Origin of the sequence: Trinickia diaoshuihuensis, from assembly GCF_003390925.1 — a bacterium.
In the GTDB taxonomy this organism is placed as follows: Bacteria; Pseudomonadota; Gammaproteobacteria; order Burkholderiales; family Burkholderiaceae; genus Trinickia; species Trinickia diaoshuihuensis.
The window spans coordinates 115,344-202,245 of record NZ_QUBS01000048.1 but is presented as its reverse complement, the minus strand read 5'-3'; the positions used below and the strand labels follow the sequence as shown (position 1 = coordinate 202,245).

At 61.7% G+C, this 86,902-nt stretch carries 57 protein-coding genes (1 of these 57 running past the window's edge); 26 read left to right on the top strand and 31 right to left on the bottom strand.

Annotated features, from left to right (window positions below; translation table 11 throughout):
* Positions 1 to 284: 284 nt before the first annotated feature.
* From DXT59_RS11170 to DXT59_RS11140, 7 genes are all read right to left on the bottom strand, one after another.
* Complete coding sequence (locus DXT59_RS11170) at positions 285 to 1,226, bottom strand: copper resistance D family protein (RefSeq protein ID WP_116136962.1); 942 nt, start codon at positions 1,224 to 1,226, stop codon at positions 285 to 287.
* Positions 1,226 to 1,609 carry a copper homeostasis periplasmic binding protein CopC gene (gene copC, locus DXT59_RS11165; protein ID WP_116136961.1) on the bottom strand — a complete coding sequence of 128 codons (384 nt, stop codon included), beginning with the start codon at positions 1,607 to 1,609 and terminating at the stop codon, positions 1,226 to 1,228. The genes DXT59_RS11170 and copC overlap by 1 nt, the downstream gene beginning before the upstream one ends.
* Before the next feature lie 64 nt (positions 1,610 to 1,673).
* Positions 1,674 to 2,021: a copper-binding protein gene (locus DXT59_RS11160; protein WP_116136960.1), complete on the bottom strand. Its 348-nt coding sequence runs from the start codon at positions 2,019 to 2,021 to the stop codon at positions 1,674 to 1,676.
* A 66-nt stretch (positions 2,022 to 2,087) separates the two neighbouring features.
* On the bottom strand, positions 2,088 to 3,383 hold the full coding sequence (locus DXT59_RS11155; protein WP_116136959.1) for a multicopper oxidase family protein: 1,296 nt from the start codon (positions 3,381 to 3,383) through the stop codon (positions 2,088 to 2,090).
* 2 nt (positions 3,384 to 3,385) lie between these two features.
* On the bottom strand, positions 3,386 to 4,819 hold the full coding sequence (locus tag DXT59_RS11150) for a TolC family protein (protein ID WP_116136958.1): 1,434 nt from the start codon (positions 4,817 to 4,819) through the stop codon (positions 3,386 to 3,388).
* On the bottom strand, positions 4,816 to 5,109 hold the full coding sequence (locus DXT59_RS11145; protein WP_205417405.1) for a hypothetical protein: 294 nt from the start codon (positions 5,107 to 5,109) through the stop codon (positions 4,816 to 4,818). Before DXT59_RS11145 ends, DXT59_RS11150 begins: the two co-directional genes overlap by 4 nt.
* Positions 5,110 to 5,200: 91 nt before the next feature.
* A complete protein-coding gene (locus DXT59_RS11140) occupies positions 5,201 to 5,617 on the bottom strand; it encodes a hypothetical protein (RefSeq protein WP_240324475.1) in 417 nt (138 codons plus the stop codon).
* 201 nt (positions 5,618 to 5,818) lie between these two features.
* Between DXT59_RS11140 and ahpC the strand changes: the two genes are divergently transcribed.
* From ahpC to DXT59_RS11120, 4 genes are all read left to right on the top strand, one after another.
* A complete protein-coding gene (gene ahpC / locus DXT59_RS11135) occupies positions 5,819 to 6,382 on the top strand; it encodes an alkyl hydroperoxide reductase subunit C (protein ID WP_116136956.1) in 564 nt (187 codons plus the stop codon).
* Positions 6,383 to 6,483: 101 nt separating this feature from the next.
* The gene (gene ahpF, locus DXT59_RS11130) at positions 6,484 to 8,082 is read left to right on the top strand and encodes an alkyl hydroperoxide reductase subunit F (protein ID WP_116136955.1); all 1,599 of its coding nucleotides are present in this window, start codon (positions 6,484 to 6,486) and stop codon (positions 8,080 to 8,082) included.
* A 284-nt stretch (positions 8,083 to 8,366) separates the two neighbouring features.
* Entirely contained in the window at positions 8,367 to 8,816 is a 450-nt protein-coding gene (locus tag DXT59_RS30555; RefSeq protein WP_240324474.1) for a hypothetical protein, read from the top strand.
* 242 nt (positions 8,817 to 9,058) lie between these two features.
* On the top strand, positions 9,059 to 11,635 hold the full coding sequence (locus tag DXT59_RS11120; RefSeq protein ID WP_240324473.1) for a two-partner secretion domain-containing protein: 2,577 nt from the start codon (positions 9,059 to 9,061) through the stop codon (positions 11,633 to 11,635).
* On the opposite strand, the gene DXT59_RS11115 is transcribed toward DXT59_RS11120, so the two are convergent.
* The 6 genes from DXT59_RS11115 to DXT59_RS11090 all read right to left on the bottom strand — a co-directional run bounded on the left by DXT59_RS11115 (position 11,632) and on the right by DXT59_RS11090 (position 16,954).
* Entirely contained in the window at positions 11,632 to 13,206 is a 1,575-nt protein-coding gene (locus tag DXT59_RS11115) for a flavin monoamine oxidase family protein (protein ID WP_162878040.1), read from the bottom strand. The two genes, DXT59_RS11120 and DXT59_RS11115, sit on opposite strands and share 4 nt — an antisense overlap.
* Positions 13,207 to 13,367: 161 nt before the next feature.
* Positions 13,368 to 13,832, bottom strand: coding sequence for a RidA family protein (locus DXT59_RS11110; protein ID WP_116136952.1), 465 nt, complete (start codon positions 13,830 to 13,832; stop codon positions 13,368 to 13,370).
* A gap of 393 nt (positions 13,833 to 14,225) precedes the next feature.
* Positions 14,226 to 15,059: an AraC family transcriptional regulator gene (locus tag DXT59_RS11105; RefSeq protein ID WP_116136951.1), complete on the bottom strand. Its 834-nt coding sequence runs from the start codon at positions 15,057 to 15,059 to the stop codon at positions 14,226 to 14,228.
* Positions 15,056 to 15,778: an NAD(P)H-dependent oxidoreductase gene (locus DXT59_RS11100; protein WP_116136950.1), complete on the bottom strand. Its 723-nt coding sequence runs from the start codon at positions 15,776 to 15,778 to the stop codon at positions 15,056 to 15,058. Before DXT59_RS11100 ends, DXT59_RS11105 begins: the two co-directional genes overlap by 4 nt.
* Positions 15,771 to 16,505 carry an enoyl-CoA hydratase-related protein gene (locus DXT59_RS11095; RefSeq protein WP_116136949.1) on the bottom strand — a complete coding sequence of 245 codons (735 nt, stop codon included), beginning with the start codon at positions 16,503 to 16,505 and terminating at the stop codon, positions 15,771 to 15,773. The genes DXT59_RS11100 and DXT59_RS11095 overlap by 8 nt, the downstream gene beginning before the upstream one ends.
* Positions 16,502 to 16,954: a DUF2000 domain-containing protein gene (locus DXT59_RS11090; protein ID WP_116136948.1), complete on the bottom strand. Its 453-nt coding sequence runs from the start codon at positions 16,952 to 16,954 to the stop codon at positions 16,502 to 16,504. Before DXT59_RS11090 ends, DXT59_RS11095 begins: the two co-directional genes overlap by 4 nt.
* A 399-nt stretch (positions 16,955 to 17,353) precedes the next feature.
* On the opposite strand from DXT59_RS11090, the gene DXT59_RS11085 reads away from it, so the two are divergent.
* Together DXT59_RS11085 and DXT59_RS11080 are read left to right on the top strand one after the other, a co-directional pair.
* Entirely contained in the window at positions 17,354 to 18,346 is a 993-nt protein-coding gene (locus DXT59_RS11085; RefSeq protein ID WP_240324471.1) for a DMT family transporter, read from the top strand.
* Positions 18,347 to 18,361: 15 nt separating this feature from the next.
* Positions 18,362 to 18,949, top strand: coding sequence for a TetR/AcrR family transcriptional regulator (locus tag DXT59_RS11080; protein ID WP_116136946.1), 588 nt, complete (start codon positions 18,362 to 18,364; stop codon positions 18,947 to 18,949).
* Positions 18,950 to 18,976: 27 nt separating this feature from the next.
* Here DXT59_RS11080 and DXT59_RS11075 read toward each other — a convergent pair whose 3' ends face one another.
* The 6 genes from DXT59_RS11075 to DXT59_RS11050 form a co-directional block, all read right to left on the bottom strand.
* The gene (locus DXT59_RS11075; protein ID WP_116136945.1) at positions 18,977 to 21,142 is read right to left on the bottom strand and encodes an HlyD family efflux transporter periplasmic adaptor subunit; all 2,166 of its coding nucleotides are present in this window, start codon (positions 21,140 to 21,142) and stop codon (positions 18,977 to 18,979) included.
* Positions 21,127 to 22,488: an efflux RND transporter periplasmic adaptor subunit gene (locus tag DXT59_RS11070; RefSeq protein ID WP_116136944.1), complete on the bottom strand. Its 1,362-nt coding sequence runs from the start codon at positions 22,486 to 22,488 to the stop codon at positions 21,127 to 21,129. Before DXT59_RS11070 ends, DXT59_RS11075 begins: the two co-directional genes overlap by 16 nt.
* On the bottom strand, positions 22,485 to 23,381 hold the full coding sequence (locus tag DXT59_RS11065; protein WP_116136943.1) for an efflux RND transporter periplasmic adaptor subunit: 897 nt from the start codon (positions 23,379 to 23,381) through the stop codon (positions 22,485 to 22,487). The genes DXT59_RS11070 and DXT59_RS11065 overlap by 4 nt, the downstream gene beginning before the upstream one ends.
* A 48-nt stretch (positions 23,382 to 23,429) precedes the next feature.
* Positions 23,430 to 25,175 carry a TolC family protein gene (locus DXT59_RS11060; RefSeq protein WP_116136942.1) on the bottom strand — a complete coding sequence of 582 codons (1,746 nt, stop codon included), beginning with the start codon at positions 25,173 to 25,175 and terminating at the stop codon, positions 23,430 to 23,432.
* A gap of 28 nt (positions 25,176 to 25,203) precedes the next feature.
* A complete protein-coding gene (locus DXT59_RS11055; protein WP_162878039.1) occupies positions 25,204 to 34,509 on the bottom strand; it encodes a DUF4347 domain-containing protein in 9,306 nt (3,101 codons plus the stop codon).
* A gap of 359 nt (positions 34,510 to 34,868) precedes the next feature.
* On the bottom strand, positions 34,869 to 38,507 hold the full coding sequence (locus tag DXT59_RS11050) for an autotransporter outer membrane beta-barrel domain-containing protein (protein WP_162878038.1): 3,639 nt from the start codon (positions 38,505 to 38,507) through the stop codon (positions 34,869 to 34,871).
* Positions 38,508 to 39,495: 988 nt separating this feature from the next.
* Here DXT59_RS11050 and DXT59_RS11045 point away from each other — a divergent pair.
* The 15 genes from DXT59_RS11045 to DXT59_RS10970 all read left to right on the top strand — a co-directional run bounded on the left by DXT59_RS11045 (position 39,496) and on the right by DXT59_RS10970 (position 55,325).
* Complete coding sequence (locus tag DXT59_RS11045; protein ID WP_116136939.1) at positions 39,496 to 40,056, top strand: YcjF family protein; 561 nt, start codon at positions 39,496 to 39,498, stop codon at positions 40,054 to 40,056.
* A gap of 116 nt (positions 40,057 to 40,172) precedes the next feature.
* The gene (locus tag DXT59_RS11040; protein ID WP_162878037.1) at positions 40,173 to 40,697 is read left to right on the top strand and encodes a hypothetical protein; all 525 of its coding nucleotides are present in this window, start codon (positions 40,173 to 40,175) and stop codon (positions 40,695 to 40,697) included.
* Between the two features lie 12 nt (positions 40,698 to 40,709).
* The gene (locus DXT59_RS11035) at positions 40,710 to 40,910 is read left to right on the top strand and encodes a hypothetical protein (RefSeq protein WP_116136937.1); all 201 of its coding nucleotides are present in this window, start codon (positions 40,710 to 40,712) and stop codon (positions 40,908 to 40,910) included.
* Positions 40,911 to 40,914: 4 nt separating this feature from the next.
* Positions 40,915 to 42,579: a cyclic peptide export ABC transporter gene (locus DXT59_RS11030; RefSeq protein ID WP_116136936.1), complete on the top strand. Its 1,665-nt coding sequence runs from the start codon at positions 40,915 to 40,917 to the stop codon at positions 42,577 to 42,579.
* Entirely contained in the window at positions 42,572 to 43,558 is a 987-nt protein-coding gene (locus DXT59_RS11025; RefSeq protein WP_116136935.1) for a prohibitin family protein, read from the top strand. The genes DXT59_RS11030 and DXT59_RS11025 overlap by 8 nt, the downstream gene beginning before the upstream one ends.
* A 207-nt stretch (positions 43,559 to 43,765) precedes the next feature.
* Positions 43,766 to 44,662, top strand: coding sequence for a hypothetical protein (locus DXT59_RS11020; protein WP_162878036.1), 897 nt, complete (start codon positions 43,766 to 43,768; stop codon positions 44,660 to 44,662).
* Positions 44,655 to 45,260, top strand: coding sequence for a phosphoribosyltransferase family protein (locus tag DXT59_RS11015; RefSeq protein WP_116136933.1), 606 nt, complete (start codon positions 44,655 to 44,657; stop codon positions 45,258 to 45,260). Before DXT59_RS11020 ends, DXT59_RS11015 begins: the two co-directional genes overlap by 8 nt.
* 78 nt (positions 45,261 to 45,338) lie before the next feature.
* Positions 45,339 to 46,553: a hypothetical protein gene (locus tag DXT59_RS11010; RefSeq protein WP_162878035.1), complete on the top strand. Its 1,215-nt coding sequence runs from the start codon at positions 45,339 to 45,341 to the stop codon at positions 46,551 to 46,553.
* Positions 46,554 to 46,575: 22 nt separating this feature from the next.
* Entirely contained in the window at positions 46,576 to 47,685 is a 1,110-nt protein-coding gene (locus DXT59_RS11005; protein WP_162878034.1) for a DegT/DnrJ/EryC1/StrS aminotransferase family protein, read from the top strand.
* A 4-nt stretch (positions 47,686 to 47,689) separates the two neighbouring features.
* A complete protein-coding gene (locus DXT59_RS11000) occupies positions 47,690 to 48,742 on the top strand; it encodes a radical SAM protein (protein ID WP_116136930.1) in 1,053 nt (350 codons plus the stop codon).
* 14 nt (positions 48,743 to 48,756) lie between these two features.
* On the top strand, positions 48,757 to 49,782 hold the full coding sequence (locus tag DXT59_RS10995; RefSeq protein WP_116136929.1) for a radical SAM protein: 1,026 nt from the start codon (positions 48,757 to 48,759) through the stop codon (positions 49,780 to 49,782).
* Between the two features lie 45 nt (positions 49,783 to 49,827).
* On the top strand, positions 49,828 to 50,802 hold the full coding sequence (locus tag DXT59_RS10990; protein ID WP_162878033.1) for a DNA adenine methylase: 975 nt from the start codon (positions 49,828 to 49,830) through the stop codon (positions 50,800 to 50,802).
* The gene (locus DXT59_RS10985) at positions 50,799 to 51,782 is read left to right on the top strand and encodes a hypothetical protein (protein ID WP_116136927.1); all 984 of its coding nucleotides are present in this window, start codon (positions 50,799 to 50,801) and stop codon (positions 51,780 to 51,782) included. Before DXT59_RS10990 ends, DXT59_RS10985 begins: the two co-directional genes overlap by 4 nt.
* Complete coding sequence (locus tag DXT59_RS10980; RefSeq protein WP_116136926.1) at positions 51,712 to 52,509, top strand: 2OG-Fe dioxygenase family protein; 798 nt, start codon at positions 51,712 to 51,714, stop codon at positions 52,507 to 52,509. Before DXT59_RS10985 ends, DXT59_RS10980 begins: the two co-directional genes overlap by 71 nt.
* Before the next feature lie 407 nt (positions 52,510 to 52,916).
* Positions 52,917 to 55,325, top strand: a complete 2,409-nt coding sequence (locus tag DXT59_RS10970; RefSeq protein ID WP_116136924.1) for a DUF4781 domain-containing protein — start codon at positions 52,917 to 52,919, stop codon at positions 55,323 to 55,325.
* 41 nt (positions 55,326 to 55,366) lie between these two features.
* Here the strand turns inward: DXT59_RS10970 and DXT59_RS10965 are convergent, their stop codons facing one another.
* The 5 genes from DXT59_RS10965 to DXT59_RS10945 all read right to left on the bottom strand — a co-directional run bounded on the left by DXT59_RS10965 (position 55,367) and on the right by DXT59_RS10945 (position 72,636).
* Entirely contained in the window at positions 55,367 to 55,651 is a 285-nt protein-coding gene (locus DXT59_RS10965; protein ID WP_240324470.1) for a hypothetical protein, read from the bottom strand.
* Positions 55,648 to 56,574: a CdiA C-terminal domain-containing protein gene (locus DXT59_RS10960; protein WP_116136923.1), complete on the bottom strand. Its 927-nt coding sequence runs from the start codon at positions 56,572 to 56,574 to the stop codon at positions 55,648 to 55,650. Before DXT59_RS10960 ends, DXT59_RS10965 begins: the two co-directional genes overlap by 4 nt.
* A 512-nt stretch (positions 56,575 to 57,086) precedes the next feature.
* The gene (locus tag DXT59_RS10955; protein WP_116136922.1) at positions 57,087 to 68,492 is read right to left on the bottom strand and encodes a hemagglutinin repeat-containing protein; all 11,406 of its coding nucleotides are present in this window, start codon (positions 68,490 to 68,492) and stop codon (positions 57,087 to 57,089) included.
* On the bottom strand, positions 68,489 to 70,246 hold the full coding sequence (locus tag DXT59_RS10950; RefSeq protein WP_240324469.1) for a ShlB/FhaC/HecB family hemolysin secretion/activation protein: 1,758 nt from the start codon (positions 70,244 to 70,246) through the stop codon (positions 68,489 to 68,491). The genes DXT59_RS10955 and DXT59_RS10950 overlap by 4 nt, the downstream gene beginning before the upstream one ends.
* Positions 70,247 to 71,193: 947 nt before the next feature.
* Entirely contained in the window at positions 71,194 to 72,636 is a 1,443-nt protein-coding gene (locus DXT59_RS10945; protein ID WP_116136920.1) for an APC family permease, read from the bottom strand.
* A 238-nt stretch (positions 72,637 to 72,874) separates the two neighbouring features.
* Between DXT59_RS10945 and DXT59_RS10940 the strand changes: the two genes are divergently transcribed.
* The 5 genes from DXT59_RS10940 to DXT59_RS10920 all read left to right on the top strand — a co-directional run bounded on the left by DXT59_RS10940 (position 72,875) and on the right by DXT59_RS10920 (position 78,087).
* Positions 72,875 to 73,384 (top strand): hypothetical protein, encoded by a 510-nt coding sequence (locus DXT59_RS10940; protein WP_162878032.1) that lies wholly within the window; start codon positions 72,875 to 72,877, stop codon positions 73,382 to 73,384.
* 304 nt (positions 73,385 to 73,688) lie between these two features.
* On the top strand, positions 73,689 to 74,396 hold the full coding sequence (locus tag DXT59_RS10935) for a flavin reductase family protein (protein ID WP_162878031.1): 708 nt from the start codon (positions 73,689 to 73,691) through the stop codon (positions 74,394 to 74,396).
* Positions 74,397 to 74,434: 38 nt separating this feature from the next.
* Positions 74,435 to 75,676 (top strand): aromatic ring-hydroxylating oxygenase subunit alpha, encoded by a 1,242-nt coding sequence (locus DXT59_RS10930; RefSeq protein WP_162878030.1) that lies wholly within the window; start codon positions 74,435 to 74,437, stop codon positions 75,674 to 75,676.
* A 111-nt stretch (positions 75,677 to 75,787) separates the two neighbouring features.
* Positions 75,788 to 77,464, top strand: a complete 1,677-nt coding sequence (locus DXT59_RS10925; protein WP_116136916.1) for an electron transfer flavoprotein-ubiquinone oxidoreductase — start codon at positions 75,788 to 75,790, stop codon at positions 77,462 to 77,464.
* Between the two features lie 68 nt (positions 77,465 to 77,532).
* Positions 77,533 to 78,087, top strand: a complete 555-nt coding sequence (locus tag DXT59_RS10920) for a TetR/AcrR family transcriptional regulator (RefSeq protein WP_116136915.1) — start codon at positions 77,533 to 77,535, stop codon at positions 78,085 to 78,087.
* Between the two features lie 125 nt (positions 78,088 to 78,212).
* Here the strand turns inward: DXT59_RS10920 and DXT59_RS10915 are convergent, their stop codons facing one another.
* The 7 genes in view from DXT59_RS10915 to DXT59_RS10885 are tightly spaced (at most 46 nt apart) and all read right to left on the bottom strand, a layout consistent with a single transcriptional unit that may run on beyond the window.
* Positions 78,213 to 79,334, bottom strand: coding sequence for an aminomethyl transferase family protein (locus DXT59_RS10915; RefSeq protein WP_116136914.1), 1,122 nt, complete (start codon positions 79,332 to 79,334; stop codon positions 78,213 to 78,215).
* A gap of 17 nt (positions 79,335 to 79,351) precedes the next feature.
* Positions 79,352 to 80,308: an electron transfer flavoprotein subunit alpha/FixB family protein gene (locus tag DXT59_RS10910; protein WP_116136913.1), complete on the bottom strand. Its 957-nt coding sequence runs from the start codon at positions 80,306 to 80,308 to the stop codon at positions 79,352 to 79,354.
* 16 nt (positions 80,309 to 80,324) lie between these two features.
* Positions 80,325 to 81,071 carry an electron transfer flavoprotein subunit beta/FixA family protein gene (locus DXT59_RS10905; protein ID WP_116136912.1) on the bottom strand — a complete coding sequence of 249 codons (747 nt, stop codon included), beginning with the start codon at positions 81,069 to 81,071 and terminating at the stop codon, positions 80,325 to 80,327.
* Between the two features lie 35 nt (positions 81,072 to 81,106).
* Entirely contained in the window at positions 81,107 to 81,997 is an 891-nt protein-coding gene (folD, locus tag DXT59_RS10900) for a bifunctional methylenetetrahydrofolate dehydrogenase/methenyltetrahydrofolate cyclohydrolase FolD (RefSeq protein WP_116136911.1), read from the bottom strand.
* Between the two features lie 36 nt (positions 81,998 to 82,033).
* Entirely contained in the window at positions 82,034 to 82,909 is an 876-nt protein-coding gene (purU, locus tag DXT59_RS10895) for a formyltetrahydrofolate deformylase (protein WP_116136910.1), read from the bottom strand.
* Between the two features lie 46 nt (positions 82,910 to 82,955).
* Positions 82,956 to 84,998, bottom strand: coding sequence for an oxidoreductase (locus DXT59_RS10890; protein ID WP_116136909.1), 2,043 nt, complete (start codon positions 84,996 to 84,998; stop codon positions 82,956 to 82,958).
* Positions 84,999 to 85,015: 17 nt separating this feature from the next.
* Positions 85,016 to 86,902 carry the 3' portion of an FAD-dependent oxidoreductase gene (locus DXT59_RS10885; RefSeq protein WP_116136908.1) on the bottom strand. It continues 582 nt past the right edge of the window, so only the last 1,887 of its 2,469 coding nucleotides appear in the window; the start codon falls outside the window, past its right edge — the gene reads right to left on this strand; it ends in the stop codon at positions 85,016 to 85,018.

Here is an 86,902-nt window from a genome sequence, read left to right as displayed (position 1 = left end):
GGCGCGGGGGCGGCGGCCGGCAATGCGATGGGCGGCCCGGCGGGCGGCATCATCGGCGCGGCGGCGGGCGGCGGGGCCGGCTCGGCATTGGGCGGCCACATCTCGCGCGCGAATTCGTACGAAGCCGACTATCGCGGCCACCGGGGCCGGCGTCATCACCGCCACTATCGCGACTAATCGGTCGCCGCGCGCGGCCCACCGAACATAGGCAGCCGCGCGCGGACGCCGAGACGCGCGCAAAGCGATGCGCGCATCCCGGCACCACATCGGCGAACCCATCGCCATCAAGTCGTTCCCGGCAGCGGACTCGACGCGAGGACCGCCGCCGCGATGACCACGCCAAGCAAAATCACCGACTCCACGTGAAGCACCGCGCCGAACCGGCGCAGCGGCCGCAATGCGTCCGCCGCTGAGGACGCGCGCAAGGTCGCCAATAGCTTCGGCATTTCGAAGAAGCGGTTATGGCCGCCGAGCGCCGCGGCAACGAATACCAGCGCGAGTTTGATCAGGAGTATCTCGCCATACGCCGAACTCCACAGGTTCGCGGGCGTGCCGACGCCTCTCAAACCGTTGTACGCCCCGGTAACGAATAAGACGATCAGCGCGTACGTCGAGGTATCTGAAAGCGATTGCACGAACGATGCCGCCCGCCTCCCCTCATCGCCGGGCGCATCGTGCAGACGCGGCATGACGACGTAAGCTGTCACCCAGACCAGTCCCACCCACGCGCTGATCGCGAGCAGATGCAACCAGTCCAACCAAGCGGGCAAAGCGAAGATCCCCGTATCGACGGAATGCCCGCTATTGCTGCGCGCCAAGGCCGCCCCTGCCAATGCGATCCAGACACCGAAGCCGATGCGCCGCTCGCCGCTCGGGCAGCGAAACGCGATCACGGCAACGGCCAGCGTAAGAAGCGCACCGATCGACCAGGCGCGGCCGAACGCGGTTGCCTCGATCATCGACCGGACCGCGGGCCCGGCATCGAGCAGCGCCGAATCGCTCATCAGCGCGCAATGCGCCCAGAACGCCAGCGCACTGGCGAGCAGTGAAAGCACGGACGCCGCTCTGATCGCATGGATGAGCCGCCGGCCGATTCTCTCCTGCCAGATCGATTCGCCGCGGGCGAGCCATTGACGACTGAGCAGCGCGCCCACGACGACGGCGAAGCCGATGTTCTGGATCGCCACCGATATCAAGCGAACGGTGCCGAGAATCCCCTCGTTCATCACTTCACCTTGAACGTGTACGTGCCTTTGGTCTTGTGCGCATCGGCCGTCATGGCGACCCACTGCACCTTGTATTCCCCGGATGCGAGCTTGGGCACGGGCAGTGTCATGGCGCGCCGATCGGCCGCATCGACGCTCGCCTTTTCTTGCGTGACCGGCGTGCCGGCCGTGTCGGAGAGCTTGATGGAGCTGAACGTCGGCTCCAACGCTTCGTTAAACGTAAGGCGCAGCGCGCCCGGCGCAACGTCGACGGTACTGCCGGGTGCCGGCGTCGCGCTTTCGAGCTTGCCATGTGCGAGCGCCGAGAGCGGTGCGATAGCGGCGATGGCGGCGATAGCGGCCATGACCAGGCCGGCGAGACGTCTGGAAGCGGAAATATTCATAGTCGTTTCATACAAAGGGATCGAGACGGGGACGGCCCTCGAAGCGCGTCCCCACAGACTCACGTCATTGCTTTTGCAGCTTGACCACCGTCAGCGCGCCATCGACTTCGTCGGCGACAAAGTCGATCTTGTCGCCCACCTTGACCTGCGAGAGCATCGCGGGATCTTTGACCTTGAAGACCATCGTCATCCCTTCCATGCCGAGGTTTTCGAGCGGGCCGTGCTTGATCGTCAGCTTGCCCGCCGCTGCGTCCACCTTTTTGATTTCGCCGTGCGACATGCCGTTCGCCGCCGGGCCGCCCTGCTTCATTCCGGCGCTCATGTCCATGTTTCCCATATCGCCCGCGGCGTAAGACATGCTTGAAACCGCCAAGGCGCAACCGATCGCGATCGAAACGAGTGCTTTGTTCATCGTGCTTTCTCCAGAGTTGACGTGATTGAATCGACGGCCGAGCCGAGCTCGGCCTGAGTGGGTAGATCAGCTATCCGGGAGTTCACCCGTGTATTCGTAGGCCACTGTCCCTTTCGGGTGCCGGTACCAACCGGGATCGCGGTAATCGTTTCGCGCGAGACCTTCTCGAACCTTGACGACCGTAAACATGCCGCCCATTTCGAGCGGGCCGAACGGCCCCGTGCCCGTCATCATCGGCAGCGTGTTGTCGGGCAGCGGCATCTCCATCTCGCCCATCGCTCCGCCCGTGCTGCCCATCGCCATGTAGTCGGGAATCAGCTTCTCGATGCGCTTGGCCAGATCCTTTTGCGGCACGCCGATCAGGTTCGGCACCTGATGGCCCATCGCGTTCATCGTGTGGTGCGATTTGTGGCAGTGGAACGCCCAGTCGCCGGGGCGGTTCGCGGTGAATTCGATCGCCCGCATTTGGCCGACCGCCACATCGGTCGTGACCTCGGGCCAGCGCGCGGACGGCGCGATCCACCCGCCGTCCGTGCCGGCCACCTCGAAGCTGTACCCGTGCAAATGAATCGGGTGATTCGTCATCGTCAGATTGCCGAATCGGATCCGAACGCGGTCGCCCGCGCGCACGGGCAACGGATCGATGCCCGGAAAAACGCGCGAATTGAACGTCCACATATTGAAGTCCGTCATTTCGTTGACGCGCGGCGTGTACGTACCGGGATCGATGTCGTAGGCGGCCAGCAGGAAGACGAAGTCTCGGTCGACCGGCATGACGCCGCGATCTTTCGGATGCACGATGAACGAGCCCATCATCCCCATCGCCATCTGCACCATCTCGTCGGCATGCGGGTGATACATGAACGTGCCGTGCCGTTCGAGTTCGAACTCGTAGACGAACGTCTTACCCGGGGGGATATGCGGTTGCGTGAGACCGCCCACGCCGTCCATGCCGCTCGGCAACGTCATGCCGTGCCAATGAACGGTCGTATGCTCCGGCAGCTTGTTCGTGACGAAGATGCGGACTTTGTCGCCCTGAACCGCCTCGATCGTCGGCCCCGGAGATTGCCCGTTATAGCCCCAAAGATTCGCCTTCATGCCCGGCGCCATTTCGCGCACGACCGGTTCGGCGATCAGGTGAAACTCCTTCCAGCCGTTCTTCATCCGCCACGGCAACGACCAGCCGTTGAGCGTCGCGACCGGCGTGTAGGGGCGGCCGTTGGGCGGCGCGAGCGGCGGTTGCGTGCCCGCGCCGTCCATAGTAGGCGCTTCTGGCAGCGCGGCCGCGCCGGCTTTGCTGACCATCGCGGCGCCTAGGAGCGCGGCGCCCGAGCCGCTTAGAAATTGTCTACGGGACACCATATTCATTGACCTTTCGAATTCGTTGCCGGCACTTGCGGCGAGAGCTCCGACGGCGCGTGCGCGGCGCCGTCGGCCGCGGGCAGACGACCGCCGAGCGCTTGCTCGAGATCCGTCTGCGCCAGCCAATAGCGCTTTAAAGCCTCGATATAGCGGTTGACCGCGCCCGCTTGCTCGCGAGAATCCGCGAGCAAGTCGAACACGCTGGCGAGCATGCCGTTGTAGCGCAGCAGCATCTCGTCGGAGATCGTTTTGCGCAGCGGCACGACGTCGTCGCGGTAGTGCTTGGCCACGTCGTAGCCGATGACATAGGCCGAATACGACTCGCGCACTTCCGATCGCGCGTCGATCGCCGTTTGCGCAAGCCGGTTCGCCGATTGCATATAGATCGCCTGCGCCCGCGCGATCTTGGCGCTGCCCCAGTCGAAGATCGGAATCTCGACGCTGATTTCATAGCCGGGTTCGCGTCCCTTGTCGGTCTCGTAGTTGTTCAGATAACCGACGTCGAGCGCATTGACGAAACGCGTCGCGCGCGTCAATCCCAGCGACGCCGCCACGGCCTGCGTTTGCAGTTTGGCCGCCTGAATGTCGAGGCGGTTCTGTAGCGCATATCGCTCGAGGGCCGCCAGATCGGGGCGATCCTTCGGCAAATCGGGCAGGCGCTCGGGCAACGTATAGCGCGTTTGTTCACCCCACAGGCCCATCGCTCGCGTCAGTTTTTCGCGCGCTGCCACGGCTTGCTGCCGAGCCTGCGCGAGTTCGGCGGCCGACTCCGTGTAGAACGCCTGCTCTCGCGCGTAATCGAGCTTGCTGAAATTGCCGGCTTGACGCATGCGCGAGGCCAATTCGGCCCCGGCCTCGGCGGAATCGCGCACCTGTTCGGCGTAGACGGCCGCTTGCTGGGCCGCCACCGCCTCGATGTACGCGCGCCGCGCATCGGCGGCAACCTTGAGCATCGCGTCGGCCGTCGCGAGCTTGGCCTGCTCGAAGCGGCGCTGCTCGATATGCGCGGCAAGCGGCAGGGTCAAGATGCCGAGGACATCCGCCGAAATCGTTCGGCCGATATTCAGATCGCCGTTGCTCGCCCGGGTACGGCTAAACGTGAATCCCGGATTGGGCAGCCGTCCGGCTTGGACGAGATCGGCTTCCGAAAGCCCGAGCTCGGCGTATGAAGCTTGCAGGCCGCGATTGTTCAACAGCGCGACTTGCACCGCATCGTCCATGGAAAGCGGTTGATCGAGCAACGCCTGCGTGCGCTTGGTCGCCGCGTCGCGGTCGGCATCGGTCTTCACGATGACCGCTTCCCGGCCGAGCCGGTCCTTGGCCGTTGAAGACACCGTATCGAATCCGCCGTCTTTGGAAAAGCTTGCGCAGCCGCCGAGCAAGGCCATGAGTGCGACGCCCGCCGCCACTTTCGCGCAATGGGATCGTCGCATCATGGCGTGGCGGCTCCGCGCTTCGAGTGGTCTGGATGACTATGGCCGGGCGGCTTATCGCCATCACCGTGTCCCATGCCGGATACGGCGGGCTTGTTCCGTACCGCTTGGTTCAGTTCCTGCCAAGTCGGATTGTCCGCGTCTCGATAGGGGCGGTAGGCGTCGAAGACCGAGGGGACGGTAATGGCCGGGACGGTGGCTGCCGCCTCGGCGGGGTCGGTCGGAGCCGAGGCGCGCACGAACGCCGGCAGACTAGCCGCCGCGCCCAGCAGCGCTGCTGATAGAAGTCGCATAGAAGTTCTCGTCGTGGATCATCCGGCGAATCCATACGGAAACGCCGGGACAAACGCCATGGCGCGGCCGGCGATCGGCCGCGATGGGGGACTAGACGAGAAGCTTGCGGGGAGGACGTTCGATTCCGCCGGTCAAGAACGACACGACGCCGGCGGAAGAAGGAATACGGATGGCGACAAGGAGGTTGCCCGCGGGGACCGCAACGGCGGAAGCCGACGGCATGCCGGCGCCGACGCAGCACGACACGCAACTGGAACAGGCATGCGAATGGCGGCTACCGTCGTGATGATGCTCGCCGCCCACGGATGCGATCTGCCGCATCTCGTGGTGGTGTTCGGCGACGCCCAGGTCGAGATCGAGGTGCGACGTGACGCTGTGGCCAGCATCCGCCGGTTCGGCCGCGCATTTCATCAGGACGGCCGCGTACGACTGAACCGGGAGGCTCAGAATCAACAGCACGACGATGAGGAGTTTGCGCCAATACGACATGGGAGCGGAGTCTAGCATGAGCTCGACGACCTGATAAAGGACCAGCCATAACGAGCTAGAACAAAGCGAGGACGACGCGGTCTATCCGCGGCTATGGGGCTATTAGCCTCACGCTATCGCTTAGATAGTGACTATCGAATTGCATTTTCCAAAAGATTTCGTCAATATAGAGCCCATCACACGAATCGTTCCACCCAACCCACTGTTCAAGGAAAGTTCATGTCGCTTATCAACACCCAAGTTCAACCGTTCAAGGCACAAGCGTTCCACAACGGCAAGTTCGTTGAAGTCACGGAACAGTCGCTGCTGGGCAAATGGTCGGTCCTGATTTTCATGCCGGCTGCGTTCACGTTCAACTGCCCGACCGAAGTCGAAGACGCGGCGGAAAACTACGCCGAATTCCAAAAGGCCGGCGCTGAAGTCTATATCGTCACGACCGACACGCACTTCTCGCACAAAGTGTGGCACGAAACGTCGGAAGCCGTGGGCAAGGCCAAGTTCCCGCTGGTCGGCGACCCGACGCACCAACTGACGAACGCCTTCGGCGTGCATATCCCCGAAGAAGGCCTGGCGCTGCGCGGCACCTTCATCATCAACCCGGAAGGCACGATCAAGACGATGGAAGTGCACGACAACGCGATCGCTCGCGATGTGTCCGAAACGCTGCGCAAGCTCAAGGCAGCGCAATTCGTCGCCGCCAACCCCGGCCAAGTCTGCCCGGCCAAGTGGAAGGAAGGCGCGAAGACGCTGACCCCGTCGCTCGACCTCGTCGGCAAGATCTAAGCATCAAGCAGCACCGTCAATCGCATTGACGCGCCGGCCGGGCCCTGCCCGGCCGGTATCGAAACACCAAGTCCGTCACTTCTCAAGCATCGAGGATCACCATGTTGGACGACAGCCTCAAGGGCCAATTGCAGGCCTATCTGCAGCGCGTGAACCAGCCGTTCGAACTCGTGGCGTCGCTGGACGAGCAACCGAGCTCGCGCGAACTCGCGGAACTGCTCCGGACCATCGCCGAGCTGTCCGACAAGATCACCGTGCGCACCGACGGCAACGATGCGCGCAAGCCGTCGTTCAGTCTGAACCGTGTCGGCGGCGAGCAGAGCCTGCGCTTTGCGGCCATTCCGCTCGGTCACGAATTCACCTCGCTCGTGCTTGCCCTGCTCTGGACCGGCGGCCATCCGCCCAAGGTCGAGCCGGAGCTCGTCGAGCAAATCAAAGCCCTCGACGGCGACTACAGCTTCGAGGTGTACATGTCGCTGTCATGCCATAACTGCCCGGACGTCGTTCAGGCGTTGAGCTTGATGGCCGTGCTGAACCCGCGTGTGAAGACCGTCGTGATCGACGGCGCGCTGTTCCAAGGCGAAGTCGACGCGCGTCAGATCATGGCCGTGCCCAGCGTGTATTTGAACGGCGAGATGTTCGGCGCGGGACGCATGGAACTCGCGGAAATCGTCGCCAAGCTCGACACGGGCTCGGCACAACGCGAGGCAGCCAAGCTCGATGCCAAGGACGCGTTCGACGTCCTGATCGTCGGCGGCGGCCCCGCCGGTTCGGCAGCCGCCGTTTATGCGGCTCGCAAGGGTATCGACACCGGCATCGCCGTCGAACGCATGGGCGGCCAAGTCAACGACACGCTCTCGATCGAAAATTACATTTCGGTGCTCGAAACCGACGGCCCGAAGTTCTCCGCGGCGCTCGAAGCGCAGGTGCGCCACTACGGCGTCGACATCATGTCGCAGCAACGCGCCGTGGAGCTGATTCCGGCCACGCAGCCGGGTGGGCTCGTGAGCGTTCGGATGGAAAACGGGGGCACGCTCAAGAGCCGCAGCGTCATCATCTCGACAGGCGCGCGTTGGCGCAACGTGAACGTACCGGGAGAGCAGGAGTACAAGAACAAGGGCGTGGCTTACTGCCCGCACTGCGATGGTCCGCTGTTCAAAGGCAAGCGCGTGGCGGTCATCGGCGGCGGCAACTCGGGCGTCGAGGCCGCGATCGATTTGGCGGGCGTCGTGGCGCACGTCACGTTGATCGAGTTCAACGATCAGCTCAAAGCCGATGCCGTGCTGGTGGCCAAGCTCGGCAGCCTGCCCAACGTGACCGTACGCGTGAATGCGCAAACCACCGAAATCACCGGTGACGGAAACAAGGTAAACGGTCTGCGCTTCAAGGATCGCGCGACCGGTGCGGAGCATACCGTTGCGCTCGAAGGCGTGTTCGTGCAGATCGGGCTCGTGCCGAATACCGAGTGGCTCAAGGGCACGGTCGAATTGAGCCGGTTCGGCGAAATCGTCGTGGACGCCAAGGGGCAGACCAACGTACCGGGTGTGTTCGCGGCTGGTGACTGCACGACCGTGCCGTACAAGCAGATCGTGATCGCGGCGGGCGACGGGGCGAAAGCGGCGCTGAGTGCCTTCGATTACCTGATCCGCACCCCCGAGGTGGAAGAGCCGGCTAAGGCCGTGAGTACGGCCGAAGTTTAAACGCCAGACACACTAGACGATATGCCCGCTGATGCGGGCATTTTCGTCTGCTCAAAGAATTTGCCCCTCCCCTCCCGCGTGCAACGCTTTGGTTTGTTGCATCGCAATTCTTGTATCGAATCTCGCATCCCGATCGATCGTGGCTGACGCCGTAAGAACCCGCACCACGCGGCAAGTGCGGATTCCCTCTTGTTGCGGCCGGATACAAACGGTAACGACGTCCTCTTGAATACGCACTGCTTTCTCGCACAATGCGATGGCAGGCACTCGATTAGGGGGACTCCATGAAAACGAAACGTTTGACGCTTTTGGCCGCCGCTAGTATCGCTTTGGCGCTGTCGCCGGTGTCGTTCGCCGGTGGTAACGGCGGCGGTGGTGGCAATGGCGGCGGCGGTGGTGCCGGCGGTGGCGGTGGCGGTGGCGCAGGCGGCGGATCCGGAGGTGGCCATGGCTCGGCCATGGGCGGTGGAACCGGCAGTGCCAAGGGTAATGTCGGCGGCTTATCCGGGAGCCATATGAGCGGGCAGGCACTCAAGAACTCGAACAGCCCAATCTCAGGCGATCGCGACAAGGGTTTGGCCCGCGCCGCGGATCGCTCGGACACGCAAGCGGACCGCACGGCCGATGCCGATTCGACAAGCGCGAAGTCGCATCACGCAACGAAGCTCGGAAAATCGCATGCGCAGCATCGAAGCCTGAAGCCCAAGACGACAGAGCCCTCCGACGGCGCTTGAACGAACGGGCGACGCTTACACACAGGCATTTCGCGCGGATAGCGGGGCCCGCGTTTGCTCGCCCTACGTTCATTCGTAGAGCGCATTTTCCGTTGGCGCGAATCAATGTCATCTTGGCGCCGCTGACGGTAGTTTTTATTGGTACGACAAATAAACTAAGGAACGCCCATCGACCCAGTGATTAATCGGACTCGCCGGCGTGCGATGGGTCCGAGCCTTCCCAAACCATGGGGGTCACTACGATGGCACGTCGTTCCTCGAAGGGGCGTTACCGCCCCTTGTCTCATGCAAGACTACCGGCGCTCGCGCCACTTTTCACCGCCTTGACGTTAGCATTACCGGGGCTCGCGCAGGCAGCGGGCGCCCTGCCCCATGGCGGGCAATTCGTTGCCGGCGCCGGCTCCATCACGGGCAACGCCACAACGGTCACGATCAATCAAGCGTCCAGTCGCGGCATCATCGATTGGAATAGTTTTTCGATCGGCAGCGGCAACCGCGTTGCCATCGCCAACGGCAACGGTGCCACGCTGAACCGCGTCACAGGCGCGAATCCTACGTTGATACTCGGCGCCCTGTCGGCGACCGGCAGCCTCTACTTGGTCAATCCGCAAGGGATCGTCGTCGGCCGCGACGGCGTGGTCTCGACGGGCGGACGCTTCGTCGCTTCGACGCTCGATGTCGACAACGCAGGCTTTATGAACGGCGGCACGCTGACGTTTTCGAAACCATCGATAAGCGGCGGCGCATCGAGCGGAGTGGTCATCAATAACGGCAACATCGGCTCGACGGGCGGCGACGTAATCCTGATCGCAAGCAACGAGATCGACAACGTCGGCACCCTCAGCGCGCCGAACGGAACGGTCGAACTCGGTGTCGGCCAAAAGGTAACCTTGCAAGACTCGACAGTAGGACAGCAGATCGTCGTGGTCGGCGACGGTGGAAAGATCGCGAATCGCGGCACGATCGAGGCCGCGCAAATCAACCTTCAGGCCGATGACGGCAACATCTTCGCGCTGGCCGGCAATCATTCTGTGCTACGCGCGACAGGCACTGCCGTGCGCGACGGTCATGTATGGCTCGTCGCCGGCAACGGCAGAGTCTGGCTGGACGGCACCGTTCAAGCAAGCAATGCGGACGGTAGCGGCGGCACCGTCGATACGGATGCGGTCGATGCGCGTATCGCGGGCGGCCCCATCGTGCAGGCGAAGCAATGGAACATTACCACCGACGCCTTCACGGCCGATGCGCTGACCGCACCTGTGTTGCAAAGCAACCTGGACCGCGGCACATCGATCGACATCAATGCATCCGACTGGACCCGCGACATCGACGTCGCTTCGAGCATCGATTGGAGCGGCACGGCATCGCTGACGCTCACATCGGCCCGCTCGTTGACCCTCGAAAAGGGTGTGACGATCAGAAACAGCGGCGGCGGCAATCTGGAATTGCGGGCCGATTCAGGCGCGAGGGATATCGGCGGCGGCATCGTCAACAACGGCACGATCGATTGGTCCGCCAGTAACGGCTACGTCCGCATGTTCTACGACATGAACGGCACTTACAGCCCTGGTAAGCAGCTTACGAACCCACTGTGGTATCCGGGAAGCCTCAGCGGTTTGCTCACGCAATTCACGGCGTACCAGCTCGTCAATTCCGATACGGATTTGAACCAGGTCTCGAACAATCTCGCCGGCAATTATGCGCTAGGGCAGGACATCGGCATATCCGATCGCTTCTATCAGATCGGCGATACGCTCGATCCGTTCACCGGTCAATTCGACGGCGAAGGCCATACGATCAGCGGCTTGAACTTGGCCGTGGAAGACATGGGCGCGCAGGAGATGATGGTGGGCCTTTTTACGTACATCGGCGAAGGTGCAATCGTGCACGACCTAAATCTACGGGGAAGCGCCGTGCTCGAGGCCTCCGCATTCGCCTTTAACCCCTTAAGGGACACCATAGGGCTACTAGCCGGCTATAACGCGGGAACCATCCTGCGCGTCAACGTTTCGGGGACGGTCCAGACCAAAGGGTTTGGCTACGACGGCGATTTTTCTGTCGCCGGGGGGCTCGTCGGCACCAACGCCGGCACGGGCGTCATTTGGCGCTCATCGAGCAACGTCGCCGCCACCGGCGGCGGAACCGTGGGGGGGCTCGCCGGTGAAAACGACGGCACGGTCAGCGAATCGTTCGCGACCGGACCGGTGCAAACCATCGAATACGCGGGTACCAAGGGCGCGGTGTCCGAAGGCAGACCCGGCGGCCTCGTGGGCTACAACGCCGGCGAAATCGATGACTCGTATGCAACGGGCGCGGTCACGAACGAGTGCGCGGTTGCCTCGTGTAGTGCGGGCGGGCTCGTATACATGAACGGGCCGGCCGGCAGAATCAGCCAATCGTTCGCCACGGGGCCAGTGACCGGTGGAAAGTGGATCAATGGCGACGGCGTCCCGGTCGCTCCGCAAAATTTCGGCATTGCGGCGGAAAACGACGCCATGCCGTCGGTGGGCGTGATTACAAACGACGTCTATTGGAACAAGGACACGACGGGCGCTCAGGTTGGCGTGGGGTTAGGCACGCCGATTTCAAACGCGAACGGCTTGACGACCGCTCAGATGACCAACCCGGCAAGCTTCTCCGGGTGGGACTTCAGCGCCACGGGCGAGTGGGCGTTGCCGGCTGGCGGCAGCCACCCTATCCTGCGTTGGCAACTCGATCCCACCGAGGGAGCAGCCCAATCCGTAGGCGACGTCCGCCGAAGTTCGGCGGCCGCCGCGGATGAGGTAGGCGCACGCGCGTCGATCGGCGATAACCGTTAGGCGGCGGCGCGTGCGCTCACACGTTCGACGAGCGCCGCCGTCACCGCATGGGCCGACAGCACGCTGCCCTCTTGCCAGCCGGGCAGATAGCTGATTTGATCTCCGGCCAGATAGAGCGGGCCATCGGGCCGGGTCAAAACCGGATAGTGGTCGGCTCGGGCCGCGTCGCTCCAGACGGCCCAGCCGCCGTCGGCATAAGGTACCTGCGGCCAGCACAGCGATACGCCATGTTTGACCTCGCTGCGGTACCGCGGATGAATCTGTTCACCGCATCGCAGCGCGCCCTCGATTCGTTCGGGGAAGCTCATGGCGGCGTAGCGCGTGCCGACGCTATCGTCCCGAATATACGCACCGATCACGATGCCTTTCGTACCCATCAAGGCGCCCGAGGGATACCACATCTGGCCGATATCCTGGTCGGTCCAGGAGATGCCGCCATAGATGTGCAGATCCTCTTCCCAGAAGCGCCGGTCCGCCTGGAAGGCAATCTTCGCTGCCTGCGTGTAGTGGCAGCTTTGCATCGCGGCCTGGTGGGCCGGCGAGAAGTCGTTGGGCACTTTGGCGAACGCGGGAAATGGAACGGTGGCAATCGCGAAATCCACGTCGAGCGCGTGCTCCTCTCCCGCGTTGTTTCGATAGGTGACGCGCGCGCGATCGCCGATCTTGCGCAGGCTGGTCACCGGGCTGTCATAGCGGATGTGTTGTCCGATCCGCTTGGCGAAAGCCTGCACGATACGATCCATACCGCCGACCGGCTGCAACATCGTCGCCGCTTGATTCCACTCTTCCGTGAAACTCAAATTCGACTTGGCGAACTCGCTGCTCAACAAGTCTTGTAACGACGCGCGCGGATTCAGTTCTCCCGCGATAAGGCCTGCCCCAGGCGTGACCTGATAGCCGGCTCGGCTCGCACCTGGGTACTGGTATTGCGCATCCAATTCCCCGTAGCCCTTGAGCATGACGAGCAGCTTTTCCTTGTCTTCGGCCGTCAATACGTCGTCGAGCGCTTGACGGTTGACCGCCTTGGCCAGCAATTCGGACACCCAGCCGCGCGCGCTGTGGACGAAGTAGCGATTTTCCACGGGGCTGCGGCCGAACGCGCGGCTTTCATAGATCAACGCACCGCGGTTTTCGTTGACGAACACTTCGAGCGGCACCCCGAACGTCTTGCAATAGCCGATGATCGTCTGGTGGTGATAGGGAATGCGCGCGGGCCCCATGTTGGCGTACAAGTGCGGCTCCTTGTCCCAACGCACTTCTTGCACGCCGCCATATTCCCGCAGGCGGTCACCGCCTCGAATCGTGTGAGACCGCCCGCCCGGGCGGGCGCTTGCCTCGAGCACCGTGACCGTGAAACCGAGACGGCTCAATTCGTACGCCAGCGCGAGGCCGGTGATGCCCGCTCCGATGATCGCAACCGAATGCCCCTTCCCTACTCGATCGGACAGTTCGTCAACGCGCGGAAGGAGCGGCGCACGGCTGCTCGCGTGGGCCGGTACGTTCAGCAACCCGAGTCCGGTCATGGCGGCATAGGTCGCACCCGCGCCGGCGACGCGACCCAGGTTTTCCAAAAAATCCCGGCGCCTATTGCTATGGGCGCGCGGCTGTTGCGTGTCTTCCGACGAAGGTACGGAATTTTGACGATCTTTTGTAGGCATATGGATCTTCTTCTTGAAGTCACTTGATTTCGAAAAGAAAGAACAAGCCCTGCTTCGGCTCGGCGATACACCGCCTAGGCGGGGCGTATTTCCACCATCGCTTCGATTTCGACGGCAAACCCTTTCGGCAACGATTTCACCCCGACCGCCGAGCGCGTATGCTGCCCCCGCCGGCCGAAAACCTGAACCAATAAATCCGAGCAACCGTTGATGACTTCGGTGTGCTCGGTAAAGTCGTCGATCGCATTGACCATCCCGAATACCTTGACGATCTGTTCCACGCGATCGAGAGTGCCCAAGGCTTCCTTCATCAAAGCCAAAAAATAGATCCCGATATCGCGGGCATGACCATTTGCCTCTTGTAGACTGACCTCTCTTCCTACCTTGGGCACGATTTCGCCCGGTGCCAGGTCCCGGCGCGGCGCGCCTTTTCCGGAGAGGTACAGATAATTGCCGCAAATGAGGTATGGCAGAAAACTGCCCGGCGGCGGTACGACGCGAGGCAGCTCGATGCCCAATTCTCGTAGCCTGGTATCCATGGTGATCAAGAAGAGAGGGGTTGGCGAAAATACGCGTTGCGATAAAATCGCAAACGGCGTCGCCGGTCAACAAGGAAAATACTTATTGCACGTTTTCATTAGACTTGGGATTGCTAAATGGACTGCGTTTGCCGCATCTCGAGCACGGTGGAAATTACATGCGGCTTGGCGGAAAGGAGACAAACGGATTCCTGGTAGTGCGAGTACCAGCAAATATAAAGAGAGCGCCATGAGGAAGCGGCAATCGAGTTTATTGCTTGCGACGCGCCATGTTTATATTTTTATATGGACATATGGCTCTGTATATCACATGCGATCGATAAACCGAGCGCCGCGTCCAGCATGCCCAATTCGCGCACCCACCTCGATCGCGCTTTGGGCTACCGGCGCGGGTCATCGAAAGGCGGCTCGATACAGCTTCGGCGTTACGCCCGTTTGTTGTTTGAAAACCCGCGTGAAATGCGACTGATCGGCGAAGCCGGTTCGCGCCCCCACCTGTGCAATGCTCGCGCCCTCGCGCAATAGCTGCATCGCCCGACGAACGCGCTCTTGCTGCATAAACGCGTGCGGGCTCAAGCCGGTCTCACGCACAAAGGCGCGCAAAAGCACGAACGGTGTCACGCAATACTCGTCGGCAAGCGTCGACAACGTCGGTCGCGCATTCAGGTCCTCCAACAGGCGGTGCTTCACCGCCTGCACGAGCGCAGGCTCTGCGCGGACCTTCGGCAAATCGCCGGCCGAACTCGCGTGCCGAGCGTATAAGCCCAAGACCGCACAGGCCAGTGCTTCACTGCGTTTGAATCGGTCGTCGTCCACCTCCGAGCACCAATTGATGCCGTAGAGGTGTTTTGCCAGATCGGTGTCGACGATAAATGGGCTTTTCGCATCGAATCTTTCGCGGCGGCGAATACCGAGCGTTTCGCAATACGATGCCAACGCGAGCGGCTGCACGTGCTCCACGCGCATCTTCCAGCGCCCCTCACCGGCCGCAGCGCCGGAATGGACGACACCCGCATCGACGACGATGACGTCGCCGCGCCGGCATACGCGTCGCTGCCCTTTCACCTCGACGGCCACCGCGCCGCCGGTTACGACCGCGAGGCAATGCGTATCGTGCGCATGCGGCGGGTACCGATGGCCGACGAACTCGCCCTTGAGCATGACCGCATCCATGACGTCCGGCGCGCGCCATAGCTTGATCGAATGGGTCGACGTTGAAGTTCTCATCGCGAGGCGGACCGCGGAAGTGGCCGGAAAACGTCATCATAACCCTCGAATCGAGGCATCGGCATAGCGGGTCGCGCGTCGAGGTTTGCGACGTACTCACGCCAACGTATTAAGGTGTCCTCTCGTTGATCGGCGGAACAGTACGGAATGTGCCACGCGAAAAACGGCTCGAGCACGTCATACCCCACATAGCCCAACGTACCTTGCAAAAGATGGCGCAGCATGCCGCCGGCCAATTCGCCGTGGATGCCGTGCGCGCCGAACATATGTTCCCGCGCCCCGAGACTCACGCCGACCACCGCGCGCTTGCCCGCCATGCCGCCGCGGCCGTATATGCGCTTGCCTCCATACATCGCTCCGGAAAGAAAGCATCGGTCGATCCAGCCCTTGATCAGCGCGGGCACCGAGAACCAATAGAGCGGAAAGACCATTACGAGCGTGTCGCTCGCCAGTAGCGCCTGCACTTCCCGTCTTATATCGGGCGCGAGCGAGTCTTGTTCGAACGCGTGGCGCTGCTCGAGCGCATACACGAGGTAATCTTCATTTGCGCGCTTATCGAAATCGCTCGCGCGAACGACCGGATCGAAATCGAGCGCATAGAGATCGGAGAAGGTCACATCGTCGCCACGCAACTTCAGTACGCGCACGGCTTCGTGGGCCATGAACGTGCAGAAGGAGCGTGGCTCCGGGTGGGCGTGGACGACGTGAATCTTAGCCATGGGAAATCGAGCTCCGGTTCAGCGTTGGAATCAGCCTGTTCAGTTGCGCAAGTTCGCTAGCGACGGCCTGCCTCGCGTTGAGCGTTGCGCCCTCGAGCAGCAAGCGACGCGTCGTCATGAGGGCATCCAATGGCTTGGCGGCCAGAGACGCCGCGTAGTCGTTGGCGGCGGCAAGAACATCGGCGTCGGGCCTCACGCTTGAAACCAAGCCCCGCTGCAACGCTTCACGCGACGAGACCGGGCGGCCGCTCATCAGCCAGTCGCGAGCGGCCAAGTCGCCGACGCGGCGAGCGAGGAGCGCCGTTGCGCCCGCCTCCGGGACGATTCCGAGAGCGGTGAAGGGAAAGCGGAACGTCGCGCTTTCGCCGGCCACGATCCAATCGGCGTGCAACAACAGCGTGGCGCCGAATCCAACCGCGGGGCCACGCACCGCGGCTAGAAGCGGCTTCGACAGATTCAAGAAGGCGTCGATGCAACGTACGACGACCCCGTTGTCGGGCTGCGGCCACAGGGCCTCGAACCGAGTCGTGTCGTGGCCGGAGCAAAAACACTCGGCGGTGCCGCGCAACAAGACGCAATGAATTCGCGGGTCCGCTTGCGCGAGCGACAGCGCATTGGCGAGCGCATCGAACAATATCTCGTCGAGCGCGTTGCGTTTGTTCGGGCGATCGATGCCGATGGACCAAATGCGGCCGTCGAGCGTCGCGGTAAGGCCGGCTTCCATCATGAAAACAGCGAGAAGCCGCCGACGAGCTTGCCAACGCGCTTCTTGGCGCCGACAAGGCCGACGGCCAAGAATCGCAGCGAATCGCCCGGCAAGATGCTCACTGCTTTTAAGAAGGCTGCGTAGTCGGTCGTCGCTTGCCCTTGCACCGGGAAATCGACGACGTCGCAGTGGGTCAACGCTTTTTGGCGCAGTTCGATCAGTTGCCCATCCGTCGCTTTCAGGATCGGGATGCCGATGGGTATCAGGCCAGGGTGTGCCGTGCCGTCTTTATCGAGTACTTGAGCGCCGACCAGGTGACTGTGACGCTGCCCCAACGTAAAGGCGATAACGGCCGCCGCGTTCGATGCCTTGCCCGGTGGCAACGCCGCATCCACGACGATCACGCAACGCTGCGGCTCGGGGGGCGCTGAAACCTCACTCGACGGAAGTCCTTCGGTCTGCAAGAACACTACTTCTCTCCTCAAATAAAGCTCGCTGGAGAGAATGCTAGAAGCGCCCGCGAAAAAAGTATTGGACGATTTTGCAGGCGATGAGCGGGCGCTCGCGGGAGGGCCAAGCCCCTCCCGAAACGGACCGGATCTCCGTGATTTTTTATACAGGTAGGTATACCTATTTTTATGCCATTTAACTCCTTTGAATCCCACTCATCGATCATAAGACAACTCGTCACGTCGACCTTGTATTAAGGACTAATCCGCCTCCATGCCACGCCGTTTACGCATCGAAACGCTCTATTTTTCCTTCTGTTTATAGACATAACGTCATACCTATCCTATGATGAACCCGCCCGCTCGCGATGCCGCGAAATATCTGCGCGCGGCGGAATTAATCGAGCCAGGGAGTTTGCTGTGTCCACCAACATGTCGACTGCCGTCACTGCAACCCCGCCCCAGGCTTCGACCTGCGGTTCGTACATACGCGGCGTGCTGTTTTGCGTGGCTGCCACGTTCTCGTTCGGCGTGATGTTCCCCGTGATGACGGACGCGTTGCGGCACATCGACCCGTTCACTTTCACGACACTGCGCTACCTGATCGCGGGTACTGCGTTTCTGATTCTGCTCGTGGCCCGTGAGGGCGTCGGGACGCTGAGCCTGAAAGGAGAACGGATCGCGTTTGCCTGGTTCCTAGGCTCGATCGGTTTCGCGGGCTTCGGCTTCTTCGTGTTCCTCGGACAGCAACTGGCAGGCCGCGACGGCGCGCTGACCGCCTCCATCATGATGGCCACGCAGCCGATGATCGGCTTGCTGCTTAATTCGGCGGTGCGCCGAATCCGGCCACCGCTTTATTCCTTTCTCTTTATCCTGATGTCGTTTTGCGGTGTGGCGCTGGTCGTCACAAAGGGCGATATCGTCGGTCTGTGGAATGAACCGCAGAACTATGCGGCCAATGCACTGATCGTGCTTGGCGCGGCGTGCTGGGTTGTTTATACGTTCAGCGCGATGTACTTCCCGACGTGGTCCGCTTTCAAGTACACGACGGTGACCACCTGGCTCGGCCTGAGCACCATCATGGTGGTCAATTTGCTGCTGTCCGCGACCCGCGCGATTCCCGTACCCCATCTGTCCATGCTAGGCGTCATCGGTCCGCACCTGCTCTATATGGGGCTCGTCGCCGGCTTCTGCGGGATCCTGTGCTGGAACCTCGGCAACAAAATTCTGACCCCGCCCAACGGCGTGCTTTTCATGGACGTCGTGCCGATCACGACCTTCGTTGTGTCGTCGCTGAATGGGGTCATTCCTACCAACGCGCAGATCGCCGGCGCCTGCATGTCAGGGGCTGCGCTTATCCTGAACAACGCTTATCTGCGGGCGCGTGCCCTGCGTCAGGTCACCGCGAAGTAACAGGGGACGCAAATCATGGGAAAGAAGCAACTCATTATCGACACCGCGCTTGAGCTTTTCGAGGAACGCGGGTATCGCGCGGTAGGCATCGACCGAATCATCGTCGAGTCGGGTATCGCGAAGATGACGATGTACAACCACTTCCGCTCTAAGGACGAATTGGTCGTCGCGGTGTTACGCGAGCGTGATCGACGAACCCGTGCCTCGCTTGCGGAGTTCGTGGGACGCGCCCGGCGTGGGCGTGCGCAAGTCCGCGCCATATTCCAATGGCTCGACCAACGTCTGAAATGCGACGGCTTCAACGGCTGCATGTTCGTGAACGCGGTCTCCGAGTACGGCATCGGCAGCGGCGACATCGCGCTCGTAGCCGCCGAGCACAAAGCGAGCATGCAGGCCTATTTTGAAACGGTGCTCATGAAAACGGTGCCCGAGGGCGCCAATGCGCTCGCACGCCAGCTAATGATGCTAGTGGACGGGGCAACCGTCTCGGCACAGGTGTCGCGACGCTCGGACAGCGCCGATTTGGCATGGGAGATATTTTCGCGCCTGTTGCCCGAGCCGTCGCCCGGCTCCGGCAATGCGGCCGACAGGCGCACCTGCTAGAGAAACGGCGAGCGGTAGCCATTCCCCCTACATCTGACTCTCGCTGATCACCACCGCGACGCCGCGCCGATAGATCTGCCCAAGCAGGCTCGCCCGATCGCCGTCGATATCGACTTGCCCCCGCAAACGCCGCCATGCTTTCACGTCTCGATCGCGCGGCGTAAGCACCGCGCGATAAACAGCCGTTTCGGGAATGAGTTTGTTGTCCGCTGCCTTGCGCACCGCTACGCCCCCGCCATTGACGGAAGCAAGCTCGGCCACATCGAGGACGCGCGCGGAACTCGTCTCGACGCTGGATACGACGAGATCGACCGGCGCATCGCCGTTTTCCGGGAGAAACCGCGCACGCGCCCCCGGATGAACGCGCGGCAAGTCGGCCTCGCCCACGAACGCCTCGACGGCGGCCGACGACGGATCGATCAGCATGGCAAGCGGCTCTCGGCGCGGCAGCCATTCGCCCTCGCGCATCGGCGGCACATCGGTGATGACGCCGGCGAACGGCGCGCGCACGGTCAGCAGAGCCTCTTGCGCGGATACTTGATCGACGGCGGCGATCGCGCCTTGCAATTCCTGCTCGCCGACACCGATCATCGCCGCCTCATCGGGGTCGAACGCCTGCCCTTTCATGCGGCTCTGCACACCGGATAGCGCCGCGAGCGCGACGGCCTTATGGTATTCGACGCTCGGCGACTGAAGCTCGAATACCGGCTGGCCCGCGGCCACGACGGCGCCGTTGACCGATTGCTTGACGAGTTGCCCCGGCTCGGCGACATAGAGCGTCGCCTGCTTCGCCGCACGCAGCAGCGCCGGAGCGGAAACCTCGCTGCGCCAAGGCACGACCAGCAGCAAGAGCGCGGCGCAGCAGCAAGCGATCGTCGCTTGCGCCCGCCGATTCGGGCGCCGGTTGCCGAGGCGCGAGTGCCAAATGCGAAGCTCGCCGACGATCGGCCGCACGAGAAACCACCCGATCTCGACGCACATCAAGATGATGCCGAGCGCCTTGAAGGCCTTGTGATAAACGACGAGCGCGATGCCGAGAAAAAGCGAGAATCGATACACCATGCAGGCCAGCGCATAGGCAATCAAGATCCGCTGCTTGTTGCGCGGAAACTGCTCGGGCGGGGGGTCGCCGAGCCCGAACAACGCCTCGCGCAACCACCAGCGTCCCATCGCAAAGCCACGCTCCTGCAAGTTCGGCACGTCGAGCCAGTCCGACAATAGGAAATAGCCGTCGAAGCGCATCAGCGGGTTGACGTTGATCGCGATCGTCAGCAGCCAGGTGGAACTCGACAGCAAAAACGCGCCCGTGCGCAGCGCGCCATCGGGTAGAACCGACCACGCGAGCGACGCAAAAACCGCAAGCGTCGTCTCGGCGACCATGCCCGCCGCATCGATCGCAAGCCGATGACGGCGGTCGGTCAAGCGCCAGGCGTCGGTCGTATCGGTCCATAAGACGGGCCACAACACGAGGAACGCCACGCCCATCGCCGGAACGCGGCACCCCATGCGCTTAGCCACGACGCCGTGTCCGATCTCATGGACGACCTTGGCCGACGCCAGCGCGAGCCCAACCAGCGCGGCCCCTTGCAGAGAAAACAAATGCAACAGGCTATGCGTGTAGGCATCCCATTGGCGGCTGATCAGATAAAAGCCGAGCGCCGCGAGCAACGCGAGCGCGATCGCGAAGCCGCGCGTGAAGACCCAGCCGATACGCGGCACGACAGCCGACAACACGCGATCGGGGTTGATCAAGCGCATCTTGATCGACAGATAGTTCTTCAACAGCCACCGCGCGGGCGACAATCGCTGCGCCGCCTGCTCGGCCGCGAAGCGCTCGGTCGAGCGTGCGTCGGCGGGTACGATCAAGCCGGCGCGATAGAGAAAGTTCAGGACGTCCGCCACATCCTGCGTCGTGGCGCGTATCGTGGTTTCGGTCGAGATCGAGCGCGCCACGGCCTCGGCGCTCCCAAGCGCCCAGCGCGCCAGCACTTCGAATTCGAGCCAGCCGATCCGCACGTAACGATGTCGCGCCGGGTCATGCAAGGTCCACGTCGGGCTGCCGTCGCCGGCCGCCGGCCCCTGCATGAGCTTGAGATCTTCCCGCAATGCGGGCAGTGCGGGCAATGCGGCCGGCGTAACGGGATCCACGGCGTCCACGCGTTCGCGCGGCACTTCGCTCAAATCGACAGCCATTCGCGCATTACCGTGAGAGGGCGCCTGAGCAGCCAAAGCACCAGCGAGCGGCGCGGTCCGTAGATCTTTGCGGTCCCCTTCAACCCGAGCCGCAACGCCGAAGCGTGCTCGAGCGAGGCGCGAAACGCGTACGAGATGACGCCATCGGCCGCGGCCGTGCTGGAATAGCTCGCGAAGGTCAGCTTTCCATAAGCCGGGCGGTCGGGTTGCAAATTGCTGAAGAAGACAACTTCCGCGCCCGGCGTGAACGAGACGACGGAGCTTGCCGGCACTTCGATCTGCAACTGCGTGCGTTCGGGCGAGGCCACCACCATGATCCGCTCGCCGAGCACCACGGGCTTGCCGATCCATTCGCTGCTGTCGTCGAAAATCGCGACCCCGTCGACGGGCGATGCGATCTGCGCCCGTCGCAGCATATCCTCGTCATAGGCCAGCTCCGCTTGGTCTTGATCGACCTTGCTCGCCAGCATGGCTAGCCGCGCCTTGGCGCGGTCGTCGCTCATCGCCTGCTGCGACGTGTCGGCGTACTCTTCGCGCGCCATGTCGAGCGCTTTCTTGGCGACTTCGTAGCGCGTTTGAAGCTGCGTCTCGTCGAACGAGACGAGCGGCTGCCCCGCCCGCACCGCCTGATTGGGTTCGACGCGCAGCGCACCGACGACGCCGTCGAACGGAGCACGCACGGGCGCGGGGTCCACCGGAACGACTTCGGCCGGCGCCAGCACCGATTCGCGCACGGGAAAGAGCGCGACGGCCAGCAAGACGGCGCCGCCAATGGCCAATGCGCGTTTGCGCGCAGCCAACCGCTGCACGACGCTGGGCTTGCGCGCTTGTCGATGCAACAGCGCGCTCTGTGCAAAGGTCCCCGTTAGCGCATCGAGCAGTTGGCAATCGTTATCGGTCCAGGCGTCGGACCGACCGAGCAGCAAATAGCCCGCCGGTGCCATATCGCGCCAACGGAGCGGGCACAGTAGCGCGTGGGCCGGAAACCATTCGGGCCACTCGCTCGCGAGCGGCTCCGGTAGATCGGCCGGGACGACGACACGCGGTGAGTCGGCTCGAATCTCACTCGCCCGTTCCTCCGTCAAAGCGGCAAACACCCGTTCGAGCCATAGGTAGTATGGCCCGCCGCGATCGGCCGACGCCACGCCGGAAAGCACCAGCCGCTCACCGTCGCTCGGCTCGGCTCGCCACAGCGCGGCTTGCTGATACGGCACGACGCCCGCTGTCTCGTTGACGATCAAAAAGCCGAGTTCGTCTCGCGCCGCCGCGCGCGCTCGCCGCTCGAGCTCGAGCACGGCACCGAGCCGCAACAGTTGATAGTTCAGCGCATTGGCCGGCGAGTTCATTGCCGGGCGGTCAACGCGATGCCTGCCGGCGGGTTGAAGATCGCGTGGCCGCTCATGCCCGGCAGCAACGACTCGGATGGATTGTCGATGCGCGCATAGACCTTCACCGAGCGGCTGACGGGATCGACCTTACCGGAGAGCCGATCGAGCGTCGCCGGATAGGTTTTACCCGTTTCGTCGATCGTGACTTTGAGCGCGCTACCGGGCTTGAGCCACGATAGCCACATCGACGGCACGATCATCTCGAGTTCGAGACTCTTGTCGCTCAGCACTTCGAGCAGGGGCGCACCGGTTTGCAAGTACTGATAGTTGTGCGCATAGACGGCCGATACGCGTCCGCTGAACGGCGCGGCGACGGAGCAGTTCGAGACGAGCGATTGCGCCGCTTGCACGTCGGCCGCGGCCTGCTTTTCGTCGGCGGCCGCGACCTCGTATTCGACCTGGCTCGATGTGCCCAGGGCGCGCAGGCGCTGCTTGCTTTCGTTGACCGACTTGCGGCTTTCGAGCACCGCCCGCGCGTGGGCCAGCGCCGCTTCCTTTTCACCGCATTCGAATCGCGCCAGCACCTGCCCCTGCTTGAATCGATCGCCGTCATGCAGCGGAAACTGCGTGAGCCGTCCCGGCATCGGGGCCCCGATCGTGGCGATCGTGTCGGCCACGAGTTGCACACGGACGTCGGATGCCGATGCCGCCGAAGACGCGGCCGGCGCATGCGGCTGAGCCGCCACCGGCAGCACGAGCGCCGCCTTCGGCGCAGCAGGAGGTATTGCGCCGGGCGACGACGCCGGGGCCGCGAGCGCCGCTACCGCGCTCGCACCGGTCACGACGGCGGCCACTGCGGCGCGCGCGAGCCGTTTGCCGGCGCGCGACGCGTTTCGTTGATGCACTTTCATACGTATTCCCGATCCAGCCAAGCTTTTCGATCTAATGACGAGCCGCGTTCATTGCGCCGCGACGATGCTTCCCGGCGCTGCCGCCACCGGTACCGCGGACGCCTGCGTCGCCGCGCTCGGCTTCGCATCGGCCGCCGTTGACGCGGCACTTGCCGCCGGCGTGCCGAACGTGGACGCCGCGGGCAACGCGATGGCGCTATCGGGCAACTGCCCTGCCTCCCAGCCGGCGATCGCCCCCTTCACGCGCTCGCTGAGCTTGTCCAGGTCTTCCGTATCGGCGCTAGGCGGCACGAGATCGACGCCGACCGACGTGTACAGATTGGTCAGCGCCGTATGCACCTGCGCAATCGTGCGGTCGTAGCTGAACTCGGCGACCATCGAGGCGAGATCGCGGCGGATCCGGTCCGCTTCCGATTCTTCTTGCGCCTTGGCTTCGTTCGCCGAGGCGACGCGGATCTGTTGTTCCACGTCGTTGATCTGCTTGGCGATGTCGAGGTCTTCCACCGCGGCCAGGTATTCCTCATAGCTGAGGTTGACCTGCGTCAGCACGGCGACGCTCAACGCGAGGCGGCGTTGACGCGACACTTCGACCGATGCCTTCGCCGCGGAAATCGCCTTTGGCCCTTCGATCAGATTGACGAGGTTGAACGTGGCATTCACGCCAAGCTGCGCCCAGTTCGGGTTATACAGGTACCGGTTGCTGTCGTAATTGAGGCTGCCGAGCACGCCCACGCCCGGCATCATCTTGACGATTTCCTTGTAGACGTCCTGCTGATCGATCTTCTCTTGATAGGCCTCTTCGCGCAGTTCCGGGCGCATCGCCAGCCCGAGCGCCTCCAGCTTGCGCGGATCGACCTTGCTCGCCGTCGCGGCGTAATCGAGATCCATCGGCGCGAATTCGATCGGCACGTCGGTCGGCACATCGATCAACGAAGCGAGCTGCACGCGCGCCGTGTTCAGATCGGTTTGCATGCGGCGCAACTGCCCGACGACCGACAGCATGTTCTGCTGATAATCGAGACCTTGCAGTTGCGGCACGAGCTTCTGACGGCTCGCCTCGCGCGAGTTCTCGAGCATCTTGTCGGCCTCGGCGAGCAAAGGCTTCAAGCGCGGCAGCAAACGATCGGCCGCCACCGCTTTCCAATACGCTTCCTGCGTGCTCTTCACGATATCGTCGATGACCTTACGGCGACGCTCGACGGCGGCATACGTGCGAAAGCCCTGTTGCTTCGCCTGGAAATAGCTGACGCCGAGATCGAGCAAGTTCCAGGATAGTTCGAGCGAAGCCGTGGCATGCGACGGCTGCTCCGAAAACGAATACTCGAGCGAGCGTTGCCGCGTGAGTTCCGACACGCTTTCCGCCGCGTTGTCGTTGTTGCGCCACGTATAGCCCGCATTGGCCGCGATGCGCGGGAGCATCTGGGCCATGGCCAAATCGAGCTGGCGGTCCTGCAGCGTCTGCTCGGTCTTCGCGAGGCGAGCGTTGTAGTTGTATTTCAGCGCGCGCGAGATCGCATCCGACAGCGTCAGCGGCCGCGCGAGCGGAACGTAGGTCGAGTACAGCGTCTTGTAGTCGTCCTGGGCGCGCTGGAAGTGCTCCGCTTGCGTGATCGGCTCCGGCTTGATCGCGCAGGCCGACAACACCGCGGCCGACAACAGCGTCAAACCGGTCAGCCGCAGGCTTGCTCCCTGACGTGCGCGTATCCGGTCCCCGCTTACCCCGTGTACGGTGCGCGTCGAGCACACCGTCCCCTGCAGCCCCGCATCGCGGCGGCTAAGAAATTTGTTTTTCATTCTGGCGTTCGCTTGTTGATGTCTTCGATTAACTCGTGGACTTCGCACCTTGCATCGCAGCCGCTCCGACGACGGAATGCACCATGCGGCGGGCCTGCAAGATCTTTCCGATGGGGCCGGCCTCCCGCAGTTGCGCCGTCAAGCCCGGCCGTCCCGCATTCGCACCATGTGTTTGCGGCGCGCTCGCCCCATGACGCGCGCCTTCCTTCCCATCGCGGATGCCGCCGTCATGCGCGGGCCGGGCGGGATGCGAATCTTGCGCGGCCGCGTGCATGTGGGCGAGCATTTGCTCGAGATCCTTCGATTCGCGGCCGACCGTGATTTGGAACGTCGCTTGCGCCTGGTTGCCGAACTGATCGCGCGCGACGATCTCGACTTCCACCGTGCCGTGCGACCCGAGCGGCGGCGTGCCCGTAAACGTCAGATTGCGCGGATCGAACACGAGCCAAGCGGGCAGCGGCGCCCCACCCGGCATATGCGCCTCGTATTGAAGCTCGGCGTTCGGATACGTGTCGTCGAACAAATTCGAGGGCACCGCAATGACCGATTGCTGCTGCTCGATGATGAAGCGGTTTCCGACGGACCCAGTCAGCTCCACCTGCGGAATGATCGGTTGGCTGTAAAGGCTTGGCCGATAGCCGTGCCCTTCGGCGGGCGGCACATCGCCGTCGTCGGGGAAATGCTGGTCCGGCGATGCGAACGGATTTCTCGGATCGACCCGCGAGCCCAGCTTGTTGTAGTCGTTAGGGGCATTGAAGTCGGGGACGAGCCCGATCCCATCCGAGTGATTGACATGGTTCGTCGGCTTGATCTGGGCCGTCAACGCCACCGTGCCCGCGCTATAGGGCGACGTGCCGCCGACCGTGCCCAGGTCGACACCCGAGGCGTCGGTCACCGGTGCGGGAGCCGAACTGTCGATGAGCCTGACGGTCAGTGCGCCGGGCGTGCCGCTGAACGTGCCCGACGGTAGGAAGCGCAGACTGTCCGTGGCGCTCAGCACGAGCGCATTGCGATCGCTGAGACCGTCGGCGGAGATGTTCGTCCAGGTCTTGCCGCCGTCGCTCGAATACTGCCAGGTGCCCTGACTCGCGCTGGCGCCGTCGCCGACGATCGCCACGCCCGCGAACGCGTTGGCCGTGGATCCGGTCGGGTTGCCGGCGGTGCGCTGCTGGTCCGTGCTGTCGTCGAAATCCCCGCCGAACAGCGTCGTCACCGTCGAGCCCGCCGGATTGCGGTCGCTCTGATTGACGCTGCCGATCGTGGCCGTGCCGCTGGCGATCGGCGCATCGTTGACCGGCGTGATGTCGATGCCGAGCGTGACCGTCTGCGCACTGACGGCCGTCGAGCCTCCGTTATGCGCGCCCGATACGTCGACGCCTTCGATCGCCGTATCCGTCGCGCCGAGTTGCGCGCCGGTCACGGTACCGGTGACGAGCGTATTGGACGTATCGATTAGACGCGTGGTCAACTGACCGGGCTCGCCGTTGAAGTTGGCCGCAGGCACGAACCGGACTTCGGCCGACGAAGACAGCACGAGCGCATTCGAATCCGACAGTCCGGTCGTGGCGATCGTATGCCAGGTCACGCCGTTATCGGTCGAATACTGCCAGGCGCCCTGGCTCGGATCGGCCGCGTTGCCGGTCACGGCGATACCGGCCAGCGTATTCGCCGTGGAGCCGGCCGGATTCGATGCGCTTTGCTGCTGATCGGCGCTGTCGCCGAAATGCGAGCCGAACAACGAAGCGACCGTTTGCGGCGAGGCGGCGGCCGTATCCTCAGGGACCGCCGGCATGCTCACGCTGCCCGATGCGATCGGCGCATCGTTCACGGCCACGACGTTCAAGGGAATCGTCTCCAGGGCCGACGAATAAGCCGATGCCGCCGTATTGATCCCCTGCCCGAACGTCCCCGTCGTGGGCAATGCCGAGATCGTGCCGTTTGCGACGCCGTCGAACTGATCCCATGCGCGGAACGTCAACGCATTGTTCACGGTCCCGTTCCAGTCGGCCTTGGCCGGCTCGAAATAAATCCGCGTGTTGCCGTCGGCGACCAGATGAAGCGCGTTGTTCGGCGAGATCGCCGCTTGGCCTTGGCCCGCGAATTCGGTCCAATGCGCACCGTTATCGGTCGAATACCACCACGTCCCCTCGGTCGTATCGGCACCCGTGATGGCAATACCGGCCGGGCCCGTGACCTGGCCGTCATGCGCGCCGGCTCCGTCGGTATCGGTGACGTTGCCGTTGCCCGTTAGTTGCGAGACGAGCATGCCGGCCTGCCCCGAAGGTGCGCCGTTATCCTCGAGCGAGGTTGCCGTCGCAGGCAGGCCGTTCAGGACCGGCGAGTCGTTCGTGGCTACCACGTCGAGCGTCGATACGGCGGCTGTCGTCGTCGCGTGCGTGACGTCGTCCATGACCGAGATCGTGACGTTGCGCGCGGTCGTGCTCGGCGTGTCGCTGTTGTCGTAGTAGCTGATCGCTCGCAACGCGCTTTGCACCGTTGCCGCGCTCAGGTTCGCCCCCGTGAGCGTCATCGTGCCGCTCGCGGAATCGAAGCTGGCCGTCACACCGGCCGGGAGCGTTCCCGTTACCACGAGCACGTCCTCGCCCGGCCGATAGTTGCCGCTGATCGTCACCGTCGCACCCGAGAACGTATCCGTGCTCGTCACCGTAACGGTCGGATCGACGGCGACCGCGGCCGCCGCGGGCGAGGCGTCGTTCGGTTCGGTGAACGTAGCCGAAGACGAACCCGCGCCCGGCACTTCGTTGACGGTAACGAACACGGGCGTGCTCGTCATATTGCCGCCCGTGCCCTGCGCCCCAGAGACGTTGTGATCGTCGAGCGTCGCGCCGATTCGGATCCCGGTGCTGACCGTGCTCGTATCGGTGCTCGAATACGCCAGGTTGTCGAGGACCTCGCCGACTGTCGTTGCCGTGGCGCCGGCCCCGAACGTGATCGACAGCTTGCCGCCGGCCTCCGTGTACGTGCCCACCGCCGAGCCGTTGTAGGTGACGGTACCGCCGGCGAGCGCGAGCGGACCGAGCGCACCGAATACGTCCGTGGCGCTCGGCGCGGGTGTGCCGCCGTTGTAACGCTGTACCGTCAAGGTCGTGCCGCTGTAGTCGCCGCCCAACGCATCGAGTTGCGTATCGGAGATCGACGCGCCCGGCCCCGACAGACGGATCGGCGCGCCGCCTTCCACATACGAGTCGGCGTTGCCGCCCCACCCCGCGATCGCGGGTGCCGTATCGGGCGCTTGATACGAGAAATTCACGTTCGCATGCGCGTCGCCGTTCGCCGTGAACGACGCCGATGCCGGGCTGCCCGTCACCGCGTTGCCGTCGTTATAGGCGAGCGTCTCATTGGCCGGCAACCCGCCGCTGCCGGCGCCCGGCAGAGAAATGACGACTGTGCCTTGCGGCAACGCGCCGAAGGTGTAGGTGCCGTCGGCTGCCGTCGTCGTCGTTTCCGTGACGACCGTGCCGTCGCCTTCCGTGACCTTGGCCGTGACCGTGATGCCGCCAAGACCCGTATCGGCCGATCCGCCCGAGGTCGCATAGGTCGTCGGATCGTTGCCGACGTCCTGCCACACCCGGCCCGACGCGGTGCCGAGCTGCGTCGTGGCCGTCGCGCGGTAGGAATCGGGGGCGCCGACCGACGAATCGAGGTCGCGCGCGCCCGTCGTCGAGCCGACTGCGCCGCCCGTCGAGCCGTTGAAGGTTTGTTGCCCGGACAAGCTTTGCCAGACAACGGATGCCGTATCGTTCTGCACGGTCTGGCCAGGTGCCACCTGCACGGTATAGCTGATGGTCTCCGTGCCGCCCGCGCCTAATTGCCCGATCGCGTAGTTGAAATCGCTCGACGTCGTGCCGGCCTGGCCTGCGCCGCCGACACCGGCACCCGTCGCGCTCACGAACGTCACGTGATTCTCGTTCGCCGCAGCGGGGTCGTCGACGACGACGTTGTATGCGGTCGATGTGCCGGTGTTCTTGACCGTCACTTGATAGGTGACCGTGCCCGTGGCATTGTCGACGGCGGTCGCCGTCTTCGTGATCGTCACGTTCGGCTCTTGGACGGACACGTTCACGTTGTTCGAGGTCACGCCGCCCACCGTCAACGAAGCGGCCATCGCAGCCGCGCCCTGTGTATTCGCCGCGACGTTGCCCACGACCGCGTTGAATTCGACCAGGACGTAGTTGCCGATCGGCGAGCCGTCGTTGTTGCTCAGCGTCGAGAGGTCGATGGTGACGTGACCGCCCGTCGTCGAGACGACATTCGACGGCAACTGACTCGTCGGCTTGAACGTCGCGACGTCGCCGGCCGTCGTCGTGCCCGTGGCCGGATCGACGTAGTTCGCACCGCCCGAGTTGCCGTCCTGGAATTGCGCGACGCCCGATAGCGTGCCGTCGCTCGAAATCAAATCGCCGTTGGGACTGACGAACGCGATCTTCGCACTGCCGTCGTTCAGGTATTGGAGGCCCGGCGGCAGCGTGAAATCCAGCGTCGTCGGGTTCGCCCCTTCCGGGATCTGCACGTAGCCATGCAGCGTCACGATCTCGCCGACCGTCGCGGACACCGACGTTTGCGTGTTCGTCTGCGACGGCGTGTGAACCGTATCCGTGTTGTTCGACTCGCCGGTGATCGAGAGTGCGGGCGAGATCTGCGCGATCTTGACGGTAGTCCCGGCGTTGTCCGTGTACTTATGTCCTTGCGCGGTGCCCGGCAGCGAATAGTAGGTACCCGACGTACCGTCGTTCGGCGTGTTGACCGTCATCGACGAGCCGGCCGTCTGATTCGGCGCCACCGTTGCTTGGAACGTGAACGTCGCCGTTTGACCGACGCCGAGCGAGGTCAGCCCCACCGCAAGACCCGACGCATCCGAGCTCGAGCCGCCCGTCCCGCCGCTCACGTAGTGCAGCGAACCGGGGACGTAGTTCAGGCCCGCCGGCAAGTCGATGAGATCGGCCAGGTCTTGCGCGGGCGCATCGCCGTTGTTCTTCAGTGTGACCGTGTAGGTCAGGTTTTCGTTACTGTAGACCGTACCGTTATTGGCGATGGCCGTGCCGCTGTTCGTATCCTTGACCGTGATCGTTTCGGCCACGTTCGGATCGACCTCGTGGATAGTCACCGACGAAGCGGGCGACGTTTGCGTCGAATCGTAGTTGACGACCACGCTGTTCGTGCGGGCCGTACCGTCGGCGGGCGTATCGGTCGACGCGACGGTTGCCGTGTAGACGAGTGTGATCGTGCCGTTGGCATCCACTTGCGAATTCGTTAGCGAGCTGCCCAAGGTGAACGTGATCGTGCTGCCCGAGACGCTTGACGTCACGGCGCCCGCCCCGCCCGCCGAACTCACGCCGGCAAAGGTAACCGAATTGAGACTGCCGAACGTCATGCCGGCCGGCAGCGAGTCGGTCAGCGTGACGAAGCCGGCGCCGTTAGCGGTCGTCCCTTGCGGCAACGTCACCGTGATTCGGTACGTGACGGTTTCCCCGAGCGTCACGTTGTTGGTACCCGTGAGCGGGATGTCGCTCGTATCGCTCGCACCGATGATCGTCTTCGTCACGGTCGGCGCCGACAGATTCGCGACGGCCGAATCGGAGAGCGCCGCGGCATTCTCGCCGAGCGGTTGCGCCGACGCACCCGAGCCCGACACGAAGCCATTGCCGCTCGCAACGCCGCCCGCGACGCTCGCCCAGTTGACGACGTTCGAGGAGAACGTGAGCGTGTCGCCCGTCTCCTGCGCCGTCGGCAGTTTCAGGTCATAGACGACGTAGACGTTATCGTGCGCGGCGATCGACGAAGCGAGTTTCACGCCGCCCGCGCCGAAGTACTGCGCCGCCGTCACGCCCGAGTCGATCTGCTGCCCCGACGAGTTGTAGATCGCGAAGTTCTGGACGTCGCTCGTCGAGAAGCCGGACGGCAAAGTGCCTTGGATCGTGACGTCGTAGGCAGCCGATCCCCCTTGGTTTTCGACGGTCGAGACGACGCGCGCGAGATCGCCGCCGTCGCCGCTTTTCACGTTCAGGTTGTCCGCGGTAAGCGGGTCGCCGTTGCCCGTGAACGGATTCGTTCCGGCGGCCGTACCCGCCGGCGCGAATGGGCTGCTGCCGCTCCCGCTCGGCGTCAGGTTCGTCTGCGACGGCCACGTCACGCTGGAGGCGTTCGACGAATCGGCGGAGTACGTGCCCTTCGACGCGCCGCCGTCGCCGACGATCGAGACGATGCCCGTCTTCGTGGCGAGTTCCGGTTCCTCCAGCGGCACTTGCTTGATCGCCGCGGCGGCCAGCGTTTGGCCCGCCGCGTTCGTATAGGTGCTGCCCCCTTGCGTCGTCAGTTGCAAGCCGTTCGCGAAAGGCTTGTTCGACACGACCGCGCTGAAATAGACGACGACCTGCTGCCCGGGCGCGTTCGTCGGATCGTCACGATCGCCGAAATTGAACGAGATGCTATTGGCCGTACCGTTCGTCGTGACCGTGGGCGTGTTCTCGCCCGAAAGCGGGTTGACGAGCTTATAGGTGCCGGCCGTCGGGAACGCGTCGCTGCTGTCCATCGTAAAGGTCGAGACGTTGCCGCCGTTGGAGAGCGGGTCCGTCGTCGAGAACACGGGCAGCGGCAGGTACGCCGTCAAATCGAGATTGCCGTAATCGCCGGAGTTCAACTGATAGGTCATCGCATAGGTGACCGTGTCGCCCGGCTTGATGTCCGTCAAGTCCGCGGTTTGGCCGTTGACGGCCACGACTTGCAGCACGAGCTGACCGGGCGCGACTTCGTTCGTCACCGATGACCCGTCGCTGACGGTTCCGTTCGTTCCCGTAATCGTGTGCGCGACGTTGTCCACCGTCACGACGGCCGCGCTCGTCCCCTGCGTCGTCACGACGTCGGCGATCGAGTCCTTCTCGCGCACGCTGTTGCCGCTGTTCGCGTTCGTGTACTTGTCGAGTACCTTCGCCTTGAACGAGATCGTCCCTTGCGTCGGCCCACCGCTGCCGTTGACCGCGCCCCCCTGCAACACGCCCGCGAATGCGGTGCCGCCGAGGTTCGCTTCGATCAATTGGCCCACGTCGAACGTCAACGCGGTCGAGCCCGGGTTCGACGTCGAACCCGTATCGTCACGCGTGTAACTCCAGTTCGAGCCGTTCGAGCCGCTTTCCGCGACGCTCTGGCCATTGATCGTCTTCTCGACGTTGTTCGACGCATCGCCGAACGAATACGAATGCGTGGAGCCCGCCGTCGTCAGCGACAGCGTCGGCGTTGCATAACCCACATCGGACGGTGCGAGCAGCGAGATGCCGTCGCCGATCAAATCGGCGATGTTCAGTTGGTTCAGCGCGTAGTAGTCGGAGACCTGGAAGTTGACCGAATAGCCGACGACCTGCCCCGGAACGATGTTGCCGCCCGGCGCGTCGTCCGTCACTTGGATCGCAAGCGATTTGGCGACGAACGACGTCGACGTCGAATTCGTCGAGCTGTCGCCCGCAACCGTCTGCGCGCCCGCCGCGTGATCGAGCGATCCGCTCACCGCCGTCCACGAGCCCGTGTAGTTGTAGATCGCCGTCGTATCGATCGTACGAGGCTGACCCGCCGTGCCGAGCACCGACGCCCCCGACGCATCGAATTGCGGCACGAAAACCGGAATCTTGATCAGGGTCGGCGTATTGGACGCGTCCGTGCCGAGCGAGGTGAACGTGACGGTCACCGTGCCGCCCGCGCCGCCGACGCTGCCGGCCTTCGGATTGAACGTCGCCGTGCCGTGCACGCCGCCGGGCTCCGTGAACGAGATCGTGCCGCCCGTGTATTTGACCTGATCGGGCAGCGTGAACGTGAACGTCACGTTTTGCATCGGATCGGTCTGTGTCACCGACGCCGGCTGCAGCGTGATCACGTAGTCGAACGGAAAATCGGGACCCGTGGCGGTTTCGCCTTCGTGCAAGTCGGTGGTCGCGGACACATCGATGAGCGAGACTTGCGTCGATGCCGTGACGAGGCCGTCGCTCGAATTGGTCACGCTGGCGCTGCCCGCCGTGCCGCGAATCGACGGATCCGTGCCGGGGTTGTTGAGCGCGTCGGTGCCGTACTGGAAGCCGCCGATCGCCGAGATATTGAGCGCTTGCCCGCCATGCATGCTCGAGAGCTCGGTCGTGTTGGCGACGGAGAACGTCAATTGGATCTGCGCGGCGGGCTCGCCCGGCGTATAGCTGCCGAACGGCAATTGCAGGACGTACATCGAATCGCCCGCTTGGTAGCCGCTTGGCGCAGCCACGAACAGCGGATTGCCGCTGCTGTCGAGCGCGAGCGGATGCAGCGCGCCGAGCGTGCCGACGTGACCGGGAATGTTCGTCGAGAGCGTCACCTTGTCGACGGTCACCGCCGTGCCCAGATACGTTGCGCTCGTGAGCGTCACGTTCTCGGCGGAATCGCTCGGCACGTACAGATCGATGAACGGCCCATAACCGGCCGCGTTCGACGCCGTGTTTTGGAACTGCACCGTTTCGGTGAACGTACCGCCGAGCAAGACATCGTGCGGCACCGTGCCGGAGACGAAAGTGACGCTCGGAACCGGCGTATCGAGCACGCCCTGATAGGCCGCGATGGCGGACTCGCTGAACGGCGACCCGATCGCAAGCGCACCGGTCGTGCGCTCGAGCGTCCAGTTACCGCCGAGCGACGCGGCGCCGGTTGCATCGGTCGACGCACCGACTTGCGCACCGGTCAGCGCATGCACCGTGTCGACGAACTGCTGTCCGCTCTCACCCTGCCCGACGTCGCAACCCCAGAATTCGATATCGGCATTCGAGGAAAGATGGTCGCTCCACGAGGCAACCTGTTGCTTGGCCGCGGCGAGTGCGTCGGCGGTGATCGGTGCGTTGCCGAGTTCGATCTGCCCTGCCGACCCATAGGTCAGAAATTGGATCGATTTAAGATCCGACCGGCCTTGCAACGCTTCCGTCACTTGGCTGATGCCGTCGCGGCTCGGATCGATGAGCACGACCTGGACGTTCTTGTCGACGCTCGACGCGAGCGTTTGCCAGTTCGCCACGCGCGGATCGACGAACAAGACCTCGGTCGCCTTCGGATTGGGCGCTAAGGCCGGCACGTCGGTATTGACATGCGAGGCGGCGGCTTGTGCGAGCGATGCGGCTTGCGATCCGCTTACGTGCGAAGCGTCGGCCGGGCCGTGGTGCTCGGCTGCATCATGGGTATCGCGATGAGAAGACGCTGATGCATCGGCGGCCGGATGATCGTGCCGTTGCTCGACCATGGCATGGGTTGTTTTTGCTGCAACCGCCGCCACGCTGCCATCGAACAGATGGCGAGGCTCCAGAACCAGTCTCATTCGCATTCCCCCGTTATATGTGCGCGCAATCTATGTGTTTTGTCTGAGTCTTACAATACGGAGACCCGGGATTTTTCGAAATTTAACAATCGTCCATATATTGGGACGACCGACGATCAGCGAATCGAACTGAGATCCCAGATGCGCCCGCATTCGAGGCAGCGATTGGGGTACTGGCGATAGGGGGGAGAACGCACGCAAGTCGGCGCCCCACCCTCGGGCAGTCGCGCAATAGTATTACGACCTAATCCGGTTTTGTATTTAAAAAGTGTGACAGCGGGAGATTCAATCGGTCTCCCGCCGCCCGCGCGCTCGACGTCACGTTGGTGCAAGCCGCCTGCGCGCGGTCGGTACCGGCGTTACCAGTTGAACCGGTAGCCCGCCTGTCCGAATACGGTGCGTCGATAATCGCCGCCGGCATTGCGCGCGTATCGGACATCCGCATAGACAGTTGAACGTTTGCCGAAGCTGCCCGTGATGCCTACGCCCAGTTCGTACCAAGTCCGGCCCAACCGGTTGTCGAACGGGGTACCTCCCACGCTCGTCTGCCCCGGCGCGACGAAATCGTGCAACACGTCGGCGGTGAACCACGGCGTCATATTCGACGTCTTCGAATCGTTGGATAGATTGGCTTTGAACAAGCGAAAGCCGAGACGGCCGCGCAGCCCATTCGTTGAATTCGCGCCAACTTGCGAGACGCCGTCATTGAAGCCGTTCAGATGCAGATACTGATAGAGCAGTTGCGCCTGCGGTTCGAGGGCCGCTCCCGTGCCGCCCAACGCGAACGGCTTGCCGACCTCGCCGGAAATACCGGCGCCGAATCCGTTCTGGCTCGCGCTGTCGCCGAAGATATCGCCATAACGATTTTGATAATGCGTGAGTTGCCCGACAGCGTCCACGTAAGCGCCGTCGGGCAGATAGCGTGTCCAGTAACCGCCGACCGACTGGGCTTGTGTTTCGACGGTACCGGTCGCATTCGATAATTGTCCCGTGATACTGCGCAGGTTGTCGCTAAACGAGGCCGACGTCGAGCCGAACGTCACGGTTGCGCCGGCATGTGTACTGCCGCCGCTCGAATCATGTCCGAGCGTCCAGTCCTTGCCGAACTGCGCGAAGAACGTTCGTTCGTCGGCCGAGAAACGGCTTCCCGCATCCGCATCGACGCTCTGTCCGCCAATGCGGCCCCAGACTCCGTCGCTATGCGCCGCCTGCATTGCACCGGCGCCGACCTCGTCTCCCACGCGCTCATGTTGGCGGCCGAGCACCGTGAAACCGTAGTCGGCGTTGAGCAGCGGCGTGACCGAATAGCCGACCACGCCCGGCCGATACGCGACGGCCGCACCGGCAGCCGCATGAGTGGCGGCGCCCGTCGCCGGCGGGGTCGAGCCGCCCGGCGACGCGCTCGAGTCTGCCGGCGAAGCCACGGCTTGTTCTAGCTGCGAGCGCAGATACCAGCTATTCGAGTCCGTGGACCCGCCTTGGTAAAGCATGTATTGATACGCGCCTGCTTGCACGGGGCTTGCAAGACGGAAGCTGTTAGTCGCAGAGGTACCGCCGACTTGCACGAGTTGGATGCCATCGCCGACGGTCTGTGCGCCGGTACCCAATCGATTCAGCGCGATTGCCGTGCTGCCGCTGACGTTTCCTGCGACGACGAGCCGATCCGTCTGCGATGCGGCACCCCCTTGGTTGAATACCGTATTCAGCACCAACCGGCTATTGCCGCTGCCGGTGTAATTGCCGGCGATATGCAATACGTTCCCTGGGCTACCGTTGGCCGCTGCGAGTTGCAGCGTGCCGCCGTTCGTGACCGAACCGCCGATTTGCAACGTACCCGTTGAACCGGTTGCGAAGAGTGGCAATGCGTTTGCCGCGGCAAGCGTGCCGCTGTTTTGGACCGGGCCGGCGATTTGCCCGTATCCCCCGAGCGCGGCACCGGAGGCAACCGATACGTTCCCCGAGCCGATCGTCGCTTGCGGATGGGATGCGTCGCCGACCGCGAGCGTCCCCGCAGTGACCGCCGTCGCCCCGGTATAGGTGTTGTTGGCCGTCAGGATCGTTGCGCCGGTGCCGATCTGGTTGACCGCGCCCGTCCCCGAGATTAGGCCTCCGAACGTAACGGTATCGGAACGATCGAACGCCAGCGTGCCGTTGTTCGAGACATCGCCCGCGATCGCCCCCGACGTTCCTCCGTTGCCGAGTTGCAGCGTGCCGGCCGAAATCGTCGTACCGCCGGTGTAAGTGTTGTTGCCCGTGAGCAGCAAGGTACCTACATCGGTTTTGGTGAGTGCGCCGGTGCCGCCGATCGCGCTGCTCAACGTGAGGTTGCCGTTGGTCTGAAACGTGCCGCCATTCGCATTGAGCGTCACGGCTCTCGATGAGGCGAAGTCCGCCGTAGTCTGCAACGTCCCGCCATTGAACGAGAGCGCTCCGCTCGTACTGCCTAGATTCGCGTCTCCCGCCACTTGGAGCGTGCCGCCGTTGATGGCGGTGCCGCCAACGTAAGTATTGTTGCCGCCGAGAATCGTCGTGCCGTTGCCGATTTGGCTGACCGCACCCGTGCCTGAGATTTGGCCGTTATAGATAGAAACATCAGAACGATTGAACGCGAGCGTACCGTTGTTCGCCACGTTGCCCGCTACGCTGCCCGACGTACCGCCGTTGCCGAGTTGGAGCGTGCCAGCCGAAATCGTCGTGCCGCCGGAATATGTGTTGTTACCGGTGAATACCGCCTTGCCGCTGCCGATCTTGGTCAGCGCGCCCGTTCCGCTGAACGGTGAGGTCGCTGTGACGTTGAAGCCGCCGGTGTCGAGCGTCAGTCCGCCGGCCGCGAGATTGAGTTGCGTGCCCGAGAAGCCGCTGACGAACGCGGCATTTGAGGCAGTCGCACGCAGAGTCGAACTATCGAAGTTCGCTTGGACGGTGCCCGGTCCGGCAGTGAGCGCCTGCGTCGCCAGCAGGCTTGCGCCGGAGACGTTGAGCGTGGCCTTCGAAGACGATATCGCAGTCATCGTAACCGTATTCGCCGTTGCCGATGCGCCATTGGAAATCGTCAGCGTCCCATTCCCATACGCGCCGATGCCGAGGTCCGCGCTCGTATTCAATTGCGAACCCGCGCCGGTGATAGTCGCTGTACCCGTTCCCATCCCGCTAAGGTTGTTTCCGGCGATGGTGATGAAGCCGGCGGCCGTCACGACGCCGCCGTTGGTGACGTTCAGCACACCGCTTCCGGCGTCGATGCCACGGCCTCTACCGATCGCCATGAACCCACCGATGTTCCATTGCGAACCCGGGCCGGAGATATTCGCGGTGCTAGTGGACCCGCGCTCGAGCATAAAGACAGTGCCCGAGGTGGTGAGCGTACTCCCGCCGGTTACGTTCAGCGTCGCATTGCCGCCCGAAATGCCCGTAATACTGAAATTCAGGCTGGCCGTTGCCACGCTTGCGCCGTTAGCAACGTTCAGCGTGCCCGTGGAACCCGTGGGCCCGGCGATCTGAACCAGAGTACCCGTGGACCAGGACGAACCTGCGCCTGTAATGGTCACAGTCGTGTTCGTGCCCGCTGCGTTACCGATCTCATTGACCCCCGTCGTCACGCTCGACGACAACTTGCTGCCGTTCTGAACGGTGAGCGCGCTGGTACCGGCCACCGTGCCCATCTGCAAGAGACCGATCGTGCCGGTAGCAGCGCCCGACACGCCAAGCACCGTAGGATTCGGCGAATTCGTGTTGATGGTCACCGTGGCGGTGCCGCTCGGCGCCGTGCCGGTGGACCAGTTGGTTCCAACCGTCCAGTCGCTACTGGTGGTCCCTTTCCATACCTGAGCACTGACCGGCGACGAGCAGCAGAGCATCAGCGCGCTGATGCCGACGCCTGCCACGAGCGCCTGGCATCGGGCGGTATCTCCACCGCTCTTGCCGCGCCCCTTGTTTAATTCCGAAGCGACCACCCAAGTACCGAGCGCCTTGGACCAGATGATGCGGAACATACGATTCATTCGGATTTCCCCAACTGAGCGAATTTGGAGTTGCAAGACCCTGCACTGCATCGGTTACTCGGCGTGCGTTCGAGGCGCACGAACGCTTCCGCATGCCCCTGTTTATATGGGCATCAATAGGACTGCTAAATTTTTAATACGAACGAGCTGATAAATCGATGCTTGTTGCGCAACGGCCGGATGTCATGTCTGCGATGGGGCGAAACCGGCGAGACGCTATTCGAATACGACGGCGATCGTTTTCGTTGTGTTTCTACACCTTCGAATTCAATCGGTAGACATTACTTTGCAACAGGTGATTTCGTTTGTCCAGGCTAAACGACGCTTCGCAATGCACTTTGCAATCTTTAAGAATTCGGTTATTGAAATCGTCGCGATGGCGCTGTGGTCGGACAGCCCGAAGCTGCCTTTCGCAGCGTTGGCGCGTAGTTCGTGACGTCCATGTGACGTCGCTGGAACATCACAGTCGACGCAAGGTGGGTGCACCACGATCAGCCACGCGTGGCGGCAATCGTCCGGGATATCCGGAGCATGGTCGGGCGTCTCGCGCCGACCCTCGCGCACTTCTCGCAGTACTCGATGGATTGGCGCATCCGGGCACGCAGAGCGTCATTAAGAAGGGCCGATACAGGGATGGGCAGATCGTGCGAATTCTGCGCGTGCCAGATCGAGATTCGATTGCCGAGGTGGCCGCGCGCGATGGGATGGTGAAACGAAATCGCGACCTGCCCGAATTTCCAACGCCATCTCTTTCCTTGACAAAGATCGGCGCTTCGCCTTCACTCATTCACGTGGCGTAACGCCGAGCGCGCATACGGCCTATTAGTCGGAAAAAGCATAAATTCCAGCCTCCCTCTCGAAGCATCGCCGAAATGCTGCCGTTACGGTTGTCGCAATACCTGCTCTATCTGCGCGCAATATAGTTTGCCGGACCCGTCCGCCGATGCCAGCGCGGCCTGGTGTTCAATTTTCGAAGGATGAGAAGACGATGAGCGACCTAAATCACGTGGAACCAGGGCATGAGGGCGAAGCCGGTCCCGGAACGGACGAGGTGGATGCGCAGCGCCTGACAGTGCGGGAGCGGCACAGTGATGCGCTGAACCTCATCAAGAACCATGCGATCACGGCGTCGGGCGTGGGCATCGTGCCGATCCCCGGACTCGATCTCATCGCGTTATCCGCAGTGCAATTGAATCTGTTGCGCAACCTCAGCGAGTTGTACGGCTTCACTTTGACCGACGAGCTCGGCAAGAAGCTCTTGACCGCGGTGCTGGGCAGCTATCTGCCGCTCACGATCGCCACGCCGGTTGCGAGCGTCCTGAAGTGCGTTCCCGGCATCGGCACCGCCGCCGGTGTAGTCGCGCAATCGACACTGGCCGGCGCGACGACCTACGCGATCGGCAAGCTATTCCTCGAGCACTTCGAGACCGGCGGCACCGTCCTCGACGTGAATCCGGCGCAAATGGCGAAAAACCTCAAGAAGGCCGTCGAGGAAGGCAAGACGGCCCTCAAGCGAAAAGGGTCCGGCGCCCCTGACGCGCAAACATAACCGCCCTCACCCGCTCCGCCCTTTGAATGGCGCCCAACGACCGTGCACCGAATGAGGTGTCACATCGTTCACGCACCTCCGGTATGGCCCATACGGTGGGAGCGGTAATCCGTCATATGCTCCGCGTCGCGGCTCGGCTGGCGCTCGTCGCCCTCTGCGCGAGTGCGCCGCCTTGCTTCGCACAGGACGATATCAACCCGCTTGGCACCGCCGCGACGGTGCCGAACCGGCCGCTGCAGGAACTGCTCAGCGCGCGCCGTCCGAAGGGACCGGTCTACCTATCCATTCCGCGGGCGTTCGGCATCGCCACCGCGCAGTCCGAGGGCAAAGCGGCGTGCGTCCCGCAAGTCCTCGCGACGAATACGTCGAATCAGACCCTCGAATTGCTGATGGTCGGCATCCGCTACCGGAAGCCCAATGGCCAAGCTGCCGGCAGCGCTGTTTTGCGCTTCGACATCGTGAAGGTCGGCAAGGAAGAGTTGAATCGTTTCACCAATCCGGTCGCAGTCGACGATTGCGCCGGCGTGACAGCGGACGTGGAGATCCTTCGTTGCACGTACGACACCGGCGACAGTTGTCTGGGCGACGTCAAAGCCGTCGGTTACGGCGCGATCCCGCTGACGCTCAAAGACGAAAAATGAGGAGAAGCCGCGATGCCCATCACGCTATTCATCTATGTGGCCCTGTGTCTGATGGTGGGTTTTCTCAGCCGCAAGAGCCGCGTGGGTTTCTTGCGCGCGACGTTGCTGTCGTTCTTGCTCACGCCGACGGTCTTCCTGATCTATCTGCTGCTGTTCGCTTCGCTCGAGACGAACGGCGACGCTGCCGTCCGCGATCGGGCAAGCGGGCGCTAGGCGGATGCATCTGATCGAACTCCTTCTGCGCGACACCCGGCTCTCGCTGCGCAGGCTCGCTCTGATGGCCTTCATTGCGGCGGCGGCGAGCACGGGCGTTCTCGCGGTCGTCAACACCACCGCGCAATACGTGTCCGGGCACGGCAACGTCAAATATGTCGCGCTGTTCGGCGCCGGCCTGCTGCTCTATATTTTCAGTCAGCGCTATGTGCTGACGACGACCACCGACGAGGTCGAACGCATCGTCGATGAACGCCGGCGCCGGCTGATCCAAAAGCTCGTCGATTGCGAGTTGCTGAGCATCGAAAAAATCGGCCACGGTGGAATCTTCACGGCGATCAATTCCGACACCGAGACGATCTCGCAAACGGCGACGAGCCTGAGCCTCGGCGCGCAGGCGATCATGATGATCTTCTGGACGTCCGTCTATATCGCGACCTTGTCGCTGCCCGCGCTGGCCCTCGTCGCGGTGGTCGTGCTGATCGCCTCACGCGTCTACCGCAAACGCAGTGAACAGGCGAGCCGGGACTTGCGGCTCGCGCATGAGAGAGTCACCGCACTGCACGAAATGGTCGAGGGAATGCTTAACGGCTTCAAGGAGGTCAAATTATCGAGCCGGCGCGCAGCCGAACTGATTGACGACGCGGTCGCGGTGTCCGGACGGGCGGCGCGCTACCGCTCACTGGCGCAACGCACGCTGAACGCGAATTTCGTGTTTTCGCAGGCGGCCATGTACGTCGTGCTCGGCACGCTCGTGTTCGTGCTGCCAACCCTGAGTCCGACCTTCGGCGGCATCACGGTGAAGGTGCTTGCCGCCGTCCTCTTTCTGGAAGGCCCGGTGTCGGGTCTGTTGTCGGCGGCCCCCCAGATCACGATCGCGGACGCAGCGGCGGAAAGCCTGCTGAAGCTCGAAGAACTGTTCGACGAGCATCTGGAAAAAGGCATCGCCGAAGCGAGGAAACGCGACAGCGAGCAAGACGACGAGCCAGTCAGCGAGCGGTCCCACGGCTTTCACGCCATCCAGTTGAGGCACCTGCTGTTCAGCCGCGGCGAAGGCAGCGAGCGGTTCACGGTCGGGCCGATCGATCTGACCATCCGGCGCGGCGAGACACTCTTCGTCACAGGCGGCAACGGCTCCGGCAAGACCACTTTCATCAAGATGCTGACAGGCCTCTATCCCGCCGACTCCGGCGAAATTCTCGTCGACAGCCGGCTCGTAACGCGCATCGACATGCAGCGCTACCGCAACATGTTCGGTGCGGTGTTCGCCGATTTCCACGCGTTTCGCACCCTGTACGGTGTCGAGCACGTCGATGAGGATCGTGCGGCGACGCTCATCGAGGAAATGGAAGTGGACCGCAAGGTCCGCCTGCAGGCGCGGCGTTTCTCGACGATCGACCTATCGAGCGGACAACGAAAGCGCCTTGCGCTCGTCGCCGTGCAACTGGAAGGCAAACCCATCGTCGTACTCGACGAATGGGCCGCCGACCAGGACCCGCATTTCCGCGCTAAGTTTTACGAAACGCTGCTGCCTCGTTTGCGCAAAGAGGGGGTGACCGTCATCGCCATCACTCACGACGAAAAATACTTCCATCACGCAAACCGCCGTCTGCACTTCGAGGACGGCCGGATTGTCAGCATCGCGACGAAGGGGATGCACTATGAATGAGCGGAGGGTGTTCGGCGCCACCGCGTCCACGCTATTCACCCATCTGCGCGGGCGCCTCCGGTTCTTCAGCGGCGATCTCGTGATCGTGGGCGCCGTGTTGGTGCTGCTTCTCATTTTCCTGCTGCCTTTCATGATCATCACCATTCCGGCGGGACACCTGGGCGTGCTGTGGACGCGTTTCGGCGGCGGCACGGTGGTAGATCGCGTTTATACGGAAGGCACCACGGTAATCCTGCCCTGGGACGTCATGTCAATCTACGATGCACGCTTGCAGAGCGTCGACGAGGACTTCCACGTACTGTCGTCGGACGGCTTGCAGCTCACGGTCACGATCGCCTGGCGTTTTCGCGTGTTGCCCGAACATCTGGCGCAATTGCACAAGTACATTGGTCCGAACTATCGCACCACCCTCATCGAGCAATCCATCGGCTCGCGCGCACGCGATGTGATTGCCCTCTATCAGCCGGAAGATATCTACACGCGCCATCGTCTGGAAATCCAGAGCCAGATCGCACAATCCGTGCGCTACGACATCGAGCACGGCCTGGAAAATGTCAGCCGCGGCCGTCAGGCCTGGGTGTCGATCGAAGATGTGCTGGTCAAACGCATCGAGTTGCCGCCGGGCATGGAGGAAGCGATCGTGCGCAAGAATGTCGCGCGTCAGGAGGTGGAGCGATATGCGTTGCTCGTCGAAAAGGAAGCCCAGGAAAGCGAGCGCAAACGCGTCGAAGCACTCGGCATCCGCAACTTCCAGGAGATCATCAGCGGCAACATGTCCGAAGACTATCTGCGCTGGCGCGGCATCGAAGCGACGCTGGAACTCGCGCGCTCGGACAATGCAAAGGTGGTCGTTATCGGCAACGGGAAAACCGGCGGCTTGCCGCTGATCTCGCTCGACGTCGACAGCCCGGCCAAGCATGACAAGCGGGACACAGCGGGGAATTCCATGTCGCCGACCGGCACGCGGACAGCAAAATAATGCTTATTTTTTTATGCATTTTCATGCCACCCCGCAATCTCACGAAATCGACATTGACACTCGACGATTCGATTACTAGGATAAATTCAGAGGTAAGCATCAAGGCGTAATAATCAGAACGCGCACTGAGACGGCGGGATCGCGGAAAGCGCCCTCGCCGGCTTCGCTTATACACCGAGGCGCCCGCGCGGGCAGCGTGTCGGCTCCGTGCCAATACGTTGTATTGACCAAAAAACGACCCCCCACATCATGCTTTCACCAGTCAATCAGAGACTTTGGTCATACGCAGATGAGCGCCTTGTTGACATCAAGCTGATCGCGGGTCAATTTGGTGCAAATCGAATATTCGATCGGGCCGATACCGGGGAAACGGTAAACGCATTTCTTTTACCTTATCGTATCGATCAGGCATTAACGCTCGACATTCTCAATTATTTCGCGCTGGACACGTTGCTCCGGAATGCCGGACTCATGCCGCTGACCATCGTGATTGCGCCTGCGGACGATGGCAACCCCCATGCCGTTCATTCGCTTCGGCGCTATTTCGATTGCCGGATTCTGCGCGACGTCGTCGGCATCGATACGTTGATCCGTACGGCGGATCTGCTCAAGTGGGACCTGGTGTCGAAGGCCGGCAGCAGTCATCCGCCGTCGTGGCATCTGATGTTGGCGGCTTTCGCCATGTCTCTGCCGGCGAAGCAACCAGCGTTGTTCGTTCTGTACCGATCGCAGATCGACTTGATCCAGACGCTAAGCCGATCGTTGCCGAAGGCTCTCGTCCAGGACCTCGGCTTTCTCGTCATCGAGAATCCCGACGAGCTGCATCTCGCGCTGGGTTGTCCTGGCGAGCGCGACGCGTTCTCCCACGCGATCCGCAAGCTGCGGACCGGCACCAGCAACGAACTGAGCCACCGCATTTCCACGTGCGAGAGCTATCGCACGCTGTTCCATTACGACCTGCATGGGCCGACGAGTTTTTCCAGCGAAAAACTCGACAGTTGCTATCGCGGCGCCCCATCCTGCAGCAGTTGCAAGCAGGACGTCGCCGAGCATCTCATGGAAACATACAAACGCGAAACGAGCGCGAGGGCTACCCATGCTTGACGATATCCGGATTCCACAGCTAGCCGACGACGCCCTGCTTCGGGATGCCTTCGACGGTTGCCCGCTCCTGCCTGTTCAAGGCAAGAAGTTCGTCATCAATTCGCTGACCGAGCAGATTCCGGCCACCCGCCCAGACGTGTTGGCGCGTGCGGCGGAGGCCGTCATCGAAATGGGCGACTTCCAGCGGTCGACCAAGATCGTGGGGGAAGAAGACAAAGGCGCCGTGCTGATCGCCGCCGTGTCGCTGAAGTCCGGGTTGCCGTTCGGTATAGCCCGCTGGTACCCCAACGGGCTCGACGGGCAGATCAGCGTTCCGTTCGACTGCGAGTACCACTCGGGCAGCTTGTTCCTGAACGGCGTCGAGCGCGGCGACATGGTGATCATCGTCGATGACATGTTGAGCACAGGCGGCACCCTCATCGGGCTGATCCGGGCGGTCGAGGCCGCCGGCGCCATCATTGTCGATATCGTCTGCCTCGCGGAGAAGATCGACTACGGCGGCGCCGCGCGCGTGGAAAGTGAGACCGGCTACACGGTGAAGAGCGTCGTGAAGCTGTCGCTGACCGGAGAACGCTCGACCGTCGTCGCGATGTTCTGACGATCGTGGTGCGGCGTGGAGAGCGTCGCGACAAGCGTCCGCCGCAAGCCCTGCAACGCCAAGCAAGAGGACACTTCCATGCGGCGCCCCAAACTATTGCTATCCGCCGAGCCGTTCGGCTACGGTCCAGCGGGAAAACTGTTGAGTATTGTCGAGCGGCTTCGGGGCGGCGATTTCCATCTCTCGTTCCTCGGCGGCGGCACCGCCATGACGGCGGTGCGAATGAACCAGGGTTTCTTCGACACCATCGTCGAGCTCGAGGCCGGCCGGATTCATGAGCACGAAGCGCTAATTCGCGGCTGCGACGCGATCCTGAGCGTAATGGAGCCGGCGCTGGTCATTGCGGGGTACGCCCACCGGAAAACCACGCTTTACGTCGACAGCCTGTCGTTCCTGTGGCGCTCGTCCATCGAACGCGAGATGCTCGAAAAGTTAAGCAGCGAGTTGCCCGGCGCGCCGGCGCTCGGCTACGAACTGGCGAACGACATGCCGATGCACGACGCGCAGGCGCTCGCGCACTATCTAGCGCACGCCTGCTTTATCCAGCGCTACAGCAACCTCAATAGCACGATCGCAATCGCGAACCCGCGGGAAATCGACGCGATCGTGCCGCGCCACGGCGAGCCGGTCGCATGTCAAGGCTGCGACCTATTGGTATCGCTGTCGGGGCAGTTGTCGGCATTCGCGGATGCCGTCTCATCGCTCGACTACGCGAACCTCGTCATCGATCTGTGCGAGCGGATTCGAGCAAAAGCGGGTGGCGACACCCGGATCGATATTGCCGTCAATCCCGCGGTACGTAAGCTGATCCCGCAGGAACAGCAGCGGCGCTTCAACATGTGCTCGCTCGATCACCGCCACATGAACGAAAAAGTGCGCACCTGCACACTGCTGCTGGCGCCGCCCGGACTGACCACCGCACTCGAAAGCATCTTTCACGGCACGCCCTACCTGCTGTTGCCGGATCAGCATTACGCGCACCATCTGAACCGGATGATTCTCGACCCTGCCGGACAATACGCCGCGCTCGATTTCGGCACGCGGGATCTGCCGCGAGATCCGCGGGCCGCGACGCGGTTTCTGCAGGAACGTGCGAAATCGCAACTCACGTCGCCGGAATTCGACACGCTCGCCGACGCAGCCGCCGAACGCGTGTGCGAACTGCTGTTCGACGCGGCGTTGCGTGCTGCGGCGATTCGCGCCCAGCGTGCGCAGTTCGACGCATGCATCGGCGGATTCGACGGCGCCACGCATGTGACGAACGAGGTCAAGCAGCTCTTCGCGCTCGCTTGAGCCACCTCATGGGGATATGCCAATGCCGCTTCAAGCGAACATCAAAATCATCGGAATGCCGACGGCCTCCGAGGGCAACGAGGGTCTGTATCTGGACGCGGTCGCGAAAAGCCGCCTGGTGTCCGGGTTTCCCAGCGGCCCGTTCGTTCAGCGCCTCGAATCGTGCTTTCGCGAGTACACCGGCGCGGCCCATGCGATCGCGGTCAACTCAGGCAGCGCGGCGATCCTGGCGGCGTTGCTCGCGGCCGGTGTCGGGCCGGGCGACCTGGTCGCCGTGACGACGCATACGTTCGTCGGCACCGTGAACGCCATCGTGCTCGCCGGCGCACAGCCCTACTTCCTCGATATCGACGAACTGACGCTACAGCCGAGTATGGACAGTCTCGATCGCGCACTGGAACGCGGTGCCCGCTACTATCTGCCGGTGCATTTGTACGGTATGCCCGCGACGATGCATCCCGGCTTCCCGCGCGCGCGGATCATCGAAGATGCCGCCCAAGGCATCGGCTGTTTCACCGGCGGCCGTCATGTCGGCACGCTCGGTATCGCCGGGGCCTTCAGCCTGAGTCCGTCGAAAGTGATCAGTTCCGGCGAGGGCGGCATGGTCGTCACCAACGACTCCGAGGTCGCTGCCAAGGTAAGCATTATCCGCAATCACGGACTGACGGCGTGGAATGAGCATCACATGCAGGGCTTCAATTTCCGGCTCTCCGAGTTGAACGCCGCGTACGGAGTTGGACAGTTCGAACAGATAGAGCGCTTTCTCGCGCAACGGCGTGCGGTCGCGGACCTCTATCGGAGTTTTTTTGCCGGCACCGGTTTCGCCGTACCGACGCCGGATGCCACGGCCCGCTGCAGTTGGGTCAAATTTCCCGTGGTGATCCCGCCAGGTTTCCGTCTCGCTCCCGACGATCTGGCGACGCTGCTCAGGGAGCACGGTGTCCCGTTCGAAAGAACGTACCGAGCGGTACATAGCTTTGCGATGTTTCAGCGGACAGTCGCGCAGCGCGATCGCGCTTGCCCGGTTGCCGAGCGATGTCTCGCGCGGGTGATCAATCTGCACACCGGCCCCCGTATGTCCGCAGAGCAAGCCGAGTCGATCGTCGACGATCTAACCACGATAATGGAGTAGGACCATGAGCGGAACCATCGCGGTCAACCAACCGGTCGGTATCACGTGGGAGCTGACCTATCACTGCGGGCTGCTCTGCGTGATGTGTCCGTTTACCCAATTGTCCGATACCTACCGAGTCAAACCACAGTATCTCGATCGCGAGCAGTCGATCAAGGTCGCGCAAGACATCCTGAATTTTCCGGGCAAGACACGCGTCACCCTGACCGGCGGCGAAGCGCTGTTCGGCCAGCACTTTTCGATCGTCTATGAAATGCTCGCCGGTGCGCAACGGATCAATCTGCTGACCAGCGCGATCCGTATCACCGACGAGCAATTCGATCTGCTGGAGAAATATCCGCCGCAATCGATCACCATCTCGCTCGACGGCCCGGAAGCCGTTCACGATCAGGTTCGCGCGCACAAGTTCGCGTTCCGGAAAACCACCGCGAACATCGCGCGACTGCGGAAACAGTCGCCGCCGGATACGCGCTTTCTGATCAATTGCACCATCAACAGTCTCAACATCGCCCACCTGACCGAGCTCTACGAGTGGTGCGAAAACGAGGGACTGCCGTTGCAATTGCAGCACCTTTGGTTCCTCGACAAGCAGATGCAGATCGATAGTTTCGACGAGGTCGAGCGCGATTTCCCGGTGCTGAACAAGCACCAGTTCTCGACTTCGCAGGTCGACCCGGCGCTGCTCGATACGCTGCGCGAGCAATTGGCTGCGCTGTCCGGCAAAGTGGAAACGATGCCCAGGGTGCCCGACGAGCGGATCGTCGAGTACTACACGCAGCCGACGTATTTCGCCAACCGCGGCTGCAACAAGGTGGACAACTCCGTGCGTATCGACCCGTACGGCAATGTCACGCCTTGCCTCGGTGTTCCGTTTGGCAACCTGAAGGAGCGTTCGCTCGCCGACGTCTACTTCTCGGCGATGCGCAAGGCGTTTCTCGATCAGGTTCACAACCGCCTCTATACGGTCTGCTCGCGCTGCTGCAAGAACAGCACCGTAGACGCCGGCGTCACGCCGCGACCGCAGGCCGCGGAAATGTTCAACGCGCGCAGCGTGTGAGCCCGGAGCCCGCGATGACCGACTATCCTTCGATGGTTTATGTCCGGCTGCTGCAGAAGTGCAACGCGCGCTGCGTGATGTGCGACTCCTATACGAAGAACCAAGAGTCCGCCAGGCTCGACTACGTGACGAACCTGATCGACGAGTTCGAAGGACTCGGCGTCAACGAGGTGCGCTTCACCGGTGGCGAAACGCTGATGTACAAGCATCTGGGGCCGTTGCTCGAATTCACGCGCGGCAAGCGGATGAAGTTTTCGCTGATCACGAATGGCACCGCTCTGCGCAAGTTCAGCGAGGCGCTGATCGCGAGCAAGATCGGCAAGATCATCTGTTCGATCGATTCACCTTATCCGGCGATTCACAATGAGGTGCGCAAGACGCGAAGCCTGCTCGAGCACGCGAGCGCCGGCATCAAGACGATCAACGACAAAACCGCCAACGGCGAGCGCGCGATGCAGTTCGTGGTCAATACCGTCGTGTCGTCGGAGAACTATTACCATCTGCGGGACTTCGTGCCGTTCCTTCATGAGCACCACGTGCGCTATTGGAATTTGATCCCGATACACGGCGAGCAACCCATCAGAATGAACCGGGCGCAGATCGACGTGGCGATTCGGGAGATCGACTACATCCTGTCACGCATCCAACGCGAAGCCCTCGATCTCACGCTGAACGTCTCGGACCCGCTCGATTTCTTCAGCACGGCGATCCGCGGCACGAAGCCGGCCGAACTGACCGGCGGACTGAAACGCTGTCATGTCGTATCGCAGGTCGCCTTCATCGACGCGGTCAACGGCAAACTGACCGGTTGCAACGATCTGATGTATTCGGGATTCGACGAGATGATCGTCGGCGACATTCTCGACAAGCCGTTCCGGGAGGTATGGGGCAACGACGCCTTCCGACTGACACGCGAGCGCTTCTCGTGCCAAGCGCTGCACCGCTGCGACCGTTGCGAGCCGACCAATATCAAGCTGAACAAGCATTTGGAGCGTGTCGGCGCCGAGACCAACGACCGAAAAGTGCCGATCTGGTTCTAGCGTCGATGCGCTTGCAGCTTCACGCGTCGATCGAACACCGAGGGCGTGCGGCATCGCTACCACGATGCCACTGCCGCCACGCCGCCACCACGACTCGCCATGACAGACACGACGAAAACCGCGCTACTCGAGCGTTACAGGCGGATCACGTTTTATCCCGCGGCGAACAACGACGCCGGCTGGATCGGCGCGGTGCTGGCGCGGTTCTGCCCGGCCCGGGGCCGCGTCCTGGATCCGTTCTGCGGCTCCGCGAGCATCTCGCTGGTGGCGGCGATCGAGGGCTACGAGGGACTCGCGTCGGACTCCAATCCGCTGACCGAAGTATTCATCCAGATGTTCCGCGGCAATGAGCGCTTCTTCGCCGAGCTTCCGATCGACCTCGCCGCCCTTGGCGACGGCGACGCGCGTGCGACTGCCGAATGCATTTACCGCTCGGACGAATTCGAGCACGATGCAGCCTCCGTGCATGCGCTCCTCTACTGCGTAAGCAGAGCATGCGCCGACGGCGCATGCGAGCGAGGATCTGCCATGCCAACCTATCGGCGGGCCAAGGCCGACACGGCGCGTTTCATCGCAGAGCTGAAACCCTATTCACATGCGCTGGAACGCCGCCTCAGCTACCGCATTGCCGATGTCTCGGGCATCGGCATCGGACAGCACGCGGATGTGTGTTTGTTCGATCCGCCCTACTTCGGACGCGGTTCGTTTACGCGGTTCTGCTCGCCGTTACTCGCGCTACTGGGCCGGCGAATGCCCGACGATCAGGCGCTGCTCGCCGACGAGACCTTCTATCAGCACGCATTGAGCGGCTGGCTGACTTCGTGCTTCGATGCGTTGAACGACGATGGCGCGATCGTCTTCACCACCTCGCCCTGCGCCCTGGAGCAACGCCGCCAGTTATTGGCCGCCGCCGCCCGGCTCGGCTTGAACCTCGATCAAGCGGACCACGAAGGCGTGCCCTATTTATATGCGGCGAAGCTCGACCCGCGAGAACAACTCCGGGTTGGAAACCGCCGATGAACACGTTGGGATTGCAACTGATCGAGCAGTGGTACCAGTTGGATCGCGACGCGCTAAGCACGCGCTTCGGCCTCGACGACGGCGCGCGCTGGCATGCGCAAACGCCGCTGCGTGATTCGCCGGTCTGCCGCGCCGGGCTGTGGTGCGGCACGCGCGACCTGACGCACATCGCGCGCGATGCCGTGCTCTGCGGCGGCGTGTGCATCACTGACTGCGTGCCGAGCCTCACGCTGGAATGCGTTGCCAAGATACATAGCCTGCTGACGACCGCCAAGCTGATCGGCGCGACGCCGATCCTGTTCGTGGGCACGCGCGGCGAAAAACTAAAATTCCCTTCGCTATCCGCAGATTGGGACGAGATCCATCGGCAGGTGTCGCAGATGGCCGCACGGTTCGCACAGCGCCTCCAACTGACCGATTATCACGTTTGCAACACCGACGCGTTCAAAAACGCCCCGGCCGTCGCGCACGCTTGCTCGGTCATCCAGTCGCGTGTGCCGCGCGACACGCTGATCAACCTGTACGAGATCGCCCGTCATTCACACGCCCCCGCCCTGGGAACCGCCGGTCAGGTGGCGTCGACGATTGATTGCGTGGCGTTCAACTGCGTGTCGGTGCTGGCATCGATATACGAGCGAGACATCGAGCAATTGATCTACTTCGAAGACTTGCAGCAGATTCAAGTCGTCCAGTGCGCGCAAAAGGTTGATCGCGAAGTGTTGGGCGGACCTGTCGCTGCGACCGCGGGCATTTATTTCTGTCCGTTTCCCAACGTGCGCGGCGATGGTCGGATGTATCGATCGAGTCAGCCGGACAAGATCTATGTCGGCGATTCGCTCACGAAGCTGACTTATCAGTATGCGTCGATGCCCCTAGCGCTACTGGACCTCTGGCGACAGTGCTTTGCCGATGAGCGCGGGGAGCACGACTGGCGTACGCCGACGGAGTTCGCGCGATTCACCAGGAGCCTGGTTCAATGAGATTCGCGGCGCCTGCTATGCCACACCATGCTGGAAAAGATTCCGGGACGATAGAAAAATGAAAATGGACTATGACGTCGTGAATCTGTTCAGCGAACCCGAGTTGTCAGGGCTTACCTCGCTGTTTGCTACCCTACCTGTCGATCCGTACCTGAAGGCCGGCTTCCGCGCGAAAAGCATCATGCGCGTGCGGATCGAGAACGGCACTGTCCGCAAAGAAACGCACGAACCATTGCAGATCCTGTCGAGCCGCAAATTCGTCGCGCCGGGGGGAACGATCATCCGCGACTATCCGGAGATCCCAGAGCGCTACCTGAACGGCGCGCTGACCCGCGCGATCCTGACCTATGTCGAACGCTGCGCAATCGAACCGCAGCGCGAAATACTGGTGCAGGCGCACAGGATCACGAGCATCGGCAAAGCACCGAGTTTGCCGGTGACGGAAGGGCCGCATCAGGATGGCATGGACTATGTCGGCATGCTTTGCGTGTCGCGCGAGAACATCACAGGCGGCGCGTCGCAAGTGCTCGCGGACAGGACGACGGTGCTGTTCGAAAGAACGTTGCAGCCGGGGGACCTGCTACTGATGGATGACCAGGTCTATTTTCATTATGCGACGCCTACGTCCTGCGTCGACCAGGCGCGCAACGGCTATCGCGACATCCTGATCTTCTCGACGCCCAGCGCGCGGCCGTCGGAATTCGTGAGCGCCGTCGAGTATTTGTGATCCATTCGATGTCGGCCGTTCAAGGTTCGTTCAGGACCCGCCCGAGATTGTCGTACAGCATGGGCCGGGCGCGTTTCAGCCAGACGGCGAAGATCGCTGCGGCGACACCGCCTCCGAGTGTCACCCAAGGCGCCAACGTAGACCAAATGGGCAATTTATCGGGTGCTGCCAAACCGGCCACGGCCACGAACCGGCGCAACGGCAAGAGGCTTACGGTCTTTAGTAGCGGTACCGCGTCCACAGGTGCGATCGATCGGCTCGACTACGAAATATTCCGTCGCAGCGGCTTCAGCGGTTCCCTATAGTGACATCCGGTGCATCCAAGAAGCACCGCTTCCCCCTCAACGGTAGGCTCAACGGCTTCATCCGGCGACACACTCGCTGCCGCCCGAAGCGGGAGATTGCGCATGTCGCTGCGCACGGTCACCGACGGCGGTTCGTCGTCCGCCCCATTGCCGCAAGACACATTGGCGTCCGAGATCGTCGCCAAGGTCAACCCGCAAGTCACCGCATCGACTCAGCCGCAAGCGTTGAGCGCACTCATCCGGCAGACCGCGAAAACGCTCTCGACGAGCGACCCCGGCCATCCGATCGATCAAGATACGCTGACCGCAGCCGATCAAATCGCCATGGCCACCCTGCTGTCCTCGCGCGTGCCGAGCCCACAAGCAGCGAGCGCGCTCGATCAGCAACTGCTCGGCCAGAGCCTCATCGGCGTGGGCCAAAATACGGCCCTGGACGACGGCGACAAATCGAAGATCGCTGCGATGATCGTCGACAGCGCGGCCGGACAATCCGATGCGCCGCAACTGTCGACGCTGGGTCATATGCTGGCGACGGTCAGTGCGACCGGAAATCTTTCGGACTCCGAAAAATCCGTCCTCCAAAATGCCATCACCGGCAGCGATGTCTCGAAGCAGCTGGGGCCGGAGACCGTCAAGTTCCTAACGAATTTCGTCGCGACCATGGCGAAAGCGCAGCAATCGCCGAAGGACACCAAAGCCGTCGCCGCCGCGCAGTTCGACATGTTCATGATCGCGCACGGCGACGATCCGAAGTATCTCTCGGGCGCTGCGCTCGACAACATGATCGGCAGCGACCTCGGGTTGAAGCCCGACGTGCAAACCCCAACGAACGGCACGCAAGCCGCCGCCCTGCTCGACGGCACGACCGAGCTCTACAGCGGGAAGCAACTCGATGCCATTCGCGCTATCGCGCGTCAGATCACGAAGGCCGGCGGCGCGTCCGCGGGCGTCACCGCCCTGCCCGTCGTCTTCGATGCCAGCGGGTCGAAGAATGGCCCGCAGACGCACATCGTCTGGCGCGTCACGGGTGCCAACGGCAACGACCAGTATGTCGACGACGCCGGGCGAACCTACAACAGCATGAAGGAGTATCTCGGTGGCAACAAGCTCGGCTACGGGACACTCGTCACGCCGAGCAACGGCCATCTGACGATCGGCGCGGACGGCAGCATCGAAAGCGCGAGCCAAACGAAAACGGAAGGCTTTTGGGACAAGGTCGAGCGCTACGGCGGCGATGTCCTCGATGGCCTGGCGGTCGCCGGCGCGGGCGTGCTGACCGTAGCGGCCTTCGTCGGCACCGACGGCATGGCCACGCCGCTCCTCGCCGCGGCATGGGGCAGCGTGCTGACCGGTGGCGCTGTGGCTGCCACGAACGGCGTATCCGATCTAACCGATCGCGCGGACCACGGCCAGTCGTGGACTCCGGGCAAAGCGACGCTCGGCGATTATGCCGGCATCGCGGCCGGGCTTGCGACGCCTTTCACGGGAGGCGCGGCAAAACTCGGCGTCGATGCGCTTGCGACGAATGGTGTGGCGATTGCCGCGAGCAGCGGCGTGCAAACCGGCGCGCGCGTCGTAGGGTGGACCGCCAACGGTATCTCGATGGCAAGCGGCGCTTATGCAGGCGATCAGTTGGTCAGCAATTGGGATTCGCTCTCGTGGAACCAGCGGCTCCAAGGCGGGACGACGTTGGCCTTGGGCGTGGTCGGCGCTTCGCGGCAAGGCGCCGAGTTTTTGAACACGCTCCGGCCGTCGGGTGCTGCCGCGCCGAGCGTATCGACGTCGAATGTAAACCCGTCGACGTCCGGCGTCGCGCTGGCGGGATCACCCACCGGAGGGTCGAGCGGGACAGCGGTCGTGCCGCCGCAATCCGGCATCCCGGCTGCGGACGGCAGTCCCGCTGGTGCGACGACAGGCGGCAATACGGCCGGCAGCGGCCCGCTTCCAATCGGTCCAGCGAACGATTCTCCGTTCGACGATCCCAGCGACTATCTGACGTCACGCACGACGGCCATCTGGCCTTCGAACCGTATCGCGCCCCCCAATTTCGATACCGCCGATACGCTGACCATCGGGGGTGGGCGCGTGTTCCGTCCGCCTGCCCCGGGAGAGATCTATCTAAACATCGACCGCACGGCCGGAGCCGACGTCGTGGCCGATGCGCGCGATATGTCGGCTGTCCCTTCCGGATCGATGAACAAGGTCGTCGCGGAGAACGTTCCGTGGCAAGTTTTCACGAGACCCGAAGGCCCGGTGGCGCCGGGTTCTCTTCCGCCCGGGATTGCCGAACTCGCTCGCATAGTGAAGCCGGGCGGCAGCATCGATCTTCGGCTCGGCAGCGAAGGCGAGCTGCGAGCCGATCAGGTCGAGGCCGATCTACGCGCGGCTGGGTTCACCGATGTTCAAGCACGGTTCGTCTCGCCATTAGGCACCGAATTGCCCGCGAACCCGAGCACATTGGATCTCGACAGCGGCGGCTTTGAAATTACGGCGACGAAACCGATGTCTTGAGCACGAAATTCTGACAGGTCCTCAAGGAGGCTTGTTGCTCTTTATCGTATGTCTTTGCGTATAGCCTCCTCAATCTCCCGTTCCAGCTCTGGAGTGAGAGGTTCATCCATAGACTGCTCTACAAGTTCTTTACGGCCCACGTTGCGGAGCAGTGTGCAAAGTCGCTCGTACACATCCATCTCAATCACTCCCCATTCCATCAGGGCTGACAGATAGCCGTGCCAGATAAGAGCAACCGTATCGGTCGCTCCGCGCCAAACGAGCTGACGCTCGATTCTCGCGCGCAACTCGCTTTCCGTTGGATAGCCGTTAATCATGGCCGTCATTGTGGCAACCTCGGAACATGCACTGTTCCCTGAGAAGTGATGACTGTGATGCTCTGAATCTTAGAACCGGACTTACTATCTGCTGAGAATGCTCTATTTATCCCGCGTTGAGCGATATCCGGGGTCATGCCTGCCTGGTTCCGAGCATCAATAATAATATCGCCTGACTGCCCCCGCGCATCCATCGCCGTGCTCGAAATCGCCTTCGACAGCCCATCGGACGTTTGATTGGCGACATCCGTCATGGTCTTCAACTCATATTTGGTTCCATCGATTAGGAAATCAGCGGAACGGCCCGCGTTGCTCGACGGAATTACCTCTACAGTTTTGCCCCCCGCGATCATTTCGCTTATGAAACTCTGTTCTGCCGAGGTGAGACCGTCTGTGGATCCAATAAGCTTACCCACAGCCGCCGCCGCCCCAGCCGCAGCAGCCCCGGTTCCCGCAGGCATGGCCGACCCAGCCGCAACGTCGCCAGCCGTGATCGCGGCTTGATTGGCGCAAAGCACTGGGTTAGCCGCGCATGCTTTCACTGCGGCGACAACCCCTGCTACCACATCGGGCCCCAGCGCTAAACCACCTGTGATCGCTCCACCGATCACCATCCCTGCTACTGGATGGGGTACCCCTCCGGGCATTGCCAATTGCTCCGGCGTGGGCGACCCGTCCTTGTTCCCGAACATGAACGGGTTATTGTAGTACTGATCTTTGGTGAACAGCCCGCCAGCCTTGTCCGTCAGATACTTCGCCGCGTCCCTGTCGTACCCCGCTCCCCCGCTCGCCGCAAGCGAATCGACCCTGATGTATCCGTTCGCAAGCAGCATCTTTTCCGCTTCGTCTGCCGTGATCTCCCGACCGGTCGCGTTCTCGTAGTACTTCGCAAAATCCTTCGCGTGGTCCTTCGCCCACTGCCGCTCATCCACATGCAACTGCCGATTGTAAAGGTCGAGCGCACGCGCGCCTGATCGACTTATCGCACCGGTTGTGGCGTCCCATCAGTGTGCCGGCGGCACCCACGACGATATTGTCGTGTTCTTGTTGTCGATCTACCCATTATTCCGTTTATCGCGTAACTCCTTTTTTTCCCGAGAGCGACGGGAACACTCCGCCAAACTCCCCATAATCAACATCATAGCCAGCCCTGGAATTAGGCTTGCGTAGTCGCGGGTAGAAGCCGTCAATACACCAAACGCAACATTCACCAAAAACAGCAACCCAATCCACGGTCTCAATGAATATTTCACCAGAGCATGGGGCGCCTTGGGCCTCGAAATTAGGCAAGCAATGGCGGTAAAAAATAATGACAAACCAGCGACAAACTGCGCTCGCTCACTATCGATTAAATATGCAACAATGAAGAAAATCACATATACAATAAACAATTCCCCCGAGTATAAAAAAAACACTCTACCCACTCTTCCCAATGAACTCATTTTCATTTACCAAGTAACGAATTTATCGACGGAAGCACAATAGTTGTTGTCGTCGATTTACCTGCGCCAATTGCCGCACCAAATCCGGCCCCCTTAAAAGCATCTATCGGCAAAGCGCCACCAATACCCCCGATGGTTTTGTCGTCATTGATTGCGAAGCTAGACCCAAATGCCGAGCCATAACCTGCGTCCACTTCTGCATACCCGCCGGTGCTAACACCACTAGTCAATTGTCCATTGCTAGTACTACGTCCAAGAGATACGCCAACGCCCGCGTACGCCCCTGCACTTGCCATACCGTTCGCTTGAAATTGGATGTATGGTGATGTTCCCGCCAAGGTATAGTCGGTCGAAATTCCAACGTTAACACCACCACCAGCGCCGACAAAAGGCAGCAACACTGAACCGGAAACACTTCCCGAATACTGAGTGTAAAGCCGAGTGGTTGGCTGATATGTCATTCCAGTCGACGCGCTCATCGCGTTCGCATTTTGTGAAATATAATCCTGAATGTTAGCATCGCCACCCGGTAAACTTTGCGCCCACACCTGCTGCCCGGCCTGATTTACACCGTATGGCACCCATGTCGTTCCGTCATTCGGCTGGCTCCCAACTGCAACGCGAACACCTCCCGCATCCGTTTGCCCACCCTCTGTCATATTCATTTGGGCCATCTGATCTTCAATCTGCTGCTCCGTGTACTTCCCCCCGCTTTTCTCCGCCAACTGCTTCGCAAGGTTTTTTTCTTCCGGATGCAACTGCCGATTGTAAAGATCCGCCGCCAGCGCACTCCCCGCCCCGCTCGCCGCCCCTTCCCCACCTCCCACCACCGCCCCGACAACCGCCCCCGCCACGCCCGATACGATGTTCTTCAAGATCGTTGAACCCAACGATCCATTCAGCGTCGGGCTCAACAGCGCGCTCGCTTCGTCACCGCCCGCCGCGCCCAGCATCGAGGCAAGTACATCCCCATTGCCCATCGCCGCGGCTGCTCCGCCAACGATCATGTGCAGCCCCGTCCGCGCCGCACCGTCGTTGCTCCACAGCTGTTGCTCGATCTGCGCGGAATCCATATCCGCCTGCGCTTGAGCTTTTACCGCCGGATCCGTCGCCTTGTCCCGCCTGTCTTTCGCCGCTTCATAGGCCGCATTGGCCTTATCGTCAAGATAGCTGCCCAGATCGCCCGCAACCTGCATCCCCACCTGCCTCGTCTGCAACTGGATCGCCAAATCGTCGCCCACCTTCTGCGCATCGAACGTATTCGTCAGTGCTCCATCGTTCGCGTGCGCCGTGTCTCGGCTCAGACCTGCCGTACTGTCGTGCCCGGTGCCCTCATCGCCCCGAACAGTGATCGTGCCAGGGCTCACCGCGGCGTAGGTCGTCCCCGATTTGTCGCTGCTCGTGCGAGCAATGCTCGCCCCAGTCGGCCCAAGGCCCGCGGACGTCGTTGGCCCCGGCACTGTGCTCGACGTTTGCGCCAGCTTACTCGTGTCCGATGCACTGCCCGGAGTTTGTCCCCCGGGCGTACCCTCCGGTGCATGCGTAGGCTCTCCTGCGCCCCCAGCACCTTGACCATTCGACGGCTGCACAGACACTCCGCCGCTTACCGTATAGCCAAAGCTCGTGCCCGAGTACTTCGACCAATTCTCCAGATTCGTAAAGCCCAGCGTCTGCGTCGACAGCGTGTTTTGACTCGCATCCGCCTTGCTCGCAATCACCCCGCCATCCAACTGCGTATGATTGCCCACGTTGATGTCGAACCCACCCGCGCCCGCATAAATCCCGCTTTGCTTACCGACCGAGTTGTAATCGTCTTTGATGTTCTGGTAATTGAAGCCCGCCGTGCCGCTCCCACTACTCGCACCGCTCGCGCCGTAGCAGAACGGCGGCACGCAAATACTCACTTGCACGCCCGCGCTCGTCTGCTTGCTCTCGTACTTGTTCGTATCCTGCGGACTCGCAATGTTGAGGTCCCGGCCGACATTCGCCTCCACCGTCCCACCCGACACTTCCGCCCCGCGCACGTCCGTGTCGCGCCCGCTCGTGATCGACAGCGTCTGACTCGCCGTGACTTGCGTGTCGCGATTCGTCGTGCCGTCGCCATTCATGTGCCCCTTCGAGCCGCTTGCTCCTAACTCCAGCGTAAAGCCGTTCGTCTGCCCCCCAAAGCTGAGCCCAACGCCGATGCTGCCGCCACTGCTGCTGTTGCTGCCCGTCTGATGATTCGTGTCTTGCGCACTCTGCAAATCGATATCTCGCGCGGCATTCAATTCGACATTCTTACCGTTGATCTGCGTACCGCGCGCCGTGATATCGCCATCGACCGCTGCGCCCTGTGCGTCTTGTGCGCCGCTGCCTGTGGCCACAATCGTGACGTTGCCGCCCGCATTCAACGTGCTCCCGTCGTTCGTTAGCGAGTTGCTTTCCGATTGACTATGGCTCGCGCCGCCGCCCACGCTTGCCGTCACCTTCACCAAGTTCGTCTTTTGTGTGCGAGCGTCGTTAAGCGCCTGATCGATTCCATAGGCGGACAACACTGCCTGCGCTTCGTCGAGTTTCGCTAAGCGCTTGTTGTCAGTGTGCTGCGCAGCCGCCATGCTTTGGTTGATTGTCGCTACCGCGTTGCCCAGCGCCCCACCGACGGTTACCGTCACGCCAAACTGGCTAGCACTCTGACTCATGCTGTTTTGCAGCGCATCGGTGCCAGGGTCGAGCTTTACGTTCTGCCCGATCAGCGACAGGTCCTTGCCCGCGGACAAGTCCGAACCTTCGACCGTCAGGTCCTGCTTTGCCTTCAGCGACACATTACCGTCGGCGCTAACGACCTGCCCGCGAACCGTGCTCTGCGTTTGCGCGGCACCATCTTGCACCATGTGCGACTTCGAAACACCGACGCTGAAGCCGGTCCCCGTACCATTGCTGCCCAAGTCACCAATCTGCCGGTTGCTCGACTCTTGATGGCTAAGGCTGGTGTCCGTCCCTGCCAGTACGTTGATTGCCCCTTGATTTGCGACCACGTCCACGCCCTGCAAGCCACTGATGCCCGACCCGATCACGTTGATATCGCCGGTCTTGCTCGTTACCACGACGCTATTGCCGGTGACTGCGCTCGCCGTCTGTTGAGTCGTCGCGGAATTGCCGGCGGATTTGCCTTGGCTAGCGTTGTACGGCGATGCTCCGACGCCGCCGCTGTTGGGCCCGCCCGATACCCAACGAATACCGTCCCCAAAAGTGGGGTTGGCCAACGAGAAACCTGAACTCGAACTGCTCGTCTGCATGCTCTCCCGCAGTTCGTCTGTCGACGCTTGCAGTACGACATCGCGATTCGCGCTCAACGATGCGACGCCGCCTGCGGTAATCACCGAGCCGGTTACCGTCAGGTCGCCGTCGATCGCGTTGCCGTGAGCATCGGTCTTCGCGCCGCCCGTCGCCACCAGCGACACATTGCCGCCGCCGCGAACCGTGCTTCCAGCATTGGACACGCTCGCGATGTCGGTCGTGCTCGAACTACTGCTGTGATTGAACGACATCGACACAGACGGTCCATCGAACGAACTGGCAACGACTTCGTTACTCGCACTCTGTAACCGCTTGAATCCATTCCCCGACGACGCTGCCTGACGTAGATTGCGCGCCGTATCGAGTGGTGTCCCGGTGACCGCGATGGAAAACCCGTTCGAATGGGCGTCCTGCTGCTCATGCGAATGTTCGTCGTCCCGGCCGGGATCGATCGCGATATTCTGGCCTTGGATCGCGATGTTGCCGGTGGCACCTTGGGTATCGTTGCTGGCCTTCCCGGCGATGACGTCGCTGCCGCCGATATGAACGTCTGATCCGGCGACAATCGATACGTTGCCGGCGACACCTCCTACCGTGCTGCGCGATTGGCTTTGGGTCACGGAACCCGCATCGTATTGATCCTTTTGCTCACTCGATCCATAGCCGATGCCGATCCCGCCCGTACCAGTGAAGCCCGAATGCTTGACGTCGTGAAGTTCGGAGTCTTGATATGTATTCTGAGCAGCGACAATATCGACGTTGCCCTTCGCCCGAAGCGCGACATCGTTGGACGCAACCACGTTGCTACCCTGTACCGTTAGGTCCTTGCCGCTGATGATCGCAACAGAGTCGGCGGAGACAGTGCTGGCGTCAGCCGTTTGCGTGCTCTGCACGACATGATCGACCTTGCTCGTCTTGCTGCCGAACCCACTATGGCTACCCGATTGGTAGACATCGGACGAATGATTCTCGGTGGCCGCCCCGATATTTACGTCGCCTGCCGCAGCCAAAATCGCCGTGCCTTTCTGCACGTCGATGCTGCTGCCGGTGATGGACATGTTCTTGCCGGCCTGCACCGTCAGGCTTTGACCGCTGACAATCGTCGTGCCGTGCACCACGTCGTCGGACGTATGAATATCGTCGGAGGAGTTGCGATGACCACCGCTCTCGGAAGCGCTGCTATGCACGGTCGAAGTCGTCGTCGAAGCAAGCAGCGATACGTTTCCAGCCGCCGAGATATTGCCACCGCCGCCCAGGTTGATCGACGCGCCAAGCGCCGTCAGATCGCCACCGACACCGATATTGGAAACACCTCCGATCGACACCTTACTGCCCGTTCCTTGCATAAAGCTCGTATCCGACACCCCATTCGCGCGGGATACAACCTTATGCTCGCCTGTCTGCGCGGAATCCAAGGTCCAGTTGCCTACCACCTGCGCCGTCAGCGCACCGCCGACCGACAAGTTCGCAGCCTTCTGATCGAAGTTTCCACCGACCGCAATCAACGCATCTTTATCGACGCTGATACTCGCCGTCGGGCCCAGCGTGCTTGTCAAACGCGTTGCGCCGTTACCGTTGATCTGATTGACGGTATTCACCGCCGTGTCGAGAACGAGGTTACCGCCGGTTTGCAGAGCAAGGCTACCGGCTTTAACGGTGCCCGACGTCAAGTTGATATCGCCCGTCGTGGCCAACGTCATCTGGCCGCCGCTTTGCAGCGTGCCAAACGAACTGTCGATGCTTTGACCCGTCAATGTCAGGCTGTTCGTCGCACGGATCGTACCGCTGTTCTGAATACCCTGCGCGTTTTCGATATCGATATTGGCCGCCTCGATCACAGGGCCGTTGCCCATATTCTCTTGACTGGCCTGTGCGAGGTAGACGACCGGAACCAGAACGGATTGCCCGTCCACGACCTCGGTCTGCATGATCACGACGTTGCTCGTCAGGCGCTTGACCTGATCCGCCGATAAGCCGACTCCGGGCGCCAAATTCAGCGATTTGGCCAGCGCGACGCCCGAGGTCATCAGCGCCTCGAACTCGCGCTGCGTGTCCGCGTAGTCGGTCAGCACTGCCTTGCCCGTCAACGACATGATTTGGCTTTGCACGAGGTGCTGCTCGTAGAACCCGTCGCCAAGCCGCTTCTGGATCTTGCTAGGATCCATGCCCATCTGTTGGTAATAGTAGTCGCTCGAAATCCACTGATGGAGGTTCGTGAATGCGGGGTTCGACTCGACGAGATACGGTGCGTTCGGCGCGGTATCAGGTTTGAACAAACCGCCCTGCGGCACCGTAAGGTTGGTCAGTACCGGCAGCGCAGTGGCCTTGCCCAGCACTGGATCCGGCGCACTACCAGCGGCGCTGCTAACTGAAGACGCAGAACCCAACGTCGACGACAGATGTGTGTTGTTCCCCGCCGTGCCCCGGATGGTGGGCACCGTCTGCGGTCCTCGCTCTATTGCTACCGCACCGGAGGAGAGATCGCCGCTCACTGACGTCGAACCCGTCGTCGGTAGCGCTTGTCCCGGAGCAAGTCCGAGCGGAGTCACACCGGAATTGCCACCGGTGTTGATGATCGTCACGCCGGTACCGCTGATCGTTCCATTGGACGACCAAGTCGAATCGTAGCCCGGCAGCGCATAGGTGCGAATGTCGGCCGGCGCATTACAACCGCTTTCACAGAACGACCAGGTCCACCACTTTTTATCGTAGGTTAGGTAATGGTATAGCCCCGAGTAAGTCACCTGCACCTTGGGTGCAGTCGTACCCCGCCAACTGTTATTGTCCTGGACGGTCGGTAACGCCACGTTTCCAGTGGCGGCTACTTGGCTCCAATAGTTCTGGAATTTGTCGACGCCATTCAGCCAAAGGTTTCCGCCTGATACTAGCTGCGATTTCGGGCTGACCGCGGTGATGGAGCTTTCTACTGCGGTCCCCGTATATGTCGTGTAATAGTAGTCGCTGTTCATAGACCCTTCATGCGGCGGGTCGATATAAGCCCCACCGATGCTGTTAGGATCCGGAACGTTCACTTGGCCGGTCTGCCCGCTCATACTGATCCCGAGCTGCGAAAGCACATTGGGATCGACCTGGGACGTAAGACCAGAAGTCGTCAACACACGCCGCGTGTTATTAACTAGGCTGGCATCGAGCAACATATCGCTGCCCGACTGGATCAACGCCGATTGATTCGTGATCAGATTGGCTTTCGTATAGTTCCCGCTGGCATCCTTCCCGCCGGCGAGCGCAACGCGGCCCAGACCGTAGATTGACGTCTGCGCCGGCGTATCGGTGGCTGTCGTATCGTCGCGGTTCTCGATGTCCGGGGCCAGCACTTCGAGTATGCCGGCGCTATCGGTCGCGCCGATCAGTGCCGTTGCTCCGAGATTCCAAATCGTCCCCGAGGCGTTGAGCGACACACTGCCGCCCACCAGCGTTCCCGTGTTCGTCAGCGTATGCGAACTCGTGCTCAGCAGGCCGCCCGCCGCGATAGAACCGGCGTTGCCGATATCGCCCGCGTTGATCGCCAGGTTATTGAATACGCTGAGGCTGCCCGCGTTATAGAAGGTGCCGGGCAAGTTGAAGGTGAGCGTGTTCCCGGAATTGAACTGATAGCCGGGCCCATTCGTAAAGCTCCCTTGCAGGTTCAACGTGACGTTGTTCACGCCATTGAACGAGCCCCCACCGTTGAACGTGCTCGCCGTCAGCAAGAGGTTGCGCGCAGCGCTAATTTGTCCTGAGCCGTTGTATACAGTACCCGTCGCTGAAATACCGATATCCCCATTGGCATTCGCGATGTTGCCGATCTGACCGCCGGTGTTGTCCAGCGTACCGGTGTTCAACTGCAAATTCGCGCCGATCAACTGCCCGCCGCTGGTATTCGACAGCGTCGCCGTGGTCAGTGTCACGTTGCCGTTGCCGCCGATACGCCCCATGCCCGGTACACCGCCCGCATCGCTATTGATGATTTGGCTCGTACCCGAAAGTGTCGTTGCGCCCGAACCGACGTTGAGGATCGAACCATTGGTGTTGTCGATCGACGTGGCGAGCAGGCTTAGCGTACTGGGGTCGCCGGCACCCGCGGACGTACCGGTAGTAATCTGGCCGCCAACATTCGTCAGCGACGCGCCGATGCTCCCCGATAGGTTCGTATCCGAATGCAGCACTCCGCCGCTATTGTTGACCGCGCCCGCAACGGTGACCGACATCGCACCGCGCGACGCCAATGTGCCGCCCATGTTGGCAACGGCGCCGGCCGACACGTTAGCCTGACCGTTGCTCGTAATCCTGCCCGAGGCGTTGGTCAGCGAACCCGTCCCGTTTGCCGCATCGATCGTCAACGTGCCCGTGCCCGCGTGCGTGATCGTACCGCCGTTGTTGTTCAGGCTGGCGGGCGCCAGCGTCAGGTCCTGACTGTTCGTCTGCAGCACGCCGCCGTTCGAGTTATCGAGAACGTTCGTTACCGTCATCGACATCGGGCCCGTGCCGAGTTGTGTAAGCGTTCCCCCTTCGTTCGTCAGGTTCGTACTGCCGATGCTCAACTGATTCGTGGTGATCTGTCCACCGCTGTTATCCAACTGCGGGATCGTCAGCGATACCGTCGACCCGCTAATCGTCCCGTGAGCGTTCTTTAACGAAGCGGAGTTGGCAGCCACCGCCGCGCCGCTCATCGTGCCCGAGCTGTTATCGAGCAGCCCGCCGACCGTCTCTTTCAGCGTTTGACCGGACATCACCGTACCGGAATTCGTCAGCGACGCGCTTTGTACCGTTACATTGCCGTTCCCACCGATCACCCCGCCCGTGGCGCCAAGCGCCGTCGTGCCCGCGGTGTTGGACACCTGGCCGCTTGCATTGACCGATAGGCCGTCGTTATCGAGAGAGACGATCCGCCCTGCCGCGTTCGTCACATTCGTCGCGGTCAGCGATGCAGCGCCACCCGATTGAAGTGTGCCTTGGCTATTGTCGATGTCGCCGCCCGAGGTCAGAGTCAGCGTCTTGCCCGCCGCGATCGCGCCGCCCTTATTGAGGACGCCGCCCGATGCGATGACGATCTGACCGTTGCTCGTCATCGTTCCGCCGTTGTTCGTGAACGATCCCGTGCCATTGCCTGCGTCGATCGCCAGCGTGCCCGTGCCCGCGTGCGTGATCGTACCGCCGTTGTTGTTCAGGCTGGCAGGCGCCAGCATCAGGTCCTGACTGTTCGTCTGCAGCACGCCCCCGTTCGAGTTATCGAGAACGTTCGTCACCGTCATCGACATCGGACCCGTGCCGAGTTGCGTGAGCGTCCCGCCCTCGTTCGTCAGGTTCGTACTGCCGATGCTCAGCTGATTCGCGGTGATCTGGCCGCCGCTGTTATCCAATTGCGGAATCGTCAGCGATACCGTCGAGCCGCTAATCGCCCCGTGCGCATTCTTTAATGAACCAGAGCTGGCCGTCACAGCCGTACCCGTCATCGTGCCCGCACTGTTATCGAGCAGCCCGCCGACCGTTTCCTTCAGTGTTTGCGCCGCCGTCACGGTGCCGGCATTCGTCAGCGCCGCGCTTTGTATCGTGACGTTGCCGTTGCCGCCGATCACCCCGCCGGCCGCACCCTGCGCGGTTGTGCCAGCTCTATTCGTGACCTGCCCGCTCGCCGTGAGCGTCAAACCATCGGCATTGAGCGAAACAATCCGGCCTGCCGAATTCGTTACGTTCGAAGCCGTCAGCGATGCGGCACCACCGGATTGGAGCGTGCCTTGCGTATTGTCGACGTTACCGCTCGCGGTCACATTCAATGCTTGACCGGCAGCGATCGAGCCGCGCTGGTTGGCAATCGAGCCGGCCAAAACAACCGCCTGTCCGTTGCTAACGATTTTGCCCGAGGCGTTGGAAACCGAGCCCGTCCCGTTTGCCGCATCGATCGTCAGCGCTCCCGTACCCGCGTGCGTGATCGTACCGCCGTTGTTGTTCAGGGTCGCAGGCGCCAGCGTCAGGTCCTGACTGTTTGTCTGCAGTACGCCCCCGTTCGAGTTGTCGAGAGCGTTCGTCACCGTCATCGACATGGGACCCGTACCGAGTTGCGTGAGCGTGCCGCCCTCGTTCGTCAGGTTCGTACTGCCGATGCTCAACTGATTCGCGGTAATCTGGCCGCCGCTGTTATCCAATTGCGGAATCGTCAGCGATACCGTCGAACCGCTGATCACACCATGCGCGTTCTTCAACGAGCCGGCGTTGGCCGTCACCGCCGTGCCCGTCATCGTGCCCGCACTGTTATCGAGCAGCCCGCCGGCCGTTGCCGTCAGCGTTTGTCCGGCGGTCACCGTGCCCGTGTTCGTGAGTGACGTGCTTTGTAGCGATACGTTGCCGTTGCCGCCAATCACCCCGCCGGCAGCGCCCTGTGCGGTTGTGCCGACCGTATTCGTGACCTGGCCGCTCGCAGCGAGCGTCAAACCATCGCCACTGAGCGACACAACGCGTCCTGCCGCGTTCGTCACATTCGCCGCGGTCAGCGAAAGCGCACCGCCCGTTTGGACCGTACCTTGCGTGTTGTCAAAGTCGCCGTTTACCGCCAGCGTGGCTTTCCCCGAACCCGTCTGCAACAGTCGGCCGCTTCGATTCGACAAGCTCGCGGCCGTCGCCGTCACTTGCCCGGCGCCCGTTTGCGCTTGGTCGTTCGTGAGCGCCCCCGCGGCACTAACGTTGAGCATCCCACCGGCACTCGTGGTTGCACGCGCCAGCGTGACGTCACCTTTATCACCGCCTGCACCCGTAGCCGTGAGCGCCATGGCGCCGTTCGCGAGCGTCTGAGCACCGGCCAAGTTCAGGCTACTGCCGCTCAACGTCAAATCGCCGCCCGCAACGTTCTGCCCCGTCGCGCTGACGGCCCCCGTCGCGGTAACCGCCAGATTCCCTGATCCGCCCAAATGTCCGGCTGCATCCACCCCTGCGCCCAACGCTCCCGTCGAAACGATGCCGGCACCGCTTACCGTGGTGCTTCCCTGCGATGCGAGCGTGCCGCTGTTGGTAACGAGTCCTTGGCTGCTCACGCTCGCGTTCTGTGCGGCATAGGTCGTCCCGCTGTTCGCGACATCGCCGGCCGCCTGAATCTGCACGTTCCCACTCGCGCTCGTGCTGCCGGCGAGCGTCACTTTTCCTGCGCTGCTCAGTTGTATGTCGCCCGCTTGGGCCTGAATCGTGCCGGCACTGTTCACGCCGACGCCGGCTTCCGTGCCGACGAGCTTGATCTTGCCGGCATACATGCCGCCCAGTTGCGCGACATCGATGGCAACGCCCGGCGTGTTTGCATCCGGCGTCAAGGCGTGTGTGGCAAGGTCCGCATAATTGACGTCGTTCGTACCCGCCACGACATCGAGTTGCCGTCCCGCCCAAATCTTGCCGTTGATCTGCACGCTGCGCGCGATCAGATCTACTTGGTCGACGTCGCTAACGTTCAACCCGGCCGCGCCGATCTGGATTTGCCCGCCCGTCACGTGAAACGCGTCGAGGCTGCCCGAGCCTCCGAACACCGGTACGCCCGTCGTCAGCACACCGCGCGTTGTGTTGATGAACCCGCACCCGTTGCAATACAAGCCCGCTGGGTTCGCGATTACAACCTCGGCTTGCTGGCCGGCCACTTCGGTATACCCGAGCAGCTGGCTCGGGCTTCCGCCCACGACCTGATTGACGATGACGCGCGCGCCACCCGACGAGAGATAGGGGTTGCCCGCGACATAGCCGCCTTGCTTCGTCAGCGTCGTACCGGGGGAATTGTTCAGTATCAAACCTTGCGTGCCGACGTTGTATTGCGTGTACGTATTGTTCGACACCCCCGCTGCATTAGGCGTTGTGATTTGCACAAGCGGCACGCCGTTCGCCGTGACACCGACCGACGGTTTCGTCGCTGGGCCTGCGTTCGGGGCCGCTGTCACCTGCGCCTGCACGAACACGGGCTGCATGCCAAATACGCAGAGCGCGGCGAACGCAACGCCCCGCATCGGCAGCATCGTGAACGCGCGTTGTCCGTCAGCGTCTCGCCGGCGCTTCGCGCCACTCGCGCGGGCACCCTTACGAAGTCCACTCGCCGTTTCTTGCACAGCCATCAGCAGGCCACGAGCCGCGTTGAAAATGACGCGATAGAGGTTTTTGTTCATAGTTGGAAGCTCAGGCTGAAGCCGGCGACGGGCCAATGATTCGGGAAGCGGTCTGGCTCATAGAGCGGCCCGCCGATGAACATGTCGTAAAAAACGTGCTTAACAGGGCTGCCACGCAAGCCGATAACGGCTCCCGCGAGGCGCCGGCCGAGTAACTGTCCCGCCGACGGTCCGAATACTTCGCCGCCGTCGAGACCCAGATAGACGCTGTTCGTTGTCGAGGCGATCGGCATCTCTAGGTCGTTGCGCATGAACACGCCTTTCTCGGCCGAAAGCATCCTTTCTCCGTCGAAGCCCCGCACCGTATAGCGGCTGCCGATCGAGAAAAACTCCGTGGCGTAGAGCGTGCTTGATGAGTTCTGCGCGCGCACGGTAGCGGTGTATCGCAGCGGCACATTGCCAACCTTGAACGGCACGGTCAGCGTCGAATCGATCGTTTGGATGTGGTAATAGAAGGTCGGCGAATTGGGCAGGTCGGCTTGGGCGCCGAACCAGGGCACACCCCAGCGATAAGCGATCGTGCTGTCGAGTTGAGCATCACCTACGTAGTGCTTGTGTACCCAGCCCACTTCAGCGTAACTGTTGTCTCGGTGCTGGACCTCGATCTCCGAGCCGTCGACGGCTGACTCGCTGAAGTACTTCCCCGTCCGGAATTCGAGCGAGTTCTTCTGCACCTGATTGCGGTGGAACAGATACTCGGCCTTCAAGTCGAATGTCTTCGACAGGCCGCTCGATACGATATCGCTGAAGGCCCCCGCGACCAACTGATGGTAGTGGTACTGGCTGGCACTGGCCGTGAACGTCCAATTACCAAACGGAAGCGAATAGTACGCATTCGCGCCGCGAGTGCCGTATTTGTCGGCATGCCCATTGGCATCATGGCTATAGCCGATATTGAAAATGTCCGACAATCCCAGCGGGTTGTTGATCGCAAGGTTCGTGCTGGCCTGCAGTTGCCCAGTCGAGCGCAGTCCGCTGTCATCGAGGCTGACCGACAATGACCAAGGTTTGGTGCGAGTCACCGTGATGACGACATCGCTTTCGCCCGTTGCCTCACCGGGCACGATCTGCATGTCGACGTCCTGGTTCGAGACACGCTTCATCTGCTCAAGGCCCGTTTCCAGGTCGCGCAGATTAAGTAGGTTGCCGGCGTGCGTCGGAAAGGCGTTGCGCCAGGTGCCGTAGACGTCGGGCGCGGCAAACCGAATCGCACCAATCACGCCCGGCACGATTTCGAGCTTAAGGTTGCCGGTGGACAAATCCTGCGCGGGGATCAATACGCGCGTCGTTGTATAGCCCTTCTTCAGGATCCGGTCTGCAAGGCGATAGACGATCAGGTTCAGGCCTTCCCGTCCGATGCATTGGCCGACGTATCGCTGGAGGTAATCCGAGGTGAAGCGCAGTTCCCCCGGAAAAAGAGGATCGGGGGATAGCGCCCGCTCGCCGGCCGCGCGCACCAAATCGCTGAGCCCGCTCGGCAATTCGATTCCTATGTGCTCCACCTTGAAACAAGGGAACTCGTCAGGCACCCGCCCATTGTCGATCGCGGCCGCAGGCTGCTTAGACTCGAGATCCACGCGCGGCGCCTGGGCTTGGCGCTCGCGATCGATGGCCTGTTGTTGAGCGCGCTGGCGCTGCTCTTCGAGATCGAACGTGGCCGACGTCTGAGCGTACGCAGCAGGGATCAGGACTACGGTCAGCAGTACGCCGTAGACATACGATGCAAGCCGCCCTCGCCGATGAACGCCGCTCACACCATCGAATGCCGGCACGCCCCGTAAACGGCCGGCTACAACCTTCCAACAATGCATGATCGTTTGTTTGTGTCGTCGACAACAAGCCTTACCCCGCGGCTTCTTTAGTGGTCGACTGAATATTTTTCAATTTATGACTGGGATTGCACGCGTGCGAAAACACAATCGAATCGCAATAGCGTCGAGTGTGAAAGAGCGTCGTCCTCAACAAAGCAACGAATCGCTTATAGCATCGCGCCTCGGGTCGCCAAAGGCGACCGAGTGCCCACGGTGTCCCAGAGCCCCTAGATTAAGGGTCGGGAAATGCGTTCAGAGTTTGGCTGGAAGAAAGCCGTTTCGGCTCGGCCAGCAAGGCCAGCTGCACCTAGTGCGACACGCTCGAGAGCATGACCGGCTGATAAAGCCGCGTTGCGCGGCGAGTGAAGGACTGACGTGCTGCTTGACATTTCTAGAGGCCCCGGGATAGTCAATTTCGTTGCGGTCTTATAGGTCCAGTTAGATCGTTCTTGGACTCTTTCGTCGGAATATATCATTTCCGAACATATCGCGAGCCGCCTTTATCGGAAAAGAGACAAGCGCCAAATCTGAGGATTGACGATCGGGAAGGTCGACGCTCTCACCGGCTCCTTATGCACTTTTGGCGGTTTGAGGCCTCTCGCCTAGGTCCCCAAGACGATGGAGCCTGTGACTCCAAAAACGACAATGCCCGCTGGTGAACTGCACCCCAAAAGTTGGACACCGATCCAACGTTTGGGGTGTTTTTCATGGCGCGGGCATTGAAATCCCGGCGGAGCGAGGGTGGGACTTTTGGCTCGTTCGATCCACGGCGCCGCAGCGCCTAACGACGCGACGTTGGAAACGCTCTAACTCAATCCCGCGCGGCGCCGATCTGCGCCACGCCAATCGAACATGACCCGGTCGCGGCCCCAATCAATCCGCGTCGGCGTTCAGACTTCGTTCAGCACCCGCCCGAGATTGTTGTACAGCATGGGCCGGGCGCTTTTCAGCCAGACGGCGAAGATCGCTCCGGCGACACCGCCTCCGAGCGTCGCCCAAGGCACCAACGTAGACCAAATCGATTTGCTGCCGCTCAAGAGATCGACATGGACGATGATCTGCCACAAGCAAAGGAAAAGCCCGAGCGAAGCAAGTGTGGGCGCAATCGTTCGTTGCCACAGCGAAACGCCGCGCTTGTCCTTCCTGAAGAAGCCGACGACCGACAACGAAGCGAACGCCTGCACGGCGACCATCCCGACTGCCGCGACGACGCTCGCCCAGGGCAGCAGCCCTTGCAGAGGATCCACGCCATCGAGCCCGGACACAATGATCACAGTCAGACCGAGAAGCGTTTGGACAATGCTGGCCACAAAAGGCGTCCCTTGCACGTCGTGAATCTTCGCCAGCCCGCGCCAGACAATACCCTCGCGAGCCAAAGAGAAGAAGTACCGTGAAATCGTGTTGTGAAAACTGACCAAGGCCGCCAACAGGCTCGTGATCATCAGTACGCTCATGGCATCCGCCGCCCACTTGCCCACTAGCCTCGAGGTCATGTTGAACCACATGTTCCCCGGATCTTTACTCGCGACTTCCAACGTCCCACTCTCGCCGTATGCCACGATGATCATCCAAACCGAGACCGCATACAGCACCATGATCGCAGTGATTGCGCAATACGTTGCACGAGGGATGGTCTTGCGAGGATTTTTGGCCTCCTCCGAGTAGATGGCCGTCGTTTCGAACCCCATGTAGGAGCCGACTACGAAGACGAGCGATGGTCCAAAGCCGCTCGTAAAAACGCTAGACGGCTTGAAGGATGCGAACGTGAAGCCCGACGGCCCACCGCCATTCAGCACGACGGCCACATCGAAAACAAGGATGATGGCGATTTCGCACAGCATCAGGAAGCCGAGAAATCGCCCACTGAATTCGACGTTTCGATAGCCAAAATAGTGGACCAACAAGCCGATGCACGCGGCGCTGACCCACCACGGCACAGCCACCCCCACCTTGGTCAGTAGCTCTTGGCTCAGGAAGAACCCCACCATCGCGTAGCATGCGAGCTGTATCGCGTTATAGGCAAGAAGCGCGAGAAAAGCTCCGCCCACACCCGCTGGCCGGCCCAGACCCGCGGCAATGTAGGCGTAAAACGCACCCGCGTTTCTGATATGGCGGCTCATCGCGGCATAGCCGATGCTGAACAACAGATAGACGATGCCCGCGACGATAAACGACCCTGGCACGCCGATGCCGTTCGCCATCGAAATACTGACCGGCACCGCTCCTACCAGCGCGGTTAACGGCCCGTTGGTTGCGATCACCAAAAAAACGATTGACAGCAACCCCAGCGCGTTTTTGCGCAATGCCTGCTGCTCGTTCGGTTTGCTTGTCATAGCTGCCGTCTCGCACCATGAAATTCGTCGCACACAATGCACGACGAGTTATTTGCTTTGGATTGTTAGCGGCGAAAAAAAACACCTCAACCATCCTTTAGGCTGATTGTTGCTTTCAACCTGCCTGCATGGGAAGTCGGTCATCTCGTCCTACAAATGCGGAACTCGTCGGAGCGGTGAACTGAAGCCGCAGCATCCACCGAAAGGCTGATGCAGCCAAGAGCGGCCACGCTTACGATTGCAGGCGACAACGTCCATTTGGCCCGCCATGCTGTCATCTCAACAGACATCCGACCTCATTTTTCTATACGACGTAGAGGTCGAAGGAGAGGCGTTCTTCGACACGATGCTTCGCCAGGCCGCCGACGTCAGCGACCAACGGTACAAACTGGCGCTGATGCTGCAGCTCGAGACGGAAACCAGAGCACGCATCAGGTGTTGCCTGACCAAACATGGGATCTTCCGTCAGGGAGACGACGCTGCGTCTTTTAGAGGACGAACGAAAGCATCAGAGCTGGCCGGCACTGCGTGGGCCGACTTCATCCGTGCTTTGCAGCGGGAGGCGGTCGCTTATGCGGAGATTTGCGCCGCCACGGCGAGCCGCGGCCCTGCTAGCGCCATGTCCACGTTGTCGGCAGTCGTGGCGCACGAACACGCGTTCGTCAATTTTTGCGCGCTCGAACTGCTAGACGATCGAACCAGCACCGCGCCGCTGATCGCCTGTTTGCAATTTTCCCCTCGCGACTGAACTCGCAGCACTTGACGCGGACCACGCACTCAGTAAGTATACCGGCTCGCCGGTACACTTACTGAGTGCGAACATGAAAGCGTTGATCAGATCGATTCGGGATATTGGTCCTGGTATGAAGCTCTTCGCCCTGTCTCCTGGCGATAGCAATTCATTCCCCGCTTACGAACCCGGCGCTCACATCGACGTGCTGACGCCCGCAGGTCTCGTTCGTCAGTATTCGCTTTGTGGCGATCCTTGCGACCGCCAAGTGCAGTCCATCCTCGTGAAAAGGCAAGCGACCTCACGCGGCGGGTCCGATTCCATGCATTCGCTCGCTAGCGGGCAAACGCTGGAAATCGGGCCGCCGCGAAATTGCTTCGCGTTGGCAAACGATCCGGGACAGCACTTGCTGTTCTCCGCCGGAGTCGGCATCACCCCGATTGTATCGATGGCCCACGGGCTAACCGCCTTGGGCCGCGATTTCAGTTGGCATCACTTCGCGCACGCCCAGGATTTTGTTCCGTTGCATGGGCCGCTTTCCCTCGACAAGTTCGATGCGGCGCTAAGCGTGGGCCTAAATCTCAGCCGCGATCAAATCGCCACGTCAATCAAGCGAGCCCTTGTCGTCAACGCGGCGTGCCGCTTCATTTATGCGTGCGGCCCATCGGGTTTCATGGCGGACGTCGCCGCACACGTCGCGCAGATCGTTCCCGGCGCGACGCTGCGGACCGAACAATTCTCGCCGGCGCCTGCCGATCCCGCATCGCATTCCTTCTCCGTTCACTTGGCGAAATCCAATATGACGCTTGATGTCGGCCAACGGGAATCGTTGTTGGACGTCCTCCGCCGTAATGGGCTAGCCGTGCCAAGCGGTTGCGAGCAAGGCGTATGCGGTGCGTGCGTTATCGAAGTGCTTGGCGGCATTGTCTTGCACAACGACGATGTTCTCTGCGACGAAGAGCGCAAGCATCAACGTCTCATGTGCGCGTGCGTGTCGAGAGCAGAAGGTCGTTTGACACTGAATCTCTAAACCATCCCAACAACGACTCATCTTCCGACGAGGACATCATGTCGACCCTGGAACGTCCCCTCTCGAACCCGGAATGGCATAACGGCTTTTCTCTTCCCCAGCATCTGTACTGCGATGCCGACGTTTTTGCGAGTGACCTCGACACGCTAGCCAAGAACCAATGGTTGCTGGTGGATCACGAAAGCCGAATTGCGCGGCCCGGAGACTATTTCACGGTAGAGGTAGGTACCGAAAGCATCATCATCATCCGCGACAAAAGCAACGCCATCCATGCTCACTACAACGTATGCCGACACAGAGGATCGCGCATTTGCCTCGAACAGCAAGGAAGTGTTCGCGCCCTGTCTTGCCCATATCACGCTTGGACGTACGAGCTCTCGGGCGAACTCAAATTCGCACGTCATATGGCGCCTGACTTCTCGCCCCAGGCTCATCGGCTCAATTCCTGTCATGTCGGCGTCTTTGCCGGGCTGATTTTCATTAACCTCGCCCCAGGCAATGCCCCCTCCTTCGATACCTTCATCGCCAGGTTCCGGCCGATGCTTGCGCCGTATTGCCTGACCGATTCAAAGGTGGCCGCTCGACAGGTTTTCCCGACCCACGCGAACTGGAAGCTCGTGGTCGAAAACTTCTTCGAGTGCTACCACTGCAAGCCTGCTCACCCGACGTATTGCTCCGTGCATGACGAGATGAAGATGCTTGCATTCGGAGCGGGTCCCGGCTCGTCCGATGGACTCGGCGCGAGCTATCTGGAAACTTTCGCAGCTTGGGAAAGCATGGAAAAAGAGGCGGGACGGCAGCCCGACATGTTTTCGGATGGGCCTGATACGCCCTATTTTCAGTCCGCAGCCCGACTGCCGATCGGTAAAGGTCATGTCACTGAGTCGCTCGACGGCAAACCCGTTGCGCCGCTGATCGTCTCTCACGGCGAATACGACGGCGCTCAGACCGGCTGCGTTTTCAATCCGATCAGCGTATTGCTCGCCAACAGCGACCACGCCATCGGGTTCAGATTCAATCCTCGCGGCCCGCTTTCGACCGACGTCGAGGTCTTCTGGCTAGTGGCTCGCGACGCCGTCGAAGGCGTCGACTACGATCCGCAGCAAATCAAAGCCCTGTGGACCATCACCCTGCTCGAGGACAAGACCATTACCGAAAACAACCAGGCTGGGGTTAGCTCGATCGCTTACCGGCCAGGCCCCTATTCGGCGCAGGAAAACAAGATCGCGGAATTCGGCGCATGGTACCAACGGTTGTTTGCGCAATGCGGTCACGAATAAGACGCTTCGGGGCGCTTCCGCGTGAATCCATCCGAAGGCTGATTGCCTCCAGCCGGGTCGCCCGACAAAATTCGCCCATTTGAACCATTCGTTCCGAAGGCAAGGTGGCCGATGACAACCCGTAACGCGAAGGGCGAACAATTGCAGGCTCGGGATTCGATCTCGTACGATGTCGTTATCGTCGGTGGGGGTCCCGCCGGCCTGTCCGCGGCGATCCGACTCAAGCAGCTCGCGCAGGAGAAAGGCGCGGACGTGGGCGTTTGCGTGCTCGAGAAGGGGTCGGAGATCGGCGCGCACATCCTATCGGGCGCCGTCATGGACCCGCGCGCCATTAGCGAGCTTATCCCCGACTGGAAGGAGAAAGGAGCCCCGTTGAACGTGGCGGTGACGGAAGACCGGTTTTTGTTCCTCACCGAAAATGGCGCCGTCAAAACGCCGAACTGGGCGCTGCCCGATAACTTCAAGAATCACGGCAACTACGTCGTCAGCCTGGCCAACGTCACGCGCTGGCTCGGCCAGCAAGCCGAAGCGCTGGGCGTGGAGATCTTCCCGGGCTTTGCCGCAGCCGAAATCCTCTACAACGAGGACGGCTCGGTCAAGGGCGTGGCCACGGGCAACATGGGCATCGGCAAGGACGGCGAGCCCACGGAGAACTTCCAGCTCGGCATGGAGCTGCATGCGAAGTACACGTTGTTCTGCGAGGGTGCGCGCGGGCATCTCGGCCGTCAGTTGAACGCGAAGTTCAAGCTCGACCAAGGCGCGGACCCGCAGGTCTACGGCATCGGCATCAAGGAACTCTGGGAAATCGACCCCGCCAAGCATCAACCGGGGCTCGTGATCCATACGGCCGGCTGGCCGTTGGATACCCAAACCTACGGCGGATCGTTCCTCTATCACATCGACAACAATCAAGTGATGGTGGGTTTCGTCGTCGGCCTGGGCTATTCGAACCCGTATCTCTCGCCGTTCGAGGAATTCCAGCGCTATAAGTTGCACCCCGAGATTCGCAAGTTCCTCGAAGGCGGCAAGCGCATCTCGTACGGTGCGCGGGCGATCACGGCCGGCGGGTTGATATCTCTGCCCAAGCTCGTGTTCCCGGGCGGCGCGCTCGTGGGCGACGATGCGGGTTTCTTGAACGCTTCGCGCATCAAGGGCAGCCATGCGGCCATCAAGAGCGGCATGTTGGCGGCCGAGGCGGCATTCGACGCCGTGCAGGCGGGCCGCCAAAACGATGAACTGAGCGCATACCCGGAATCGTTCAGGCAATCGTGGCTGCACGGCGAATTGCATCGCGCGCGCAATTTCAAGCAGTGGATGAGCAAGGGGCTGTACCTGGGCACGCTCATGGTCGGCATCGAGCAGAAGCTGCTGGGCGGCAATGTGCCGTGGACGCTGCACCATCAGCATCGCGATCACGAAATGCTCAAGCCAGCCTCCCAATGCACGCCGATCACCTACCCGAAGCCCGACGGCAAGCTGACGTTCGACCGGCTTTCGTCCGTGTTCCTCTCCAATACGAACCACGAAGAGAATCAGCCGGCGCATTTGACGCTGAAAGACCCTTCAGTGCCGGTCAATGTGAATCTGCACACGTACGCAGGCCCCGAAGGACGTTACTGCCCGGCAGCCGTGTATGAGTTCGTCAAAGGCGACGACGGCAGCGATCGTCTGGTCATCAATGCGCAGAACTGCGTGCATTGCAAGACCTGCGATATCAAGGACCCGACGCAGAACATCGTGTGGGTCGCGCCCGAGGGCGGCGGCGGGCCGAATTACCCAAGCATGTGAGAACCGGTGGGCGGATCTGACCGAGGACGGCTCCGATATACTATCGAGGGCAATTTTAGGACCGGGTGATGCGCCCAAATAATCGCGAAAAAATTCTGAGAGCCGCCGAGAAGCTCATCCTTCAACACGGCGTCGGAGCGTTCACGCTTGAAGACGTGGCGTCCTCGGCCGGCATGAGCAAAGGCGGCGTTTTCTACCACTTCAAAACCAAGGACGAGCTAATTCATCATTTGCTCGTTTTTGCGTTCGACAATTTCGAAGCAGCCGTTGAACGCCTCGCAAACGACGATGGGGCACCGGGCGCGTGGCTTCGCTCGTACGTCCATGCAACATTCGATACCGACGCAACGATTCAAACCGAAAGCATGGCGTCCGCCGCCCTCATCCTGGCGTACTTTGGAAAGGATAGCGCCGTGCGCGAAGTCTATGAACTTGCGCACAGCCGATGGTCGCAGCGCGCGAGTCGTGACGGCGTAGAAGCCTCGACGGCAGACGTCGTACGCATGGCGGCCGACGGGCTATGGCTCGCAGAAGCGCTCGGCGTCTCGCGATTCGACAAGGCCCGCAAGCGCGCCTTTGTCGAGCAATTGATTGCCTTGACTCATCAAACGCGCAACGCATAGAAGCTACGCAGCTCTAGTGCCACGGCAAGGTTCCGGCTCGGTGTCGGTCAGTGGCTCATGCATGCGCGAGCCACTGGCCGATTCGTGGCAGCTATACGGGAATGCTCAGACGGAGCGCCCCCCGATCACGCAGTCAACCGCCTTCTTTCGGGATCGTACGGCGCGCGATCGAGCACCGTTCCGGTCACCGCCGACTTGCCGTCCGCGAGCTGGATCTGAACCTGCGTACCTTGGGTAGCCAGTTCACGGGGCAAGTATGCAAAAGCGAATGTCTTGCCCAAATGAAATCCAGGATCTCCTGACGTCACCGTGGACACCACCTCTCCATTGTGAAAGACCGCTTCTCCATGCACGATCGGATGAATGGCGCCTGTATCGATCAGCCTCAGGCAACGGGCAATTCCTTTTGCGTTGACTTCTTCAAGTGCGCGCCGCCCCACGAATTGCCGATCGTCAAATCGCACGGTCCACGCGAGGCCCGCGGACAACGGATCCGTCTCTTCGCTGATGTCCAAGCCGTACAGCAGATACGATTTTTCGATTCGCAGGGAGCGCATCGTTTTCATGCCGCACGGGCGGATATCGAACTGCTTGCCCGCCTCGGCGACCAGATCCCAGACGTATTCCGCAAACTCGACGGGAAAAAACAGCTCATACCCGAGTTCGCCCGAATAGCCCGTGCGAGAGATGACCGCCTTCGGCACTTCTCCCAGATTCCCATGCGTGAATGCGAAATACTTGAGGGCTTCGGACGAGATGTCGGCCTGCGTGAGCGCGCCCAACAGTTCACGCGATCGCGGCCCTTGGACCGACAGGTAGCCATTGGAGTAGCCCAGGTTCGTCACCGTCACGTTCATATCGCCCGCCAACTTACCGAGCGCGGACATGACTGCTTGCACGCGAGACGGTGTGGGAGAGAGCCAGAGGCGATCGCCGCTGAACCTGAAACAGGTGAGATCGTCGACGATACCGCCCGCCTCTGTGCATAGGGAGCTGTAGATCACGCCGCCGTCACGCATGCGGCGCACGTCGTTGACCAGGGCGCGTGTCAACAGTGCTTCTGCCTCCTTGCCCTTGATTTCGACGCCAACCTGATAATAGACATCGAACATCCCCACGCGCTCGCGCACCGCCTGGTGCTCGTCGGCGATCGAAGTGAAGAAATTCGGCGTGGCGAAGCCGCCGCGGTCCTGAAGCTTCGCGCCGGCGGCGACGAGCTTGTGATAGTAAGGAGTATGTTTGATCATTTTTACGCCGTGGAATGTTAATCGAGCGCCGCGAGCAATGAGGGCACCACGTCGAACAAATCGCCTTCGATACCAAAATCGGCAACGCCAAAAATTGGCGCGTCCGGATCTTTGTTGATGGCGACAATGACCTTCGAATCCTTCATGCCGGCTAGATGCTGTATCGCCCCGGAGATTCCGACGGCGACGTAAAGCTCAGGCGCGACGATCCGACCTGTTTGCCCCACTTGGGCGTTGTTAGGCGCAAAGCCCGCGTCTACGGCAGCGCGCGATGCGCCAAGCGCTGCTCCGAGCTTGTCGGCAAGCGGCGTCAGCACCTTGTCGTAGCTTTCGGCGCTTGCCAACCCGCGCCCTCCGGACACGACGATCTGCGCCGTCGTCAGTTCCGGTCTATCCGACAAAGCCATTTCCCTCCCGACGTAGCGCGAGGTGCGCGGGTCCTCGCCCGGCGCAGCGGCTTCGATCGGCGCGTCTGCACCGGGCTGTGCCGCGGGGAACGCCGTCGTGCGCACCGTCATGACTTTGATCGGATCCATCGACTGGATCGTCGCAATCGCATTTCCCGCATAGATCGGGCGCTCGAATGTGTCCGCGCTGATGACTGCCGTCACTTCACTGATTTGTGCCACGTCGAGCATGGCGGCGATACGGGGTGTCACGCTTTTACCGAAAGCCGTCGCCGCCGTTACCACGTGCGAATAGCGTCCTGCCGCGTCGCGTACGATCGCCAGCGCGGCGACCGCGACGCCCTCGGGCAGCCCGTGTTCCAGATGCACCGCTTCGGCGTGAAGCACTTTCTTGACGCCGGCCACGCGGGCCACCTGTTTCGCAACGCCATCTGCATGATGTCCTGCGACGAGCACATCTACCCCGCCGTCTTCGAAGGCCGACAGCACCGAAGCTGCGGATATCGCATTCAGCGTAGCCTGCGACAACGTAGCGTTGTCGTGCTCCGCAATTACCAAAATCGTCACTTGAGGTCTCCTTGGCTCAAATCACTTTCGCATCGCGCAGCCTTTGCACGAGCGTCGCCGCATCAGCGACTTTCTCGCCGGCACTGCGAGTGGGCGGCTCAGCCACTTTGAGCGTCTTCAGCCTAGGCGAAATATCAACGCCCAACGAGTCGGCAGCGATGGTTTCGAGGGGCTTCTTTTTCGCCTTCATGATGTTCGGCAACGTGACGTAGCGAGGCTCGTTCAGGCGCAAGTCGGTCGTCACAACGGCGGGAAGCTGTAGCATCACGGTCTCAGTGCCGCCATCTACCTCGCGGGAAACGGTGACGTCGTTTCCCGCCACCCCCACCTTCGACGCGAAGGTAGCCTGCGGCCAACTGGCCAAAGCGGCGAGCATCTGCCCCGTCTGGTTCGAATCGTCGTCGATGGCCTGCTTTCCGAGAATGACGAGCTGCGGTTGCTCCTTGTCTATTACAGCTTTCAAGAGCTTAGCGACGGCCAGCGGCTGCAGTTCCTTATCCGTCTCGATCAGAATCGCACGATCGGCGCCGATCGCCAGCGCGGTGCGCAGCGTCTCTTGAGATTGCCCGGAACCCGCCGAGACTGCCACGATTTCGGTCGCCACTCCCGCTTCCTTCAATCGCACGGCTTCCTCCACGGCGATTTCATCGAAGGGATTCATCGACATCTTCACATTGCTAATATCGACGGCCGTGCCATCAGCCCGCACGCGGACCTTCACATTTGAATCCACGACGCGCTTGACGCCTACAATGATCTTCATACGCTCATCCTTTCAGTGACCATTGGCTTCACGAGCTAAAAAATTTCCATCGGCGGCGCCCCGACGGACCGGCAAGTGGCAAGGTAGGTGTTCGCGAGCAGACACGCGATCGTCATCGGACCCACGCCGCCGGGCACCGGCGTAATACACCCGGCGACTTCCGACGCCTCACTGAATGCCACATCGCCTACGACCTTGTAGCCCTCGCCGCTTTCTTTGGCGACACGATTGATGCCAACGTCGATGACGCACGCCCCCGGCTTGATCCAATCGCCCTTGACCATTTCCGGGCGGCCGACCGCCGCGACGAGGATGTCCGCGGTACGTGCGACCGAAGCGATCTCAGGGGTGCGCGAATGGGCGATCGTCACCGTGCAGTGATGAGCCAACAGAAGCTGCGCCATTGGCTTTCCGACAATATTCGATCGTCCGATGACCACGGCATTCTTTCCCGCGATATCTCCGACTGCTTGTTTAATCAGAATCAACGATCCCAGCGGCGTGCATGGCACCACCCCGCCCTCTCCAGCTACAACGCGCCCCACGTTCTCAGGATGAAAGCCATCCACGTCCTTGCCCGGCGCGATGGATTCAATGACTGCCTTTTCGTCGATATGGGCCGGCAGGGGCAATTGCACGAGAATGCCATGCACGTTCGGATCCGCATTGAGCTTAGCGATCAATGACAGCAGTTCGGACTCGGTGATCGTCTCCGCTAGCCTGTGCTCGAACGAAGCCATCCCGGCCTCCAAAGTCTGTCGCGCTTTGTTCTTCACGTAGATCTGGCTGGCGGGATCCTCGCCGACGAGGACAACCGCGAGACCGGGCGTCACCGCATGCTCCAGCTTCAGACGGGCAACAGCCGTCGCAATCTCTTCTCTGAGTTTTTGGGAAGCGCCCTTCCCGTCGATCAAAATCGCTGTCATTCAATCACTCCATGCACCGTACGGACGGCTTACGCATTAAGAAAAGACGACCGTCTTGTTTCCGTCGATGAAAACGCGATCCTCGAGATGCATTCTCACCGCACGCGCGAGCACCTGGCACTCGACGTCCCGGCCCATCGCTTGCATCTCGGCTACCGAGTAGCGATGGTCGATGCGGCGAATGTCCTGCTCGATGATCGGACCTTCGTCAAGATCGCCCGTTACGTAGTGCGAAGTCGCCCCAATCAGCTTCACACCTCGCTTATGCGCCTGCGCATAGGGCGAACCCCCTTTGAAGCTGGGCAAGAACGAATGGTGAATGTTGATGCAGTTGCCATGCAGATCTCGCGCGATGTCATCGCTAAGAATTTGCATGTAGCGCGCGAGAACCACGAGTTCTGCTTTTCTCTCGAAGACAAGGGCGCGTAATGCGGCTTCCTGCTTTACCTTCGTTTCGGGCGTGACCGGCAAGTAGTAGAAAGGAAGGCGATAGCGGTCCGCGATGTGCTTGAGCGTCTCGTGATTCGAGACGATTGCGTTGACCTCCATGTTGAGTTCACCGGCTTCCCAACGGTACAAGAGGTCACGCAGACAATGATCGAACTTCGAAACCATCAAGATGGCGTTGCGCCGCCGATCCGCGCGACGCACCGACCATTCCATGTTGAACCGGTCCGCCAGCTTATCGAAGCCAATCAACATATCCTTATCGTCATCGGTGATTTCACCGTTCGCCTGAAAGACGCAACGTAGAAAGAACCGCTCGGTCTCTTCATCGTCGTACTGCGACATCTCGGCGATGTAGTAGCTATGAGCAGCAAGGTAGCCGCTGATTGCGGCAACGATACCCACCGTCGCCGGGCAAGCAACGCGCAGCACGTAGGTGTTCGGAAGTTTGGTGGTAAGAGTCATGTTTGCTTCTCGATTGGCAATCAAGCGAACGAAAGAGTCGCGAGAGTTATTGAAGAACGGTGCGCTCACGCAAAAAGGATTCGGCACGTTGGGGTTCGCCCAGCGCTCGCCCGAGGGCTGCGCCCGCGTACACCGCGGCTGCCACCGTGCCGGGAGCAAGCGCGTCGCCTATCAAGGTGACCGATTCGATTCCGACGTCGCGCCAATCCTGTTTGCGCAGCTCTAACGCATCTGCCAACTGTCGGTTTGGCTCACGTAGGGTTACGGGAACGAATGTTCCGCACGGCAGCGACGCTAAGCGGCGCCCGCTGGCGGTGATGACCGTTCCATCTCGTACTTCCTTGACCTTGCTCTTCGTGATGCAGGTGATGCCCGCTTCATCGAGACGCTCTTCCAGCCGCCGGAGCTCCAGCGTGTAATACGACCATTGGGAGACGTCGGCTAGTGGGGTAACGAGCGTGACCTCGCATCCCCTGGCCCTCAGCCATTCGGCGACACCATGACCCACGTAGTAGTGGTCATCGTCATAGACGACAATCGGCCCGCTAAGCGGCGCGCCGGCCAGCACAGTCTCGGGTGAATAGACGTTCACGCCGTCGCAAACCGCGATCCCGTTCGGCGTAGCCGGCCCCACGCCATCCACCCGCCAGGCCGCGCCGGTGGCGAGCACGACGCGCCTAGCGCCGAATTGCAGGATGTCCTCGACATCAACCTGCGATCCGCGATAGATCTGGACGTTGCTCATCCGCTCCAGCTGATAGATGCGGTAGTCGCGCACACGCGCCAGCGTCTGCGACCCGGGCAGCTTGGATTCCCACGCGATTCGCCCGCCCAAGAAGGCCTCTCGCTCGACCAAAGACACTTCCACGCCTCGACGCGCGAGCGTCAGTGCGGCCTCCAGCCCAGCCGGCCCCGAGCCGACCACCAATGCACTCTCGCGATTCGAAAGCGGCTTAAGCTTCTCCGGATGCCAAGCCTTACGCCACTCTTCGCCGATCGTGGCATTTTGCGTACACCGAATGGGCACGCCATACATCTCCGTCGACGCGCACACGTTACAGCCGATACATTCGCGAATCTCGTCGATCCTGCCGGTCCGGATCTTTTCCGGAATGAAAGGGTCGGCAATCGAAGGTCGGGCGGCCCCGATGAAATCGACGAGACCGCGTTTGATCCGCGACACCATCGCATCGGGCGAGGTGAAACGCCCCACCCCGACCACCGGCTTACGCGTGAGTTTCTTGACGAACCCGATATAGTCGTCCTGGAACCCCTCTTCCGCGAACCGAGCGGTGGACGAATCGAACGACCACGGGCTCACATTGACGTCCCACAGATCGGGCATATCGCCCAGCGCTTCGATCACGGCCCGACCTTCTTGCTCGAGCGTGATACCGCCGGAAAAATCGTGGACGGCGAATCTCACGGCGACCGCGCATCGGCCGGAGGCTTCCTCGATCGTGTCCTCGATCAATTCCTTCAGCAGCCGCATGCGGTTCTCGAGCGAACCGCCGTACTCGTCGGTGCGTTTGTTGTATCGGCTCGACAAGAAGTGCAAGGGCAAAGCTCTATCGTGCGCCGCGTAGACGTAGACGATGTCATAGCCGGCATCGATTGCACGGCGCACCGCGCGCCGGTGTGCCGCGCGGAAGGCCTGGATATCGGCGATCGTCATCGGCATCGACTGCGTCGGCACATACGCCGACGTGCATTTCAAACTGGCAGGACCGAGCGCCGGCACGCGGCTGTACAGATTCCGAGCCCCGAGTCCAAGATGCGCCAACTCGACCGCGGCGAGCGCACCGTACTTGTGAATTTCGTCGGTGGTTAGCCGATGGCAGGCCACGTCGTGATCGTCCCAAAGGCGATCGTTCTGATGCCCCATCATGTCCGAGGTCTCGTCGATCTCGCACACCCCTGTGCAAACCACCGCCCACCCTCCCTCGGCCTTCATTGCGCGAAGGGCTGCGGTTGCATGCGGCTGAGCAAACCCCATCCCGGCACTGTGCGCGACGGCGAAGAATCTGTTCTTTGCGGTAACCGGTCCAATCTTGACCGGTTCGAACAGCACGTCATATCGATCGTCCATCTGATTTCCTCGTTCTGTCATCCGCGCATACGGTCGCTCTTCGCGTCGTAAAAGCCCGCGAATTGAAGTTCAACTGCATGGCGAGCACCCGCGACTTCGACCTCGAATCCACCCTCGCTCAACCATTGGGCCGTCACACCACCGGCTCGCTTGACGGATGCCATGCCGAACGAGCCCCCGAGACGGAAACCCCACGCCCCCGACGTCACGTATCCGATGAGTTGCTCGCCCTTCCACAACGGTTCGTTGCGATATAGATAGGGGCCATCGTCAAGATTCGCTTCGCGCACCTTCACATTCACCAGGCGCGCCTCGATCGGGCCGCCGGCCTGCTGACGCTCCAATGCGTCGCGCCCTATGAACTTCGCATCCTTATCGAACGAAACGGCGAACTTCAGGCCCGCTTCCAGCGGTGTATCGTCTTCGCCAATGTCGTGTCCGAAGTGCACAAAGCCTTTCTCGAGCCGGCAGTGGTTCATCGCGAGGAATCCGCCCAAGCGCATTCCAAGCGGACCGCCTACGCGCATCAGCTCATCGAAAACGTGCCGGGCGACATCGGTCGTCGGATAGATCTCATAGCCCAGCTCTCCAACGAAGCTTCGGCGCAACACCCAGCAGCGCGCCAGCCCGACATCGATCAACCTGGCTTGCCCAAAGGGGAACGCGGCGTTCGAAACATCGGCGTCGGTCAGTTGTTGGAGAATCTCGCGAGAGCGAGGCCCACTCACCGAAAACATGGCGTGCGCTGTCGTGACATCGTGGATCTGAACGTTCCAGGCGGGGTCGACATGCGCTTCGAACCAGCAGCGGTCGCGAACCTGGCTCGGATGACCCGTGACGATCATGAACTCGTTGTCCGCCAAACGCGTGATCGTGACGTCGGCTTCGATACCGCCTCGCTCGTTCAGCCAGTGCGTGTAGACCGAGTGACCCACCGGCACGTCGATACGATTGGCCGATACATGCTCGAGCGCTTTCAGTGCATCGCGTCCTTTGACCAACAGCTTGCCGTAGCAGCTTTGATCGATCAGCAACGCTGCATCCCTGGCGGCCAAGCATTCGCGCTCGACCATCGGGAACCACGCCTGCCGCTTAAGGCTTGGCTCATGCGGCAATTGCGCGCCCGCGTCGGCGAAGTAGAGCGGAAACTCCCAGCCGATGCGCTCCCCCATCACGGCTCCTGCGGCAATCAGCCGGTCGTGCATCGGAAACTGCCGCACACCGCGTGCTGTCGCCACCTGGTGCCCCGGCCAGTGGAGCGTCATGTGCATACCGATCGATTCCGCGACACGTTCGCGCACGTAGCGAGTGTTGGCCTGGAACGGCAATGCACGTTGTGCGTGCAGTGTCCCCATGCTCACGGGCGGCAGGCCGTCGATCAACCAATCCGCCATCACCTTTCCGGCGCCGCCCGACGACAAAATGCCGTTCGAATTGAACCCGGCCGCCACATAGAGGCCAGCGATATCGGCCGTCGGCCCCATGTAAGCGCGGCCGTCGGGTGTGAAGCTTTCGGGTCCGCAGAAGAACAATTGAATGCCCGTGTTTTGAAGCACCGGCACGCGGTCGAATGCCGCCAACAACTGGGGCTCCATGTGATCCATGTCCGGCGGCAGCTCGGTGAACGAGAAGCCCGACGGAATCTGGGCGCCCGGCTTCGGCCATGCATTGCCCTTCGCCTCGAAAAAGCCCACGAGAAGTTTTCCGGCGTCTTCTTTGTAGTAGGTCCGCTCGTCGGCGACCGTAAGAACCGGCGTGGTGCGCGCGAGCCCCGGCAGTGCCTCCGTCACGATGTAGTAGTGCTCCGCTGCGTGCAGGGGAACGGAAATCCCGAGCTTCTTTGCGAACGCATGCGTCCACATGCCGCCGGCCAACAGCACCCGATCGCAAGCGATATCGCCATG

Excerpts from the sequence above, each read along its gene's own strand:
- DXT59_RS11170 (WP_116136962.1), bottom strand. The coding sequence starts at position 1,226 with ATGAACGAGGGGATTCTCGGCACCGTTCGCTTGATATCGGTGGCGATC.
- copC (WP_116136961.1), bottom strand. The coding sequence starts at position 1,609 with ATGAATATTTCCGCTTCCAGACGTCTCGCCGGCCTGGTCATGGCCGCT.
- DXT59_RS11160 (WP_116136960.1), bottom strand. The coding sequence starts at position 2,021 with ATGAACAAAGCACTCGTTTCGATCGCGATCGGTTGCGCCTTGGCGGTT.
- DXT59_RS11155 (WP_116136959.1), bottom strand. The coding sequence starts at position 3,383 with ATGGTGTCCCGTAGACAATTTCTAAGCGGCTCGGGCGCCGCGCTCCTA.
- DXT59_RS11150 (WP_116136958.1), bottom strand. The coding sequence starts at position 4,819 with ATGATGCGACGATCCCATTGCGCGAAAGTGGCGGCGGGCGTCGCACTC.
- DXT59_RS11145 (WP_205417405.1), bottom strand. The coding sequence starts at position 5,109 with ATGCGACTTCTATCAGCAGCGCTGCTGGGCGCGGCGGCTAGTCTGCCG.
- DXT59_RS11140 (WP_240324475.1), bottom strand. The coding sequence starts at position 5,617 with ATGCTAGACTCCGCTCCCATGTCGTATTGGCGCAAACTCCTCATCGTC.
- ahpC (WP_116136956.1), top strand. The coding sequence starts at position 5,819 with ATGTCGCTTATCAACACCCAAGTTCAACCGTTCAAGGCACAAGCGTTC.
- ahpF (WP_116136955.1), top strand. The coding sequence starts at position 6,484 with ATGTTGGACGACAGCCTCAAGGGCCAATTGCAGGCCTATCTGCAGCGC.
- DXT59_RS30555 (WP_240324474.1), top strand. The coding sequence starts at position 8,367 with ATGAAAACGAAACGTTTGACGCTTTTGGCCGCCGCTAGTATCGCTTTG.
- DXT59_RS11120 (WP_240324473.1), top strand. The coding sequence starts at position 9,059 with ATGGCACGTCGTTCCTCGAAGGGGCGTTACCGCCCCTTGTCTCATGCA.
- DXT59_RS11110 (WP_116136952.1), bottom strand. The coding sequence starts at position 13,832 with ATGGATACCAGGCTACGAGAATTGGGCATCGAGCTGCCTCGCGTCGTA.
- DXT59_RS11105 (WP_116136951.1), bottom strand. The coding sequence starts at position 15,059 with ATGAGAACTTCAACGTCGACCCATTCGATCAAGCTATGGCGCGCGCCG.
- DXT59_RS11100 (WP_116136950.1), bottom strand. The coding sequence starts at position 15,778 with ATGGCTAAGATTCACGTCGTCCACGCCCACCCGGAGCCACGCTCCTTC.
- DXT59_RS11095 (WP_116136949.1), bottom strand. The coding sequence starts at position 16,505 with ATGATGGAAGCCGGCCTTACCGCGACGCTCGACGGCCGCATTTGGTCC.
- DXT59_RS11080 (WP_116136946.1), top strand. The coding sequence starts at position 18,362 with ATGGGAAAGAAGCAACTCATTATCGACACCGCGCTTGAGCTTTTCGAG.
- DXT59_RS11075 (WP_116136945.1), bottom strand. The coding sequence starts at position 21,142 with ATGGCTGTCGATTTGAGCGAAGTGCCGCGCGAACGCGTGGACGCCGTG.
- DXT59_RS11070 (WP_116136944.1), bottom strand. The coding sequence starts at position 22,488 with ATGAACTCGCCGGCCAATGCGCTGAACTATCAACTGTTGCGGCTCGGT.
- DXT59_RS11065 (WP_116136943.1), bottom strand. The coding sequence starts at position 23,381 with ATGAAAGTGCATCAACGAAACGCGTCGCGCGCCGGCAAACGGCTCGCG.
- DXT59_RS11060 (WP_116136942.1), bottom strand. The coding sequence starts at position 25,175 with ATGAAAAACAAATTTCTTAGCCGCCGCGATGCGGGGCTGCAGGGGACG.
- DXT59_RS11055 (WP_162878039.1), bottom strand. The coding sequence starts at position 34,509 with ATGAGACTGGTTCTGGAGCCTCGCCATCTGTTCGATGGCAGCGTGGCG.
- DXT59_RS11050 (WP_162878038.1), bottom strand. The coding sequence starts at position 38,507 with ATGAATCGTATGTTCCGCATCATCTGGTCCAAGGCGCTCGGTACTTGG.
- DXT59_RS11045 (WP_116136939.1), top strand. The coding sequence starts at position 39,496 with ATGAGCGACCTAAATCACGTGGAACCAGGGCATGAGGGCGAAGCCGGT.
- DXT59_RS11040 (WP_162878037.1), top strand. The coding sequence starts at position 40,173 with ATGCTCCGCGTCGCGGCTCGGCTGGCGCTCGTCGCCCTCTGCGCGAGT.
- DXT59_RS11035 (WP_116136937.1), top strand. The coding sequence starts at position 40,710 with ATGCCCATCACGCTATTCATCTATGTGGCCCTGTGTCTGATGGTGGGT.
- DXT59_RS11030 (WP_116136936.1), top strand. The coding sequence starts at position 40,915 with ATGCATCTGATCGAACTCCTTCTGCGCGACACCCGGCTCTCGCTGCGC.
- DXT59_RS11025 (WP_116136935.1), top strand. The coding sequence starts at position 42,572 with ATGAATGAGCGGAGGGTGTTCGGCGCCACCGCGTCCACGCTATTCACC.
- DXT59_RS11015 (WP_116136933.1), top strand. The coding sequence starts at position 44,655 with ATGCTTGACGATATCCGGATTCCACAGCTAGCCGACGACGCCCTGCTT.
- DXT59_RS11010 (WP_162878035.1), top strand. The coding sequence starts at position 45,339 with ATGCGGCGCCCCAAACTATTGCTATCCGCCGAGCCGTTCGGCTACGGT.
- DXT59_RS11005 (WP_162878034.1), top strand. The coding sequence starts at position 46,576 with ATGCCGCTTCAAGCGAACATCAAAATCATCGGAATGCCGACGGCCTCC.
- DXT59_RS11000 (WP_116136930.1), top strand. The coding sequence starts at position 47,690 with ATGAGCGGAACCATCGCGGTCAACCAACCGGTCGGTATCACGTGGGAG.
- DXT59_RS10995 (WP_116136929.1), top strand. The coding sequence starts at position 48,757 with ATGACCGACTATCCTTCGATGGTTTATGTCCGGCTGCTGCAGAAGTGC.
- DXT59_RS10985 (WP_116136927.1), top strand. The coding sequence starts at position 50,799 with ATGAACACGTTGGGATTGCAACTGATCGAGCAGTGGTACCAGTTGGAT.
- DXT59_RS10980 (WP_116136926.1), top strand. The coding sequence starts at position 51,712 with ATGAGCGCGGGGAGCACGACTGGCGTACGCCGACGGAGTTCGCGCGAT.
- DXT59_RS10970 (WP_116136924.1), top strand. The coding sequence starts at position 52,917 with ATGTCGCTGCGCACGGTCACCGACGGCGGTTCGTCGTCCGCCCCATTG.
- DXT59_RS10965 (WP_240324470.1), bottom strand. The coding sequence starts at position 55,651 with ATGACGGCCATGATTAACGGCTATCCAACGGAAAGCGAGTTGCGCGCG.
- DXT59_RS10955 (WP_116136922.1), bottom strand. The coding sequence starts at position 68,492 with ATGAACAAAAACCTCTATCGCGTCATTTTCAACGCGGCTCGTGGCCTG.
- DXT59_RS10945 (WP_116136920.1), bottom strand. The coding sequence starts at position 72,636 with ATGACAAGCAAACCGAACGAGCAGCAGGCATTGCGCAAAAACGCGCTG.
- DXT59_RS10935 (WP_162878031.1), top strand. The coding sequence starts at position 73,689 with ATGCATTCGCTCGCTAGCGGGCAAACGCTGGAAATCGGGCCGCCGCGA.
- DXT59_RS10930 (WP_162878030.1), top strand. The coding sequence starts at position 74,435 with ATGTCGACCCTGGAACGTCCCCTCTCGAACCCGGAATGGCATAACGGC.
- DXT59_RS10925 (WP_116136916.1), top strand. The coding sequence starts at position 75,788 with ATGACAACCCGTAACGCGAAGGGCGAACAATTGCAGGCTCGGGATTCG.
- DXT59_RS10920 (WP_116136915.1), top strand. The coding sequence starts at position 77,533 with ATGCGCCCAAATAATCGCGAAAAAATTCTGAGAGCCGCCGAGAAGCTC.
- DXT59_RS10915 (WP_116136914.1), bottom strand. The coding sequence starts at position 79,334 with ATGATCAAACATACTCCTTACTATCACAAGCTCGTCGCCGCCGGCGCG.
- DXT59_RS10905 (WP_116136912.1), bottom strand. The coding sequence starts at position 81,071 with ATGAAGATCATTGTAGGCGTCAAGCGCGTCGTGGATTCAAATGTGAAG.
- folD (WP_116136911.1), bottom strand. The coding sequence starts at position 81,997 with ATGACAGCGATTTTGATCGACGGGAAGGGCGCTTCCCAAAAACTCAGA.
- purU (WP_116136910.1), bottom strand. The coding sequence starts at position 82,909 with ATGACTCTTACCACCAAACTTCCGAACACCTACGTGCTGCGCGTTGCT.
- DXT59_RS10890 (WP_116136909.1), bottom strand. The coding sequence starts at position 84,998 with ATGGACGATCGATATGACGTGCTGTTCGAACCGGTCAAGATTGGACCG.